The sequence below is a fragment of the Methanoregula formicica SMSP genome (genome assembly GCF_000327485.1).
Taxonomy (GTDB): domain Archaea; phylum Halobacteriota; class Methanomicrobia; order Methanomicrobiales; family Methanospirillaceae; genus Methanoregula; species Methanoregula formicica.
This window is the reverse complement of the sequence record NC_019943.1, coordinates 2,504,262-2,613,411: the sequence shown is the minus strand read 5'-3', so window position 1 is coordinate 2,613,411 and position 109,150 is coordinate 2,504,262. Positions and strand designations below refer to the sequence as shown.

The following is a 109,150-nucleotide window of genomic DNA, read 5'->3' as shown; positions in this document are numbered from 1 at the left end:
GGTTCCGGAAGCCCGGGTCGGTCAGGGCGCCGACGCTCATGATCACCATGTCTTTTCCGTGAGCCAGCACGTCCGGCGCATGCCGTTTGACCGCGCTGACTGACGCGGCTTCGACCACGATGTCAAAGCCAGCCTGGATAAAGGAATCGAATTCCCGGTACGCTGTTGCACCGGAAATTGCCTCGATCTCCCGGGCGCGATCGGGGACCTGGTCAAACACTGCCACGATCGTGAACCGGCCTGCATGGCGTGCAATGATATGCCCGATGTTGCCGCAGCCGAGCAGCCCGATCCGTAACATGGTAAACAGGTTACGGGTGCAATCGGTTAAGTGTTGTGTCCGGAAATATCATATGGCGAAACGATGGCACCTGGTGAACCACAATCCGGTGACTATGATAACCTTCCGCCCGGGCTCTGCAACCGGAGGGTCTGTATCGAAACCTACGGGTGCCGGTATAATTTCGGGGATACGGCCAAACTCACCGAGGTATTGAAACACCGGGGCTGCAGTATTGCCGATTCTGTGGATGATGCCGACGTTGTCATCGTCAATACCTGCACGGTGGTCGGGCCGACAGAGCGGCGGATGCTTCGCAGGCTCTCGGCGCTGCGGGACCGGGATCTCTTTGTTACAGGCTGCATGCCTCAGGTCCAGAAGGAGGCTATCCTCTCGGTCTGCGATCCCGGTTTCATTGCACCGGATGCAATACAGGAGTGGTACCGCCGGGTGGGCACGGTTGCCGCCGGCAGTGTGGGGATTGTGCAGCTTGCACAGGGGTGCAACGGCACCTGTACCTATTGTATCACTCGGCAGGCACGGGGCCCGCTCCGGAGTTTTCCCCTGCACGAGGTCCGCAGGCAGGTGGCAGCATATGCCGCGTGTGGTGCAGCAGAGATCCAACTGACGGCCCAGGATGTCAGTTCCTATGGAAAGGATATCGGCCTGTCCCTTGCCGGCCTGCTGAACGATATTGGCGATCCCCCGGGGAGCTACTGCATCCGTGTCGGGATGATGAATCCAGCAACGGTCATGGACGATCTCGATGCGATCATTGATGCCTTCTCCGCAGAAAGGATCTTTCGATTCCTCCACCTTCCGGTACAGTCCGGATCCGACACCATCCTGGAACGGATGGGCCGGCAGTATACGGTCCGGGACTTCTGCAGGATTATCGCCGCATTCAGGAAACGCTACCCGGAGATCACGGTGATGACCGACATGATCGCCGGGTTCCCCGGGGAAACGGAGGAGGACTTCTCCGCCTCGATCGACCTCATCCGCCGCCTCCGGCCAAACAAGGTGAACGTGACCCGGTACTCGAAACGGCCTTTCACGCCCCTCTCGCAGGAAAAGGACATCCTAGATTCCGTCAAAAAGAATCGCTCCCGCATCATGTTGTCCTGTTCCGAACAGGTCTATGCAGAGGTAAACCGGCCCTGGCTTGGGCGGGAGGTCCCGTTCATTGTCACGGAAACGATCCGGGAAGGTTCCGTCATGGCCCGTTCCCCGGCCTACCAGGGCATCGTCATCAATGAGGACCTGCCGGTGGGATATGAAGGGCATGCCGTGCTCAGGAAAGACCGGAAGTACTTTTTCATTGGTGAGCGGGTGACCTGACTGCACGTCCACACCGGAATGTGGCCTGCTCAGATCCGGTAATGATAGTAAAGAGCAGCGCAGCCGAGTGCAAGGCAACAGAGAAGTATCCCGTACAGCAGCGGGTTGCCTTCGATAGCAAACCCGGCACCACCGTCCTCTCCGTGTCCTGCATCCTCCCCATGCTCCTCAAAAGAAAGGCCGGCGGCCGAATGGAACCGTTCCTCGATACCCTGCGGCCCGGTTGCCTGGAATGCCAGGATCGCGGCTGCAAGGAGGATGGCTGCGATCAAGCAGAAGAGAATCAGCCCCCGCTTTTCCAGAAGCCCTGTCATCGTCCCTGCTCTCCCAGAAGGTCCGGCCGGACATTCCCGATATATCGCACAATGAGTCCCGAGATGAGCGCCTCGATCACGGCCACTCCCATGTTCACGGCGACAATGAGAGAGAGGCCGGCAAGGACCTGTCCCGATGACTGGGCTATCCCCTGGACCCCGGAGAGCAAAATGATCGCGATCATGATGAGGTTGCCGCAGAAGAGTCCGGCGAATGTGGCAATCGCTGCCCGGGAGAAGAGATCGGGAATGAACGTGCGGGATCCCCGGAAGACCGCCCATGCAATGAGAACCTCGGCAAGGTTCACGAGCACGTTTGCCCCTACAAGGCCCCATCCCCCGTGGCCGATGGCTGCCGAGAGGATATTAATGACCAGTATCACGAGGGAACCGAGCACCGGCCCGGCAAGGATGCCGACAAGGGGTGTCAGGTTCAGGTGGACTCCGCCAAAGAGCGGGATATTGACCTGGAAGAGCGCGAAGGCTGCTGCCGTCACAAACGCGGCAACGGTGATCCTGCCGGTATCCTTTCGCCCCTGAGACCGTAAGATCCAGAGTGCAATCCCGATGCATGCAAGGGCAAGGAGCCACCAGACAAGGACCCAGGTGAGCGGGAACGCCCCGTCTTCGAGATGGATGTGTGCCATGGTTTCTCACTCCTCCCCGGGTGAACGATGCTGTCTGATCAACCATTATTCCGGGAAACATAAAAACATGAGGAAATGTTTGGTAACACCCCAAACTTTCCGGGTCCTTACATTCCGGTTACCTGCCAGGACCTGTCCCGAGCAGCCGCACCAGTTCCACCCTTGTGACAGGCCGCTCGTCCCGTTTCCCTCCCTGTGACCTGCAGTACTCAAGCCATGTCTTGACCGTATCCGGCTGTTTCAGCCCCGCCTCATGGATCAGATCGGAGTCATAGAACACATCGCGCGGACTCCCCTCTGCAAAGACCGCCCCGTTTCTGACAAGGCAGATGCGGTCTGCGATCCGTGCCGCGAGTTCGAGGTCGTGAGTGGCGATCACGACACTGATGCCATACCGTGTTTTCAGCTCCACGATGAGACGTTCAATCCGGGCACTGTGGACGGGATCCAGATCGGAGGTCGGCTCGTCCATGGCAATAATCCGCGGCTTCATGGCAAGGATCCCGGCTATCGAGACAAGCCTCTTCTGCCCGCCGCTCAGGTAATTGGGCAGCTTACCCACAAGTTCTGCGGCACCGACTGCCTCAAGCGCTTCGAGCGCCGCCGTTCTCGCTTCTTCCGGTGCCATGCCCAGGTTCAGCGGACCGAACATGACATCGTCAAGGACCGTTGGTGCAAACAACTGGTCCTCGGAACGCTGGAAGATCACCCCCACCTCTTTCCAGAGGCCCTCGCGTTCCCCGCGGGTGACCGACCTGCCGTTAATCACGATATCGCCTTTTGTGGGAAGGAGCAGGCCGTTCAGGTGCTCGATGAGCGTGGATTTGCCCGAGCCGTTGGGGCCGCACAGGGCAACGATCTCGTCTTTTAAGACATGGAAACACATCTCATGGATCCCAACGCTCCCGTCAGGATACGTATGACTGGCGCAGTCAACGTGGATCAGTTCACGCGAGGGATCCTCATGCTCGCAGTGCAGGTGGTCGGGATCGTGGCGCATGATTGTCATGGTTCACCACCCTCCAGCCGCATGCGGGGAGATCCAGACGAGCAGGAATACTGCAGAACATCCTGCGCAGATCAGCGCATACCCGGCAATCCCCGGCCCGGGTATCTTCGTGTGGGCGGAAAATGACCCGTTATATCCCCGTGCCACCATTGCTTTCTCGACGCGTTCAGCACGCTCGAAGGAACGGATGAAGACAAGGCCGAAGATACCGGCAAAGAGGCGCCCCTGGACCCGGATGGATCGGATGAGTCCCCCACCCCGTGAGCGGACTGCCTTTAAGAGGGATGCGGCCATGGCAAGGGTCAGGAAGAGGAACCGGTAGGCAAGGAGGAAGACCTGGTCGAGCGGCGAAGGAAAGATGCGGGAAACCATGGCCGAGAAGTGGGCATACTTCGTGGTCATGAGGAAGAAGAGCGAAAACGTGACCGAGATGAGCGCCTTAACGAGCAGGGTAACGACAAGGATGATGCCCTGGTCGGTAAGCGTGAGAACAAACCCTCCGACAGGAATGGAGAAGAGCGGGACGCCGGGCTCTGTCCACGCCAGGATCCCCACAAGCGAGAGCACAAAGATCACGGGCATGGCGTACCAGGCAATGATCTTCCTCATGGGGAGTCCGGCAGCAATGCAGGATACGAAAATCACGGTGTACAGGGCGGAAAGGATAGGGAGGGTGCTCGTGATGGTGATTGTGAGGACGATCAGGATGAGCAGGATGAGCTTGGTCCAGGGACTTGCCCGGGAGAAGACCGAATCCTGCCGTTCGGCGCAGCTGGTGATGATGTCGAGGTCCGGGATGTGTTCTGCGATCATGGACGGGCTCACGAGCGCACGATCCGTTTCTTCCCGTGTTCATGCCGTGCATTCTCAGCCAAGCATCCATCATCATGGGTGATCTCCCCGCAGGCGCCCAGTTGCGGGTGGCCCATGGCCCGGCACATGGTGTCGATTGCGTTGCGGGAGATGAAACTCTCGAACCGGGAGACCTCCCGGCATGCATCCTCGCGGGAGAGCCCGTTCCTGACAAGGAGGAGGCTTAAGATCCGGTGACGCTTCACCAGGAATTGCGCGTACTGCTTCCCCTCATCGGTCAAGCTTACGCCATAGTAGGGGGTATGGTGCAGGTATCCAGTCTCTGCCAGATCCCCGATAATCTTGGTTATCGTGGAGGGATCAACGCCAAAGTGGGCGGCGATCTCCGTTGTCCGCGCACTGCCGCCCCGTTCTGAAAGGAAGCGGAGAAACCCGACCTTCCGTGGGGCCAGTTCGAGCCCTTCGACCGGTGTCATCTATCCTTGGTTATCGGTGATCGCGGATAAAGTTTGGGGGGATACCAAATATTTCATGTTGTCACCCTTTCACCGTTTCCTGCAGCATGTCCTTTGTCATGGGGATGACCGGGTACCGGAAAGGAGTCGTTTTATAGCTCGGGCATGAACACTTCTTATCTTTGATACAGACTGTTACACGGGGAGTTTTTGAGAATGGACGATGTCGAGAAGGGATTTGACGCCCTCATGCAGAAGATTGAGGCACTGCAGGAGAACGAGAAGGCACTGGCGGAAACGATACGGGAGAACGAGGCCCGGCTCTTACAAAATATGGCAACATCGGCAATCCCGGTGGTGAAGATCGTGGGCCTCAACATGCTCAAGAAGGGCAAGCAGGACACCAAGGGGGAGATCTACGACCCCCAGTACTATTCCCAGAAGATGATCATCCTCGGAAAGTCCGAACAGCCATCCGCGTTCCGCCCCGACAACCCCTCAATGCCCGTTGTCGACCAGTTCTGTGTCCTCTCAGAGGACGGGGATTTCTTCGAACTGATGTACAGTTTCGACGGGTTTTTGACCGACTCCTACCTCAATCCCGTCACAGCAAAGAGGGCGCTCGAGGTCTACGGCTATGACATCATGTTCATGCTGTACCGCGCAATGCATGACTATCTTAAGAATGAGGAGGCGCTCCTTGCCTCGCTGGAGATTGTCATCGGGTACGTGTTCGGCAAAAAACAGCAGGAATGATCCTGCGCCCCTTTTTTTTATTCTAATGAAAAAGACCATCAGGTCTCGTTGCTGTGAAGGTATTGTAAAATTAGCAAAAACAATGAAAATGCGATGGGCCCGATGAGATTCGAACTCATGACCTCCCGGTTATCAGCCGGGCGCACCACCTGGCTATGCTACGGGCCCGATAGTTGGTTGGATTTTACCCTAATTACTACTCCACCGGAGTTTTTATAGGTTGTGAATCCACAAGCGCAGGTAACGGATCCTGTCCGGGATCTTTAGATAGGGATATGTGTAAAAAGACCACGGTAATTATACGGAACTGGGATCATGGAACGGAAGTATCTCCTTGGGAATGAAGCAATAGCGCATGCCTGTCTCGAAGCGGGTGTGGACTTTGTCTGCGGCTACCCCGGTACGCCCTCGTCCGAAGTGATCGATACGCTGCGGGCACAGCCGGAACGGCCGTATTACCTTGAATGGTCGGTGAACGAGAAAGTGGCGCTGGAGAACGCGCTTGCCGCAGCTTGGTGCGGTGTCCGCGCAATCTGCACCATGAAGCATGTGGGGCTGAATGTTGCTGCCGATCCGCTGATGACGAGCGCTTATACTGGTGTGACCGGGGGCCTTGTCATCCTGAGCGCGGACGACCCGTTCGCCCACAGTTCCCAGAACGAGCAGGACACCCGGTGCTATGCGCACTTCGCGCGGGTGCCCTGCCTGGACCCGGCGAGCGTGCAGGAAGCGCACGACATGGTCTCTGAGGCATTCGCCCTTTCCGAGGAGTTTGGTATTCCGGTGATCTTCCGTCCCACGACCCGCATCTGCCACTCGAAGGGTGATGTGGGGCTCGGACCTGTGACAAAGAGCACACGGAAGGGCGAGTTCAAAAAAGACCCACGGCAATATGTCGTGATTCCGGCCCATACCCGCGTACTTCACAAGAAGCTCAACGAGAAGCAGCCCGCCATCCGGAAGCGGCTCGTGGACCTTGGCCTGAACCGGTACGAGATCCGCGGGAAGACTGCGGTCATCGCGAGTGGTATCGGGGCTACCTATGTGCAGGAACTCCTGCCGGAAGGGGTCTCTTTCATGAAGATCGGGGCATACCCGATTGATGAGGAATGGCTCGGTGACTTCGTCAGGAAACACGAAAGAGTCCTGGTTATCGAAGAACTTGCACCGGAAGTCGAGGAGACGGTACGGCAGGTGGCAGGCACGGTCCCGGTATTTGGCAAGAAGAACGGGTATGCACCCTACGAAGGAGAGTTATCGCCGCAGGCAGTTGCGGCCATCATGGAGAAGGCAGGCATCCTCAAAAAAAGCCCGCTTGCCGCGCCCGCGCCCGTCACGGACCTGCCGGTCCGCCCCCCGATCCTTTGTGCGGGCTGCCTCCACCGCGGGGCCTTCTATGCAATAAAGAAGGTCTTCCGCGACGCAGTTTACCCTAGCGACATCGGGTGCTATACCCTCGGCCTCCAGCTTGGGGCCGTGGACACGACCATCTGCATGGGCGCGTCAATAACGGTTGGCAGCGGGATCGCCCACTCCGGTGAGACTCATGATGTGGTCTGTACGATCGGGGACTCCACGTTCCTGCACACAGGGATCCAGGGCCTGATGAACGCCGTCTACAATGGCGCGAACATGACTGTCGTCATCCTCGACAATCGGATCACGGCCATGACCGGCCACCAGCCGAACCCGAACACCGGCCTGACGGCGTGCGGCGTGGAGACCCCGACAATCTCGCTCGATGCGGTCTGCCGGGCCTGCGGGGCGACCTTTGTCGAGACCGTTGACCCGTACGACGTCACCGGCATGGTGAATGTCCTCTCGGAGGCAAAGAAAAGGAAGGGCGTCAAAGTCATTATCGCCAAGCAGATGTGCGTCATCACTGCCCGCCGCATGGGCGTGAAGCGCGGGCGTTACGAGGTCGACACCGAAGCCTGCACCGGGTGCGGGACCTGTGTACGGTTCGGCTGCCCGGCGATAGAATTCGCCGATGAGAAAGCGCGGATCAATGATCTCTGCAGCGGCTGTGCGGTCTGCGCCCAGCTCTGTCCTGTCGGGGCGATTGGCAAGGAGAGAAAGAAATGACCGGCAGCTTCGACATCCTGATTGTCGGTATCGGCGGGCAGGGCACGATCCTTGCATCCAATATCCTTGGCGAGGCCTGCCTCATCGAGGGAAGGCACATCAAGGGTGCGGAGACCCACGGCATGGCCCAGCGCGGCGGTTCGGTTGAGAGCCATATTCGCATCGACGGGCTGTACGGCCCCCTCATTCCCCCGGGGCAGGCAGACCTCCTGATCTCGTTTGACCTCCTGGAGGCGCTGCGGTACTCCCATTACCTGAAAAAGGAGGGAACTGCGGTTGTGAGCAGGAACCTTGTCATACCGACGTCAGTCTATACCCAGAAACTCACTCCCCCGACCGAGGATGAGATTATCGCCGCACTCAAAAAACACGGCCTCTGCCTTATCGAGGCAGACCGCATCGCAACCGAGGCGGGGAGCCCGCTCTCCCAGAATGTCGTGATGCTGGGCGCGGCTTCCCGGTGGATCCCGCTGAAACCGGAGAACCTGCTCGAAGCAGTGAAGCGGCTGGTCCCGAAAAAGACGATCGAGATCAATGCAAAGGCCTTCCAGATGGGGCGGGACGCCGGCGGGAAGAGCTGAATGAAGAAGCCCGGCGCATTCCGGCCGGATACCCTGTACCAGGGCGACGCGCTCGAACTTCTCCCCCGCATCCCGGATGGCACGGTCGATCTGATCGTCACCGACCCCCCGTTTGCCATCGACTTCCGGGCGCAAAGGCTCAATTACAACCGGAAGGGATCCAATGTTCTCGAGGGATACCGCGAGGTGCCGGAAGAAGAGTACGGTGAGTTCACGCGCCAGTGGATCGCCGAAGCGGCCCGTGTTCTCTCTCCGGCCGGCAGCATGTACATCTTTTCCGGGTGGAACCGGCTCCGGGACATCCTCGAAGGGATCGATGAAGCGGGTCTTACTACCGTCAACCATCTCATCTGGAAGTACCAGTTCGGTGTCTTCACGAAGAAGAAATACGTGACCAGCCATTACCATATCCTGTTCGTGGCAAAGGACCCGAAGCAGTACACGTTCAACAAGATCGACCATTATCCTGAGGATGTCTGGGTGATCAACCGCGAGTACTGGAAGGGGAAGATGAAGACCCCGACCAAGCTTCCCCGGGAACTGGTACGGAAAATTCTGTTGTACTCCAGCAACCCCGGCGATCTGGTCCTTGACCCTTTTCTTGGTTCCGGCACCGTGGCGCTGGTGGCAAAAGAGGAAGGCCGGCATTTCCTTGGTTTTGAAATCGTGCCGGAATATTATCTCTTTGCCAAAAACTGTCTGGATGAGCAATAAATTTCCGGCAGGTTTATTGACGGGCCCCGGTACGGGAAAAATGCAGGAGGGGTACCCACCCCACCCTCAGTGGCAGGGATGAGTAGGGATCTTGTCCTTCAGGTTTGAAAATGGCGGGGAGGGGGGTGACTACCCCCCCGTTTGAACCATGGAAAATCACAAAAAAATGAAAGAAGCGCTGAGGGGGGGAATTGAACCCCCGAGGCACTTTCGCACCACAGGCTTTCCAGGCCTGCGCCCTACCGCTAGACTACCTCAGCAAAAAGTGTATCCTATTTGTTAGCCGGGGCTTTTTTTAATGGTATCTCTTCTTCCTGCCCCGGTCGTCCGGTCTCCGGGCGGGTCTTCCGAATGACTTCTTACCGGTAGGCTTCTCCGTTTTTCCTGCGGGACGCGGGGACTTCGGCTTTGCCGCTTTTTGTTTTGCCTTTTTCTCTGCCTTCGAGGGGTAGACCTTGTCAGATTTTTTCCAGCTGCGGGGATAGGTGCCCGGCTGCATGAAGACCGTGGTCGGCGCGATGACAAGCCCGGTATCGCCGGGCCTGAAAGAACCAGACGGGACAAGCGCTCTCCCGAGGCAGATGAACTCTTTCTTCCCCGAGAGCACGGCAACGGTCTGATCCTTGGCAAACTCCATGGTGCTGACCACGCCCACGCCGGCAAGCGAGGCGCCATGGCAGAGCGCGTCTATTGCCGCATCGCGGACAACCACGATTGGCAGCTCGGGGACGGCAGCGTCAACAGATACAATCATCTTCTCCAACGCGGATCGGTCTCCCTCCCGTGCCGCAACAGCTGCGTCCTGCACATCGTGCAGGGTATACATCGACGATTCTGAGAAAGTGCCCGAGCGGGTCCGGCGCAGCTCCACCATGTGGGCACCAACGCCCAGTACGAACCCCATGTGGTGACAGAGCGAGCGGATGTAGGTACCGGCATCGCAGTGCACCCGGAAGAGGACGAGCCGCCCGTCCACGTCGAGGATCTCCAGTTTGTGGACCTCGCGGATGCGGAGGTTCCGCTTCACAGCGCTCTTCCGGGGCGGTCGCTGGTAGAGACGGCCGGTGAACTCCTCTGCACGTTTATCGATTCGCTCCCGGTCCACATCCCCGTGCAACCGCATCAGGCAGATATATTCCTTGTCATGCTGGAGCAGGAGCGGGGCGAGTCGGGCAGCATTGCCGAGCATGATGAGCAGCACGCCGGAGACCTGCGGGTCGAGTGTACCGGAATGACCCACCTGGCACCCCAGCATCTTCCCCACCCATGCAGCGACTTCGTGACTTGAGGGGCCGCGGGGCTTGTCGATAACGATGATGCCGGCCCTGTTCCAGAGATGGACCGCCTCCGAGTCCTCCCGTGAGTGGGGGACATCCATATCAGGCACCTCCGTTCTTTTGCAGATACGCGTTCAACGCACTCAAGGAACCTTCGAGCGAACCGTCACCAATAACGGCTGGAACTGTCCCTCCGGCGTTCATGACCGCTGCCGTTATTTCCCCAATAGCCATGACGAGGAGCGTGTCCCGCGGTGTCCAGCGGGCTTTTGCATACGACATGGCGCTGGTAAAAAGGATGGCATCTGCATCATCGAGGGGGAGGTCCTCACCGGTCGGCTCAAGCCCGTAGCACCGGAACTCGCGGACGATCCCCCCTGCGTTTGTTATCGAGTCAAGGAGGTTCTGGTTCGGGACATCTGCCCGTGGGATACCAATCCTCTTCCTCCGGATCCAGTCGCCCAGGTACGGCACAAAGTCCCGGGAATAGAAACTGGTGAGCGTTTCGCATTCGATAGCGTAATCCCTGAGTTCTTTTGCTGTCTGGGGGCCGATGGCAATCACCCGTGCAGTGGTTGAGAGGCGGGGGGCGATGATCTTCGCCGGCAGGGCGCTCGTGAAGAAGATGCAGTCAAACTCACCGGCGGAGGCTGCATCAACGAAGGCGGCAATCTCCGTCTCGCGCAGTTCTGACCTGAGCGGGTGGACGCTGAAGCATTCGTGGCCGTAGGCACGGCAGCGGGAAGCGTCGCTCTTCTCTTTTCCTTTCAGGCGGGTGACTGCGATCTTCATGGCGGATTGCTTTGGTGTAGTATTCGCGGGGAGATGATGGTATGCATTTCGGTTAATTTTTATTCACAATATCGTATATATTAATGATGATTGAGATCCTGCTGGGTGTCCTTGCTGGAGTCATACTGGGGACCATCAGCGGGATCATTCCCGGTGTCCATGCAAATACCCTTGCGGGCGTCCTCGTCGGGCTCCAGGCCGTGTTCCTCGCCCTGCTTGGGCCCGTTGCCCTTGCATGTACGCTCTTTTCCGCGCTCATCACCCATACCTTTGTCGACGCAATTCCATCGACATTCCTTGGCATCCCGGATGCTGATACAGCGCTTGCCGTGCTCCCGGCGCACGCGCTCTGCCTTGAGGGCAATGGGGAGGAAGCGGTGCGGATTGCGGTACTCGGGAGTGCCTGTGCGATGGTCATTGCCGTGCCCCTGTCCCTTGTCTGCTTTCTTCTCCTTCCGGCACTTCAGCCCTGGTTCGACTGGTGGATCGGGATTTTGCTGATAGCCGCGGTCGGCTGGATGCTGGTGACAAACGATGCACCCCTGTGGGGGCTTGCGATCTTCCTTGTCTCGGGTATTCTTGGCATATTTGCCCTCCGGTACGCCTTCCTTGGCTGGCACACCCTTACCGGGAGCAATGCCATCCTGATGCCGCTCCTCTGTGGTCTGTTTGGCATCTCTGGTCTCCTGACAGCATCGCGGGGGACGATACCGGAACAACAGTTCCGGGGTATCCGGATACCTGACCGGATGGTGGCACGGTCATCCGTCCTCGGGACGGCAGCGGGAATCGCCGTTGGCTGGCTGCCGGGATTGTCAACCGCTTCTGCAAACGGCGTGCTTGCATCCGTTATCGGGTATGACAGGGACCGGAGAGCATACCTCCTTGCCACCAATGCAGCGAACACCGCAAACGCCTTTATTGGTCTTGCCGCCCTGTTTGCGCTTGAGCGGATGAGGAACGGCGTAATAGCAGCTCTTGCCGAACTGCCCCTGCCTTCCATGGGCGATCTGATGGTAGCGGGAGTTCTGGCAGCCTGTGCTGCGTACCTCATTACCGTATGGCTGTCCCGCTCTGCCCACAGGATTGGCAGGCTTGATAACCTGCTCCTCAACCATGTGGTGATCGCTTTCGTGGTTGGTCTGAGCATTCTCCTCACCGGCCCGTTCGGTCTTCTCGTGCTCATCCTCGCAACGGCAGTCGGGTTCGTGCCGCGTCTCATAAACCTACCGGCAGTTTATTGCATGGGTTCGATCATGATTCCGGTCATGTTGTGGTCGTTTGGGATTACGTGAGCCTGACCTTCTGTTCAGGTGCAGGAATTAACGATCTTTATTGCCACTCGCATCCTTATTGTCCGGTATGCAGTCCTACTGGTTTGGAGATGCAGGTGACGGCAGGTGCCAGGCAGCTGACGGCGATCCCTTGGCGCTGGCGCAGCGCCTTGATTCGCTCCAGACTAAGATGGACGGTTTTGTCCCACTTAAGTGGGAAGAAGCAATGGCCTGCGGCATCTGCACGGACCGGGCCGGATATATCTCCCTGCTCCGCGAGGTCTGTTTTATCCAATCAGAGCAGCGGATACGCGAGGAATATGCGGGAAAGGACACCGAACTCCTCCAGATGGTCCGAACGCTCGACGAGATGGACGAGGTGATCAACCTCCTCTCCGAGAGGGTGGCGGAATGGCATCAGGTCAGGCACCCGACGTTCTCCCGCAAATACCGGAGAACGCCGGTTCATATCCAGATCCGGCGCCTCTCCGAAAAAGGCCGGGGTGCTCTTGGAAAGGTTGCACTCCAGGTGGAACTGTTGTCGGCTGCACGAACGGATCTGGCGAAGGAGGTCTCGCTACGTGCTACCCGTGTGCTGCCCAACACCAGCTCTCTTATCGGAGGGCTCGTAGCAGCCCGGCTCATGGCGCATGCAGGGGGTCTTCTCCCGCTCAGCCGGTTGCCGGCCAGTGCTATCCAGGTGCTTGGGGCAAGGACGGCGCTCTTTTCCCACCTGAGGACGAAGTCCCCTCCGCCCAAGCACGGGATCATCTTCCAGCACCGCCGTGTGCACAATGCTCCCCGGAACCTGAGGGGGAAGGTTGCACGGGTGCTCGCCGGGAAGCTTGCGATAGCAGCCCGGCTCGACTATTATCGCGGCGTTGCTGTCCCTAAATTCCTTGACCGCGCCCAGGATCGGATCGACCGGCTGGGAGGAAAGGAATCATGATCCGGATTGGTGACGTACTGGTCTCCCGTGGCGAGGGGGGCGTGTACGGGGAACGGATGCTTGCCAGTGCCCGTGTCTGGGATCCCTTCCGAAGCAAGCTTGCAGCGCTCTATTATGCAGGCACCGGGATTGAACTGGCACCGGAGATGAAGGTGTTGTATCTTGGTGCGGCAAATGGTACAACGGTCTCCCATGTTGCCGATTACGTGGAGGTTGTGTACGCGGTTGAGTTTGCCCCTCGGCCGATGCAGGACCTGCTGGAAGTGGCACGGCGGCGTGACAACATTGTCCCTCTCATGGCCGATGCATCCCGCCCGGAACAATATGCACCCGTCATGGAGGCAGTCGACCTGCTCTACCAGGACGTTGCGCAGCCGGACCAGGCTGAAATTCTCATCAGGAACTGCGTATTCCTCAAGCCTGATGGGAAGGTGATACTGATGCTCAAGACACGAAGTGTGGATATCCGGAAGAGCCCCGATGAGGTATTCCGAGAAACGATTGAACGACTGGCGGCTTTCGGACTTGAGGTCATCGAGAGTACCTGGCTCTCCCCCTATCACAAAGATCATGCAGCTATCGTCTGCAAAAAGCATTCGAAAGGGGTCGCTTGAATCATGAACGGCATTCGTGTGCACTCAGTCGGGCCCCTCTCAATCCTCGCCCTGCTGCTGCTGATCGCACTTGTTATCCTGATTATCCCGCTCCTGTTCCTCGGGCTTGTCGGGGCAGCCTTCACCCGCCTTGGTTTCTCATGGATCGCGGCGCTTGCGGTTGTCCTCCTCATGCTTATGGGAAGTCTTGTGAACCTCCCCCTTTACCGGATCAAACGGGACATGGTCCGTGTCGATACCCTGGAAATGCCCTTGTTTGGAGCAGGAAATTCCTTTGCCCGCCAGCCGGTCTGGGAGACGGTGGTTTCGCTTAACTTGGGCGGCGCGGTGATCCCGCTTGCAGCATCGGCCTACCTCTTATACCGGGCATATGTTGTTGAAGGAAGTGGGATCCTTCAGCCAGTTGCAGCTGGCGTAATCATCGTTGCCATCGTTGCCTGGCTTGCAACGCGATATATTCCGGGCTACGGGCTCCGTGCCCCGCTCTTTATGCCCGGCCTTGTGGCAATCCTGTGCGGGCTTCTGCTCACAGGGGGAACAGGCCTTTTTGCCGCGGTGACGGCATTCGTGGCCGGGACTGCCGGGACGCTGCTTGGTGCAGGAATTGCCCAGTTGCCACGTATCCGGGATCAGGAAATACCGGAAGTTAACATCGGCGGGAGCGGGATGTTTGGTGCAATCTTCCTTGCCTGTATTCTTTCGGCGGTAATTGCCTGAAGGATCAACCGCATCAAACATGAAAATCGTACGAAAAGAAAATAGCCCGGAGCAGATTCGAACTGCTGTCAGAGGATCCAGAGTCCCCTATGATTGACCGCTACACTACCGGGCTGCTTGACCCATACTTTTTGCCGCTGTTGCCTAATTAAGGTGACGGACAGGCTGCCGGATCAGTGCCGCTCACACGCTCTTTGCCCGATCACAGCGCTGACAGGCCCGGCATACTTCCCCGATCGGCTGGATGAGTTTTCCTCTCCCGCAGAAGGGTTCGATGTCGTGCATGTCGCGGATGAAGTAGATGTGGGGGACAAGTGAGATGTGGGTATATGTCCCGCACGGCACACCCAGCTGGTCGGCAATGGACTTCTGGAGCTGGACGAGAGCGTACATGTTGGCGCCGGCGGCCGTGAGCATGTCATTGGACCGGAAGATCACCCGCATGTTGAGCTTACCGTTGCGGAGCACGCACTGGATGAGCTGGAGGCAGGGACAGTCATCGAGGCTTTCATCGATAACCGGGTTCCAGGTAATCGAGACTGCCCGCCGGGATACCGGTGATGACCGGAGTTTTTCGACTATGTAGGCGATCTGGTCGACATGAACCGCCTTCCCGTCAGTTGTCAGCCGTTCCCCCCAGTCGAAGAGCCTGCCGTGGTAGTCATATTCAAACGAAGCCTTCGATCCTTGGAGGAGATCCTTTGCGTACTGTTCGACAAACCTCTGCTGGAACCGGGAGTGCGGGCTCACCGTTGGCTCGGCAAGGGGAGTATCCACCTGCATGGCGATCTCTTCAAATTCGACCGTTGCCTCTTGGTCCTCGGTCTGGAGCACCCATCCCTTCTCCAGGATCATCTGGATGACCTGTTCGTGTGCCTTTCCTATGCTTGGTGCCCGGATCACTCGCATATCCAGTTGTTTGTCATAGCAGGTTGTATAACTGTTGAATGGTGATTTTGGATTATGGCAGGGTGGTGAAATTTGTTATATTTAGAATGTGCAAAAAATAGTCAGAATTGAGTTGTTGAAGTAATCTGACATATTCCTGAAATATGGTGGTAAAAAGGATGAGTGGATTATGGAACGTATTTGTTTTCTATACTGATTCATTAAGTATCCACGCCACTCCGCATTTTGAATGTCAAATATTGTACATTTCTGTAGACAATTGTATATACAATAATCAAATCAAGTGCGCGTGATATAGGGTATCAGTGAATTATCCATTCTGTCTGGGCCTCAACAAACAGCTGCCAAATGCCTGAAAAAAAACCGAAATTTGTGGCATAAACTAAAATTCAGTCATAAATTGGCAGCGGATTGACTGGTAAAAACAACCACAAAGGATATATTGGCACTTTTACAAATACTGTTTCATATTCCGTCTAAACGGAGTATGGGGCTCGCAGAATCGTTATTCGGCATTTGTCGAATGCGGTTCGCGGCTTGAAATGTATGATGTAAACTTTGGAGGAATTGAACACATGACTAAGCGATTAACTATTGCACTGGTTGCAGTAGCCCTGTTCGTTCTGCTCGCGGTAATGCCGGTTTCGGCAGCATGGCCGCTTGACAACAACACGGTAATCAACCGGACTGCAACTATCTTTATTGGTGAGCAGGGTCTCAACCTGACTCATGCACTGAATCAGGCACAGAGCTATGCTACTAGCTTCACGCCTGGAACCAATCCCGCAATGGATAATGTACCCCTCAACTACACCGTTGGCTGGTGGGCATCGGCAGCAACGATTACGTCAACTGCCCCGTCTGCAAAGGTTGATCTGGAGAACAGCTACAGGTCATTCACTGTTGACCAGCAGTCCTTCGTTGGATACACCGGCAACTGGTATCTCCTTGCTGCCGACAAGGCAACCCCGTTAACCGACGGCACAAACCCGATTGTTGTCTTCACCGTCGCGGACCCCCGGCTTGAAATTGCTGTCTGGGACTTCGTACAGGCAAGCGATGTGACCGGCAAGTCCGTTACGCAGGGTCAGAAGCTTGGTTTCTCAGTCAAGACCAATATGGTTTTCAACCCGGCTGACAACAAGCGTGGAAATGTCAGCAATGCTCTGACTGCCACCAATGAGTACAAAGACGGGTACATCACCATCAAGGTGAAGGACGAGTCCGGCGCTACTCTGACTGGACTGGCCAACAATGCAAGTCAAACCCTTGCGACGATCCCGCTTACCAAGCAGTTCATCAACAGCCAGCCTTGGTACTGGCCCTACAACAACGGTTCCACTTCGACTACCGCTCTGGACTATTGGAGGACCGATGCAACGGACTACAACAACCAGTACGCTTACCCGGTTGGCACCTACACTGTCTGGGCAGAGTCCACACTCAACAAGATGAAGGACAACTACAAGAACGCAGGCGCTGACTACACCGGCAAGACGGTATCCGCAACGGGAACCATCACCCTCGTCTCCGACACGGTCAAGATCGAGGCCAACAAGGACTCCGTTGTCCGCTCCAAGGCGTTCTCCGTCACTATCACCGGTAAGCCCAGTACAACCTACTACGTCTGGGTCAAGGACACCTCTGCCATGACCGGTGGCTACGATGACCAGCCCCCGATGATTGCAGCAAACCAGGAGAAGGTCTACTTCGACAGCTCAACTGTCCCGGCAATATTTACTGCATCAGGCAATGCATTCCACCCGATTGGTAACTACACCATGGAGAACGGTGGCAAGATCTGGTTGAATGTTGCGAATGATACTACTACCCAGTATTACAACAAGACCCACTATTACGCACTCATCAACACCTCAACCTCTGGTACGAGGACTGTAGAATTCCTCACCAACAACTGGACCAAGGCGCAGAAGTACACGATCCGTGTCGAGCAGAGGTTCTTAAACGGTCTGCCCCAGTCACTCTCCGATGGTGAACCGAATGGTGTCACAGCAGGTACTACCGTCAAGAGCGACGAAGTTGACATCAACGTCGAGAAGGGCGCAGTCACCATCGTAGCAGCGGGCGACCAGTCCTACTACCTTGGCGAAGAGATCAAGTTCTCCGGTACCAACACCGAGACTTACAAGACCTACCTGTTCATCATCGGTCCCAACCTCAAGCCTCAGGGTTCGCAGATTGCAGATCCTAACATGGACCCCAGGAACGCTGCAGTCCGTGATGGTGTTGCAGGCGACTTTAAGCAGGTCGATGTCAATGGTGACAACACCTGGTCATGGAAGTGGGGAACCGCCAATTATGCACTTGATGCAGGTACCTACACCATCTACGCAGTAAGCCAGCCCCGCAACAAGGACAGCAACAACCTTGCAAACGCAGCATACGGCACGGTTTCTATCATCATCAAGAAGCCGTTCGTCTCTGCAACAGCATCCCAGTCCACCGTTGCAAAGGGTGACAAGATCTTCATCACCGGTACCGCAGAAGGCGACCCGGGCACAGTCCAGATCTGGATTATGGGCAAGAACTATGCAGCTCTGAAGAGCTCATCAGTGAACTCCGACTCCTCGTTCAAGTACGAGATCAAGCAGGAGGACACCAAGGACCTTACCAGCGGCCAGTACTTCGTCGTCGTCCAGCACCCGATGCAGAACAAGGAATTCGATGTTACTCTCGACACTACCACGGGATACGTCTACAACCGGCTGCTCAACGCAGTTGGTGGTGGTGCAACGTCAGGGACGAACATCTTCAAGCTCCTCGGATCCAGCAGCCTGCAGGGCTCCGATGCAGCTGAAGCACTTGCAGAAGGCATCAACGACGCAAATGTCGACGATACCTACACCAAGCTCCAGTTCCTTGTCGAGGAACCCACCATCACCATCGACACGATTGGCGACAAGCACGTTGGCGACAAGTTCACCATCACTGCAAAGACCAACCTTGCCGTTGACGATGAAATCCTCGTCCAGGTCTACTCATCATCATTCAAGCCGACCATGAAGAGCCAGAGCGGCGAGTTCAGTGGCGCCTCGGGAACCGTCAAGGTTACCAAGGGCGACAGCGGCTACAACAAGATCTCGTTCGATGTTGACTCCTCAACATTCAAGCCGGACGAGTACATTGTAACCGAGGAAGCTGTCCTCCAGACCGCAACCGGCACGGCACTGTTCAACGTGCTCGAGACCACCGTCAAGACCGTGGCCCCGACCACTGCAGCAACCGCAGTCCAGACATCTGCCCAGACCGCAGTTCCGACCACTGTTGCAACTGCAGTCCCGACCACCGCCCCGACCAAGTCACCCGGCTTTGGTGCACTCGTTGCACTGATCGGCCTTGGCGCTGTTGCGTTCGTCGTTGTGCGCAGGCACTGAACTAACTTCTAAATTTTTCTTTTTTTCCGTCTGCCAGTTCAGGAAAGACAATTCATTTGAGTGAATGCTCTTTCACGCGATTTGGCTCCCTCTTCCTGCGATCCTTTGCACGGTGTGACATCTTTTTAAACCCCAAGGGGTCAACGTAGATCTGGCACTATCGTTCCCTTAGTTATTGTAAGAGCCCGAATTGGGAGGTGCGAGTAGCGTGAAACTGGTTGTAAAAAATATTGATATTGCAGCAAGAGGGGTGCTCCTGAACCGCTTGGATGCCCGGGGCATGGGTGTGATGAATGGCGACCGGGTTCAGGTCATCAACCCGAAGAACGGGCTGTCGGCAACAGCATTTGTCGAGATCACGTCAACAATCGCCCAGCAGGGGACCCTCGGGATCTACCGCATCACCAACGAGCGCCTCCAGATGGAGGATGGCGATGATATCGAGATCCGCGAAGCAGGCCGGCCTGAATCCCTCGACTATATCAAGAAGAAGATGGACGGGGGCAAACTCACCAAGGAAGAGACCCTGACAATCATCAAGGACGTTGTCCACGATGATATCTCTGCTGCGGAACTGACTGCTTACATTACGGCATCCTACATAAACCCGCTTGACATGGATGAGGTTGAGCATCTCACCCGTGCAATGGTGGAGACCGGCGAACAGATCAAGTTCGCCTCCCGACCCATTGTCGACAAGCACTCGATCGGAGGGGTACCCGGCAACAAAATAACCTTTCTTGTCGTCCCCATTATTACGGCAAGCGGCCTCAAGATCCCCAAGACGAGTTCGCGTGCTATCACCGGGGCCGGGGGTACGGCAGACCTCATGGAAGTGCTGGCGTTTGTTGAGTTTACCGCAGGCGAGGTCCAGCAGATGACCGACAAGGTAGGGGGGTGCATTGTCTGGGGCGGGGCAACGAACATCGCCCCGGCAGATGACCGGATCATCATCCAGGAATACCCGTTCAAGATCGATGCCCGGGGCCAGATGCTTGCGAGCGTGATGGCGAAAAAGTTTGCTGTCGGGGCGAACCTCGTCGTTATCGATATTCCTGTCGGCCAGAATACTAAGGTTGCAAACATGCAGGAAGGGCGCAAACTTGCCCGGGAATTCATCGAGCTCGGCGAACGGCTGGGAATGAAGGTGGAGTGTGCACTCACATATGGCGACACCCCTGTCGGACACAGTATCGGTCCGAAACTGGAGGTCATCGAAGCGCTGCGTGTCCTTGAGGGTTCGCAGGAACCCAACTCCTTTATCCAGAAAAGCATCTCCATTGCTGGGATTGCGCTGGAGATGGCCGGCAAGGCACCCAGGGGAGGGGGTATGGCCATGGCACAGGATCTTCTCTCAAGTGGTAAAGCGCTCGAGAAGATGAAACGGATCATCGAGATTCAGGGGGGCGATCCGAATGTCAAGTCATCGGATATCCTTCCCGGAGAACACCAGTTTGTTGTCAGGGCCCCGGCATCCGGGTACGTGATCGAGATGAACAACCGCTCGCTCATCACCCTTGCGCGGACTGCGGGGGCCCCGCAGGACCGGGGCGCGGGGATCCTCCTTCACGCAAAGAAAGGAAAGCTCGTGAAAGCAGGAGAGCCCCTCTTCACCCTGTATGCGGACCGGAACTGGAGGTTGCAGAAGGCAATCGAGGAAGGCCGACGCCTCATGCCGGTCCTTGTTGAAGGGATGCTGCTGGATCGTGTCCCGTCGTCATTTTCGGAGATATAGACCGATGTCCTGATATACGAGCAGGTCGCGATATTTATCATGTATCCTCGACCTCGTTTCCTTTTTGCCATCCTGCTTCTCCTGCTTCTCTGCAGTTCGGCACAGGCAACGACAAGCCTGCTGATCACGGTGCGGGATAGCATTGACAATGTCACTCTCTCGCATGCTACCGTGTATGTCAACAGTGCTAACTATGCACGGACAAACTCCCTTGGCCAGGCACTGCTCACCCATTCCGGATTAAACGATCAGGAGATCCGGGTTTCGATGAGCGGGTATAATGACTGGAGCCAGACGGTCAGTAAAAACACAACCGCACTGCTGGTGAACCTCAGCCGTAAGACGCTCACGTTCAAGAGCACCCTGTTCGATTCTGATACACTGAACCCTATCTCCGGCGCCCGGGTCAACCTTACTGCAGAGAATGTCACACAGACAAAACTGACTGATAGCAGCGGGACAGCAACCTTTGCCGTTACCGGCGCAACCATTTATTCAATAGATATCACGGCCCCCAACTACGAGTCACGGAGCGGGACGATTGTCATGGGAGCTGATGACCAAGAAGTGCAATACAAACTGCTTTCAGGGAACAGCTTCTCATTTGTCGTTACTGACAAGGATACCGGAAAAACTGTTCCCGCTGCCGAGGTGCGTCTCAATGCTGTGCTTGCGGGAAAAACCGATGAACGGGGTATCCTGATAACACCAATTACCCGGGGAAAAACGTATACCATTGAGATATCAAAAGACGGGTATAACTCCTACATGGAGTCCCGTGTCATCAGCGAGACTGATGCTATCTATTATGCCTCGATCTCAAAAACGCCCCTTGGTGCCTATATTTTTGTCACGGATGAGTCCAAAAAGCCCCTGGATGGAGCAGATGTCTACGTAGACGGGTCACTTGCGGGGACAACCAACGAATATGGGCGGATGAGTTCTTCGACTCTCGTGTCCGGTGATTATACTGTCGAGGTGCGGAAGACCGGCTATACGCCCCAGAGCCGTACTATAACGATTTCCAGCACAAGCAGGGACTACACCTTCACTCTCCCCCTGGCGAACGCTGCATTGACGGTCACTGTCCAGGATAATGACAACAAGGCGCTTCCGGGTGCATCGGTCCTGGTGGACGGAGCCAGTGTCGGTATGACGGATAACAACGGGCAGTTCGTTACCAGCATACCCTTCAATACAGACGTGAATATTTCCGTGACAAAGGAGGGATATGTCCCGCAATCCGTAAAGAAGCAGGTTATTTCTGGCAATGCTACTGCTGCCGTGACTGTTGTTGTGGGAAAGAGCATTGACTGGGGTCTTATCGGCATGATCGCACTGGGAGCACTTGCGATTCTTATCCTCTTTGTCATCATCAGGGCGCTGGGGAAGCGTTCAGGCAGACCGCATATCAGGCGCAGAGACGAAATATAGGCTCTCTTTTTTCCCTCACAAATTGTATTCAAAGTCCCGTGAATACGCTCCAGTGCATATTGTGCCGATGATCTCAGAATCCACACAAAAACAGGAACGGACCCAGCGGGAATCGAACCCGCGTCCTTGGGTTCGAAGCCCAAGAGGATATCCTCTACCCCATGGATCCTTCTCATCTTCTTTACATCAAAAGATATTAAGTATTTTCTGCCGATAAACTACTCCAATGATCCTCTCATCGTCCGAGATAGCCCGTCGCATGGAACAAACCCCTGCCGTCGGAAAACTCGTGATCAACCCCTATCTTTCGGAATGCCAGCAACCTGCATCGTACGATCTCCGTTCAGCCAGTGATATCACCCTTGAACGGGGGAAGTGTACGCTTGTTCCCACGCTTGAATGGGTTGAACTTCCCACCGATCTCGCCGGGACACTCATGTGCCGGTCCTCGTTTGGCCGGAAAGGGGTATTGCTCGGAGCCGGGTATGTTGATCCCGGATTCCGCGGGCACCTCACCCTGTGCCTGACAAACATGGGGGACGATCTTGTTGTACGAAAAAACGATCGAGTTGTCCAGCTGATTCTTCACGAGGTGAAGGGGAGCAGCAACGGGTATGCCGGCCGGTACCAGGACAGTGTCGGAGCAATCGGGGCGAGGTGACCATGATCCGGACCGAGAGAAAATATGTTGAGATCCTCCGTATCTTAAAGGAACACCGCGACCCGATGGGTGCAAAACGTCTTTCCGAGCTGATGTCGGAACGGGGTTTTGTCTTAAGCGACCGCGCTGTCCAGTATTACCTGAGTTATCTCGATGCAATGGGCTTTACGGAGAAGGTCGGGAACCAGGGAAGGATCTTAACCCCCCTCGGCCTGAAAGAAACGGACAACGCCCTTGTCGAGGACCGTATCGGATTTATTATCTCAAAGCTAGAACGCCTCGCCTACCGCAGTACGTTCGATCCGGCTGCCGGAACGGGCGATGTTGCGTATAATCTCTCTATGGTCCCCAATGAGCATGCAGAGAAGGTCACAACGGCATTCGATGAAGTCATCCGGGCGGGGTGCGGTTTCTTTAATTCCTACCGGATCATTGACCATGATCCGCGAATTCCCCACGGTTACACCGGGTTCATCACCATCTGCAGTATATCGATGGACGGCGTCTTTCAGCGCCAGGGAATACCGGTAAGGATGGCATATGGCGGAAGACTCGAAATTGAGAATGGATCACCCCGAGAGTTCAAGGATCTTATTGCCTACCGGGGAACTACGATTGATCCCCTTGAATTGTTTATTTCCGCTCACCTGACCTCCATATCCTCTTTTGCGCGATCGAAGAGCGGTATTACCCTTGCCAATGTACGCGAAATTCCCTGTGCTGCGCGATCCCGGGCCGAAGAGACGATTCGCCAGCTGAATTCCTGCGGTTTTGTCTTCCCGGTAACGATGGGGAACCATGTATTCAACCTGCCCCCGAATCCCTACAGGCTCTCGATCGTTGCATTCAGCGGGCTGAATTATATTGGGAATACGGTTGAGCACGGCATCCCGATAAAGACCGAGATCGGTGCCGGCAATATCCGGTTCTCTAAAATCCTTGAAAAGAATTGAATCAGATCCAAGAGATATCGTCAGGTTTTTTTCCTTTTTTTCCCTGTTGCCGTTCCGCCAGAGATTCGGCATCCTCCTCTTGTGGGACGGGCTTTTTCGGTTTCAGGCTCGTATGTATGAGCGAACCATCCCGTGCCTTTGGAACGGAGGTGTCGGTGACAATCTTCCCTTGGAAAACGGTGTCTTTTGCCCGGAATTCCTGCTCTTTCAGCATTACTGGTTCATCTTCTTCAAGGGAAACCTGCACGGATTCCAGCTGCTGGTTCAGCGGTCTCTCTTGTTCAGGAGGAGCAGGGATTACTTTCCGTGACATAGTCCTCTCGGGCAGTTCGTGGTTGTCTGGTGCACGAGTCCGTTTACGAATGATGACGGTCTTTTTGACACTGGCTTCGAGAATCCCTTCTCTTGGCGGGCGGGATACCGGCTCCCGGATTTCTGGCGGCGGGGCCTGGGTGACGACAACACGTTTTGTCCGGACCGCGGCTGATGGTTCCGTTGGAGATGGTACGGCACTGCTGCCTTTCTTCGCCGGTTTCCCTGAAAGTGCCATCATGCGCTGCCGCTGCAACTCTCGTTCAATCCGCTGGCGGGCATGTTCGTGGGATGGGAGAGCAGGAGCATCTTCCCTCGCTGGAACAGAATGATCAGGTATTCCGGCAAGGGATAATGGCTGTTGAGTAACGATTTTCCTCGGTGGGATCTCTGGTCCTGACTCAAAGGTCTTGTGTGGTGCTGTTGGCTTCCCCGGTTCCTGAACTGGTGCGGATCTGTCATGAGCTGCCCGGGGCTTTTCCAGAGGGATCTGCTGAAGTGTGGTGGGTCTTGGGGTTGTTGGCCGGACAGGTGGTGGTTCTCTTGGTTGCAGGATTTCTTTTACAGGAGATGCAGCCGTAGGCCTGGTGGGAGATTTCCTTTCGGGTGCAGGAGTTTGAACACGCTCCATCTGCGGACTATCTGGAACCCGCTGCATCTGTGTTGGGAGGACAATCATCTCATCCCGGAGTGATCCGGCATTTTCCTGGACTCGTGTTACTTCCTGCTGCCCATGTTCCGGCACCGCTCTTTGTGCCGGACCGGCCCTGATTTGTTCGCGGATTTCCCTGAGCTCGTTGATACGGGGAATATTCTCGAGGCCCGAGAGCATGACGATGATGGCAACGTTCTTTGTATTCATGACCGGGTAATCCCCGGAGCGTGTCTCGAGGCCGCGGATGCTCCGGTCAATCCATTTCCTCACCGTCATGAATCCCTGCATCGAGAGCTCGTGCGAGGGGCCGGCAATGAGGATGAGAGCCTTGTGAGCGCTGGTCATGTCACAGGGCGTTGATACCTCATGGTAGATTGCCTGTTTGGCCAGCTCGACAATCCGCGAGGCCCGTTTTTTCCCTTCTTCGTTGAACGGACCTGATGGCCTGAACTGAGAAAGGAATGCAAGGGGATTACTGGAGAGATGCTCCACGGCATATCCGATGGTGATGAATCCCCCGTCTTTCATGGTGTTGAGCACTTCCCCGGAATCCAGCACAACCTCCGCGAGATCGATGCCCCCGTCAGCCCTGAATTCTCCGGCTTTTAGGATGAGGCTGATACGGCGGACGATGGCTTCATTGAGGAGATGGTATGTCATCATCTCGGGGGAAAGTTCCGGCTCCGGCCTGCCGATCCCCAGCATCTGGGCAAGGCCTTTCTCCTTCTTTTTTTCGAGCCGTGCCTGTGCGAGGGGGCGCGTCTTTTTGTACCACGTCTCGTTGTCAAAGACGATCATCCCATCAAGAAGGGAAGAGAGGATATCGACGTCATCAGCGGCTTTCGCGGTTTTTTTCTCCCCCTCGGCAAGGCAGGGGAGGGTTACAAGACCGAAGATGGGTTCAATGATTGAGGAGCGGAGCCCGGCGATGACATGAGGGACGATATCCGTCATCTGCCCGCCCAGTCCGCAACAGATGAGAATCGCATCGTTCTCGCCGGTTTCGTAATTGTGGATCCGTGAGAGGATCTCGTCAATATCGATGGTGGCAGTCGCCCCTCCCTCAGCAGGGGCATTTGGATTCATGGGATCAAACGGGGGATAATACAGTTTCTGCGAATCAGGGAGTGCAAGGAGCTGTTGTAAGGATGCCTCGTCCACATCTGCAGCCAAGGCTTCGACACAGGCGACCCTGCTACTCTTCCGGTCAATGGCATACAGGCTGTCCACGATCCTGCATCCCGCTCCCCCAAGTCCCAGTGCCACTATTCGCATAGACTGATACCGCTCCCTCTTCTCATCCAATCCTTATGAGCAGACAAATTATCCTGCAGGGCCTCGATATTATGGAGAATACTTGATCCCGGGGAAATACGTCTTTGTTGCATATAAATTACGACAATGATTCTGGTTGGTTCTGTTATTAAAGATACATCACGCTGCAACGACAATCCGTGGGACTCAAAAAACCCCCCAAATGGCGCCTGATCCGGAATAGCCTGATGCGATCACACCCGTTTTACCGGATAAAGTGGGCAGATAACTGGAATAAACGCCAGATTGGGGTTTTTGCGGGCGGATAGCCGGTTCCTGTCAACGTAAAATCATAATTTATTTAAATGCGTGTACGGTAATACTCAAATGAGGTGAACATACCTTGACATATGGAATTGAATTCGTACCTGGTAATGTCAATGTAAAGCAAGTTGTTAACTTCTGTAAACTTGCTGAATCCAAAGACATTGATTTTGCATGGATCACCAACCACTACAACAACCGCCACTGCTACCCCACCCTTGCCGCCATCGCGCAGGCAACCACGACCCTGAAGATGGGCCCGGGTATCATGAACGCCTTTACCGACACCCCCGCGGCAATGGCATCCTTTGCCTGCACCCTCAACGAGATCTCCGACGGCCGTGCAGTCCTCGGTATCGGACCTGGTGACCTCTCCACCCTTCCGAAGCTTGCAATCAACCCCGAGAAGCCGGTCGGCCGCCTCGAGGAAGCAGTTGTCCAGATCCGCAAGCTTGTTGCCGGTGAACAGGTCAGCAAGTCCGGCATGAAGTTCTTTGACTACGACGGTGCAAAGCTGACTGGTGTCACGCTTCCCGGCAAGAAGGGAATCCCGGTCTACATCGGTGCACAGGGCCCCAAGGTCCTCGAGCTTGCCGGCAAGATCGGTGACGGTGCACTCATCAACGCATCCAACCCCAAGGACTTCCAGGTCGCAATCCCGATCATCAAGAAGGCATGCGACGCTGTTGGCAAGAAGAACTTCGATGTCGGCGCATACACCGCCATGTCCATCGACCAGAGCGAGAAGAAGGCACGCAATGCAGCAAAGATCGTTGCGGCATTCATTGCAGCAGGCTCCCCGCCCGAGCTCCTCACCCGCCACGGCCTCGACCTGAACAACGTTGCCAAGATCAAGGCAGCCCTTGCAAAGTTCGACTTCAAGAGCGTTGGGGAACTTGTCGGAGACAAAGAGATCGATGCCTTCACCATTGCAGGCACCCCTGAGATGGTCAAGCAGAAGTGCAATGACCTCACCAAGGCAGGCGTCACCCAGATCATCTTCGGTTCACCCCTCGGTCCCGACATGACCAACTCCATCCGCCTGCTCGGCAAGTACGTTGTATAAGGACAGAGCACAATATCTGCCCCCATATAACCGAAAGCGGCGATGGCGCCCTGGCAGAAAAACCCTTTTTCTTTTTTTTATGATTGTGTTTTTGGCAGATCCGCGTGCAAATGACTATGGTATACAGCTGGAAAGAGTAATATGAACGATATGTTTTCTGTCACGGGTGTGGAGACTCTGAACGGCGTTGTCCAGTTCCGGGAAGAGACATTTACCGGATTCAGGTGCAGAATCAGTCCGGATCGCTCCAAACGTCATGTCATCCATCCTGCAGTAATTCCCCAAGAGAGTGACGACTGCCCGTTTTGTCCTGAACGGATTTTTTCCGTCACGCCGTGTTTTCCCGACGGGAAACGGATTATTCATAACGAGAGTGTCACGTTTCCTAATATGTTTCCTTTTGGCCGGGGGCATAGTGTAACGGTAATCACAAAAGCACATCAGGTTGAAAAGTTCAGCAGACAGCAGATTGCCGATGCATTGTCAGGACAGATTGAAGCTTTGACAAAGTACGATGGTTATCCCAGTGTCAACATGAATTTCCTTCCATCCGCCGGTGCAAGCATGAATCATCCCCACATGCAGGGGCTCTGCGATGCCGGACCCTCACGTATTGTTGAGCGTTACCTGTATGCTGGCAAAAAATTCCATCAACTCACGGGGAAGGGTTACTGGGATGATGTGACAGGCGGTGATAAAGTGTCGGGGCGATATCTTTTCGGTGATGACATCGTCTGGTCTGCTCATGCTGTTCCCTGCGGGGAACGGGAAGTCCGGGGGATTCTTCCAATTGGCACTCTTGAAGAAACCCTCCCGTATATCGATACCCTGGCAGCCGGAATCATCGATGTGCTTGAATTCTACCGGAAGCTTGGGACAACTGCCTTTAATATGTCCATATTTTTCGACAAGGCCGGTTCGAAAAGCGGCTTCCACGCGTTCTGTTCGCTCATCTCCCGAATTAATCCCAACCCGTTATCGATGAGTGACTCTGCCTTTATGGAGCGGATGCACTTCGAGCCAGTGATCATGACTCTTCCGGAAGAGATGGGCAGACTTTACCGGAACCAAAAAAAGGAAAAGGATTAGTCGAATTTTGCAACAAGCTTGTTCTTCCTGACAAGCACGCCGTCCTTCTTGTGTGCCTGGCGGAGAACAGTGTCGCCTGCCTTCTCGATCTCGCGTGCCTCGTCACAGAGAGCGGCTGCGACCTTCATCATCTCGTGAGCGCTTGCAACGATCGGGATGTACTTCTCCCATTCCTTGGTCATGAAGCAGCCCTTGACGTTCTGGCCTGCAACTGCCATCGCGATCTCGTGGGCGGCGCGTGCCTTTGCGAGTGCATAGTTGTTGGTGAACTCGCCGTCGACTGCCTTATCAGTGGTCATGACGATCTTGGGGAGTACGAGCTCTGCACCCTTCTTGCCGGCCTTGACCTGGTCGATAACCTGATCGATTGCCACCTGGAGCTTGCGGAACGCACCGGTGCCTGCAAGAACCTTGACAAGGTTTCCGTTGAAGTCAGCCATCTCGATGGGGTCGAGGAATTCGCGGCGTGCACCGATCATGGAGTCTGCCTTCATAATGATGTAGCCGAACGAGCTCGTCTTGATGCCTTCCCATTCCTTCTTGGTCGTAACGTCGTCGGTGATGACGATGCACGGGATGCCGGACTTTGCCAGTTCCTCACGGGCACCGGTGGGGCCGGGGAGGACTCCGTTGGGGGAGACCACGATACAGAAATCGGGTTTCCATGCCTTCATGTTGGAGACAACGCGGTCGATATCCTCCGGCTGGAGTTTTGTTCCGCTGGTCGCCATGAATGTCTGCATATCCTCACGGTCTGCTCTCTCGTCAAGGAGGAGTTCTGCCATTACACCACTTGCAATGTTGCCGAGTTTTGCAACGCCTACTTTAACAACCATGTAATTTCACCTCGAAAATGTTATAACACGTTATTATGACAAGGGATTCTTATAAACATTTTGAAATGTCCTCTCTCGTCGGAAAATGGGCAATATGCGGATCAGGATTTCGCAACTTTTGCGTGCTGATAAAATATTACGCGAAATTTTCATAGGGCATGCTAAAAAATGATGCGCGGGAGGTATTCCTGATATCAGTGATGTTGCTTCCCTGGGAAGTTTTCAGGAGTGATATAAATTCCCCCATACATTGATCCAATTACCGACAGAGTGTCAGGTGGGTCTCCTCTGGAGAGCGTCGCCCACCCTGTCCTGAAGAACATGAAAGTTAACGAAAAGTGTTTAAGTCCGGGTTGTAAAGGTCTTACTATGAAGGACGGACTGCTTACTGAACGCCAGATGGAGGTACTCAGATACCGCAAGCAGGGGCTGACCCAGCAGCAGATCGCTGACATCATCTCAACTTCGAAGGCCAATGTCTGCACGATCGAGAAAAGTGCGATGGAGAATATCCGCCGCGCAAAGGAGACGCTTGAATTCCTCTACACCCTTGATGCTACGCATCTCTGTACCATCCCGTCCGGCACCGATCTTTTCAATGTCCCGTCAATCATTTTCGGGGAGGCCGAGAAGATCAATATCAAAGTAAAATACGATACCATCTCCCTGATCAACCGGCTGCGTGAATCGCGGGCACAGGCATGCAAGGCTCGGGTGGTCTGTGAAGATATCATCGTTTACATAACCGACCAGGGAGAGTTATATTTCGGGTAACAACACGTGACACGTTTGTCTTCGATTTTTCCCCTCTCCTGAAATGCTGGCATATATTTATATGCTATTTTCTACAATAATTATGGAAGCCGATATGAGGTTATCCTCTCCGGAACAGCACATGCCTCCGACGGAGGTATGCCCGAATCCGGGAACGGCGGGACCATACATCCGGACACTGGAGCGACGGTCCTGCCGTGGGAGAACCCCGATTGGTGGATCCCCGTATAACAACGGGGGTATCCCGAGAAGGAGTTGTGATTCGTCACAACAGGCTGACAGAGTGGGTCTGATCAGGCGCATGGGCGAACGTTCGTGCAACGAGCCCCTTCTTCGTGCGGACTAATGTCCGCGTGAAGATGCGCCATTGTCAGGATCTTCTTTCGCGAGACAGGAATACCGGTGCACACCGGTCCAGCGGTGGGAGTAATCTCATACGCACATCCCCGAAACGATGAACCAGTCTGCGGTCGGCAGTGTAATGTATCCCTACCGGATCCTCTGCACTGCCTGTCGCGACTGCCTTTCATCTCCGTCGCGTGTTGGCATCTGTAACCTGCAAAGGTTTCAGAAGAGTCTCGGATGAATCTCTCAAACGTGTCGCAATGAGAACAACCTACACGCAAAAGTCAGGATGGATTAATACATGCCAAAAATTAACAGACCACGCCGTGGCTCTCTTGCATTCAGCCCGAGAAAGCGCGCAAAGAGCCACATCCCGAAATACCAGTCGTGGCCCTCAGTCGAGGGAGCACCGATCCTCCAGGGATTTGCCGGATATAAAGTGGGTATGACGCACGTTGTCATGGTGGACGACCACAAGAGCAGCCCGACCGAGGGCAAGGAGATCATGGTTCCCGTCACAGTCATCGAAGTCCCCGCTATGAAAGTAGCAGCGATCCGCGCCTACAGCAAGGACACCTACGGCAAACACGCGTTCACCGAACTCTGGGCAGAACAGCTCGATGGCGTCCTTGGGCGCCGGATCAACCTGCCCAAGGAATACGACCGGGATGCAGCTGTAAAGAAATTCTCGGATGCCGTTGCCGCAGGTACGGTTGCCGAAATCTATGCACTTGCCTATACCCAGCCGGCATCAATGTCTGGTGTACCGAAGAAAGTCCCCGACCTCATGGAGATCAAGGTCGGCGGTGCAGACATCAAGAAGCTCTTCGAGTTTGCCCAGGGACTCCTCGGGAAGGAAGTCGGGTTAAGCAATGTCATCCAGACCGGTGCCTATGCAGACATTACGGCAATTACCACCGGTAAGGGTACCCAGGGCGCAGTCAAGCGCTGGGGTGTTGCACTACGCAAACGCAAGCACGCGGTCGGCGGTAAGAAGCGCCATGTCGGTACTCTTGGACCCTGGAACCCCCACCACATCCGCTGGGAAGTCCCGCAGATCGGTCAGCTGGGATACCAGCAGCGCACGGAGTTCAACAAGCGTATCCTCAAGGTCAGCGAGAATGCAAGCGAGATTACTCCCGCCGGTGGATTCCTCCACTACGGTGTGCTCAAGAACCCGTACGTGCTTGTCAAGGGATCCATCCCCGGCCCGGTCAAGCGGCTGATCCGTATCAGGCCCGCAATCCGCCAGGGTGAACATGTCGTCAGGATGCCGACAATCCAGTTCGTGAGCGTCCAGAGCAAGCAGGGATGATCAGAGATGAAAGCACAGGTTAAGTCAATTGATGGCGGTGTCGCAAAGGACATCGAACTCCCGGCAATCTTTTCCGAGGATTACCGCCCCGATCTGATCAAGAAAGCGGTCATGGCGCTCCAGAGCACCCGCAGGCAGCCCCACGGGACGTACCCGTATGCAGGCATCTGCTCGTCAGCAGTCGGCTGGGGTAGCGGTCGCGGCTCATCCCATGTTCCCCGTATCAGAAACGGGTCCCGCGCAGCAAAGGTCCCGCAGGCAAAAGGCGGGCGTGAAGCACACCCCCCGAAGGTTGAGAAGGTCTTAACGAAGGAGATCAACCAGAAGGAGAAACAGAAGGCATTCCGGTCAGCGGTTGCTGCAAGCATCAGCGCCGAGCTCCTCAAGAGCAGGGGACATGTCTTTGAAGGCGCAGTCCCGGTAGTTTTCGAGGACAAGTTCGAGACCCTTGCCCAGACCAAGGATGTCATCTCCGCGCTCACCGCAATCGGTGTCTACAATGACATTGAGCGGGCAAAGGACAGCAGGAAAGTCAAGGCAGGGAGAGGCAAGATGCGTGGCCGCCGGTTCAAGCAGAGGAAGAGCCTCCTGATTGTCACCGCAGACAAGCCACTCACGGCAGCACGGAACCTCTCCGGTGTTGATGTTGTGACCGTTGACCAGCTGAATGTCGAGCACCTCGCACCCGGCATGCAGGCAGGCCGCCTGACGGTCTGGACCGAGGCTGCACTGACACGCTTGGAGGGAAGGTAAATGACCCTCAAGTACCCGTTTGTCACGGAAAAGGCGATGGTCCTCCTCGAGAACCAGAGCAAGCTCCAGTTCCTTGTCACCCGCGAGGCGACCAAGGACGACGTCAAGCGCGAGATCGAGAAGTCCTTTGGCCAGAAGGTCAGGAGCGTTCGGACGCTCATGAACACCCACGGCCAGAAGAAGGCAATCGTGAGCTTTGAGAACGAGAAAGCCGCCGAGGAGATCCTCAGCCGGCTCGGTATAATGTAAGGTGGGAATCATGGGACATCGAATCACCACACAAGCCCGCGGAAGGGGAGGCCCGACATACCGTGCACCATCCCACCGTTACAAGGCTGAACTGAAGCACATTGGCGATGACACGCAGAAGATCACCGGCACAGTCATCGACATCGAGCACGATCCGGCACGGAACGCGCCGATCGCCCTCGTAAAGCTCGATGACGGAAAGAAGGTCTACATGCTCGTTACTGAAGGTCTCGGCCTTGGCGACGTTGTGACTTGGGCCGCAGCCGGCGAAATCCGGAACGGCAACACGTTCACGCTCGGGAACATCCCGACCGGTACCTACATCTGCAACATCGAGGCACGCCCGAACGATGGCGGCAAGTTCGTCCGTTCCACGGGTGTACAGGCCGTTGTTGTCGACAAGGCCGAAGACCGCGTCGGCATACGGATGCCCAGCGGCAAGACGAAGTGGTTCAATGCACGTTGCCGTGCAACCATCGGCATTGTAGCCGGTGGCGGCCGTGTCGAGAAGCCGTTCGTCAAGGCAGGGAATAAGTACCACAAGATGCACAACACCGCAGCCAACTGGCCACGCGTCCGTGGTGTCGCAATGAACGTCATCGACCACCCGTTCGGTGGCGGTGGACACCAGCACCCCGGCCGCCCGAAGACCATCGCTCGCGGTACATCCCCCGGAAGGACTGTCGGACACGTTGCAGCACGCAAGACAGGTAAGAGCAGGAAGTGATGGGTAAATGGCAGCACCAAAGAAGACTCAGAAAAGAATGCCAAGACGGCGTGAGGAGTTCACCTATCGCGGCTACAAGATCGACGAGCTCAAGGCGATGGGGATCTCTGAACTCCTCCCCCTGATGCCCGCCCGTCCGCGCCGCAAGATTACCCGCGGGTTCTCCCGCGGTGAAGAAACGCTCCTCGCGAAGATCCGCGATGGTGACGAGAAGATCCGGACACACCTCCGCGAAATGATCGTCATGCCCGAGATGATCGGGAAAACCATCGAGATCTACAATGGCAAGGAGTTTGTCAAGGTAGAGTTCCAGCCGGAGTCGGTTTTCCGCTACATCGGGGAATTCGCCCTGACGAGGAAGAGGGTTACTCACGGAAGCGCCGGTATCGGTGCAACCAGAGGCAGCAAGTATGTTCCGCTGAAGTGATGGTCATGGCACGCATTGATTATTCCAATAAAACCAAGGGCGACAATGTTGCGCGGGCCAAGGCCAATGAGCTGAACATGTCTCCCAAGCACTCGATCGAGATTGCCGGGTTCATCCGGAACAAGAAGGTCAACGACGCGATCGCGTACCTGAACGATGTTGTCAAACTGAAGAAGGCCGTGCCGTTCCGGTACTTCAACCGGAACGTTGCGCACAAGCGCGGTCTTCCCGGTAACTGGGATGCAGGACGCTACCCGGTCAAGGCATCGAAGGAATATATCCGGCTCCTTGAATCGGTCAAGAAGAATGCCGAATATATCGGTCTTGACGCAGAAAACCTCGAGATCATCCACGCATCCGCAAACCGCGGCCGTGCCCAGAAGGCATACTTCCCGCGGGCAATGGGCCGGGCAACCCCCAAGGTCCGCGAGTCCGTGAACATCGAGATCATCGTCCGCGAGGTGGCATAAATGGCAGTAGAGAGAAAGTTCATCGCCGAGGGTGTCAGGAAAGCCCGTGTCGAGAAGTACCTGTCCAAGGAACTGAAACGTGCCGGCTACGGCGGTATGGATATCGCCCGCACCCCCCTTGGGACGCAGGTAACAATCTTTGCCGAGAAGCCTGGTATCGTCATCGGTAAGGGCGGTAAGCTGGTCCACCAGCTCACCCAGGACCTTGCCCAGAACTACGGTGTCGAATCCCCGCAGATCGAGGTCCAGCAGGTCAACAATCCCAGCTTCAATGCCCAGATCATGGCGGAAAGGCTGGCCAATGCCCTCGAACGCGGCTGGTACTTCCGGAAGGCCGGAACCAGCATCCTGCGTCGGGTCATGGACTCTGGTGCACTCGGATGCGAAGTCGTCATTGCCGGCAAACTCACCGGTGCCCGTGCCCGTACCCAGAAGTTCACCGAAGGGTACATCAAGCACTGCGGTGAGCCGAGCAACACGATTGTCGAGAAAGGCTACGCAGTGGCAGTTAAGAAACTCGGTGTTATCGGCGTGCAGGTCAAGCTGGTCCCGGCAGGTGCAAAACTGCCCGACCACTTCTCTGTTGTCGAACAGGAGAAGAAGCGACCGGTGCAGAATGCCAGTGTGACTCCCGTCAGCGATACTGACGTGGAAGAGCCGGCACTTCCCGACGAGGAATTCGCGGAGGAACAGTAATGGCATTATTCAGGGCCAAGGACGTGAAGCAGTTCTCTGATGTGGAACTGCAGGAAAATATGGACAAGCTCCGGATGGATCTCGTCCAGCACTACGGCAAGGTCAGTGCCGGTGGTGCGACCGAGAACCCCGGTCACATCCGCGAACTCCGGCGCACCATTGCCCGCATGATGACCGAGCAGAACCGCAGGAGAACTGCATGATCACTCCCCAGAATGTCCTCCGTCATGAACTGATCGGGATGGACATTCTGGTATCAGGAGCTGCAAATCCAGACCAGAGAGGACTTTCCGGTCGCGTCATCGATGAGACAAGGAACCTGCTCGTGATCGAGACCCCAAATGGGGTCCGGCGCATACCCAAGATGCACAGCATCTTCCGGGTGCGCCTTCCCGGCAGGGAAACTGTTGAGATAGACGGGTCCGTGATGGTTCTGGCTCCTGAGAAGAGGATCAACCTGCACGAAAAGAAGAGGATACCATAATGGCACTTAACATTGGATTGGACGTCCAGGCACCAAAAGCGGAATGCAAGGACGTTAATTGTCCGTTTCACGGCACTTTACCGGTGCGCGGCCAGGTGATCACCGGTAAAGTCGTGAGCGACCGCATGATGGGGACGGTCGTAGTTGCACGGAACTACATGCACTACGTCCGCAAATACAAGCGGTATGAAAAGCGAAGCTCGAAGCTCCATGCCCACAACCCTGCCTGTATCGGGGCAAAGGTTGGGGACATGGTGAAGATTGCCGAATGCAGGCCGCTCTCGAAGAGCACGACATTCGTCGTTGTGGAGGTGCAGAAGCCATGAAGGCAAAGCAGTCCAAAACCCCGAGGTCGCTCGCGACCGGGACAAGGCTTGCCTGTGCCGACAATACCGGTGCAAGAACCGTCCAGATCATCTCGGTCTTCGGCTACCACGGGGTCAGGCGCCGCCAGCCCAAGCTGGGTCTTGGCGATCTCTGTACAGCCAGCGTCCAGAAAGGCACGCCCGACATGCGCCGGAAACTGGTGCGTGCGGTTGTCATCCGCGCAAAGAAGGAGATGCGCAGGCCCAGCGGCTTACGGGTTTCATTCGATGACAACGCAGTCGTAGTTGTTGATGAAAAGAACGAGCCGAAGGGGACCGAGATCAAGGGACCGGTAGCCCGCGAAGTTGCGGAGCGCTTCCCGAAGCTCGGCTCCATGGCAACAATCATTGTCTGAAGGTGTGCACGATGGCAAGAATTGCAAGCGAACAGCCAAGAAAACAGAGGAAGGCACGCTACACAGCACCCTCCCACGTGAGGACCAAGTTCCTCAATGCACCCCTTTCAGATGCACTGAAAGAGCAGTACAAGAAGAAGACGCTGCGCGTCATCAAGGGGGACACCGTCAAAGTGACCCGTGGTGACTTTGCGGGAAGCGAAGGCGTTGTTGACGGAGTGGACACGGCAAAATCAAAGATCATCGTCCACGGTGTTTCATCAACAAAGGCAGACGGGACCGAAGTCCCCCGGGCAATCGACCCCTCCAACGTCCAGCTGACCAAGCTCAAGCTTGATGACAAGCGCCGCGTTGCAAAACTCGGGGAGGCCTAAACCATGTCAGATCACCTGAAGCGACTCAACGCACCGGAATCCTGGCACATTGCCAAGAAGGCCAACAAGTTCATCACCAAGACCGCACCCGGTCCGCACAACGCGAACGCGATGCCAATTGCCGTCTGGCTCCGTGACCACATGAAGCTCGCACGGAACATGAAAGAGGTCAAGCAGATCCTCGGCCAGAAGGATGTCATTGTCAACGGGCGGCCCTGCCGCGACCCCAAGATGGGTATCGGTATCTTCGATATCATCGCACTGCCGAAGATCAACAAGTATTACCGTATCCTGCGCGACAGGGATGGCCGGCATGTCTCGGTCGAGATCGACGCAGAAGCAGCAAAGACCCGCCTGTGCAAGGTTAAAAACAAGACCACGATTGCCGGTGGCAAGGTCCAACTGAACCTCCGCGATGGTGCGAACATCCTTGCAGATAACACCTACAAGTCAGGGGATTCCGTTGTCGTCTCGCTTGAACCCGAAAACCGGTTCAAGATTGTCGACCACTTCCCCTTCGTTGTCGGTAACATGGCGATGATTATCGGGGGTAAGCACTCCGGAAATGTCGCACGGATTGTCGACATCGTCAAGATGCCCGGCTCTGTCCCGAACAAGATCATCCTCCAGGACGAGAAGACCGGAACAAAGTTCGACACAATTGCACCCTACATCTACATGGTGGGAAAACAGATGCCCGCGATAGCGAAATGGGGGCATGAAGAATGACCTCAATGCGCGATATCTACATCGACAAGGTCGTTGTCCACATGGGTGTCGGCGAGGCCGGCGATAAGCTCGTTAAAGCCGAGAACATCATGAAGGCAATCACGAAGCAGACCCCGATCCGGAGCATTGCCAAGAAAACCCAGCCGGCATTTTCCGTAAGGAAAGGCCAGCCTATCGGTTGCAAGGTCACCCTCCGTGGCCAGCCCGCCCGGGATTTTATCGCAACGGCACTCACCATTGTCCAGAAGACGATCTTTGAGAGCCAGTTCGACAAGAGCGGCAATTTCTCATTCGGTATCGAGGAGCACACGGACTTCCCCGGACAGTCCTACGATCCCCAGATCGGTATTTACGGCATGGATGTCAACGTCGTGCTCGAACGCAGAGGCATACGGATCACCCGCAGGCGGATGGAGCAGAAGAAACTCCCGGCAAAGCAGCGTGTCAGCAAGCAGGATGCGATCGCGTTCCTCAAGGAAAAATACCAGGCAGAGGTGCGCTAATGGCTGGAGAAAGGAAGAAAGTCTACGGTCGCGGTGCAAACGAGTGCAAGATGTGCGGCCGCAAGCAGGGACTGGTACGCAGGTACCACATCATGTTCTGCAGGCAGTGCTTCCGTGAGTGGGCCCAGAAGATGGGCTTCAAGAAGATGAGCTGAGGAGTTGAGCAGGAATGACACGACTTAACACAATTGCAGACGGCATGTGTGCCCTGAAGAATGCAGGTGACACCGGCAAGGCAGTCTGCATCATCGAACCCGCAAGCAAGCTCCTCGGCGCGATGCTCCGCATTATGCAGGACGCCGGGTATATCGGCGGCTTCGAGTTCGTCGAGGATGGCAGGGGCGGACAGCTCAAGGTCACCCTCAACGGCAGGATCAACCGCTGCGGTGCGATCACCCCGCGGTTCTCTGTCCAGCTGGACGAGATGGAATACTGGGAGAAGCAGTATCTCCCCGGCAAGAACTTCGGTCTCCTGATGCTCTCGACCTCCCGTGGCGTTATGTCCCACGAGCAGGCCAGGAAAGAGGGCATCGGTGGCGAACTGCTCGGGTATGTATACTAGAGGTGTGACGATGACAGCAGTACGTAAGGTAAAAATCCCCGGCGGCGTCAAGGCACAGCTCGAAGGTACCCGGCTTAAGGTCGAAGGTCCCAAGGGACAACTGGCCCGGAATGTCCGTTTCCCTCAGGTCACGGTAACCTGTGACGGAAAGGAAGTCACCATCTCCACGGAATCCAGGAGAAAAGAGATCACTTCGATGGTAGGCACCCTTGAGGCGCACACCAAGAACATGATCCACGGCGTCACTGAGGGTTTTGAGTACCGCATGAAAGTGGTCTACAGCCACTTCCCCATCCAGCTCAAGGTTCAGGGCAACAAGCTCGAGATCGCAAACTTCCTTGGTGAAAAGAAGGCACGGTATGCCCGCATCGAGACGGGTGTCACGGCAAAGGTTGCAAACGATGAGGTCGTCCTCACCGGTATCGATCGCGAACTGGTCGGCAACTCCGCAGCCAACATCGAGCATGCGACCCACATCCGCGACCGCGACCCGCGTGTGTTCCAGGATGGCATCTATATGGTCCAGAGGGGCTGAAGTCAATGGCAACAGAAGTGAAACGGTTAATCCGGGTACGCGTTGAGAAGGGTGCACGCTTCAAGCGCGACGGATACGGCAAGAAACGCCAGCTCTCCGATTCATGGAGAAAGCCCCGCGGCCAGCACAACAAGCAGAGGGAGCAGAAGAAGGCAAAGGGTGCCCTGCCCAAGCCGGGATTCGGGAGCCCTGTGGCCGTACGCGGCATGCACCCGAGCGGATTTTTTGAGGTGCTTGTCTCCTCGGTAAAGGAACTCGAGGGGCTCGACTCCAAGACCCAGGCGGTCAGGATCTCTGCAACCGTCGGCGACAAAAAACGCGTTGCCCTTCAGGAAGCAGCACTTGCTGCCGGCCTTAAGGTGCTCAACGCCCGCACGGTGAAGGCCAAGGCAAAGAAGGCACCGGCCAAGAAGGAAGAAGCCAAGGGCGAGGGCAAGCAGAAGAAAGAAGAGAAGAAGCCCGCAGCATCCAAGGCAAAGGCTCCTGCAAAGAAGGAAGTTAAGAAGGAGAAGCCGGCACCCAAGGCTGAAGAGAAGAAGGCACCGGCAAAGAAAGCAGCAGCAAAGCCCAAGGCAGAGGAGAAGGCAGCACCGGCAAAGAAGCCTGCTGCAAAGCCCAAGGCAGAAAAACCTGCCGGGGCAAAGCCCGAGAAGAAGGCACCTGCCAAGAAGCCTGCAAAGTCCGGGGTGAAGAAGAATGAGTGACGTTGCAAGCCAGAAACGCGTTGCAGCGGCGATCCTGAAGTGCGGTGTCAACCGCGTCTGGTTCGACCCGGCCCGCATCTCTGACATCGAGAACGCCATCTCGCGCGAGGACTTAAAGGGCCTCATCACCGAGGGTGTCATCAAGGCTCGCCAGAAGAAAGGCGTCAGCCGCGGCCGTGCACGCGCACGGATCGCCCAGCGGTCCTACGGCCACCGGAAAGGCGCAGGCAGGAGAAAGGGTGCAGCGGGAGCCCGCAATCCCAGCAAGACCGCATGGGTCCAGAAGATCCGCGCGATCAGGAAAGTGCTCGTTGAACTCCGCGCAGCCGGTACAATCGACCGGCACATGTACCGCATCCTTTACCGGAAAGCGGCTGGCGGACAGTTCAGGAGCGTTGCGCACATGAAGGCGCAGATGGAGATCCTCGCAGGGAGGATGAAGTAACATGGCAACAGGATCACGGTATTTTGTCCCCTTCCGGAGACGGCGGGAAGGCAAAACCGATTACTACCAGCGGACGCGGCTTGTCGTCGCAGACGTACCCCGGATGGTCGTCAGGAAGACAAACCGGCACATCATTGTGCAGCTTGTCACGGCTGAGATGGACGGCGACCGTACCCTCGTAGCTGCAAACTCGAAAGAACTCGAGCAATACGGATACAAGGGATCGACATCGAACACCCCCGCGGCATACCTCACGGGCATGCTCTTTGCCGTCAAGGCAAAGAAGGCCCAACAGGACAGCGCGATTCTCGACATCGGGCTCAACCGCGCAACTCCGGGTGCCCGCGTCTTTGCAGCCCTGAAGGGTGCTGTGGACGCCGGCCTCGATATCCCCTACGGCGAGGATATCCTCCCTTCGGAAGACCGCCTCAAGGGTGCGCACATCGCGGCATACAATAAGAATGCCGGTGACATTGTCAAGATCGTCGAGCAGGTGGCAGCAGCCATAAAGAAGGAGATGGCATAACATGGCATACGAACGAGAAGAATGGCAGCCGGTCACCGGTCTTGGCAAGCTCGTTGCCGCAGGTGAGATAAAAAGCATCGACCAGGTCCTTGAGAGCGGAAGGCCCATCAAGGAACCCCAGATCGTCGACTATTTCCTCCCTGATCTCGAGGACCAGGTCCTCGACATCTCCATGATGCAGCGTATGACCGACTCGGGCCGCCGTGTCCAGTTCCGCGCCGTTGTCATTGTCGGAAACCGCAACGGGTACATCGGCTTTGGCCAGGGCAAGGACGTCCAGGTCGGCGATGCCATCAAGAAGGCGATTGTCAAGGCAAAGATGAACCTTGTCAAGGTCCGCCGTGGCTGTGGCAGCTGGGAATGCGGCTGCAATGCAACCCATTCAATCCCAATGCAGGTCACCGGGGTTGCCGGCAGCGTCAAGGTCACCCTCAAGCCCGCACCACAGGGCATCGGGCTTGTCACCGGTGACATCAGCAAGAAGGTGCTCGAACTCGCCGGCATCAAGGATGCCTGGACCTTTGCACGCGGACAGACCCGCACAACCATCAACTTTGCAAAGGCCACCTTCAATGCACTCAGGGCCACCAATATGATCCGGACCGGGAGGGTAGAGTAAATGTACGCGGTCGTTCAGGTCCGCGGCGTGGTGAAGACCCGCCAGGATATCAAGAACACCTTGAAGATGCTCCGCCTGCACCACATCAACCACTGTGTCCTTATTCCGGATACCCCCGAGAATCTCGGCATGATCCGGAAAGTCAAGGACTACGTGGCCTTCGGCGAAGTGGATGCAACAACGGTCGAGACTCTCCTCCAGACCCGGGGCAGGGTCATCGGCGATGCACCGCTCACGGACGAGTACGTCAAGTCCAACTCGACCTATGGCGGCATTGCAGACTTCGCAAAGGCACTTGCCAGCGGTGAGACAAAGCTGCGCGACATGCCGGGCTTAAAGCCCGTGCTGCGCCTGCACCCTCCGCGCAAGGGATACAAGACCACCAAACGTACCTTCCCCCAGGGAGGAGCGCTTGGCTATTATGGGCAGGAGATCAATACTCTCCTCTATAAGATGAGGTGAAAAGGATGCCAACCAACAAGCGTTCAAAATTCCGCGGCTCGCGGACATGCGGTGGCGGCACTCACAAGAACCGGCGCGGCGCAGGAAACCGCGGAGGCCGGGGGCGTGCCGGCATCAACGCCCACCATTTTGTCAAGTGGTACAAGGAGATGGGAGGCCCGGTGTTTGGCAAGGACGGCTTCTGCAACCAGACTTCTGTTGACGTGACTACCATTGATGTCGGCGCGCTGGACCAGATCGTCCCCTCGCTCCTTGCGCAGGGAATCGCCAAAAAGGAAGGGGATGCGATCGTGATCAACACCGCTGATTTGGGGATTGAGAAAGTCCTTGGCAGTGGCAGGGTCACGCAGAAGATCAACGTCTCCGCAACGGCCTTCTCTGAAATTGCGAAAGCAAAGATTGAAAAGATGGGCGGGAAAGCCCAGGTTGTAGAATAACACAATAGTATTTTTTGGTGAAACCATGGGAGACCTGCTGGATCGAATGGAACCCCTGCTCGCTGCGATGCCCGCAGTCAAGAGCCCGGAGGGCCACGTCCATTTCAAAAACAAACTGATCTGGACTGTGGGAATCTTAGTCCTGTATTTTGTCCTCACGAACATCCCGGTCTTCGGACTGTCCCCGGACAGTGCGGACCTTCTCGCTGCCTACCGTGCACTCCTCGCCGGGGCAAGCGGTTCGATCGTCCACCTCGGTATCGGGCCGATCGTCACGGCATCCATCGTGCTCCAGCTCTTAAAAGGTGCAGATATCCTGCACATCGACACGAGCGATACGCGCGGACAGGTCATGTACATGGGTCTGCAGAAGATGCTCATCATGGTCATGATCGTCATCGAGGCCGCCCCGAATATCATCGGGGGGTTCATGCAGCCCGATGCGATCATCGCAAACCAGTTCTTCGGCGGCAACCTCTTTGCGGTATCCCTGCTCATCTTCCTCCAGATATGTATCGGCGGCGTCCTCATCTTCCTCATGGATGAAGTGGTGACCAAATGGGGTATCGGTTCCGGTGTTGGTCTCTTCATCATTGCCGGTATCTCCCAGGCGCTCGTCAATGGTTTCATCAGCTGGGCCAGCATCCAGGACCAGTACCCGGTCGGTTTCTTCCCCCGGCTTGTTGCCATCGGCCTTGATGGCGGGAATTACCTTGCCTATTTCGGCTCCGATATGCTCGCCTTCGTCACCACCATCGCTATCTTCCTTGTCATCGTGTACGTGGAATCCACCCGGATCGAGATCCCGCTGGCCCACGCACAGATCCGTGGAGCACGCGCACGGTTCCCGGTAAAACTCATCTATGCGAGCGTCCTGCCGATGATCCTCGTGATGGTGCTCCTTGCAAACATCCAGATGCTGGGCATGTTCCTCTCGAATGTGGGGATAACGACGCTCGGGACATTCAGCGGATCCACCCCGCAGGACGGTATCATGTACTTCCTTGCCCCGATCAACGGGCCGGCCGACTGGATGTGGTGGACAACGGATCTCGGCCACGCCCCATGGGAGGTGCTATTACGTCTTGGCATCAATATCACATTCATGGTGGTCGGAGGGGCAGTCTTCGCGCTCTTCTGGATCAAGACTGCCGGGCTTGACAGCAAAGATGTCGCCCGCCAGATCCAGATGTCCGGTATGTCCATCCCCGGCTACCGCCGGAACCCGCAGGTACTCGAGAAGTACCTTGACCGGTACATCCCCCGCGTGACGATCATTGGTGGCGTCTTCATCGGTTTGCTCAGTGTCGTGGCAAACCTCTTTGGTGTCATCGGTTCGGTCAGCGGGACTGGTCTGTTGCTTACGGTCAGTATCACCTACCGTCTCTATGAAGAGATAGCAAGCCAGCAGATCATGGAGATGTACCCGTTCATGCGGACATTCTTTGGAAAAGAGTGATTCAACAAGGAAAGGGACAAGGATGGAAGGAAAGAAGGTTATCATCACTGGTGTTCCCGGCGTCGGGAAGACCACGGTCGTCAACGAGGCACTAAAGAAACTCAAAAGTGAGGGCATCGAGTACCAGTCCCTCAACTTCGGCACCTTCATGTTCGAGGTTGCAAAGGCGGACAACATTGTCAAGGACCGGGACCAGATGCGCACGCTGGACCGCGCAGTCCAGAAGCGGCTCCAGCAGCGGGCCGGGCAAGCCATTGCCAAGATCACGGGCAATGTCCTGATCGACACCCACGCATCAGTCAAGACGCCCAAGGGCTACCTTGCCGGGCTTCCTGAATGGGTCCTGCGCGAGATCATGCCCGATATCATTGTGCTTGTTGAGACCGATGATGACCAGATCCTTATGCGGAGGCTCACCGATGAGACGCGGTCCCGGGACAAGGAAGGGTCGCGCTCGATTGCAGAGCACCAGCAGTTCAACCGGTCGATTGCGGCGGCATACGCAATGCTGACGGGTTGTACTATCAGGATCATCACCAATGCGGATTTCCTGCTCGAACGTTCGGCGGCAGATCTGGCAGACGTTCTCCGGTGAATCCATGAATTTCAAAAAGTTCTGGGACGAGTACAGCCTCTGGATCACCTTCGGCTTCATGTTCCTCATGATGTGGGCCTACACGGTCGAGTGGCTCCGTGTCGGGGTTGGCCAGGCTATTGATACCCTGTTTGCCCCGCTCCTCACCACGTTCGGTATACCGTTTTATGTCCTGATCATCATCCTGTCGGCACTCACCGGTCTCTACTCTTCGATTGTCCAGAAATACACGATCGATTACGAGAAGATGACCGAGTCGCAGGAACGGATGAAGGAGTTCCAGAAGGAGTACCGCGAGGCAACGCTCTCCCAGGACGAGAAGAAGATCAAGAAACTGGATGCCAAGAAGGACCGGATGATGAAGGATCAGCTCGAACTGTCCCAGCAGCAGTTCAAGCCGATGACCTACATCCTCGTCCTCTCGGTCCCCATCTTCTTCTGGCTGCTCTACCGGCTCGCCCAGACCACAGCGACCATCACGATGCCCTATTTTGGCACCGTAGACCTGAATGCAGCAATCATCTGGATCATCCCTGCCTGGATTTTCTGGTACATGATCTGCTCCATCACGCTCTCGCAGGTCATCAGGAAAGCCCTGAATATCGGGGGACTCTGATGCGGATCACCGTGAGCGGGTTGCCCGGGAGCGGGACAACCTCACTCTCACGGTACCTTGCACAGCGCCACGGGTTTACCATGATCTCGGCGGGAGAGGTCTTCCGCCAGCTGGCAAAAGAGCACAACATGGAGCTTGCCCGGTTCGGGGACCTTGCGAGGAAGGACCCGAGCTATGACAAGATGATCGACGCGCGCCAGAAAGAGATCGCCGAGGCAAGCGACAATATCGTTGTCGAGGGAAGGCTCTCGGGCTGGATGATCGATAATGCCGACCTGAAGATCTGGATCTATGCACCCATCGGGTGCCGGATCAAGCGCATCGTCTTCCGCGATCAGGTTGCCGATGAAGAGACGGCAAAGAGCCTCACGCTGGAGCGCGAGCAGTGTGAAGCGGACCGGTACCGCTCCTATTACAATATCGATATTAACGATCTTTCGATCTATCATATCATCCTCAATTCCGAGCACTGGGATGTTGACGGTCTTGGCGCCATCATCGACACTGCTATCGCCCGGCAGAATCCGGGCAAGTAATACAAGATAAACGATCTTTTCTGCAATCTGTGCACCCGCCTGCCGGACAGGTGTTTTTTTCATGTCTGCATTCTCCAGAGAGTTTTTCTTGAAAAAGCACGGTAACTATACACGAAAGAATGACTGTACAGCGTGACGGTATTGTTGTCCGTCTCGTGGAAACCTGGGACCCGGACGAGATTGTTCATCTCTACCAAGCCGGCGGGTGGTGGAAGGATGACTTCGATCCTGCAACCCTGCCGGAGCTTATAAAGAAGAGTTTTGCCTTTGCCGTTGCCATCGACCAGCAGACCGGGCGGGCTGTTGGCATGGGGCGGGTCATATCGGATGGGATCTCTGACGGGTATATCCAGGATCTCGTTGTCCTCCCGGCCTGCCGGAACAGGGGAATCGGAAAAGAGATCGTTGCAACTCTGGTGCGGAAGTGCACAGAATCCGGGATCAGCTGGATCGGGCTTGTCGCAGAACCGGATACCGAGATGTTTTACCGGCCGTTAGGGTTCCATCGCATGGAGGGGCATGTTCCCCTGCTGTGGCAAGGGGGTCACTGATGCTCAGGCAGGATGACTTCCGGCCGGTCACCCTTGCAGACCGGGCGTTCTTCGAGAAGCATTATACCGTCTACCCGCAGCGCCACTCGGACAACACGTTCACGAACATGGTCTGCTGGAACCATTTCGCGGGCTATACCTTTGCGTACGTGGAGAAAAACCTCATCCTTGCAAGCACCATCGGCAGCGTGACTCGGTTCCGCTCCCCCATCGGCCCCCGGAACCCGGCACTCCTGCGATCCCTGATCCGGCTCGCGTCCGATGTCAGCGACAATGAACCGATTGTTTTGATCGATCCCGACACCGCCGTATGGATGCGTGAGGTCTGCCCGGGAATCAACCTTGTGCCCGACCGCAACCATTTCGAGTACGTGTACCGGGCAGCCGACCTTGCCGAGCTGCCCGGGGGAAATTACCTCACCATCCGTCGCCAGCTCAATAAGTTCCGGAAGAATTGTGCCAGCACGGTTGAACCGATCTCGGAGAACAACTGTGACGATATAAAGCGGTTCCTGATCGAGTGGTGCGAATGGAAAGGCTGCGAGAGCGGGGACCCGGTCCTTGCAAACGAGAAAGAAGCCGTCTTTTTTGCAATCGACCACATGAAAGACCTCGCGCTCAGGGGACTTGCGATCCGTGTCTCATCGAAGATCGGGGCCATTTCCCTGTACGAACCCATGACGAGCGATACCGCTCTTGTGCATTTCGAGAAAGGGCTTCCCGATTGCGATGGCATCTACAAGGCAATCAACAGTGAAACCGCTGCACGTCTCGCGAAAAAATTTACCTATATCAACCGCGAGAGTGACCTTGGCGTGCCCGGCCTTCGCGAGGCAAAGCTGCGTTACCACCCGCACCACATGGTGGAAGTCTGTTCGATGAAACGCGACTCCTGACCGTCATCCGAAAAGAAGAATGAATTATATTCCTGCCAGTGTCAGGATGCCGGAGGTGATGAGGTTCACAGCGATTGCGGCAAGGAACATACCCAGTACTTTTCCCATGATGTCCGTGACAACCTCGCCAAGCACCCGCTGGATCAGTTCTGAATAATAGAGGATAATCCAGGTTGCAAGGAGCGCGAGCGTTATGGCGACAAAGGGGATGAGAAATCCGTAATCCTTCGAGAGGAGCATAACGGTTGTTATGGCTCCGGGCCCACACAGGAGGGGCGTCCCGATGACAACGCCTGCGGCACTTTTGGCATGTCCCTTGGAATGCCCCAGCTCGATGCCCAGGGCTTCCTGGATGCCGAGCAGGAAGAGGAGGATCCCTCCCGCGATCTGGAAGCTGGGGATACTGAGGCCGAGGATATCGAAGATGACCTGGTTGAAGACAAGGAAGAGGTACATCAGGCTGCCGGCAACCGCAACGGCGATGAATGCCTGCTTGTGGATCTCGGCCGGTGACTGCCCCCGTGTCATCGCCGCGAATATCGGTACCGAGAGGAGCGGATTTAAAATAATGAAGAGAGTCGCAAACGCGTAGAGGATGCCGGAGATATCGTCCATTGTGGCTCTTAGCTGAATAATACGCATTTCGTGCGGATAAACATGGATGGTCATCCTCGTCCACATGCCCGACGCTGGCGTGTTGCATCATCCATAATACATAATATCATAGCCTTCCATGTTCCAGTAAAGCGGCTCTGACTCCGGAAGACCGGCGGCAATGGCCGCACAGGTGAATGATTATGGCAAAGACCAGAAAGACTGGAATGAAAGGTGGTGTAAAGAAGGCCGCAAAGACCGTTGCAGCGAAAAGAAAAACCGCAGCCCGGGTGACAAAAAAACCTGTGGCCGCGAAAAAGACTCTGGTAAAGAAGACCACTGCCAAGACCGTCGCTGTGAAGAAGAAACCTGCCGAAAAACCGGGTAAGATGGTGGCGGCAAAGAAAACGCCCGTTGTGAAAAAATCCGCAAAAAAACCGGCAGCAAAGGGTATGACCCGGTACCGCTGCACGCTTTGCGGGTACATCTACTCACCGCTGATTGGAGAACCTCATAACGGCATTCCCCGGAATACACCGTTTGAAGACCTGCCGGACACGTATGTATGTCCAGTCTGCGGCCAGCAGGGAAAGGGAAAAATCGGGAAGTGGGGCTTTGAGGAATGGCGGCCCACGAGATACATCTGTTCCATGTGCAATTATGTCTATGACGAGAAGCGCGGAGAGCCGCACCGCGGGATAAAACCGGGGACAAAGTTCGAAGACCTGCCGGATGATTATGCTTGCCCGGTCTGTGCCCTCGACCCGAAGATCAGCGTCCAGTTTGGCAAGGTCCGAAAGAACGGCTTTGAAGCGCTGATGATCTGAACTCCCGAACCTTTTTTGTTGTCTGCCATCCGGTGTCTTCCTGTGATCCACTCCACCGGAAGAGTATCTTTCCAAAAAACGCACGAACTTATAATCTTAAACATCCATCCTTCATTGTAGAGACAACGACGGAACGTAAGGAGACGTCGGATGCAGACCATACAGGATCCCTCCATGTACCAGAAACGGCAGGCCCTGGCAGCCTTTCTCCATGTCGACCCGGAGGTTCTTCAGGAATCCAAAGGAAACCTCTACGGGTTCCGGGCGTTTTTCCACGGGAATGACGAGGCCTATCTTGTGCTCACTGATTCGGAAGCGACACGGGCTGCAGAGCATGCGGTATCGGAAAAACTCTGGCTGATCTGCCTTGAAACGCTCTTTGCCTATTTTGATATCGATGCCTACCCCTCGGATGTGCTGGGGAAGATGAAGACAAAGGAGATCCGCCGGGTCAACGAGGAGTTAAAAACCCTCATCTACAACACAACCGGCATGGATACCCTGCGACAGAAGATGCTATCCTACGGTAACAGGAAGAACCTTCTTGCCGATTACGACCAGGCCGAACATATCCAGGACGGCTACTTCATCTACCGGCTGTACTGATTCCCCGGCCCTCCTCTCGATCCTCTGGTGTCTGCACTTCCAGCACCGGCTCTGCCACCATTCCGCCAGGACAAATCTATAAACCTCTCCGCGGTTTACTTTGTTCTGTATGGCACCGATTACATCGTTTTCCCAAAACCCGGCCGCATGGGGCCGCCCCCTGCTCCTGCTCACGGTTCTCTGTGCCGTCTTTCTGATGCCCGTTGCGTCTGCGTACGGCTACAGCGAGGATTACGAGGGATATCTTGGTGAAACCATTGCACTGCACGGTGTTTCGTATAGCGGAGACACCATCTACCTGTTCATGACCGGTCCCGGTCTCCCGGCGAACGGAGCCCCCCTGACTGACCCGACCAAACGAGCCGACCAGGGATATAACACGATGGTTGGTCTTGCCAGCGATCAGACCTGGTCGTATAAATGGGACACGTCAAAACTCGAGCGCGAGATCGATCCCGGGACCTATCTTGTGTATGCGGTCAATGCACAGGCTGATGCCTCAAGTCTTGCAGGACACAGTTACCAGACGCTGAGCGTGTACCTCAAGGACGGCGCTCTCTCAAAAGACCGGGTCAGCACCGGAGCGAAGTATACACTCAACCTTCTGGATGATGATCCGACTGTTCTGACGACAGCAACCACCGTCCCGCCAACACCACCGGTAATAATAGCCCCTGAGACAACGGCTGTTACGACAAGCGTGCCACCTGCACCAGCTGCGACAAAGTCGTCCCTTGTCCCGCTCCTAGTGATCACAGCTATTGCAGCAGGGTGCCTGTATGCCCACTACCGGCAAAACCGGTAACTGCCTGAGTGGACTTGACCTTCACTACTAATTTCAAGGGATCATAACATCACGCACAAGCGGGAAGGAATGACCTGCAAGGTATTATTTACCCTCGTGTGAATGATACTATGAGCCATATGGACATACCGTCGGTTTTGGACAAGGCGCATCGTCAGATGAAAGTCGGGCGCTATGATGATGCGATCTCCCTGTATGATCAGGTCCTCGAGATCGACCAGAACAATACCACGGCCCTGGAGAACAAGGGCAGGATCTACTATGATCTCGGGCGGCACGAGGATGCAATTGCCTGTTATGACAAGGCAATCGTCATCAACCCCGGCCTGATCTCGGTCTGGTTCGAGAAAGGGTACACGCTCCGCAAGATACGCCGGTACGAAGAGTCCATCCAGTGCTTTGACCGGGCCCTTGCACTCGACCCCGGGTATACTTTTGCCATCGCCAATAAAGGATATTCTCTTAACGAGCTGGGAAGACACAAGGAAGCGATTACGTGTTTCGACGCCATTCTCGAGGAGAGCCCGAAAAATATCCGTGCCATGACCGGAAAGGGCATTGCCCTGCGGGAACTCGGGAAAAACGAGGAGGCCCTCGCATTTTTCGAGAAGGCGATCGGGCTCAACCCGATCAACTCCTTTGTCTGGTACAATAAGGCGATCGCCCTGCGTAACCTCGGGCGGCTGAAGGAAGCCGATGAGGCGATCCGGATTGTCAACCTCCCCCAGGGCCCGTGGAAGCGGTGAGACGGAAGGGCGAAAAGTAGTTCTCTTTTTTCAGGAGTTTTTTCAATATGTTGAAGCGCTGGCGAGGCCTCTCCACCACGAGGTCTGTGATATCTTGGAACTCGAAGAAATATCGTTGAGTAAGGTTCTTCGCAAGTCGAAGAACTGTTGCACAGTTCTTCTCCTGGTTCGGGTTCTTCAAACCCTCACCAATTCGAAGAAATTCTGATGAATTTCTTCTCTTCCTCGAGGTCTGCGACCTCTCGGAGAAAAAAAATTAAATGAGTTTAAAGATTGGGTGGCTTTCTGATTTGCACTCGATCCCGAGCTGGCGGGTTGCCTCAAGGACGGTGATGTCCGTGTAGGCCTGTGCCGTGATCATTGCTTCTACGTTCTCGATGGGTCCGTACATGATGAGGTCTGCACCGAGAGTGGAGGCAATCATGTTGCAGCCGATATCGGGTGCGGACCATGCAGCCTGCTTGATGCCCTCAATACCGCCAAGGTAGTGGTGGGACATCTGCTGGAGCAGGGTATCCTTGCCCTTGTATCCCTCTGCGAGCACGGAAGGTGTCTTTGAGGTTCCCTTCCAGCGCTTGAGCCAGGTCCAGGATACGGTCATGTTGTGGTATGCACCACCGGTCGGGTAACCGTGGATTGCCTTGCAGGCAAGGATCTCACGGTATGCGCCGCCACTTCCAAGGCCGAGCGGGGTTGCTGCAGTGTCAAGAATCGGGCGGGTGATACCGCAGTACTCTGCGATCTCGAGCATACCCTTGGTCTGACCTGCAACACCGCCCTCTACGAGCACCTTCTCTCTTCCTGCGACCGAGGGGTCAGCAGGGTTGAAGGCGAGGACGATTGCTGCGTCGACATCACTGTTCTTGAGTGCCTCGATGCTCTCCGGCAGGATTGAACCGTTGATCGAGTTGTAGATCGCACGCTTTGCGAGACCGACTTCGGTCACGTACTTGCATGCGTGGGCAAGTGCCGTGGGCACGGACGAGTCCATCAGGAACGCGGTCTTGTTGTCGATCGAGTCAAACCAGTTGAAGTAGCTCTCAAATGCCTCTCCATATTCCGCGATGATCTGGATGAAGTGCGGAATACCGGTTGCGTCAGAAAGAACCTGACAGCGGTTCCAGAGTGCTTCTGCCTTTGCCTTGTCGATAGTGCCTTTCTTGTCATCAAGTACGCATTCATGCTTGTTGTAGAAGATTGAGGCACCCAGTACGGTCGGGTACTCGCCGGGCTGTCCACCAATCTTGGTGCCGTTGAAGTCCCAGACACTCTGTTCTTTTTCAAATCTGAACATGTTCTATTACACCTCCATTATACCATTGCCATTAATTTCTGGAACAGGAACAACATCATGATAAATACCATAACGCCTGCCATCAGGCCGTATAGTATACCGATATCCCGTCCGATTTTTCGTCCAACGCGCTGTGCAACTTCCGCATCCACGAACTCGAGTTTCTTCTCGATCTTATCGAGCCTCTTCTCGATCTCGAGGAACTGGGGATTAGCACTTGCGGCGCCTGCTTCCTGCCCACCGGCAGCTTCCTTGACCTCGACGACCATGGGATCGGCGGCGAACGCACCCGGGTCTTTAGCCTTGAGTTCGTTGATCTTTGCCTTGACAGCGCCGACGTCTTCGGTTTCCATGATGTTGACGATCTCAACCTGTTCCTGGAACCGCTTGATGTGGGTGTCGTTGAGGTTCTCGATGAAGGGGATAGCGCCTTCAGCGCCGACGACGCGTCCGTCCTTGACGCCGTTCTTGTGGAGGGCGACGAGGGTCTGTGCGGAGAGGTGACCTTTCACTTCCGTACCGACGAGGAGGGCGAACCTGATGTTGGGGTTGGCGATAACGTTGGCGATGACTTTTTCGAGGCCGAGGTTTTCGGTCTTACAGGACCCGCAGAGTGCCGCTCCGGCATCGCAGATACCCTGTTCATCGAGGTGAGAACCCATGGTGATAACAGCAACGGAGCTGTTAGCGTCGCCTGAGTGGAAGTCACCCTTGATGAGCGGCCAGCCACTTGCTGGTGATTTCTTGTCAGCCATCTTCTTCACCCCATTAATAATACCGGCAGCACGATCAGGATCAGTGCCGTGAGCAGGCCTGCGACAAATCCGACTAAGCCGGATGCAGTGACTGCCGAGTCGATCTTGTTGGTCCTTGCCAGGATCTGCGACTTATAGCGGATGTTCTCCACCATGTTATCGATTGCGACCATCCTGACGGGTCCGGTTGATTTAGCTTCTTCTGCCATCTTGTTCACCCCAGCATAAGGAATCCGACCAGGGCAAACGAGACGATCAGACCGATCATCAAGCCTTCGATCTTACCTGCATAGACCCCGGCGGCAAACTTGTCCCGGTATCCGATATCTGTCACCATCTTCTCGATGACTTTCATGCGGGCCGTGATGAGTGCCATCTCACCGGAGAGCGGGCGGACTTCCCCGCCAGCTTCTTCGGCACCGCCTGCAGCTTCCTTGACCTCGACGACCATAGGATCGGCAGCGAACGCACCCGGGTCTTTAGCCTTGAGTTCGTTAATCTTAGCCTTGACAGCGCCGACGTCTTCGGTTTCCATGATGTTGACGATCTCAACCTGTTCCTGGAACCGCTTGATGTGGGTGTCGTTGAGGTTCTCGATGAAGGGGATAGCGCCTTCAGCGCCGACGACGCGTCCGTCCTTGACGCCGTTCTTGTGGAGGGCGACGAGGGTCTGTGCGGAGAGGTGACCTTTCACTTCCGTACCGACGAGGAGGGCGAACCTGATGTTGGGGTTGGCGATAACGTTGGCGATGACTTTTTCGAGGCCGAGGTTTTCGGTCTTACAGGACCCGCAGAGTGCCGCTCCGGCATCGCAGATACCCTGTTCATCGAGGTGAGAACCCATGGTGATAACAGCAACGGGGCTGTTAGCGTCGCCTGAGTGGAAGTCACCCTTGATGAGCGGCCAGCCACTTGCTGGTGATTTCTTGTCAGCCATGTTAGACCACCTTGATCATCTGGAATGCGATGATTCCGGCAATGAGTAATCCGACTGCAAGACCGTACCAGAACGAAGTGATTGTGCCACCGATTGCAAGGCCGCTCTCCCTGTTCGGGAATGAGGCCAGGAGGTTGCCTTCTCCTGAGAGCATGTTGACGAGATCGTCACTGGTTGCTTCAAGGACTGCGACCTTTTCAATGACCGGTGCGAGTGATTCTCCTGCAGAGGTTACAACACCGATTACGGGGTCGGCTACAAGGCCGAATTCCGGGAGTACAAGTACGTATCCCATGTCAGTGTCCCTCCACTTCAGGAATCGGTTTTGCATCGAGCCATGCTGCTGCATCGCGCTTCGAGAGCACCATGTATTCCTTGTAGGTGTATGCCCAGCCGATAATTGCAATGACGAGCGAGATGATTGCTGATCCCGTGCTGATTAAGGCAAAGGACATGACGGCTGCCACAATCATGGAGAGGAAACCGCACTCTGCAGTGAGCATGAGCATGCGGTCCTGCTGCCAGCCGGGGCCAAGGCACGCGTTGAACGGGTGCTGGATGGCGATTGCACCGAGCAGGAATGCGACTGCGATGAGACATCCTCCGATGAACGACTGCTGGTGTGTCATAAGTGACATACCAAGGACAGTAACATGTCCGGTGGTCAGGGCGTCAAAGGTGAACCTGCCGGTTATCAGTGCTGCAAAGCCCATGAGGGAGAGTGCACCGACAATCGCCATTTCCGTGAGCGACTGGACCATGGCCGGGATCTTCATGTTCAGGATGTTGTTCGAAACATACCCGAGGATGAACCCGATGACTGCTGCAAGGACTGCTGCAACGATCGGCGCCATGATGCCGAACTTGGTTGCAAGCAGCATAGCGATAACACCTGAGCCGAATGCGATCATACCTGCCGAGGGCACACCGGTACCGATACCGTAACTGCACAGTACCTTGATGGTGTGACTCCCCCAGATCAATGCCGCGATCACCGCAAAGCCGCCGAAGAATGAGAACATCTCGGTGGAGGTGAGCACATTGAGGTAGGTCAGGTAGAGACAGACGAGTGTGCTGACAATACCCGCAATCATAATCTTATTGTGCGGGATGCCACCTTCAATTACTTCAACTTTTACTGTCATCTTCAACACCTCAGAGTGCAACGATCAGGATCGCCACAAGGCCGCAGAGTGCTGATGCAACTGCGGATGCAACGACTGACCGGGGCCAGCGCTTGAACTTCGGGTCGTGGGGTCCTTCGATGGTTCCCGTGATGTTGTACGCGGTAAGCACTGCGTTCACGAGGAACATGCCCACGGCGAACATACCTGCTGCGGAAACGGCAATCGGGAGTACCTGTGCTGCGGTGATCTGCATGACACCGGGGAGCGCTGCCTTGTAGACTTCGAGAAGCTCAAGGTAGATGAGCGTACCGCCTGCACCTGCGAAGAGACCCCCGATGACACCGCCGACGAACGAGACGAACGGAAGGCCGTGTCCTTCGGTACCTTGGGACTTGTATTCTGCCTGGCTGTCACCGGTGATCGGGTCATTTGCGACCTTACCGGATGCTGCCGGGATACCCATGCCGAAGACATAGACAAAGTTCACCATCATACAGGTGATGGCCATCATCAGGCCGCCGCCAATACCGCCGGTGATGACGACAACGAGGGCGTCCTGCCCTGCTGCTGCTGCCCATGCACCGCCGAAGAGACCAGCGAGACCGCCACCGGCTGCAAGCATCGCGACACCGGTCGCAATACCGGGAGCCTGTCCCATTGCAGCGGGTGCACCGCCGACAGGAACGAAGTGGACACCGAAACCGATCATGACACCGCCGACAACGATAAGAAGCAGCGGCATGAGGCCGGTCGGGTAGATGTAATAGCAGATCCCCATGAGGATGAGGAACATCACAACGCCGACTGCCATTGCAGTCCCGTTGATTGCGCCGCCCGCTGCGGGCTTTGCTGCAACTGCGCTCATGAGGATGCCTCCTTTGCCTCGGTGTAGGGTCCGTAGGTCTTCCGTGCCCAGACCTCGATGTAGCGGTCTATGACCGTGAAGACGAGGATGATGAGGACACCGACAACGATTGCGCCCCACCCGGCTGCTACCTGCTCAAAGAGAATGGTACGCCAGAGTTCGAGGAAGACAATCAGGCCAAAGCAGATACCGGATGCCGAGCCACCGATCTTTGCGGTAAACCAGCCATTGTCGATTGAGTTTCTTTCGCCGGCTTCTGCATAGCGGACGATGTTACCGGACGCCGAGATCGGGACACCTGCACCGAACTTCTGGTTCTGGTACTGGCGTTCCTTACCGTAGTACGGGTTGCCCGTTGCAGATCCTGCTGCACCGAGTGCGATACCCCAGATGAGACCGAGCAGCGGCAGCGGGAACGGGTGTCCCAGTGCACCGTTGATCAGCTGGCAGATCGCCACGGTTGCGAAGATTGCAATAAAGGCATGTGCCATGGTAACCGTCGTCATGGACTTCAGGATGTCCACGTAGATCGGCTGCCCGAACTTGGACAGGCTCGCGGTCCTGCCAACGTAAGCGGTGGTTGCATAAACGCCCTGTACAAAGACTGCGAGTACAGAACCGAGAACGATAGCAAGAACCGCGTTAAACTGCATGGCCATGAATGCCCATGCGAGTCCGGCGCCAAGACAGCACCAGAGACCGTATGCCGGGGGTTCTCCTGCAACCGCCTTGTTGAAGATGCGGTGCAGGAAACCCATCTGCGGTGCGAGCTGAACCTGTGAGTTCGGGTCACCCTGGGACCCGATGTTGGATTCAGTATCTTCTGCAGCACCGGCTACAGTGGCAAGAGCTCCTGTCAATGCAGTAATTCCAATGCCAAATACAATATGTTCCATTTAGCCTCCTCCCTGCGTGCGAATGCACGAGAGTATTCAAAATGCAATGCCACGCACATCGAGTACATAGTAAATACTCTTTGTGGTCAGTCTAACGTTGGAAGGATCTTAATTAAAAGGTTTCGAATTTATTCCGCCGTAGAAGGATATATTAAGCCCGAATTAAAAATCGGACGGTTTTACGGAATTTTTAATCATAAAAATTTGTGTTAAGGAAAGTCTGCTTGTGTTCAAAGCAAGAGGGTTTGTGTTGACCGGGGAGAATCCGGCGAAGATTACCGATCGGTCAGGAAATGGCTGTCCGCCCCGCCAGGTGATTACCGGTGCGAGATCTCCCACAGGTACAGCGATGCCACGGATCCATAAGGGGAATACCGTTTCCGGTACCGTTCGAATGCTGCACGGTCGATGGTACTCTTTCCGTACAGGTGCATCATCCCCCTGCGTATCGCCAGGTCTCCCCAGCTCAGGACGTCCGGCCGTTCCATGGAGAAGATGAGGAGCATTTCGGCAGTCCAGACCCCTACGCCGTTCAGGGCCGAGAGGCGGGCAATAACATCGTCATCGGAAAGATCACGGAGCCCGGCAAGGTCGAGGCTGCCATTGGTCACGGCATCCCCGATTCCCTTGATGTAACCCGCTTTTCTCATTGACATGCCGCACTGTTGGATCTCCTCAGGAGTGGCACCGGCAATGGACGACGGGGTGATCGTTCCAAGTTTCTCCTCCATCCGGCGCCAGACAGTTTCAGCAGCCTTTGCCGAGATCTGCTGGCTTGCCACGCCTACGACAAGGGCCGTGAACAGGTCGGGTGTCACGTCCCGTTCAATCATCCCGATCTCATCGATGGCGGCTCCCAATTTCTTATCCCGCTTTTTCAGGTGGGCAATCTCGGTCCTGCCATATCGGAAGGTCTTCATGACAGCATCCTCTTCAAAAGAGCTGTGGAGCCGTGGCGGTTACTTCTCCACAATCGACCGCATCAGCGCCATCACGCCGGGTCGTTTTTTGTAAGCTGCCGGCATCCCAAAATTCATTCCCACAGGGGGTTCCGCATACATCTCCTCGTTCAGCCGGTCATTGAGCTCGTCGAAGATTCGCTTGTAGGCTGCGCAGTGCGGATCCACGCCCTCAAGCGATCCTCCCGATGGGGCGATGGCATTGTACGGGCACCCTCCCCGGCAGTACCGGATATGCGAACAGTCTTTGCAGGCGGAGTTCACATAGGCCGAAAACGCCGTCATTCGCTTCCCCGGTTCGGACTGCATCAGCTGCTCCATTGTCGGCCTGTCCCGGACATTGGCCATCACCCACTCCGACATGCCCACGAAGCGGTAGCAGGGGTAGATGCTCCCGTCCGGGCCAATGGCAAAAGTGCTGCCCATGCAGTCCACGTAGGTACAGACTGACCCCCGTCGGGTGAAGACGCAGCGGCAGAGGTCGTTGATATTCATCACCTCGACCTTCCCGAGGTTGTCGAGCGCCTTGTCGAGGAGGAAGACCAGCAGTTCGCCATACTCCTCCGGTTCCAGCGCCCATTCCTTCGGGTTCTCGGACCGGAGCGACGGCAGTGCCGGGTGGAGTTTTAAGACAAAGCCCCTCTCCTTGAAGAAAGTGAAGATCGCTTCTTTGTGCTTCACCGATTTGTTGGTGAACGTGCAGATGAACCGCACCTGGAGGCCGGCAGTCTTTGCGATCTCGTACCCCTTCATGCACTTCTGGTAATAGCCCTCGCCCCTCTGGGAATCCGTGATCTCCTCCGGGCCGTCGATGCTTGAGCCAAGAGGGACGTGGTATTCCGCGAGGACAGAGGCAATCTCCGGTGTCATCCGCCAGAGGTTGGTCTGCATGGCAAAATCGGGGGTAAGTTCGCTGAGTTCGCCGGCCAGCATCGGCAGCGCCTTGCGGTAAAACTCTGCCCCGGCAAGGAGCGGCTCCCCCCCGTGGAAGGTGAAGGTCACCCGGTCCTTCCGGAATCCCTTAAGCCATTCCACGATATCCCGGACCGTGTCAATGGTCATGACCGGTGATCCCTCCTCCGAGCTCCAGCAGTATTTGCACTTACCCGGGCAACCCAGCGTCGGGATGATCATGATGTGGAATGGATTCTTCATTATCCCAAACGTTCCCTCCGGCAGGGTAAAAGAGTTATTATCCCGTCTTACGCTTTTTTTTGAGGAATTAAAAAAATCCTTATCTTCTTACGGCATGATTGTTGATCTATGGCGACAAAAGAAGTGTTCCACGGCGTCCCGGGCATCCTGCGCCCGTTCAAGGAGTTTATTGAGTCAAAGGGCCTGAAAAAGGGCGACCAGATTGTCTACTATGGCGTTCCGGGCACCTGTACGCCCTTTATTGAGCTGCTCGGGTTTGCCCTCCGCTCGCTCGAACTGGAGCAGGTCTTTGTCCCGTATGTGGACGAGACGAAGGCGAAAAAGCTTGTCCATGTCGATAATGTCGGGATGCAGGCAAATGCAACGGCACCGGCCCTGAAGCCAAAAGCGCTTGTCATCATGGGCGGGCTTTCGATGCCCAATGTTCCGGTCAAGGCTGAGCAGGTGAAGGCTGTGATCGGGAAGCATGCCGGATCAGCGGTGATTGGTGTCTGTTTCATGCACATGTTTGAGAAAGCCGGCTGGCTCAATACCGTCTCGTTCGACTGTTTGATCGATGCGAATATCGACCCGGTTGAAGTGACAAAATAAGGTTCTTCCCCTCCTTTTTTCTCTCCACCATTGTACCTGCCGGCAGGGCCGTGAGGGGGGTCGGGCTGGGGTAATTCATCCTTTTTGTGATCGCGATTGTAAAAAAAATCCCGGTCGGTTCACTTTTTTTTCAGCTTATTGTATCGTTTACGTTCCCGGGAGAATCTCTTCAATCCTTCTGAAATTTTGTAAAAAGAGTTATTATTGACCCCTGACTGATGATCAGACCAGCCTGCCCGAGCCGGTGTTTCCCCAGGAATTTACTGCAAAAAAGATCGCCCCTGTTCCGCGAACGAAAATCCTGCCTCTGCCCAACCCCCCTTTTGCTAGTGGTAAAAAAGACCTTAATTTCCAGTGGAAATCTCTTCGGAAAACGCGGGGATTTTTGTCCATGGGAAGCCAAGGGGGGTCGGGCAGGGGATGAGTGTTTTTTGAAACCGGCCGGGAATTTTTTTTAGCGATCGGAATCGTGATCCAAAAAAAGCATGGGGGTTTCTTCTCATGCTTCTGGTCAAGGACCTGTTGATTGTGAAAATGAAATCAGGATATGGGGTTACGTTTGTAATCGCACCCGCAATCACGATATTAATTCGAAGAAACCTGCGGTTTCTTCTCGTCCTCCAGGTCTGATGAATCCGAAACCTTCCTTGGAAGGTTGAGGAAGAGAAGAGCCGCAGGCTCTTCGAACCTGTCGGAAAAAAAAGAAAAAATTGGGTAGGTGGGGATTCGTGCTTACTTCGCGGGGATGATGAGCGAGCGCTCGCCGGCAGGCATGAACTCGCGGATTGCACCCTTTGCGAACTCGCGGCGTACCTCGGAGAAGTCGAACTTGAGCGAGGGGTCGGAGAAGGTGATCTTCATCAGCGGGGACAGTGCCCAGGCATCGCCGCGGGCAATGTGTGCTGCACCGGCGATACCGGCGTATCCACCCTGGTGTCCGACGTTCATTGCGTAGTTCGGGTAGTTCGGTCCACGGAGCTCGCCGAGCAGACCCTCGTCGGGCCGGACGGACATTGAGTTTGCGGAACCGCACTGGTCCTGCAGGTCGTAGCCGAAGAAGCCGAGACGTGACCATGCTTCCTTGTGCATGAGCATGGACATGTACCAGCCGTTCAGACCAGCGTTGGAGTTTGCCGTGGCGAGTGCCGTTGAGACACCAGATGCTGCGGCGAGGACGGTTGCACGCTGGGAGCCGCCGAAGTGGGACTCGAGCGTGGTCGGGAACTCCTCGTACTGCTCCATACCGTAGAGGGTGACCTCGGAAGCGATGTCGTTGACAACGTCCTGGGTTGCCTTGACCTTGCCGAGAGCGCCGTGCTTCTTCTTGACGTAGTCGACACCGTAGCTGGTGAAGTCGTCAAGGATGTTGTCGGTGTATGCAGCGGTTGCATACTGAGTGAACCCGACACCGCCGGACATGTAGCTGCCGAGCCAGATCTGGTCGAAGAGCATGCAGCCACCAGCGACTACTTCGAGGGATGCCCTGACGGGGTCGTTGGGGTACTTGCGGTCGGACTGGATCATGTCGGCGAAGTGGCCGAACTTGATGCCACCGGGCTCGTTCGGGCCACGTGCACGGCGTGCGGGCAGGATGTCTGCCATCTGGATGACACCGGCGTGCTTTGCGGCGAATGCGAGATCAGCGACTGCTGCCTCACCAGCGCACATCTTATATGCGCCGATGAAGGACATACCGATCTGCATTGCAGACCACCGGGAGGTGGTTCCGCCGTCGCAGGTCCTGGAGACAATGGTCGGGATGTGGACAGCCTGCCACATGGACTTGCCGACAGCTGCCTTGAGCTGGGCTGCCTGCTTTGCCGGGAAGAGCTTGTCGACGTTTAAGACGAACTGGGGCTCGAGGTCATCTGCCATCTCGTCGTCACCGGTGAAGACCTTGACGTAACAGTCGTCCACGAGGGACGGGTGGGTCTCGACCATGTGTTCCTGGACAACGGCTGCACCGGGCATTGCGTGGTTCAGCACATGGAGGTACTCGTTGATTGTCTCAGGGGTGACTTCCTTGCCGAGACGCTTCTGTAAGGTGCCGTGGGCAAGGTCGAGGCCGACGATGATGGTCCTGCGGATGTCGTCCCACATCTGCTGCATGGCGGCGTTGTTGACGAAGTGGCAGTCATCACCCTCGACGAAGACGCCGGTGGAGCTGATCTCGTAGGTCATCAGCTGGCGCTGGCCGAGCGGGATACCTCCGCAGTGGCAGCGGGCCGGGTCGTACATGGAGATACCGCGGTCCATCTCGGCTGCCTTGCCGGCCTTGACGAACTCCATCTTGCGCGGGGACTGGGAAAGGCCTTCGCGCTTGAAGACGGTTGCCTGCGCCTGGGGGTCCTCTGCGAACTTCTCCTTCATTGCCTTCAGGAAGAGCTTCTGGGTCCTCTCGATCTTTGCTGCTTTTGCCATAATTATGCCTCCTTGGGCATGAAGCCGTACTTGACACGGAGCGTGTGGATACGCTGGATGTATTCAACATACTCGGGGTCGTCCCGGAAGCCAACGCCGGATACGGAGTGGAACATGGTGGTGTTTGCCTTGAGCCACTTGTTGTCCATTGCCTTGCCGATCTTGACTTCTGCGTCGAGCGGGACACCGACCTGGTCCTTGACATACTTGACAACACCGGACTTCTTGTCGATGACACAGCGCTGGAGCATGTCGAACATCATGCCGTTCTCGTCGAGACGGAGGGAGTGTCCGTGGACAGTGCAGCCACGGATGCCGGTGAGGTTTGCATCGAAGAGCTCAGTTCCGACGAGTTCCTTGGCGTACTTCTCAAGGTCTCTCTCACGGCACTCGACGATCTGACGGCCGGACAGGGTACCCGGGTCAATGCCGCGGAAGCGGTATGCCTCGAGGTAGCTCCTCTGGTAGGGCTGGCAGGGTGCGTTGTACATCGAGTCAGCGAACTGGATGTAGCGGACGCGGTCGCCGGCCTTTGCACCATCGGTGGGGGTCACGATCTTGCGGATCGGGCATGCGGGCTCCTGCTGCTCGGAGAGCGGCGGGTGGCAGCTCGGGTATGCAGAGCCGGGTGCACGGTGTCCCATGACGAGGACGAGGTCCTTGTCGGAGACATCACGAAGCTTAGCGAGCTTACGGCTGGGGTCCATCTGCTTGCGCCTGTTAGCGGCGGGTACAGACTGGCCGGGACCATACTGGGGTTTGTATGCCATTATTTTATCACTCCAATGGATCTTTCTTTTTCACGATTCTCATTACGGATGAAATGACTTCTGCCATCTTCTCGCGTGAGGGGGTCTGGCCGCGGGTCACGCCGCTCACGATAGACATCACCGTACCTTTCGTACGGATTTTGTCTTCGGGAGGCATCACGACCGTTGTCTTCACACCCACCTTTGCGAAATCCTCAAAATCAACAGGGCACTGGGAAACGACAATTGCCTTCACATCACAGGCCTGAAGAATATACCTGACCTTCTCGACGACATGGGAACGTACGTTCCCGTGGTGAAGGATGGCGACTTTGTGTTTCTCAATCTGTGCAATCTCTTTTTCGGTAACTCCCATCGCGGCACCAAGGACGCCACCTGCTAGTTTCGGTGCGTCCGCAGGTACGCCGCTTCCGGCGTTCAGCACCAGCGTACTGATGCTGTATTCAACGCCCTGCTGCCGAAGGCCCGAGGTGATATCGCAGACCGGCTTGGTCACGTGGCGGCGTCCGGGGGACATCCCGACCACGATGACGTCCGGGTACCGGCATTCGGAGATGGTGCCCCGCTGGGCAAGCCCTCCTCCTTTACCCATGCCCATCGCCTCGCGGCAGTCAACAACCTGGGTTACTCGTCCGATTGGCATCTTATTTGGTTCCCTGAATGATTACGGGTCTGGACTTGCTGTTTGGATCAGCAAGGCCGAGAATTTCCTTGTCCGCATCCGGACCGTACTTGCAATAATCCACAAGCGACGGCTCGGTCTTCATGAACCTGCCCTCCTTCATATGGAAGGAAAAATCCTTGAAAACCGGTTCGATTGCGGCCTTCAGCGCAGGGATGATATCCCGGTTCTCGAGCTCGAGCAGGACCGTGCCTACATGAACCTGCAGTTCCATCTCCTGGTCGCCGACACGGATGGTCTTCCGCATGGGATGGGGATTTGCGATGCCCTTTGAAGGCCCGTAGGGAACTGTTGCCGGAAGGCGGGGTCCGTTCAGGACCATACGCCGCACTCCGGGAACTGAAATGATCTGGTTCAGCAGGCGTTCGGTGGTCTCGGGGTTCATGAACCGCTCGGAGTCAATCCTGCACTGGGGGAACGTGGCTTCCGTCATTTGTATCGAATGGGGTTATACACCCTTTGCAACTGCCTGCATCGGCTTCTTGAACGCGTCAATCTGGCCGAAGGTGTCTTGGTAGACCTTGGATGTGGCCTCTGGGCCGAACATCTGGGTGCCTGCATCCAGTGCGCATGCGGCTGCAATACAGGGCATACCGACACCGGCTGCGTGGCGGGTCACGACGTGGTTACCGTTGAAGGTACCGGGGCCGCCGCCACCGTAGATCGAGTGGCTGAAGAACGAGAATCCGACTGCGACACCCATGGTGCGGCCGAAGTCAGCGCCGGGGAGGCCGGTCTCGTGCTCGAGCAGGTCGTTGAAGTAGAGCAGGGTTGCGGAAACTGCCTGGGCGAACCGTCCGGCACCGCAGTTGACCATGGTTGCTGCAAGGGTGCCTGCGGATGCGTAGGCGTTCCAGAGCATGGGGTCCTTGGTCTCGTAGAAGATGTAGCCGCTCTTGCCCTTCTTGCCTGCCTTGATGACTTTGTCCTCAATGGCACGCTCGACAAGGCTCTGGACGACAGTACCGATGGTACCGGTCTTGCCGTTCTTCTTGACGAGGTCGTAGACGATGTTGTTTGCGTTCAGTCCCTGGTATCCGTAGAGCAGGAGCTGGGCACGCTCGAACGGGCCGATTGCGGCGCCCATCTCGAATTCGCCGGCGTGTTCAAAGGTTGACATGAGGGCTGCTGCCTGCATCGCGTTCCGGTGGGTCATCATGACCGCGTGGTTTGCAGGGATGTTGCGCAGTGCATAGCCGAGGCCTTCGTTGTTCTGCGGGATGGACATGATGGTGACGACATTGCCGCCGTCCATGCTCATGGTCTGCGGGTAGGTTCCCCAGACTGCACCCTTGACGTACGCGCCGTCGAACATGCCTACCTTGTACTGCTCGATCAGTGCATAGGTGGTGGCTGCTGCAACGGCAGTTGATGCACAGTCATAGGTTGCTGCTGCCCTGATACGGGCAGTCGGGATCTCGACAAGGATCATCTTGCCGCCGCCAACCTTGGTGATCTTGGTGTCGTCACCGGCTTCGACCTGGACATACTCCTTGATCTTGGCTGCGAGTGCATCGCAGTCCTTGACACAGCTGCAGCTCATGCTGCGGCCGAGGATCTGGTTGGACTTGCCGCCAAACTTACCGGTCTTGAGTGCTTCCTCGATACCGGCGAAGTTGACTGCAACAGTCCTCTTCGTAAGGTCGATGATGCCAGCCGTGCCCTTGTTGACCAGCGGGCTGATCTTGTCGATAGTGACGTTGCTCTTTAAGAGTTTACCCTCATCGTCGTAGAGGTCGATTGTGTCTTTGTATTTTGCCATTTGAATTCCTCCAAATTTCATTTAACCGCGATACAATACTGTCGCTGAACGAGAGCGTGTCCTCTGCAGGAACACGAGTCATGAATGAAAGTCGCTATTGCACGTCCCCTTAAGATGGGACAACCAATAATTCCCAACTTCGCCATATAAGTATTCCTATTTTATCCCGGAAAATAATTTTATATCATTGGGCGAATGAAAATAAAAACATGAGCAATGTTCAAATACTACATATTTAAGTGGTTTCATTTTTTTACACAGTATTAACAAAATCAGAATTGGTACAACTGATTGTTATGATATATATAAGAATTTCCGATTATGGTATGCGCTCTGTATAAAAAATGTGCTTTTGGGGCAGTCATCATCCTTCATGGCTCTCACCCCGAAAGCTGGATTTGCAGTGCTTTCTTGTGCGATTTTGAGCTGGAATGCGGAAAAAAGGGAGATTCCGTCGTCCCGGTTTTACCGTTACTTGATCTCCATCTCTTTCCGGATCTCGGTGATGGGGCTGGGACCAAGCTCGTTGATGGTCTTGACCACATCAGTGATCACAGCGCCCCACTTCGCGCCTTCGGATGCCGAGACAAAGGTCATGCGGAAGCGGCGGTCGTCAAGGCCGATGCTCTTCATCAGGCGCTTGACCATGAACATCCTCTTGGCTGCCTTGTAGTTGCCTTCAAGGTAGTGGCAGTCACCGAAGTGGCATCCCGATACAAGGACACCATCAGCGCCGTCAGCGAAGGCCTTCAGCACGAAGAGTGCATCGATACGGCCTGTGCACATAACACGGACGATCCGGACGTCGGGCGGGTATTGGATACGGCCACCGCCGGCAAGGTCGGCACCGGCATAGGAACACCAGTTGCAGACGATACCCTGGATCTTAGGCTGCCAGATGCCGGGGCCACGCTTGGGGATGGGGAAGTTTCCGGGTGCAGACATTTACTGCTCACCTCCGAGCAGGAAGGCATCGATCTGTGCCACGATCTGGGGTGTCGCGAAGTGGTTCATCCAGATTGCACCACCGGGGCAGAAGCCACCGCAGGTACCGCAACCCTTGCACTTGGCCTCGGTGACCTGCATGACGGTCCGGCCGTTCTTCTCAACAAGCGAGAGCGCGGAGTACGGGCAGAGGTTGACACACATGCCGCAGCCTGCGCACTTGTCTTCAATGCACATGGCGAAGTACGGTTCGAGTTCGACCGCTCCCATGTGGATCGGGATGGATGCAGCGGATGCCGCACCTTCTGCGGATGCTACCGTGTCCGGAATATCCTTCGGGCCCTGGCAGACACCGGCAAGGAAGACACCGGCTGTTGTGGTACCGCACGGGTTCAGCTTCGGGTGGGCTTCGAGGAGCCAGCCGTCCATGGAGCAGGAGACACCGAAGAGCTTCCGGGTCCGGTTGGTATCTTCCTTAGGCTGGATTGCTGCTGCGAGCACGACCATATCGACTTCCATGTCAATCGGGCGGTCGAGGAGCGTGTCGTCAGTCATGACATGGAGGTTCTTGGTCTTGGGGTCCTCGATGATGTTTGCCACACGGCCGCGGATGAACTTGGCACCCTCGTCCTGGATACGGTAGTAGAACTCCTCGTACATCTTGCCGAAGGAACGGATATCCATGTAGAAGAGGTACGGGATGCACCCAGGGATCTTCTCGATGATCTGGTGGGCATGTTTCAGCGAATACATGCAGCAGAACCGGCTGCAGTAGGGCTTGCCGGTACCGGTGTTGTCACGTGACCCTGCACAAAGCACAAAGGCGACCCGCTTCGGGGTCTCGCCATCGCTTGGGCGGACCAGGTGGCCACCGGTCGGACCGGATGCACAGATAAGACGCTCGAATTCGAGGCTCGTGATGACGTTCTCGTACCGCTTGTATCCCCACTCCTCTTTCCTCTCGATGGGGAAGATATCGTAACCGGTAGCGAGAATGACCGTACCGACCTTGACCTTGATGAACTCGTCTTTCATCTCGAGGTCGATTGCACGCTTCTCGGGACCGCAGGCGGTCACACAGAGCCCGCACTTGACACAGGAGTTGAAGTCGATGGTGTAGATGAGGGGAACGACCTGCGGGTGGTTGATGTAGATCGCCTTTCTCGGCTTCATCCCGACTTCGAAGTCGTTCGGCTTGACGACCGGGCAGACGTTCTCACAGTCACCGCAGCCATTGCAGCCTCCACCGGAAATACCCTTGGCTTCGGCTTCCTTGGGGGTCATGACACCGCGGGCCTTCTTCCGGATGGTGACATCGAAGTTACCGATGTACCCTTCGACTTCGTGGACCTCGGACCAGGTCATGAGATCGATGTTCTCGGCCCTGCCGACATCCACCATCTTCGGTGTAAGGATACACTGCGAACAGTCGAGGGTCGGGAAGGTCTTGTCGAGCTGGGACATGCGTCCGCCGATGCTCATGTCGGATTCAATAAGGTAGGTCTTGATGCCTGCTGCATTGAGATCAAGGGCTGCCTGCATACCGGCAACACCGGCGCCGACGACCATGGCGGCCTTCTCAACGGGCACGGACTTCGGGTGAAGGTCCTGGAGGAGTGCGGCCTTTGCCACGGCGATCTTGATGGCATCGATTGCCTTGTCCGTGGAGCCCTCGCGGTCGTGCATGTGCACCCACGAGTTCTGGTCGCGGATGTTTGCCATCTCGAACCGGAAGGGATTTAATCCTGCGTCCTTGGTTGCTGTACGGAAGGTCGGCTCGTGGAGACGCGGTGTGCATGCTGCAACAACAACAGCGGTCAGCTTGTGTTCCTTGACAGCCTTGTTGATAACGGTCTGCCCGGGCATCGAGCACATGTACTTGTAGTTGTCTACATAGGCCACGTGGGGGATCTTCTTTGAGGCTTCCTCAACGGCGGGGATATCCATCGAACCGGCGATGTTGGTACCGCAGTGACAGATGAACACACCGACGCGTGCATCCCCCGGGTTCATCGTGGGCATGACTGTTGCGGCCTGTGTCGGGGCATCTGCCGGAGCTGCCTTGGGCTTTGCGGCGGGTGTTGCCGCCTTCTTGACTTCCTGTTTCACGGGAGCTACCTTCTTTGAGTCCTCTTTCTTGGACGGGGCTTTCTTGGTGGTTGCTTTCTTTTCTGCCATTGTTACCACCTCACAGCACCTTCTGCAGGAACGGTTCGCAGCTGATACCATGGAGGTCCAGCCCGAGTTCCTGCGGGCTCATTCCCTGTGCGAGACCGAGGAGTTCAGCGAAGTGGAGCACCGGCAGGTTGTAGGTGACCCCGAACTTCTCCTGGATCTCGATCTGGCCGCGGTCAAACTGGAGCTGACAGAACGGGCAGATGTCGGTGAGTGCATCCGCTTTCGCCTCTTTGAGGTTGATCAGCTTTTCGTTGGTGATGTCCAGCGCGTGGACAATGTCGTACCCGCGGACACCGCCACCGGCACCGCAGCACTGCATCTTGTTGCGGTACTCGACCGGGGTTGCACCGGTTGCGGCAACGAGCTCTTCCATCCAGGTGGGGCACTCGGTGTTGAGCATGACTTCCTTCTCGAACTCGCGGTCCTTGTGGGGCTTCACCAGGTGGCAGCCGTAGTGGACGGCAACGCGGGCGCCGGTCAGGGGGTTTGTCACGCTGTCGCGGACCTTGTCAACGCCAATGAACTTGTCATTATAGAGGAGCTCGGCGGTATGGTAGACATTGATAGTACCCTTGTACTCCATGTCAACTTCCTTGAGCACTTCATTGACATCGTCGCGGAGGTCCTTGTTGTGCTTGAGCTTGTGGTTGACCTCCCAGATCGACTTATAACAGCCGTTGCAGACAAGGGCGATATCCATCTTCATCTGCTCGGCGAGCACGAGGTTGCGGGCTGCCATTGCATAGAAGACCTTGAGGTCGATCGAGCCGAATGCACCGGGGGCCGGGCAGCAGCTTGCACCCTTTAAGGGGACGAGCTCCACGCCGAGTTTCTTCATCGCCTTGATCGAGGCGGATTCGACACCGGGATACCGGTTCGGGGCAATGCATCCGAGATAGAATGCGAACTTGTGGTTTGCGCCTGCTTCAGACATGGCTTAGCCCTCCCTTTCCTTGACGATCCGGTCTGCATTGGCCTTGAGTTTGTAGTGATCGAGAATCTTCCGGATGCCGGGCATGTATTCAGGATACATGTGGGTGGTCGGCGGGTCGCGGGTCAGTCCGAGCTTCTCGCGGGCTGCACGGTTGACGTCATTGTTGGGCACACCGTGGCCTGATGAATAGATCGCCTGCACGGTCTTTAAGAAGTTGACCGGGACGATATCCCTCTTGAAAGCGAGGTTCCGCATGGCCATGATGACATCGGTCGGGATGATGTCACGCGGGCAGCGGTCCGAGCAGCTGTAGCAGGTCGTGCACAGCCAGAGATCGGGGTCGGTGAGCGCTTCGTTCTCGAGCCCGAGCACTGCCCTGCGCATGAAGTGACGGATACGGTAGGAGCTGCGGGGTGCTGACGGGCAGGAGCCGGTGCAGGTACCGCACTGGTAGCACATGTGGGCGATCGTGCGTGAGATCGACTTTACATTCTTTAAGAATTCTGGATTCGAGTCCTCACGGACATATCTCTGGTCGCGGAGTTTCTTCTCCAGCGCTTCGGGGTAACCTTTTGTTCGTGCCATGATGCTCACGCCTTCCCCATAATTTTGAGGTTAACCTGTCCGGTGACTTCCTCTTTCACCTTCGAGCTCCTCGTGGTGCAGAGTTTAGCCTTGATCTTCTTGAACAGGTCGGTTTCCGTGCCCTTCATACGGACGCCCGTCCTCTTCAGGACGATGATGTCCTCACCGGGGCATGCATTGACGCAGGCACCGCACAGGATGCAGAAGTCCTTGTTAACGGCGATCTTTTCCTCGATGCCGTCATGCTTCAGCTCGGCTGCGGGCTTCGGGGTCGGCAGGTAGATCGCATTTGCCGGGCAGATCTCCGCACAGGTCGAACAGCCGCCGGGGCATTTCTCTGCGTGGAACTCGATGTCGCCTTCGAAGATCTTCTCGACGGTGATTGCCTCGGTCGGGCAGTTTACCGCACACCATCTGCAGGTGCAGCAGTTGTCCTGGATAATGTCGACCTTTCCATCGATCTTGTCGGAGATGATCTCGCGCTCGACCGTGATGCATTCCTCGGGGCAGACTTCAACGCACACCTTGCAGGCATCGCACTTGGTCTCGTCCCAGATCACGTCACCTTCCACCTTGCCGGATTCGGCGGTGAATTCCTTGTGCTTCACAACGATTGCCGGGCACAGGGCGCCGCAGAGGCCGCAGAGCGAACACTTCTCCTTGTCAACGGTGAAGGTCGTCTTCTTCTTCATTGCGGAAGCCTTGGGCTTTGCACCGGCAACGGGGCCCTTGTAGGTCCCTTCGTAGGCGGGGACGTTCCGGTCGATTGCATCCCGCGGGCATACCTCCTCGCAGGTGGTGCACTTGACACACTTTTCGTCGTTGATCTCCGCCTTCATGTCGTACTGCGGGAATCCTTCCTTCTCGATGATCGGAAGTCTCTCCTTTCCATCCACCTTCAGTGTCAATGCATTGAACGGGCACATGATGACGCAGACACCACAGTAGGAACACTTGGTCTCGTCAACATCGATCGGGGCAGCGTAGTTGATAGCACCACGCCTCGACGCACCGACAAGCCCGAGGACGATAGCCTCCTCGGGACAGGCGTCGACACAGATACCGCAGCCCGTGCAGGTCTCAGCATTGAGAATAAGGTTGTTGGTGTTCTGAAGGAGCCTCTGCTCCATCACAACGTTTACCCCATCCTTCTTTTTCGAAAACTTGGGAAACAATGCCATGTATTCACCCTCACGCTGTTTCTTATTGCACACCTGCCTCGGGTATTCCATACCCGGGGCCTGCAATTCTGATAACACCGTATGGGCACGCCCGGACGCAGACGCCGGATCCGGCGTGTGAGCTTCCCTCTGAAATCAGGAAAAACGGAAACCCGTTCCCGACCCGGCAGACATCATCCGTTGGCACAGAATCCGCTGCACGAAGCTCACCTGCGAAACCAGGACAAGCAACCACACAATTTTTACAGCTAGTACATTCGTTTTTTGTTATGTGCACTGCAAATGCCATTTTTGATCTTCACGCACCAGCTATAGATCGATTCTAAAAATCGACTAACAAAAAGTGGTAGAAGATGATAGATAAATGTTCTGAAATTTATTGGCGATGTACCCCCGTTTTATAGACGATCGTATTATTTTAGTTTAAATACCCGGTTCGCATGTTAATAGGAAAAAAGCCATAGTTAATGAATTTTGATGTACCTCTTGGGATTATCTCTTGTTATTTTGCTGCGCTTTCATTTATCCTGTCCTGCCCGGAAATGTAATTAGAAACTTTATTCAGTGACCATCATGGTACCTTTGTGGTACCAGAGGTTATCTCATGGAAATCAACGGCGTTACTATTGACAATACCTATGCAGAGGCATTCCCGACCTGGGTCTGCCGGGTCATCATCACTGCAGTGAACAAGGAATGGGCAAAGAAGGCAGCAACCGAGGCTACCGGGTTTGCCACATCCGCGATCGGCTGCCCGTGCGAGGCAGGTATCGAGTGTGAGCTGGACGGTTCACAGACCCCCGACGGACGCCCCGGCGTGGCAATCCTGATCTGTGCCAGCAAGAAGAAACTCAAAGAACAGGTCGTAGAGCGCCTTGCGGAGTGCGTCCTGACGGCACCCACGACTGCTGTCTTTAACGGCATCACCAATGCCGAAGAGAAGATCCCGGTCAAACTCCACTTCTTTGGCGATGGCCACGAGTACCAGAAGGAAGTCGGCGGCAGGAAGTGCTGGGTTATCCCGATCATGGAAGGCGAATATGTCGGTGAGGAAGAGTTCGGCATCGTCAAGGGCGTTGCCGGCGGGAACTTCTTTGTCATGGGCGAGAACCAGATGGCAGCCCTCATGGGTGCCCAGGCAGCAGTCGAGGCAATCGACGGTGTTGCCGGGACCATTACGAGCTTCCCCGGCGGTGTCGTTGCGAGCGGCTCCAAGGTCGGCAGCCTGAAGTACAAGTTCATGCCCGCATCCACGAACGAGAAGTACTGCCCGACCCTCCGCGAGAAGGTCGCAGACTCCAAGATCCCGGCCGGTGTAAAGGCCGTGTACGAGATCGTCATTGACGGTGTTGACGAGAAGTCGGTTGCAGCAGCAATGGCAGCCGGTATCAAGGCGGCAGTAACTGTGCCGGGTGTCAAATTCATCTCGGCCGGTAACTTTGGCGGCACGCTCGGACCCTTCAAGATCGAGCTTCACAAAGTCCTCTGATTTCATTCCTTTTTTTCAGTTCTGTTAAAATTACCATTCCTGCTGTGTGAATGCCGCTCTACTAAGATAGTGCAGACTCACAGCTCCTGTTCTGTATGTTAATACACTTTCTGTGTGAGATATTGCACGGGAAAGATCGATCTGTATAAATAGAGTTATTGCCGATTATTTTGTTAACGAAATTTTCGGCGATAACATGGTCACCCTTATTCCCAACGAAGTTACGAAGCGGTTCGGACCGCTCTTCTCGCAAAAATTCCTGGTTATGGTCGATGAGCAGAGCGGCAGGGCCGAGATCCTTGAGCAGTGCCGGGCACGAGGCCCCATTGAATGGGATGCCATGAACCGGAAGAGAGCGGGCGGTGCTGTTGAAGGATGTTCTGTTGAGGGGACCAGCATGGTGATCTCGGCAAAACTGGGCAGGCACCCGGTGAATTTTGGTGCTGCGGCCGGGGAGATTGGCGGGCAGGCTCTCGAAGCAGTCGAAGTATCGGGTGACGAGGTAATCACTTCATGGGCCGGCATTGCCGGTGCCGGTGTCGGTGTTGCTGCGTGCCTCCCCCAGGCACCCGGAGTTATCCGGGCCGAATACCCAAGCGAGGAGGACCTGAAAATTGGCGGGGCACGCACCAACCGCGTCAGGATTGTATCCCCCATGTATGAGAAGATCTGTATCGGGATCGATGATACCGATACTAAAACGGAAGGTGCAACCTGGGTGATGGCGCTGAAATGCGCCGGTGCATGCACGATCCCCGGGGTCGAATTTTTGAACATGCGTCTCATCCAGCTCAACCCGGCGGTTCCCACCAAGACCACGAATTGCGTTGGTTCAGCGCTGAACTTCGCCGTCAGGCCGGACAAGGTGCAGGCACTCCTCGATTTTGTCAGGGCATACGTGGAGCAGAATACGTTCTCGAAGGATACCGGGATAGCGTACCACCGGGGGATCGGTTTCTCCCGTGACTCTCCGGCATTTGCTGAGGTGAAGCAGGAGATCATGACGGTAGATCGGGCAGAAGAAGCGGCACGGGAGATGGGCATTACATTCATCGATACCAATGGCCGGAAAGGCAGGATCGGTGCACTGGGTGCGGTGCTCTGGGGCAACCGAGGTATCGAGGCAGCGGGACTCTATGGCGAACATCTCTGATCCCTACGTCATCCACTATCCGCGGATCGTTGCGGTGGCCGATGCCACCGGGGCTGCAGTTGAACTCATCGAGTTTTTTGACTGTATTGGCGGTGCAATGTGGTCGAAGCTCCATTACGCACAGAGCCCGCTCGTGCGGGATGTCCGGTGCGTGGGATCCACGATGCGATACCTCCTGAAGACCGGAACCGTTGACCTTGCGCTGGAGGGATCGCGGTTCCCGGCAGGAATCTCTTCCTGCAGGATCGAAGGAGACGAGATCGCCATCACCTATATCGGAATGGGCGGCGGGGGAGTCGGTGCTGCGGCATGCCGCTCCGATGCAGCCGGCGTCCTCCGGAGCCGGAGCGATCCAGCCGGCGGGGGGAAGATCGCCGGGGCAACGGTATGGCTCCCGAGGATGCAGCGGGTATTGATTGGTGTCGATGACACGGACACTCCTGAAGAAGGCGCAACGTGGACCCTTGTCCACAATATTGCCCGTGCTGTTGAGGATGACCGGTCGATCTACCTGTCACATACCATCGTCCAGCTTTACCCGGTACCGTACCGGACCAAGAACTGCGTAGGGCTGGTCGCTGAGTTCGCGACAAGTGATCCCGAAGGGCTGACGGGCCGTTTCCGGCAGCTGCTGGAACAATACACCTTGTCGAAGAAAACCGGCATGGCCGTATATTCCGGTTTCGCACCCTCGGAAGAACTGATGGCATACGGGCGCCGTGTCAAACGGGGAGAGATTGATGCAGGTGAGCTGGACACTCTCGGGGACCCGGATCTGAATATTCTCATGAAGGGCAGAGGAATTGTCGGTGCGGTGGCAGCCATCCCCTTTTTCACACGGTACGATGAGGCGCTGGAACTATGCAGTGGAAAGACCTGAAAGCACAGCTGCTTGAAACCGGAGCTGTACATCTGACCGGTGAACCGGCAGAACGGTTTGTTGCGCGCTCCGCAGCAGGTCCCGGGGCCGGTGGCAGTGGTGCAGTATTTTTTGCCATGGGCAGTCACCGGGTGAAACTCGCCCTGGACCCGGCAAGTCCCGTGGAGGTTGTTCACCGGGGCAATGGTGCAGCTGACCTCTACCTTGATGGAAATCTTATCAGCGGCAGGCTCCTAGAGCCGGGTTTCCACTGCCCTGACCAGGCGTTCATCACGGTCACGGGCAGCTGTATCTTCCGGTGCCGGTACTGCAATGTGCCGAATACCCATGGGAAAAGAAAGAGTATCGACGAGATCATGGCGATGGTGGAATCCGTGCGGCATCGTATCCATGCGATCTCGATCACGAGCGGGGTGCTGGAGAGTATTGAAGAGGAGGAAGCATATGTGCTGGAAGTGGTCAGGCGTCTTGCCTGCTTTCGCCTTCCGATCGGCGTCTCCATTTACCCGACAGAGAAGACTCCCGATCGGCTCCATGAGATCGGCGTTGCCGAAGTGAAATTCAACCTCGAAGCGGCGACGCCGGAACTGTTTTTAAAGATGTGTCCCGGTCTGGATTACAGCCGGATCTGGCAGGTTCTCGACCGTTCGGTAGAACTCTTCGGGAAGAATCGTGTCTTTTCGAATGTCATCATAGGCCTTGGCGAGACGGATGCTGAACTGGTGGCCTGTATCTGGAGGCTTACAAGCCATGGCGTGATTCCGGTCTTCCGCCCGCTCAACCCGGTTGCTGAGCTTTCCGATGTGCCCCGTCCGTCTGCCGGTCGGCTGAAGAAAATCTTCGCAGTTCACGGGCAGGCTCTTGAAGCGGCAGGACTTGATGCCCGTCTGGCGGAGACGATGTGTACGAACTGTGCCGGATGCGACCTTGTTCCTGGGAGGGATGGATGAAAGGCATTGATGTCATAGCAGAGGCATTGCTGGCATGTACAGACCGGCAGTATACCGTGCCGGGCTTTCCGGTAACGGATCTTGGCGCACGCGTGAACGCGGAGATGGTGATCAACGAGAAGACCGCCCTGGAATATGCTCTCGGCGATTCGCTCGAAGGGCGGAGAGCCGCAGTCATCATCAAGAATGTTGGTGTGAATGCCTGTGCAGATCCCCTCCTGCAGGCAACAGCACAGGGCCTGATCGGCGGCGTGGTGCTGGTTGCAGGCGACGATCCGGATGCCGAGGGATCGCAGACCTCGCAGGACTCCCGGTATTACGGCGAACTTGCGGAGCTGCCGGTCATCGAACCCGGTACTGACAGCTGCTACGCAGGCGTAGTATCTGCCCTGGAAGCCTCGGAACAGTTCTCACGGGTTGCGATGCTCCGCCTTACCCCGTCCCTGCTGGATTCGGAGGCAGAGCATGTCCCCGTTAAGCCAAAGGTTGGGAAAGGCAGGCTCTCGGAACGGAGCTGGACAATGAACGGCCGGGTTACCGCAGCCGAGGAGATCTACCGCACCATGTTTGCGTGGTCTTCCACCTCGTCCCTGAACCAGTGGAACGGGGAGCCGGCGGGTGCCGGCCCGTGTCCCGGGAAGACCCGGATTGTCACCGTGAATCCCCCTCCGGAGCAGGTGGCGGGGATCCAGGACATACGGGAGCGTGGAAGGACGTTCATCCGCGACCATCGCGGGATCCTTCCCCCGGTGCCGCAGGACCGGCCACAGTCCTGGGAAGACCGGGGCTTCTATCGTACGTTTTGCAGGAATTGTCCGTTCCTTCCGATGATGGATATTCTGAAAGAGCGGAGGATGGCGCTGATCTGCGATGCCGGGTGTTCGGTACTCGGGATGACCCCGCCCTACGAACTGGGGGCAGCCAGTTATGGCATGGGTTCCAGTATCGCTGTTGCGGCGCGGAGCACGAAAATCGCCCTGATCGGGGACTATGCCCTGCTGCATTCCGGCCTGAATGCGCTCATCGACGTTTACGAGAAAGGTCTCCCGATGCTCTGTATCGTGATGAACAACACCTGCACCGCAATGACCGGTAAGCAGCCGTCATACGATCCGCTCCCGTACCTGCGATGGGCGGACCCGGTCGCCTGCCGGGCTGATGATGTACCGGCACTTGAACGCGAGCTCGTGGTTACGGACAGGCCGCGGACGCTCGTCGTGAACGGGACTTGTCCGGAAGGGAGCAGCCATGAAACCATTGAATATTGAGATCTGTGATGTGACCCTAAGGGACGGCGAACAGACGCCGGGAGTTTCGTTCTCCTGCAAGGAGAAAGTCGAAATTGCCACCCTGCTGGACGAGATCGGTATCGAGATGATCGAGGCCGGTTTTCCGGCAGTATCGGAAAACGAGAAACATTGCGTGAAGACGATTGCGAATCTCGGGCTTGACGCCCGGATCAGCGGCTTCTGCCGGGCGAAAAAACCCGATATTCAGGACGCGATTGACTGCGGTGTTGACATGGTGAGCATTTTCATCCCGACGTCCGAGCTTCACGTCCGGCTCAAGTTCAAAAAACCCCGCGAGCAGGTACTGGAAGAATCCCTGGAGATGATCGACTATGCCCGTGACCATGGCACGCAGGTGCGGTTTGCCGCAGAAGACGCATCCCGCACAGATATCCCGTTCTTAAAAAAGGTCTACCAGCGGGCAGCAGAACGCGGGGCAGTCCTCCTCAGCTATGCCGATACGGTGGGTTGTCTCATCCCTTCCGAGATGCACGCGGTGATGGCAGAACTCGTCTCATCAGTCGATCGCCCGTTCTGCGCCCACTGCCACAACGACATGGGCTGTGCCGTGGCAAACACGCTTACCGCAGCGGAAGCCGGCGCGTTCCAGCTTCATACCACGGTGAATGGGATCGGTGAGCGGGCAGGAAATACATCGCTTGAGGAACTCCTCATTATCCTGTGGACAAAGAAGGGCATTGACCGGTACGATCTCTCGAAACTGACGGAACTGTCGCATCTGGTCGAGAAATATTCCGGTATTTTCCTGCCCCGGAACAAACCCGTTACCGGGGAGCTGGCATTCTCCCACGAGAGCGGCATTCACATCGCGGCCATTCTCGATGATCCGTCTGCCTATGAATACTTCTCTCCTGACCTCGTGGGGGGAACACGCCACTTCATCCTCGGGAAGCACACCGGGAAGAAGGCCCTTGAGCACGTTGTCGCATCCCTTGGCTGCGAACTTACCGAAAAGCAGATCTGCGCCGTCCTCGACCTGGTCAAGGACCACTCCGAACAGAAATGCAACATCACCCCGGAAGTATTACGAAAACTGATAAGGAAAGTGAAGGAGTCCCCTGCATGATCACGTTATCTGAACGTATCCTGAATGCCCCGGCCGGAGAATATGTCGACCGGAAGGTAAACCGTGCATTTGCCTGTGACGGTACGGGCATGCTTGCCCTGGAAGCATGGAAGAACATGGGTGCACGACATCTTGCCGACGATACCGAGTTCTCCATCTTCTTCGATCATATCGCCCCTGCCAACAATTCCACTGCCGCCACCCTCCAGCACGAGCTCCGTGAATTCGCAAAAAGTTCGTTCATGAACTTCTCTGAAGTCGGCGGGGGCATCTGCCACCAGCTGATGGGCGAGGGAAATGTCCTGCCCGGCGAGATCGTTATCGGCGCCGACTCACATAGCGTCACGCTCGGCGCCTTTGGAGCATTTGCGACTGGTGTCGGGGCAACGGACATGGCGGCGATCTGGCTGACGGGTGAGACCTGGCTCCGCGTTCCGGAAACAATTGGCATCCGGCTCGAAGGGCGGTTTGCCGGGGCTGCGGAGGCAAAGGATCTCGCCCTTGCCTACGTGGGCGAGCTCGGGACTGACGGGGCAACTTACCAGGCACTGGAGTTCATCGGAGATGCGGTCAAAGATCTGTCCATTGACGAGCGCATGGTGCTCTCCAACCTGTCCATTGAAGCAGGTGCTAAAGCCGGGTTGTTTTATGCCGACGATGTAACCGCGCGCTATCTCAGGGAACGGGGGCATACCGTGAAGCCACAGATCCCCGAATCCTGTACCTATACCCGGGAGCAGGAATTCGACCTCTCTGACATTATTCCCCTTGTTGCGGTCCCGCACCGCGTCGACACGGTGAAACCGGTTGACGAACTTGCCGGGCTTCCCCTTGACCAGGTATTCATCGGTACGTGCACCAACGGGAGGTACTCCGACCTGGCACGGCTTGCCCGTATCGTGAAAGGGAAGAAAGTGGCGGTCCGGACGATTGTCGTCCCCGCATCGGCCTCTGTTCTCCTCCAGGCAACAAGGACCGGTGTCCTTGCCGACATTGTCGAAGCGGGATGCACGGTCGGTACCCCCGGTTGCGGCCCCTGCCTTGGCGCCCACATGGGCGTTCTCGGGGAGGAGGAGGTCTGTCTATCCACGGCAAACCGCAACTTCAAGAACCGCATGGGTGTCGGGGGAGAGATCTATCTCTCATCGGTTGCCACGGCGGCTGCCAGTGCACTGGCAGGAGAGATCACTGCCCCGGAGGTTGCCTGATGAAAGCAGAGGGGCGTGCTGTCTGCCTGCCTGCCGACATCGATACCGATGTGGTGATCGCCGGGAGATATTTGCGGACCAAGGACAAAAGCATCTGGGCATCCCATGTCTTCGAGGACCTTGACCCCTCTCTCGCGCACCGGCTCAAGGGAGCTGTTATCGTTGCCGGGAAGAATTTCGGGTGCGGGTCGTCAAGGGAACAGGCCGCAATCGCGATCCGGGAGGTCGGGGCGGTCGCGGTGATTGCGCCCTCGTTTGCCCGGATTTTCTTCCGGAATGCCATCAATGTCGGCCTCCCGCTTATCGAAGCCGACATACCCTGCGATGATGGCAACATGATAAAATTCAACCTCGCGCAAGGCATTGTAGAAGTTTCGGGAAAGCGGTATAGCGTAAAAACCCTATCGCCCAGGATGCAGGAGATCCTGGTGGCCGGTGGTCTCGTGGAGTACTGGAGAAAACGACAATGATCTTTCCGGAGCACTGCAAGTACGTGGGACACGCATCGGCAAAACCCTGTGGCGACCGGGTCTATTTCCTGAGCCGGTATCTTCTTCATGAGACCGCGAATGGTACCGAAGTGCTTGAGGTCACTCCGGATCCGCAAGGAAAAGGGATGATGCGGGAAATTGTCGCGACCCGGGTACTGGCAACCGCAGATCAGGTTTATCGTTTTCCGGACCGGGTGCAGTTGCACGACAGGACAAGCCTCATCCGGTTGGCGCTCGATTCCGGCTACCGGTGCACGGTCTTTACCGGTGTGGATGAACATACGACCTTTGTGCTCGATCCCGATCTCTCGGGGCTGCTGGAAATCCATGTCTATGATATCAGTCCCCCCCGGCCGAATCTGTCGATGTGCCTGAGAGAACTGGAAGCAACGGGTCTGTTTGGTGACCTCTCGGTCCGGTTTTGTCATCACGTACGGGACATCCGTGAGATCGGTGCGGAGGTCTATCCCTGCCGTGCAGCCGGGTTCGATCGAACTCTCGATGAAGATCCCGTATCTGGGGGAGAGCATATTGCCGGATGCCAGACAGGATTGCAGCTATGCTCGGAATGCTATGGAAAAACCATCACTCTGGAAAATATCTGCCCACTAAGCCAGGTGCAGGAAGAACCATTCATTGCACGGTGCTGCCGGGCAGAACGTGAGGGGCCCGACACCTGGAACGGGAAATCCGGGTATGTCGTCCACTGGGGTGCAAACCCTGCAACCGTTGCCAGGGCGGTTAATAATCTGGTTACGGAATGGAAGGGGAAATGACAAAGATCGCCGTTGTTGAAGGGGATGGGATCGGGCACGAGGTCATCCCGGTCGCCCGCAAAATTCTCGAAACCCTGCATCCCGAGTTTGAGTACTTTCCTGTCGAAGTGGGGTACGGGAAATGGGAGCAGACCGGTTGTCCCTGCGCCGACCAGCAGATAACCGAACTCAAAACTGCAGATGCGGTCCTGTTCGGGGCAGTGACCACACCCCCCATGAAAGACTACCAGAGTGTTGTCCTGCGGATCAGGAAGGCACTCGATCTGTACGCGAACCTGCGCCCGGTGAGAGGCGATGGGTTTGATATCATGATTGTCCGGGAAAATACCGAAGGCCTCTACTCCGGGATCGAAGAGTTCTCCCCCGACCGTGCAACAACGCTCCGGGTCGTGACCCGGGCTGGCAGCGAGCGGATTGTACGGTCAGCAATCCGGCTCGTTCACCAGCGAAAGGGGCACCTGACAATCGGCCACAAGGCAAACGTCCTCAAGTCAGACGTCCTCTTCCGCGATATCTGCAACAGCGAAGCGCAAAAAGCCGGTATTGAATGTAATGACCGGTTCATCGATGCCCTTGCGCTTGACCTCCTCCAGCACCCGGCTGCCTATGACGTGGTCGTGACAACCAATATCTTTGGTGATATCCTCTCGGATGTTGCCTCGTTTCTTGTCGGGGGTCTTGGGCTCGCACCGAGTGCGAATATCGGTGATCGCTATGCCCTCTTTGAACCCGTTCACGGGAGTGCACCGGATATTGCAGGAAAGAACATCGCGAACCCGATTGCTGCGATAAGAAGTGCCGCAATGCTCCTTGAATACCTGGGTGACTCAAGCGGGGCTGCCCGCATAGAGAGCTCGATTAACCGGGCACTCGATCAGGAGGGGATACGCACCCGAGACCTCGGTGGTTCTGCCGGCACGCGGGAGTTTGGGGATGCCGTCATCCGCGAGATCTGCGGTGAATAACCGGTATACCGGTGTTTCTTTGGTCCGCGCTGTTCCGGGGGAATCCGTAAGCTATTCAAACCCGCCGGTGAGACTATTCTGATCAGGAGTTGCAGGGTATTATGGCTGATATGGTTGCGCTGGTCTTCTCTATTCCTGTCCTTATTCTGGTCGCACGGGTTGTCGAAGCGGCGCTCGAGACCCTGCGCACCATCTATGTCAGCAAAGGTCATGCAAACCTTTCTGCCTGTGTCGGTATCGTCAAGACCGGGATCTGGCTGATCTCCACCGGCCTTGTCATAACCAACCTGAACGACTACTGGAACCTCTTTGCGTATCTTGCCGGGTATGGCATTGGCACGCTCCTTGGTATGCAGATCGAGAACATGATCTCGATTGGCCATGTCATCGTCCGGCTCATAACCCCGGGAGATCCCCAGCCGGTTATCGCCAACCTTGCTACCCTCGGGTACGGGATGACCCGGATCGAGGGGCAGGGCAGTTTTTCAACGGTCACCATTATCTTCATGATCGTCCCGAGGACTGAACTGGGGAGGCTGCTGAGCGTTATCTCAAAAGAGTATCCCGATATCCTCTATACCATTGAAGATGTCCGGACCATCAAGGATGGCGCACGGATCTTCTACAAAGATCCCCGGCGCAGGATCCTTGGATTTTTCGGGCTCTGAAACCGACAGTGGGAATCCGCAATGCCGCTATTCATACCTCTATTATCCGGTTGCCCCATGACTTCAGCAGGAGTTATGGATAGCTTATGCATTCTCCTGTGGAAAAAGAGGGTACGATACCAATCTTCAATGTCTGGACCAGTGTTGTCGAATACCTCCCCCCGGTGATCAGGTCTGATGATGAGTGGAGGAAGCTCCTCTCTCCTGAACAGTTCGAAGTGGTGAGAAAGAAAGGGACCGAATATGCGTTCACCGGAAAATACCATGCCTGTAAAGAACCGGGGATCTATGCCTGTGCCTGTTGCGGGACCGATCTGTTTGATGCGAAAGTGAAATTCGATTCCGGTACCGGCTGGCCGAGCTTTTTCTCTCCTGTATCGGAACTGAATGTACAAACCCGCCCGGACCTGTCAGGAGGCATGGCCCGGATCGAAGTCCTCTGTGCCCGGTGTCATGCTCATCTCGGACATGTATTCGATGATGGGCGGGCCCCCACCGGAAAACGCTACTGCATGAACTCGGCTGCGCTGATCCTGAAGAAACTGTAAAAAAAGGCAGAGGGCTGGATCTCAGTCGTCTTCCCGCCGTTTCCAGACGTGGACAACCCAGAGCAGGGAGACGAGCGTTGCGATTACCGTTGTTGCGACCAGCATGGGAATATACCACCACTGGGCAGCCATGGTCCCCTCCATAACCCCGCTGCCGGCTATAGTTGCGATGGTATTCGGGACCAGAGCTGCTGTGCCGAGGACCGTCAGGTATGCAGTTACGAGAGCAAAGCGGTTGTTCATGGTCTGGAGCTGGTTGTTGTAGATGCTCTGCATCACTTCAAGCCCGGAGGAGAGCACGTTGGACATCTGTTCGGAGAGTTCGATATGACGGTCGATATTATCCGAGAGGATTCCTATCCTCCCCAGGAGTTTCTCATCGTTCGTTATGAGATCGGCATCACCGTACCGCAGCGAATCAACCACGTCCTTTGTCGCCCAGAGGACGTTTAAGTAATCGATGAGGACGTGTTTCATCCGGTAAATGTCATGGGCAACTTTCTTCTTGGCAACCTTCTCTTCAATCAGGGACTTGCTGATAGCATCCCCGTGCATCTCGATCTCGCGTAAATACTCGAAGTTGCGGTCATTGTTCTCATCAATGATCCGTTCGAGCGTGAGAGTGATCTTGTCCGGGGTGTTCTCAGCAGCCACCCGCTTGAAGAATTGTTGGGCATAACGCGAGAACCGCAACAGCCGGTTGATCTGGTCGGAGTGGACAGTGAGGACGAGGTTGTCACGGATCAGGACAAACAACGGGTGGATGGTCATCTTCTCGCCCTTGACCGTGACCGATGGCAGCATGATGCCCAACTCCGTATCGTAATCCTCGTACGCAGAATAGAACCCGTGGGTCAGTTTGGGGACCGGGACTTTCGTGAAGCCGGCCAGCTGGGCCAGCTTCTCGATCTCCTTGTCCTCGTCATGGATGCTGCAGTCGATCCATGCGATGCTTGCGTCCCTCACTGCAGAAAAGTATTCTTCGACTTTCAGGTCTACCAGTCTCTCAATCCTGCCTTCTGGGTGAAGAAGGATACAGAAGCTTAACGGAACCGTGACGGAGCTTGACGTTGTCTGCTGGCTGTCATGCATCTTCATGGTAGCACCGTTTCATCCTTTTGCCCGGATTGATCCGGGAGATCTATTGGGTAATTGAAACTGGATACGTAAATAGGTAGTTCTCTGGCACTTTTCCCACGGTTTTTTATAAGATTCACTCAAAGCAGTCTGTAATAAAGGGAGCCTGATATGAACAACGTGTCCCTGGGAGTAATTTCCCTGATTTTTCTTGCAGGCATATGCATTATCCCTGCCATGGCCGATACAGCATCCGAAGAAGGCGGTCAGGGATGGTATGTCATTCACTGCAATGTTGAGTGGGCCAAGGTCTATCTCGATGACAAATATGTCGGTGAGACTGCCCTGGGGGCCCTGACGGTGCAGGTGCCTGCAGGCTCGAGTTACAAGACAATCCGCGTCCAGAAGAACGGGTATGCAACGTTCACCGATTCTCTCGTGAAATCGCCGTTGCAGGATGAGATTGTGCACGTGTACACAGCCATCAGCCCGCTCCCGGAAACAACCGAGAGCTCCGTTGGAGGAGATATGGGCTGGTATGTGGTTCACTGTAATATCGAGGGTGCGACCGTCTTTTTTGACGGATTGAACAAGGGGGAGATTACGCGGGGTGTTGTCTATGTTCCGGTATATAGTACCGGGACGCCGTACTTGGAATACACCGTCAAGAAAGACGGCTATATCACCTATACCGGATCGGTCCCCACCATTCCCGGGAAAGGCGAGACCTATGACCTCTACGCCACGCTCAACCCGACCACAACCCCGTCCCCCGGTGCGACAATTGGCGGGGATATCGGGTACTACAAGGTGAATTGTAATGTCAATGGTGCTATGGTGCTGTTCGATACGGAAGAGAAAGGGAAGATTGAACAGGGCAACCTCCTTGTGCAGGTCTATGTTACCGGTACGCCGTATAAAACGTTCACCGTCAGCAAGAGCGGATATGTTCCCTACACGGGGACAATCGAACGGTATCCCGTGAAAGGTGAGACCGTCAACCTGTATGCAACGCTGGCAACCGACCTTTCGGCACCGTCATCATTCGAAACAACGTCGGTCGAAAAGTCATCTCTTCTCGTCTGGGCCACCACGATTGCGCTGATCATTGCCGCGATTGCGGTGTCACGGGCCCAAAAATAACGTTTTTGATCATTCCAGTGTTCGACGGTACGTTGCAATCCCGAGGATAAACATCGCGCCGGAGAACAGCAATAGTGCGATGAGGTCGATACCGATCACGTCAATCCCCTGTCCCCTGAGTATGATCCCCCTGAGTGCGTCAACGCCATAATATTCAGGATTGATCACGGTTACCCATCGCAGCCAGTCCGGCATACCGATGACCGGGTAGAAGGCACCTGAGGTCATGAACAGGATCAGGTTGAGGAATGCGACGACGGAGGCATATTCCTGCTGTGCGGAGAACCGCGAGGCAAACGAGACCACAAGACTGGTAACCCCGATGCAGGCAATAAGGATGACCAGCATTGCCAGAAGGAACTGCCCGATGCTGTGGATCACGATTCCCGTGATGAGGATATCGATGAAGAAGATGGCAAAACCGGCGATGAATGCCCGGATGGTCCCGCTGGAAATGATGCCTGCTATGATGCTCGTCCGCTGGACCGGTGTGACCAGGTACCCCTCGTGGATACCTGCTTCGCGGTCACGGATCAACGCAATCCCTCCTCCGAACATGGTTGACGTGAAGATAGCCATCATGATGACCCCCACACCAAAAAACTGGATATACCTGATATCCCCGTAAATTTTGTTGACCATGACCGGATTGTCTGCATGGAGTCTTGCGAGGACTTTCATGACTGCGGACTCGACAAGCGCGGGGGTGACGGAGTCCGAACTGTCCACGTACAGGCGGACAGCATGGTCATTGGAGATGTCGGAAGGGACGACGACGACTGCGGACACCCTCCCTTTTGTGAGATCCTCTTTTGCGGCAATCTCGTCATTGTAACTACGGACATCGATAAGTTTCGGGTCGTCTTTCTGGGTAATATGGTTGAGCTCGTAGCTCATGTCCGTAAACAGGGTTGTCGGGGTGTAGGGCGGGCCTTCCTGGACAACTGCCACGGGGATGTGGCTGATGGTCCCCCCCATTGCGTTGCCAAAGATCACCAGGTACATGATCGGCATCATGAGGGTCATGATGACGACAAAGGGATTGCTTAAGAATTTCTTGAAATCCCTGTTGAAGATGGCGATTGCCCCGCGGATCATGGGAACCTCCTCCCGCCTTTTACGCCCCCGGCATCCCCGCTGTCGGCACTCAGGGCACTCCCGGTGAGATAGATGAAGATATCCTCAAGGGAGGGCGAATGGATTGAGATCGAGTTCATCGGGAGGGAATACTGTTCAAAAAGGGTAACAAGCGCGGGAAGGACCCTGCTCCCCTCCTTCGCAGAGAGGATAAGGACGCTGTTGTTGATCTCTGCGGCACTGACCAGCGGATTGGCCCGGATCAACGGCAGGATCCGGTCATCCGTTGCATCGAGCCCGATTGTGATGAGATCCCCTTCGGGGACCATCTTTTTTAAGTTCTCCAGGGTGTCGAGAGCAATCAGGCGCCCCCTGTCGATGAAGGCGATCCGGTTGCAGAGTTTCTCTGCCTCTTCCATATAGTGAGTGGTGAGGATGATGGTGGTCTCTTCCCGGTTTAATTCTTCAATCTGCTGCCAGACTTCACGGCGGGCTTCCGGGTCGAGACCGATGGTGGGTTCGTCAAGGAAGAGGATGAGCGGCCGGTGGATAAATGCCCTGACAATCTCAAGTTTCCTGCGCATCCCTCCTGAGAACGTGCCCGCCCTCATGTATGCCCGGTCGGAAAGATTGGTCATTTCGAGAAGTTCCCAGATCCGTTTGTCGAGAATGTCCTCGGGGACATCGACAAGTTTCCCGTAAAAATCGAGATTGTCGTATGCGGTCAGTTCCATGTCGAGCGTGCTGTTCTGGGGGCATACGCCGATGATGCTGCGGACTTTTTCCGGCTGCTTTGTGATATCGTACTGATCGAGAACCGCAGTCCCGGAGGTGGGTGCAAGAAGCGTGGTCAGGATCCGGATCAGGGTGCTCTTTCCGGCACCATTCGGGCCGAGGAGACCGAAGATCTCCCCGCGTGCAACGGAGAAGGAGACATCATCCACGGCTGTGACGGACTTGTGTTTGTTCACAAAGACCTTCACAAGGTGGTCGATGCGGATCACTTCGTGTCCGGAATCATGGGATGTCATTCCGCTGCTCCCGAAAAATGATCCTGCCCTGGCATATCAATCCATCCGCGCGATGATCTTCCGTATCGTGGAAAGCGAGGAAGAGAGGTCATCGAGGTCCTGGGGTCCAAGGGTGTCGAGAAGTTCCCGGATGGTGTCCCGGTGGTGCGATGCAGCCTGTTTGAGGTGTCGTGCACCTTTCCGGGTGATCGAGATGTTGACGATCCGGCGATCTTCCGGGTCGCGAAGGCGCTCAACATACCCCATTTGGATCAGCTGGTCCACAAGCACGGTCATATACGGTTTCGAGATGAAGAGCTGCTTTCCCAGTTCTGACATGGATAGGGATTTTTTCTCCCGCAAAAGGACCCCCAGCGTCCGGTATTGCGCGATCTGCATGCCGCTGACTCCCTGCTGCGGCCTGAATATTTTCTTGTGGTAGAATGGCAGGAGTGCGATGAGATCGTCGGATATCTTCTCCCTGACTCGCTCGTCCATGAAGCGGGTATAGGCAGTACGGGATTAATAGTTTTACTATTGAACTGTTTTATTATTGAACAAAATCCAGGCATTCTCACCGAAATCGGCAAGAGTGTTCCAGCAGTAAACGGCAGCTGCACGGAGGTCTGGTGGCTGTCGCAAGCCTTTATCATCTTCATGGTTGTTCATTATTGCAGATACGAAAACATCCCATTCAGGAGAGAGACCTATGATAGCGCTCCGGTTTTACCGGATTTATGATATTGGAAGGGAGATCGATCTCGACTGGCTCGAGAAGGCCCTTGCCCAGAATTATTTTACCGCACGGACGAGTTTTGTCCGGGTCAAGCCCAAGTCCATCATGATCGAGGATCCCCCGCTCATGATCCAGATGCACCCGATACGGGTGGAGCGGGACGGCAGGCCGTTTGAGTTTTCTGTCCTCGCCCGCGTATACGATATCGGGGCCATCAGTTTCTGTTTTATCTACGAGACCCCGGATGCAGATATCAGCAGGCTGGAAGAGATTGCCTTCCTGTTTGCCGGCCAGGAAGGGCTCTCGGAATTTTACGTCCAGTACCTCAAGACGCTTGGCGAGATCATCCGCCCACATATCAGGAATTTTGCCATTGACCCGGACTTTTACGAGGATTATTCCGTGTACGTCACGGACAAGAGGGACGATTCCATCGATCCGGTCGCCCTTCTTCTTGGCGAAAAGACTAATATCGCCCCGCAGATGCGCGAAGAGATCATCAAGAACTCCCTCAGTTACACAACCGATGATCTCGCAATCCTCTCCTGGGATTCAGCCCTGCTCTGCAACCCGGAAAACCCGACGGACCTCATCGATCTCATCGAGTTTGCAAACGTGCAGGTGCTGGAACTCCGGTACTATGACCGTGAACTGGCCCGAGAGATGGAGAAGATGTATGACGACATCGAGCATGCGGACCAGATGTCACCGTTCTTCCGGAGCCGGCAGTACCATGCGATTATGGCAAAACTGATGGAGACATCAGCCGAGATCTCGGAGATCATCGAGAAGGTCGACAACCTGATCAAGGTGACCGAGGACGTGTATTATGCCCGGGTTTATGCAACGGCGCTCAAGGTCCTCCGGAGCGGCCAGTGGAGCGAGAGTGTCAGCAGGAAGATGAGGGTGATCAAGGAAAACTACTCAATGCTCTCGGACGAGGTGCGGATCCAGCATTCCAACTCCCTGGAATGGATCATCATCATCCTGATTGCCCTTGAATTCGGCCTCGCGATCTGGCAGGCCCTGCTGATGGTGCGCTAGTTTTGCGGGGGCACCCATCCTGCCATTCGAGTGTTTCCAGTGCGGGGAATGTTGCAGTTATCTTGGCGATGTCCATACCATCAGGGAGGAGTACGGGGATTACAAGTTCCTCGTCCACAACAACTATACCGGGGAAAATACACCGGTCACGATAGACCCCGACAAACACGATCTATTCGATGACAAAAGTATCTTTGAAAAACTCCCGCATACCTGCCCGTTTTTCCGTCACCAGCCCGGGACAGAGAAGGCCTGGTGCACGGTGCACCTGACACGCCCCGAGATCTGCCGGGACTACGGGTGCTGGCGGCTCCTGATCCTCGACCACCGGGGGAACAGGGTCGGCCGTATCCAGAATGCCCGGACCCTCATCTCCGATAATACCAGTCTTGTGAATCTCTGGGAGAGTTGTGTCGAGGAGCACCGGGAGCCGGATGACAAGAAATGGGAGGATGCGATGATGCGGATCCTCAGGAATGCCGGGTACTCGGTCCGAAGATAGGACATTTTACTTTCTCCCCGCGCACTAACCCCTTAAATGCCTCCGGTCCTTCTGTAATTATCCTATGATCGGGAAAGGTGCCTACCTCCGCCAACTGACGGCATCGACCATGCCGATGAGATCGGTTGCCATGGGAAAGGAGATCGAAGGCAGTACCCCACCGTCTGTTTTTATCGGGAGCTGGAACTACCCGGATGTCTTTGCGGGCCCCATGGTCGTCCCTGAGCATGGCGACACCATGGTCATGGACATGCCCGAAGCATGGATACCGGGAAACCATACGCAGGAAGAGATCATCGGGTACCGCATGAACCTCATACGGGGGAAACAGCAGGTGCCTGCAGCGGACCTCAACAACCGGTTCATCGGTACACTCCAGGAGATCTCGCTTTCCGCAGCATCGCTTGAGAGCGAGGTTGCCTTTACGGCCACGCCACAGGGGCAGTCATTTTCTGAAGAACACACACCCTTTGGACCAAGCGCAGGAATTGAGCGGTTCGATGTCGAGCCCGGGCGGTGGAACCCAAAGCTGGAACGTACGTTCTATGATATGGACCTCCGGGCGGCGGATGCCGTGGTTGACCTGCACAAAAACGGGGTACCGTTCTCCCGTATCCAGAAAGCATTCTCTGTCGGGACAATGGGTCAGGGGAGGGCACGGCACCTTGTTCCTACGAGGTGGTCCATCACGGCCTGCGATACCATCATCGGCGACCGGCTCCTGTCGGATGTGAAAAGAAATGCCGTGATCGACACTTGGAGGGTGCACGAGTTTTCGAGCCTGAACAACCATTACGCCGTGATCCTGATGCCGACAGCATGGCAGTACGAATGGTCGGAGGCATTCCTCCAGGTTCTGGGAAATGAGGAACTGGTCTTTTCCGACCACGAGGGCACCAGGAAAAAGACAACCTACTCCCCTCTTGGGGGGTGCTATTACTCCTGCAAGATGGCGGTGCTCGAAGCACTTGCCCGCGAAGGAAAGCAGGCAGGAGCGATCATTTTACGTGAGGCAAGGAAGGGGTATGTCCCGATGGGAGTCTTCAATGTCCGGGAAAATGTCCGGAGCGCGATGCAGCAGACCCCCACCGAGTTTGAAGGGATTCGACCGGCACTCCGGTACCTGACGGATAAATTCATGCTGCCGGTGACCCGGTTCATCGAGGAAGGGCCGCTCTTGCAATCGGTGATCCGCGAGAGGCAGTGCCGGCTTGGGGATTTCCTCTCCGTCGGCGGGTGAGGGGGCTGTATGGTGCTCGTATCGCCCTTCCGGGAAACCGGCCACAGGTTCATTGAGGCTACACCCGGTGCAGCAGGAATTTCTGCTCCCTCCGGCGGCCTGATCATTTTCCATCTCGATATGGACAGTTTTTACGCATCCGTTGAGGAACGGAAACGACCGGAACTGGTGGGAAAACCTGTTGTCATCGGGGCGGATCCCAAACAGGGAAAAGGACGCGGGGTTGTCTCGACCTGTTCGTACGAAGCGCGGAAGTACGGCATCCGTTCTGCCATGCCGATATCCCGGGCGTACGTCCTCTGCCCCCATGCCGTCTTCCTTCCCCCGGATTTTCCCGCATATGTCCAGGCATCGGCTGCCGTGATGGCGATCCTCCGGTCATATGGCTTCCGGATGGAACAGGTGAGCATCGATGAAGCGTTCCTCAATGTCAGCTCCCTGGGGGACTTTGGTACAGCACAAGCCTTTGCAGAGGAAGTCCGGGCGTGTATCCACAAACGCCTGGGCCTCTCGTGCTCTATCGGTATTGCCCCTTCGCGGATCATTGCCAAGATCGCCTCGGATTTCCGGAAACCTGGCGGACTCACCATTGTAACGCCACCAACAGCCCGGGACTTTCTTTCCCCGCTTCCCGTACGGAGAATCCCGGGAGTGGGAAAGAAAGCCGAGGGAATGCTCTTCGAGATGGGAATCCGGACGATCGGCGACCTTGCACAGCAGGATGTCCAGGTCCTGATCGGCAGGTTCGGGCGAAGTGCGATCTTTCTCCACCAGCTTGCCTGCGGGATCGACAGCAGCGGAGTACCGGAAGGATCGGGTGAGACCAAATCAATCTCACGGGAGACAACCTTCGAAATCGATACGGACGACAGGGAGCATCTTCTCTCCGTAATTGATGAACTTATCCGGTGTGTCGGGGCAAGCCTTGCTGCTGAGGGGCTCCGCTTCCGGACGCTTACGCTGAAAATCCGGTATTCCGGGTTCATCACACGGAGCAGGGGACGAAGTTTCTCCCATGGTACGGATAACCCTGCAGCAATGAAGTCCCTTGCTCATTCTCTCTTCTGCGAGGAATATCGTGGTGGGAAGGTCCGGCTTATAGGTATCCGGCTCTCATCATTTGAAAAGCGGGATGCATCCCAGGCTACGTTACCTCTCGGACCCTGACGGGGAGACAGGTACGGCCGCGTTCCTGAACGCCCGTTCAACATCCTCCGGCTCGACCGTGAATGCATCGATTCCCTGTACCAGTGCCCGAACGTCCGGGCAGGGAAGATCCACCCGGCAGCCTGCCGATACCAGGATCTCTTCTGCAAGACGGTACGCAGTCCTCCTGTTCCCCTCGCGGAAGGCAGGGTACGCGCACAGGGACCAGAATGCAAGGGCAGCCCGGGAGAACGGGTCATCGGTCATTGTCACCCGAAAGACCAGCTGGAGAAGGTTTCCCTCCGAGATGATCCGGAGATCTGCCTGTTCGTCATGGGATAGTACCTTTTTCTGGAGAGCAATGATGTATTCGAGCGACAGATCCTGCATTTTAGCACCTCCCCTTTCAGCCTGTACGGATACGCAGCGGCAGCTCATGAAACCGCTGTTGGTAACGTAACGATCGGATATCCCTGACTATGGTTTGGAGAAAATCTGGGGACTCTCCCTGGTCAGAGATCTCATCTCACCCCCCTGCTACTAATGGAGGGGTAGGTAGGGATCCTTTATTGCACTGGCAGCAAGGGTTATTCAGCTGAACTCACTGGCGGAGCACTGTATGTTAGCCAGGCCGGGACACAAAAAAAGGGAAGGGTAGCTACCCCTCTCATGCCATGGGGGGTGGGAGGGGAGTCCCTGGCGCCACATCCGGTCCAACAGGTCAGGGAGGTAGGTACCCCCTGAGTTGATGAACGTGCGCCTGGTTTTCCAACATGGGGATCTTGTCTGCCTGTGGTGCCTGACAACACAAATCCAAATGTTCATATCGGCACGGGCATGACGCTTACCATCCCTGAGGCGATCCCCTGTGACGTACATGGACCTTGCTATCTTCGATCAGATGACGGATGCGGAAAAACACCAGTACCTGGAATTCCTCCTCTGGCACTATCGTGTCGTGGATGCATTTTGGTTCATCAACATCGCAGATACGTACGGTCAGGGTATTGCCGAGCAGCTCAATGAACAGGTCTGGGGAAGGGTGGCCGGTATGGCGGCAAAAGATATCGTCCGCCGCTTTACCATCACCGAAAAGGGGCTTTCCGGCTTTGTCAGGGCACTCCGGCATTTCCCGTGGGCAATGATCGTCGGGTATGAAATCGAGGAGAAAAAGGATGAGGTATTCATCTCGGTCCCGTCGTGCCCGACTCAGGAAGCCCGGCTCCGAAGGGGGCAGGGCGAGTATGTCTGCCGGGAGATGCACCGGGCGGAGTTCACCAGTTTTGCCCGGGAGATCGATCCCGCGATCCGGGTTGAGTGCCTCTTCGCGCCCCCCGACCCGCATCCTCCGGACATCTTCTGCAAATGGCGGTTCACCCTTGACAACGGTCACGGGAGCTGATCGCGATCGATCTCCTCTCGGTTCTGGCAGGTGTTTACCTCTGCCTGAACCTGATCGCGGCACTGGCCTTTGCACGCGACAAATCCCGGGCAAAACGGAACACGTGGCGGACGAGCGAGAACCTCCTTCTGGTACTGGCGTTCCTCGGGCCGTTCGGCGCGTTTCTCTCAATGCAGCTATTCCACCACAAGACCCGGAAACTCAGGTTCCTCCTTGTCCCCGTCTTTCTGATCCTCCATGGGGCTGTCATCCTGTACCTCCTCCTGATCCTACGGCTTTAATACCGGGATTTTCCATACTCTCTTGAATGCGGACCAACAGGCACCAGTACTTCCTCGACCTTGCAACCCGGTGCGCCCACCAGGGCACCTGCTTACGACGCAACTTCGGGGCCATCATCGTTGATGAGTACAATACGATAGTCTCAACGGGATATACCGGGGCACCCCGGAAGCAGATGGACTGCACGGAGCTGAACCGCTGCTGGAGAAAGGAGCACAATATCCCGTCGGGCTCGAACTACGAGCGCTGCCGGAGCGTCCATGCTGAAATGAACGCGCTCCTCCAGGCAGGCAAGCATGCCCGCGGCTGCACGCTCTACCTTTCGGGGTTCGATGTCGAGACAGACGAGACAACCCAGATCTGGCCCTGTTTCCTCTGCTCGAAGATGATCGTCAACAGCGGGATCACGAACGTGATCATGCGGACCGGCCCAGATACGTTCAAGGAGATGGATCCGATGGTCCTGTACCAGATGCGGAGCCGCGAGTCGCTCGGCGACGATAATAAGTAACTTTTTTTGAATTCTTCCGGCCTGTCAGGTGTGTCCCCTGCGGATCTCGTTGTAGAGCGAGACCAGGGAAAGGCTGATCAGGTTCATCGTGGTTGCACCATACCAGAGCCAGGACTCTGCAGGAGTGAGCGTTGCGATCCACCCGGTCCAGAGCATGGCGCAGATGATCGCGAATGTCAGCAGGGTATCGAACGCGAGGAAGACAAGCGGCATCCGGAAGATCCTTCCGACTTGCGCGATGGTGCAGAACTCGAATGGTGCAGTGCTGTTGAGCAGGTCGAACAGGGAGCGCCCCGTGTTCATCAGGAGATCTGCAAAAGCCCAGACCGTTACCGCGAGTGCCAGCAATGCAAGGATGCCTCCGCCCGGCGAGAGGTGACGCAGGGCGCTTATCCCAAAAAGGATCTTGAAGATGCAGAACGGGATGCCGATGGTCAGGCTTAAAAAGAATGGTCGGATAAAGAACCGCTGGATGGCATCCATTTCCGGGCAGTCAGTACCGTTTGTTGCACAGGAATTGTCAGTCATGTTCGGGCCAGCAGGGACTTTCTCTTTTTAGGGGGGCATCTTTTGGGTCAGGGGCGCGGGCGGATAGCCAGTGCCACGAGACAAGCACTCGCGGCAGCGGCAAGTACAATGCCCGGCATCGCGAGAGGTGATTTTTTTATCGGCTGGGGGGTGGCGGGGATTTCAGGGGATGTTTCTGCCGGGACAGTATCCGTTGTGACCGGGAGGAGGGTTGTGGGGACCGGTGTAGTTACCGGAGTATAGGTTACGGTATTTTCGGGGATTGCCACCGTTGCCGTCGGTGTATTGATCATCGGGCGGGTAGTCCGGCTGTACACGGTCTGCTCGATCCGGAAATTTTCGTTCTCGGGAGCACTAGGGTTTTCCACCTTCACTGAATACGAGCGGAGTCCTGTATAAACCGAAGTCCGGAATTCGACAATTATCAGCCCTCGTTCATCCGTTGTGGCCTGTGCGTAATAGTTCGTGTTCGACATGACTGACGATGACGGTGCGACATCATCACGAATCGTCTCTCCGCCTCCGTTGTTGTACTGGTACGATCCAATGGTGTACGGGCCGCCGTCGGGGTCTTTTACAATGCCTGCAGTATCTGAGATAATTGGCGGCTGGTCATAGTGTTCCCCGGTCATGGTCGAGGTACCGGTGAGCCAGATGTAATACGCCGTATTCGGGTGGCCGGTGATGGTAATGGAAAACCTGCTCCCCCGCGTGAGCGAATCGCTTATGGACTGTTCTGATGATTGTATGGCCGATACCGGTACTGCGATGACGATACTACCGGCAAGAAGGAGCATGGCAATCATCAGAGTTGTATCGAGCTTGTGTCTCCCGTACATAGAAACCTCAGACAGGCTGCTGTTCACTCTAGCAATGCTTTTTTTTGGTGTTATTAAAAGGATACGGAATTCACCTCTCTTCCCTGCATGATGCTGGAGGATGGCAGGTGGCGGGCATTATGGGGCTAAAACCTATATTGTGCAAGACCTATCTCCTGTTTGTGGTAATGGATGAGCGGAGCGGTTGAGTTCAGGGTAGTGAAGATCCACAAGCCCGAAGATGTGAACATGGTCCTCGGGCAGTCTCACTTTATCAAGACCGTTGAAGACATCAGCGAAGCGGTTGTCGAGGGAGTCCCGGGGGCACGGTTTGGTCTGGCTTTTTGCGAAGCATCCGGCGATTGCCTCATTCGTCTTGATGGTAATGATACAGATCTGGTCGCCCTTGCACGGGACAATGCCTGGGTCATCGGGGCAGGCCACACCTTCATTCTCTTTCTTCGGGACTGCTACCCCATCAATGTCCTCAACGCGATCAAACAGGTCCCGGAAGTCTGCACTATCTTCTGTGCAACGGCGAATGCAGCGGAAGTGATTGTTGCAGAATCCGCACAGGGAAGGGGGATCATGGGCGTAATCGACGGAGAAAAACCCCGGGGAGTTGAGGATTCTGCCGGTGTGACCGGAAGAAAGGAGTTTCTTCGGAAGCTGGGCTATAAACGGGGCTAGTATTTCAGAATGATGATCCGCCCAGCACAGGGTAATCCTTATTATCCGTTTTTGGGCGCCATACAAATCGGAGCGAAAATAGGTGGAAAAAAAACGGGCCTATAGCCCAGTTTTGTGAAAACGGATTTTTCCTTGTGGCTCTCCAGCTAATCCGGCTGTTTGATCATCCTTTTATACCCCTTTCCTTCCACTGGAGAACCTGCGTTATTCGTGCCAATCATGAAAATGCCGCTTCTCCTGCGGTATTTATAAATCACCATCGCGCGCATAAAAAGCCCATTCCTACATACGAAATAAAGGTCATTTCCATTCAAAAACGGGTCATCATCCAGCCAGTGAATGGAACAGGATGCCCTGATGAAAACCTTAACACCCTTACAGCAGGATACTTTGAAACGTGAAGCGGCACTACCCCTTCCTGATCTCCATTCCTCATGGGGGCACCAGGGTTCCCCCTGAACTGGACGGCCGGTTGCAGCTGGGCAGGAAGGACATCCAATATTACAGTGATCCGGATACCCGGAAATTGTTCGGGTTCGGTGACAGGGTTGCAGCCCGCATCGAGGCGGAGATCTCCCGCATGGTCATTGACCTGAACAGGCCCCCCCTACCCCTGCCGCCCCGTGACCCGGATGGCATCATCAAGATACGCACTGTTGATGGCAGGCTGGTCTACCGCGAAGGAATGGTGCCTGATCTGCCCCTGATTCACAAGCTCCTCATGGCATGGTATTTCCCCTATCACCAGAAGATTGACGAACTCATCGATGGTTGCGATGTCGCGATAGCCTTCGACTGCCACTCAATGCTCCCGTGGGGGTCGGGAGAACAGAAGGATGCCGGAAAAAAACGCCCACTCATCTGCCTTGGCAACAACGGTGACCGTATGGGGAGGGCAGGGAAGAACGGCATCACCACCTGCTCTCACCGATGGATCCGGGAGCTGGCCGGGGAGTTCCGTAAGGAATTTTGCCTGGGGCAGGAAGTGGCAATCAATAACCCGTTCTCAGGAGGGTTCATTTCCAATGCCCATTACTGGAGAAAAGGCATTCCCTGGATCCAGATCGAGATAAACCGTGCCCTTTATGATCCGGGCCCGCGCAAGGGTTCTGAACAAAGCCCTGCCCGCTACAGCGTCCAGGAACTACGTGACAAACTATGGCGCGTGCTGACGCAGTTCTGGGATCACGTGGACAACAAGCCTTGAGCGGTTTTCCCGTTACCTGGAGGTTTCCTCCCTGCGGATCGTATGTTCTTCCAGTCCGCCATCGCAGAATACCATGATGCGGACAGGATACCCGCGGGAGAAAGCACGCATCCGGTCATCATACACTTTCTGCACGTGCTTCAGGTGGTTTTGAGTAAAATATTCCTTCATGTATTCGAGGAACGCGATCTCCTGGGCAAGGAAGGCGTCCTCGTACTCCTTTGTCTCCCGTGCGATCGCCATTGCCTCGTCTTCTGAAATCTCTGCATCATACTCCCCGTGCTGTTCCAGACCAGAGATCTGTCTCCAGTCAACAGTTCCCCAGGCATCCGGTTCGCGGTGGAGCATGTACGGGTAGATTCGACAGATGGAGAAACGGTTGTCATAGATCCTACACCGGCCGTTCTCCAAAAACCAGCAGGATCCTGCGTCATCCCCCTTTGCACGGAGGGCGTACCCGGACACATAAAACGTTCCGTTCTGGTCGCAGAACTCAGGGTCCGGTGCAGGTTCGAGGGCATCCGGATCAATCTTTTTTACTGCGGCAACATCCCTGTCGAGCAGGAAGACGTGACCGTTGAAGGCACGGGTACAGCATCTGGCGCAACAGGTACAGTGGAATTTGATCTCACGGATGATTCCGGCCAATTGCTCGTGCGGGTACTCAAAGAGGCTGTTTCTTTCCTGGACAAGTGCAGTAATGCGCAAGGGTATGGGGACAAGGGAAACGGTAATCACCTCCCGACAGTATGCCAAAGAATCTGTCAGGGCACTATATGCGTTTTTTTATGAGATCACGGGTTTGGTGGCATCGTTTCTCGGGGCTCACGGCAGGATCCGGACATCATAGTGTTGTTTTTCCAACGACCTGAACGGCGAAGGCAGGGACGCAATCTCGCGGGAACAGCGCTCTTTGATCGCATCAGGTGATGGCAGGGGCCGGACAATCGTGCCATCGGTGAGAACCGGTTCGAGAAGTCCCGGTACCAGGTCTTTTCCAGTCCGGACCACCTCGTCATATGCGAGGATTCCTTCACGGTAATGCCGCACGATCTGCCGCCGGTACGGGAACGTGGTCTTGCCCGGGCTGGTCTTGAACCGCGGTGTCCCCTCGTATTCCACCAGCTTGTACACCATGTCGAGAAACGGTGCATCGGACGATGTGATAAAATGGGTGCCAACGCCAAATGAATCGATCGGGATATTGCTTGAGAGCCAGCGGTCTATGGAATACTCATCGACATTGCTGCTCACGAAGATTCGGATTCCGGCAAGGTCGGCAGCGTCAAGCCGCTCCCGCACATCCCGTGCAAGCATCCCGATATCCCCACTGTCAAGCCGTACACCGGGCACCGGCACCCCCTCCCATGCCAGCCGGATGATGGTGTCCGTACAGGCAAGGGTATCGTAGGTGTCGATAAGACAGATGGCACGGTCTGGAAATGATGACTGGTATGCCCTGAATGCAGCATCCTCGCTGTCGAAGAGCATGACATAGGAGTGCGCCATCGTGCCGACAACGGGAATGCCGTACCGCTTCCCTGCTTCGAGGTTTGATGTTCCGTCAAATCCGGCAATCCAGGCTGCCCGCGCTGCGGCGATGCCTGCTTCTGTGGTGTGCGATCGCCGGAACCCGAAGTCAACGATGCTCTTTCCCCTGCCGACAGCGCTAATCCGTGCCGCTTTCGAAGCAACAAGGGTCTCGAAATGGATGCAGTTGAGGGCAAGCGTTTCGAGGACCTGGGCTTCGGGGAGGGGGCCTTCGATCTGGAGAATGGGCTCGTTTGCAAAGAGAACCGTTCCTTCAGGGACTGCACAGATCGTTCCGCTGAACCGGAACTGTTCCAGCCACGTGAGGAAATCCCTGCTGAAGATCCCCAGGGTCCCAAGATATGCAATATCGTCTGCAGTGAACCGGAACTGCTCCAGCTTCGTAATCAGGGTCTCGAGTCCAGCCGCGACAAGAAAATTCCTTTCGGGAGGAAGGGACCGTGTAAACAGGGAGAAGACCGCCGTACCGGTCTTCCCGTGCTCCCGGTAACTCTGGGCCATGGTGAGTTCATACAGGTCGGTAAGGAGCGCTGTTCCCATGGTTTTCCCCATTTTCCGTATCGCCTGGCTGTGGATTTTTCACAACCGGCAGGTGTGTACCTGATCTGTTCATTTGCAGAGATGAAAAATGCATCACCCCGTCAGGACAGATGGTTCATAACAGATCCTGCAAGCCCTGCACATGGATACAAGCACTTAATAGTGTGCGCAGGCATCACCTTGTAAAGAAAGGTGCAGGTCATGGAAGCGATCATAAAAATACTGAGTTGCCTGATTGGATTGTTCATCTTTGTGAACGGCGCCTGGATCACCATGACCCCCCCGTTCGGAGACGAACCCCAGGGGTATGCTATCATGGCAGTCGGTATTTTCATCCCCCTGATCATGCTCTATGTCGGGCATCTCACCGAGGGATTCTCGTCACGGTAATTTTAAAAAAAAGTTAATTGAATGACCTGAACGGGACGTACGCATCGTAGATCTTCACTGAATCGCCGTTCGGGGTGATGACCCAGACTTCTGCCCGGTCATTGTTGCTGGTGGTCCCCTTGAGGGTGACCGATGACCCCACGTGGAGCGGCTGGATCATACGGGCGGTCTCGACTCCGCCATCCGATCTCGTGACCTTGACGTCAATCGCCGGAATGACATTCATCCCCTTCCCGCCACGGAGCGTTGCTGTGATCTGCGGGTTGATGGCCTCGCCATTGCTGCCTACTTGGATTTCCATGCTCCAGATCTCCGGCAGGGTCTGGGTCGGGCCGGGGGTTATGGATTCCGGAGTTGTCGGTACAGCCGTTGGTTCCTCAGTTGCCGCTGCCGTGGTCTCAACAACAGTCGGGGCGGGTGTTGTGGCAGGAGCTGCCGGCTGGGTGCAGCCGGCCACGAGAGCGAGTACAAGGCAGGCTCCCAGGATAAAAGCGCTTACAACAATCTTGTTCATACCGACAGTTTGCCCTTGAGGATACATTAGGTTTGTGCCGCTGGCCGGATGATCGCAACAGTTGTTTCCGTGATGAGCCGTGATTATTACGGATTGCACCTGACATGGCAGGCTTCACAATTCTTATAAAAAAGAGCTCTGTTGGGCTCTATAGAAATCCTTCTTACAACCCACTCAGTGGAACAACGAGTGTGACCCCCTTACTCTTCGAAGAACCCTGTCGTGTTCTTCTGCAACCTCCCTTCAGTCGGTCCCCAGAGGGGGAGTCCGAATGGTCCAACGGGACCACGAGGACGGAGAAGATGCTGTGCATCTTCTCGTCTCGCAGTTTGGGACTGCGAAGACAGCCCAAGGGGGCAAGCCCCCTTGACCCCCCGTTTTTAATTTTTTCTGAGGCTCGCATACGGCCAAGCTTCCCGGTCCGAACGGTCGTCAGACTGTGAGGATGAGAAAAATCCGAAGGATTCTTCGCGGGGTGAGGGGCGTCAGACCCCGAGCGCCCGTGGCGCCATCCCTATCTAACACAAACCCACACAGGTTTTCGATAGAGCCACAAAAAATGAGCGGGAGAACAGAAGAAACGGTCAGGCCCGCGTCCCTGAAGCGGGCTCTATTCCGGTTGGCTGGTTCCGGATCGTCCGCTCTTTCATGATAGTATAGACTTCGTTTGCATGCTCTTTTGGGATCTCAACAAAGGAGTAATTATCCAGGATCCGTATTGCGCCGATGGCTTTTCCGGGAATTCCTGTCTCGCCGGCGATTGCGCCGACGATGTCCTTGGGTGCAACCTTGTGCTGTCTCCCGACAGCAAGAAAGAACCGGACCATGCCGGGCTCTGCACCGGTATCCCCAAAGTCCACTGCCTCCGGCGTCGTCCCTGCGGCTGCCCCTGAACCGGGGTCCATCTGTATCTTTAAGAGTGCTGCTGCAATGTCGATGGTCGAGAGGTCGCCCTCAGCCTCTGCCTCGATAATACGGACAAACGGCTCAAGACCCCCCGCCTCGATGGTCTCACGCACCCGGGAGATCATCTGCCGGGTGCGGGTCTGGGCAACATCGCTCTGGGTCGGGACCGGCATCCGTGGGATCTGGATCTTTGCATAGTGCATGATCTCGCGGAGCTTGGTGAAGTCCTTTGGCGTGACGAAAGATATCGCGCGTCCGCTCCGTCCGGCCCGTCCGGTCCTCCCGATGCGGTGGACGTAATACTCCACGTCCTGCGGGATGTCGTAGTTGATCACCATGTCCACGTCGTCGACATCGATCCCCCGTGCCGCGACATCGGTGGCGATCAGGATATCGATGATCCCCTTGCGGAAGCCTCCCATGACCCGGTCGCGCTGGGACTGCTTCATGTCGCCGTGGAGTTCGTCAGCCCGGTAACCACGTGCCCTTACTTTCGTTGAGAGTTCCTCAGCACGACGCTTGGTATTGCAGAAGATGATGGCAAGGTTGGGATCGGCAAGATCGATAAGGCGGCAGAGCACGTCGAGTTTCTCCCGCTCGCGCACCTCGATATAGGACTGCTCGATCTGCGGGACCGTGAGTTCCGCGTATTCTACCCTGACAAATTCGGGCTTGTTCTGGAATTGCCGGGATATTTCGAGGATCGGTTTTGGCATTGTTGCCGAAAAGAGGAGGGTCTGGCGTTTCTGCGGGACTTTTCGTAAGATCAGCTCGATATCGTCGCGGAATCCCATATCGAGCATCTGGTCAGCCTCATCGAGCACAACTGTCTCGACATCTTCGAGCCGGAGCGTACGGCGGTCGAGATGGTCCATGACACGGCCGGGTGTCCCGATGACAATGTGTACGCCTGCCTGGAGCGCGCGGAGCTGGCGTTCTATTGGCTGCCCGCCGTAAACCGGCAGAACGGAGATCCGGGGCATGTGCGCAAGGAGGTTTGAGAACTCCTCGGCTATCTGGATGGCAAGTTCTCGAGTGGGGCAGAGAACGATGGCCTGTACGCTCCTCCGCGAGGGATCGATACGGCCGATGATGGGGATACCGAAGGCAGCGGTCTTGCCGGTACCGGTCTGGGCCTGTGCCGTTACGTCACGGCCGGCCTGGATTAAGGGGATTGCGAGGGCCTGGATGGGCGAAGGCTCTTCAAAACCCATGTCTTCTATTGCTTTCCCGAGCTCCTTTCCGAGGTGGAGGTCGGAAAACTGTATTCTCTGTAGCATATCGCACCACCATTTGGCGTGAGGGGTCTTAAGATGGCGCACTGAGCGGTGTGGCGGTGCGAATTCTTATATGAGCGCATGGCGGGATACTAACAAGGGAATCACGATGAAGGTTGTTGCATTTAATGGCAGTGCGAGGAAGGACGGGAACACCGCGATCCTTGTCACTACGCTGCTAAAGGAATTGAAAAAGGAGAAGATTGAGACAGAACTCATCCAGCTTGCCGGAAAGAAGATCCGTGGCTGCACGGCGTGCGGGAAATGCTTTGTCAACCGAGATGGGAAGTGCGTTATCGGCAACGATATCGTGAACGAGTGCATTGAAAAGATGCTGGACGCAGACGGGATCATCCTTGCCTCCCCTACGTATTTTGCAGATGTCTCTACAGAGATGAAAGCCCTGATTGACCGGGCCGGTTTCGTGGCAAAAGCCAACGACGACATGTTCCGGCGCAAGGTGGGGGCTGCGGTTGTTGCCGTACGCCGCGGTGGGGCGATCCACGCATTCGATACCATGAACCACTTCTTCTTCATCAGCCAGATGGTCGTGCCCGGTTCCAGTTACTGGAATGTCGGCATCGGCCTGGACCCCGGAGACGTAAAGGGCGACGAAGAGGGGCTTCTTACGATGGAGACGCTCGGTGCCAACATGGCATGGGTATTGAAGAAACTGAACAAGTAAATCTGATTCCTGAAGGGAAACACCCCTCATCTTTTCCTCCCTGCCCCCTTCATTTATTCTGGTTATGACAGGGATTCCTTTTTGACAGCCTGGCCGAATGGGGGGTGAGTCCCTGTGCAGAAAAAAAGAAACCGCTGCGGTGTTCCGTATCTCCCCGTGCAGGGCAGGCAGGAATATACGTTTACCTAAGACCGTCGCGGGAATGAGTCCGCCACATCATATGTCCACGGTCATATCATCGCGCGCCACGATCAGCCCTGGCCACATCCCTTCGAACTGTGCGGCGAGAGCCTCGCGCTCTGTAACGGTCCTGTACACCTCGGCCCCGAAGTGCATCAGGACCAGTCTCTTTGCGCCGGCCTCTTTTGCTATCGCGATGGCATTTTCTGGGTTCAGGTGCGGCCAGTCGGGGCTCGTCTCCCCGGGTTTCAGGCCGCATTCGGTAATCAGCAGGTCTGCATTGCGGGCGAGTGTCACGGCATTGTCGCAGACACCGGTATCTGTGCAGTACGCGATCACCCTGCCATCCAGTTCCACACGGTACCCGAAACAGGGAGCCGGGTGGACGAGCGGCAGGCAGGTGACGGTGAACGGGACATGGTGTGTTCCCGGGCTGAGTTCGTGCACCTCGTTTTTAAAGGGGAGAATGGAGAACGGTACGGTATAGGGCTCATTAACAAATGTCTCCAGCTGCTCCCGTGTTCCCTGCTGCGTGAAAACCGTCAGCCCTTTCCTGAACCTGAACTTGCAGAGGGTGTGCAGGCCGGCGATATGGTCGATATGCATGTGGCTCAGGAACAAAAATGCCGGCCTGTCCTGGGGGATGTACCGGTCGGCTTTCGCAATCCCGTTTCCGGCATCGAAGAGGATATCATAGTTTTCCGACCGGAGGAGGACCGAGACGGTATTTCCGGCAGGGGTGTCGAACCAGCCGTTGGTCCCAAGGAAGGTCACCTTCATAGTAAATGATTGGAGTTCTGGCAAAAAGAGAGCTTCCTTCCTGCAGTCTTTTTATCCTTCAACGGCAACTCTCGTTATAGGTTCTTGCATAAGGGGCCTTGTGGGAGCAAAACCATGAAAGCACTCTACCTGATAGTCCCTGTCCTTCTCCTCTGTTTCTGCATCCTGCCCGCTGCGGCAGTCATCCAGGAAGTCACGGTGAAGGGCATGGTATCGTCCATCAATAAAGAAGATAAGACGATCACGATCGAGAACCCGGAACAGTATGGCTGTTCGTATCCTGCGGGCGGTGACCCGGTCTGCTCGTTTACTCTCATGAACACCTCGTTCCTGACCGGTTCTGTCCCGGTGGACAGTGCCCTGACGGTCTTCAATGTGGGCGACACGGTTGTCGCAACAAGCCTTGGTGGGGCCGGAGGGAACTGGATAACCATTGCCAAACTGTACAATGGACTCCCTACCGGGGAATACGTGATCGATATTGTCGGGGACCCGGGATCTGTTCCAACGCCGCTTGCCGGTGACTATTCCCTTGACCTGTCAACGGCCCCGGATTGTACAACCTGTTACGGGACCACCTGCAAGGCTGTGACATCTTCGGTGAATATCCTCTCCAGAGGAACCCGGGTCCTGGAGAAAACACTCGGCCCGCGCCAGGTTACCCTCTACAATGGGAGGAACGATGGCTCCAGCGTGGAAGTCACGTTTGTCAAGGGGGAGGCATCATCTGCAACCTGCGTGGGAGGATCACCCCTGATGACCGGCCCGCAGCCGGTCTCGGTCTATATCGTGAAAGTGGTCCCCCCGATCGGCTTTACCGAGCAGTTCAAGGTCACCCCCACACCTGTCCCCACCACGGAACCGACCACCGTCCCGCCCACAAAATCCGGCGGCCTGCCCGTTGCAGTCATCGTGGCAGCGGGCATTGGTGTGGCACTTCTCGCGATTTTCAGGAGATAATTCTTTTTTCCCTATATCCCCGATCACAATCCCCAAATAGCCCCGCGCCAAAAGAACCGGATCAGATGATCCGGGAGTGTTGTAAATGGTGAAAATCGGGGTTCATGTCTCGATTGCCGGTTCTCTGGACCTTGCGGTAGATCGTGCAAAAGATGCCGGCTGCGATGTATTCCAGATGTTCTCGCGGAATCCCCGTGGATGGGGATACCAGCCCGTTGACCCCTCCGTTGCAGAGGCATTTCTGTCGAAGATTAAGACAACCGGTCTCCTGCCGGTCGACCACATGCCCTACCTCCCCAATCTTGCTTCCCCAAAACCGGAAATTTACGAGAAATCTGTTGCAACGCTCACGGCAGAACTTGAACGGTGTGAAATACTGGGAATCCCGTATCTTGTCACACACCTCGGCCACCATCTCGGTGAAGGTATGGCCGGGGGGAGATCGCGCGTAATCCAGGCAATCAACACGGCGCTCGCGAATGCAGGGGGTTCCACGATGCTCCTCCTCGAGAATACCGCTGGGGAGAAGAACAGTGTCGGCAGCAGCTTTGAGCACATCCGCGGGATCCTTGACGGGGTAGAGGGAAAGGAGCGTGTCGGCATCTGTTTTGACACCTGCCATGCCTTTGCCGCGGGCTATGAACTCCGCACGGAGGAGGGTATTACTGAGACTCTCGGCCAGCTTGACGAGGCTGTTGGCCTTGACAACCTGAGGCTTATTCATCTCAATGATACGAAAGGTGATCGGGGAAGCGGCCTCGACCGGCATGAGCATATCGGCCTCGGATTCATCGGTGAGGAAGGCTTCCGCCAGATTCTCCACAATCGGGTCTTCTCCCGTCTTCCGCTGGTCTGCGAGACACCCGTTGATGAGAGGCGGGACGACCGGGGCAATATCGGGAAGGTGCGGGAACTGGCCCGGTAATCCCCCATATCTTTTTTCCTGTGCAGGTTCCATGCACACCATAGCATGGTGCGTAATACTTGTCCAAACTGTGGGGCTGTCATGTCCGACCGTTCGCAGAAATTCTGCACGCAGTGCGGGACGAGATTACCCGATCTCCCCCCGGCTCTCCTGACCGGCAGGTTGGCAGCGACAGGGGCTGCTGCAGCTGCTGTAATTATTGTGATCATTGTTGCGGGGGCTCTCTCGTCTCCTCTGCTGCGGGAAATGGCGGGGAATGCTGCGGGAAAGCCTTCTGGTCCCGTGATGCCCGTGTCTGCGACCGCAGGCATTACTCCCCTGCCCCCGGAACCATTACCCATAACAACAGCGGTTTCATCCACCGCAACGCCCCTCTCAACGACTGTACCTGTAACCGCATCCCCCGTGACAACCCAAACAACAAGGATACCTGCCACCACCCCGAAGACAACGCAGACCACGGCCACAACCGTGCCAACAGCAACCCCTACACCGGCATTTACGGCTCAGATCACCCTTGCGGTTACCTGGATCCCCTCGCAGCCATCCCCCGATACGTACACCAGTAAAACAGAGGGTGCGCCCTTCATCGATCCTTCTTCGCTTGAAGCACGGATCCATGACCTGATTAATAACGAGCGGCGGCAGAACGGGCTTTCCACCCTGTCCTATGATTCATTCCTCGCAAGCATCGCCCGCGGGCACAGTTACGACATGACGCTCCGAAACTTCTTTGAGCATACGAACCCGGATGGATTGGATGCCCGTGCGCGGGGGGAGTGGGCCGGGTATCCGTGCGTCCGCGATTACGAAACGTATTATACTGAAGGAATTTCCGAGAATATCGCGATGGTCTACCGGTATGATACCTACAAGGACCTTATCGCGCCCAACGGGACCGTCATGCAGACAGAATATCAATGGAGCACTGAGGAATTTATCGCAAATAAAGTAGTAAACGGGTGGATGAACAGCGAGGGGCACCGGAATAATATTCTTGATTACCACTTCCAGCAGGAGGGGATCGGAGTTGCATTCGCCTCTGATAATGCAATCTATGTAACGGAGAATTTCTGTTGAGTTTTTAGCGACTGCTTCCCGTTATGACCTGGGAATTGACCGGTGTTTGACCCGATATTATCGGGATTTCAGTGTCCGGTGCTCACAGACGCCTGTCTCCTGCTGATAATAGTCTGCGGAATATTCCCGTTGCTCAACTACTCCTAAGGCAGTCTCAAGATCCCGGGTCAGTGCGAGACAGCCGGTGCCCTGTACTCCCTTCACGTTTATCTGGACTCTTCCTTCCTTGTCGATATTGATTTCCATTTCCTGTAGTTCCATACCTTTCCTCCCGTTATGTTAACCGGTACACCGGTGCATCTCTTCTGATAATCGCCCCGGTAATGAGATCGCGAGCCGTGAGGCAGAGTTGTCTCTCACGGTCGATGGTGAATGTCAGTTCGAACCGGGGCTCCCCTTTTACGCCAGGCGGATCGGCGGCCAGCACTGTCGGTATTGTGCCGTTCACGAGTCTTGGCCTGCTCCCCTCGTCCGCATCTTTTTCAGGCGCGGCAACCCGGACGCCCCCGGAGGGATCCTGGACCAGTTCGAGTGCCAGCCCTGTCCCGGGCCCGTTGCTGCCAATTTCGAACAGGGAGAGACCGAGTCGGGCCTGCCCGTCATATGCGGCACTGATGGTGATCCGGGCGACCTGCCCGGCACTGGGAAATCGTGCGCCACTGTGGACGAGGAAACGGTACCGATGTTCCCGCGCGGCCGGGTCCCAGTACCGGAGCGCGTAGTTGTTCCTTATGTGATCTGAAGAAGCGCTACGGGAACGGAACAGGCACGCACCCCTCACAATGGCATCGAGCGGGTGATCTGAGAGAACGGGAACTCCAAAAAAACGCTCCCGGGCAAGTGCCTGTACCGCGGGGAGAAGTGATCCACGGCCGGTCATCAGGACCGCTGCCGGTGCACTATCAGCGTATCCCCGTGCCAGTGCCTCCCCGCGTGCGCACCGGATTACATCGTCAAGGATCGCGGGCAGTCCATGATCGGCAAACACCCGGATAATGTCGTCTGCCGTTATCCTTACAGTGATTGGCCTTCCGGAGACCGGATCCGGAAATCCCGCAACAGCCTCATCGCCACGGGCAAGGTGCTGCACGACCCCCGGAACGCATGCACGTGCTGCATCGATCAGGCTTTGTCCCCGTCTTCCATGATACGCCAGATGGCTTTTCTCCACGATCTCCTGTGCAATCCAGGTATCCAGAATGACAGAACCGGTGTCTGTCCGGGCTGACCCGATCACTTCCATGTCTGCGCTGTCTAAAGACCCGTTGTTCCTGGCAATACGGAGGCTGAGTGCCGTCTCGTCACAGGAAAAGAGGAGAAACGACTGCCCCGTCTCAACTGCCAGACCGTAACCGGCCGCTGCTGCTGAACATTCTGCGATGGTGTGGCAGGCAGTCATGCCTGCAGTGCGGGCGATCTTCGAAAGCCAGTCCCTGTACCATGGTGGTGCATCTTCCGGAACGGAAAAAACAACGGAACGGATGTTCTGGTGCCCGGTCACGGTCTTCACCAGGATTGCACCGAGAAGGTCACACGCAGCATCGCGGAACGTTACCCGTTTTTCATCCCCCGCCGCGATCAGTGCCCCGCTCTCTTCGAGCAGGTAGCTGCGGATCCACCGGGCCGTTGCCGGGTGATCAGAATTTCCCCCCCGCACAACCTCATTCCCGATATCATGGTAGTTCGCGTCACGATACCGTACAAGGGACGGAACCCGGTGTATCGGTACGGATCCTCCCGGGTCCGGTAGTTCCTCCGACCAGCCGGGGAATGCATGGGTAAAAAAACCGCTCCCGTCCTGTGGCATACTCCCGCAGACGATGGCACCGTCCCCGAAATCCACGCCAAGGGAGAGAGCAGGTTCCTGTGCGTTCATGTACCGACCCTCACTGCCTCACCCGACAATCTGGATATCCAGTGCGCCGGCATCCAGGAAGACCGGGCAGAGTTCGATCTCGTCCTGGAACCGGAGGGAAAGGAGCCGGTACAGAAAGCGCCACTGGGTTGCCATTGCCTCAGTGCCTCCGGCATGTTCCCGTGCGAGCTCCAGATCGGCAAACGTTGCAAAGGATAAGGGCTGGATGAACGGGACCCTGAAGGTGCAGACTCTCCCATCCTCGCCGCTGGTCACAACACTGTCCTTTTCCGCGATACTGATAATCCCGGTCACTGCCCCGGCATGAGCGGGGAGCGTCCGGATCAGGCCGCGGTCATGCAGGGAATAGAACGCCAGTGTCCCATCTGCGTACCCGACAGCAAGGGAAAGGCCGTTGCTGGCAAACGAGAGTACCGTGGGGATTCCCGGGACCTGATGGATGTCATATGCGCGTGCCCCGTCCGGCAGGTGATACAGCCGTATCACGGGATCTGCCCCGGCCGCCGCGAGAAGCGTGCCTTCCGGGGAGATGGCACAGCAGGACACTTCCTTTCCCGCATCGCGGAGAACAAGCGGTTCTTTGGTATCGCAACTCTGCCAGATACGGACGGTTGTATCATTGCTGCCGGTCACGAACAGCTCACCCGACGGGCTCACGGCACAACAGGTGACCGTGCTGGTATGGCCTTTGCATACCTCTTTTGCCGTCCCAGACGGGACGTCCCAGAACCGGACCCGTCCGTCCCATCCACCGGTAATGAGTGTTTTCTCATCTGGCAGGAACGCAAGGCACCGCACGCTGGTCTTCAGCCCGCTGCAGGAAGAAAGGAGGCCTCCGGTTCTGATATCCCAGAACCGGAGGCCGGGCTCTTTTCCGGCACACGCAAGGACTGCGCCATCCGGACTTGCTGCGATCGTACGTAATGACGGGGTATAGAGATCGATACACCTCCCAGCCGTGTCGGAACCTGGGGAGAACAACCTGACGGTACCATCCGCTGTTCCGGCGAGGATACCGGTTTCCCTCCCCGCGAAGGCAAGGGACGTGACGGCCCCGGCAGAGCGCCGGAGTGTGCGCAGGAGCTCCCCATCCGGGACAGATCTCAAAGCAACTGTCCCGTCCCAACCTGCAAGGGCGAGGAGTCTTCCCTCCGGAGACAGGGAGCAGGCACTCACCGGGCGGCGGTACGCACGGATCTCCCT

At 56.0% G+C, this 109,150-nt stretch carries 127 protein-coding genes and 4 tRNA genes (2 of these 131 only partly in view); 78 read left to right on the top strand and 53 right to left on the bottom strand.

The window, feature by feature from the left end; genetic code table 11:
* On the bottom strand, positions 1 to 301 hold the start of the coding sequence (nadX, locus tag METFOR_RS13110) for an aspartate dehydrogenase (RefSeq protein ID WP_015286637.1). 458 nt of this gene lie to the left of the window's left edge; the window shows 301 of its 759 coding nt (coding positions 1-301); its start codon is at positions 299 to 301; its stop codon lies off the left edge, out of view.
* Positions 302 to 364: 63 nt separating this feature from the next.
* On the opposite strand from nadX, the gene METFOR_RS13105 reads away from it, so the two are divergent.
* The gene (locus METFOR_RS13105) at positions 365 to 1,621 is read left to right on the top strand and encodes a tRNA (N(6)-L-threonylcarbamoyladenosine(37)-C(2))-methylthiotransferase (protein ID WP_015286636.1); all 1,257 of its coding nucleotides are present in this window, start codon (positions 365 to 367) and stop codon (positions 1,619 to 1,621) included.
* A gap of 29 nt (positions 1,622 to 1,650) precedes the next feature.
* On the opposite strand, the gene METFOR_RS13100 is transcribed toward METFOR_RS13105, so the two are convergent.
* The 5 genes from METFOR_RS13100 to METFOR_RS13080 all read right to left on the bottom strand — a co-directional run bounded on the left by METFOR_RS13100 (position 1,651) and on the right by METFOR_RS13080 (position 4,880).
* On the bottom strand, positions 1,651 to 1,935 hold the full coding sequence (locus tag METFOR_RS13100) for a hypothetical protein (protein ID WP_015286635.1): 285 nt from the start codon (positions 1,933 to 1,935) through the stop codon (positions 1,651 to 1,653).
* The gene (locus METFOR_RS13095; RefSeq protein ID WP_015286634.1) at positions 1,932 to 2,582 is read right to left on the bottom strand and encodes an energy-coupling factor ABC transporter permease; all 651 of its coding nucleotides are present in this window, start codon (positions 2,580 to 2,582) and stop codon (positions 1,932 to 1,934) included. Before METFOR_RS13095 ends, METFOR_RS13100 begins: the two co-directional genes overlap by 4 nt.
* A 118-nt stretch (positions 2,583 to 2,700) precedes the next feature.
* A complete protein-coding gene (locus METFOR_RS13090) occupies positions 2,701 to 3,591 on the bottom strand; it encodes an energy-coupling factor ABC transporter ATP-binding protein (protein WP_015286633.1) in 891 nt (296 codons plus the stop codon).
* Between the two features lie 3 nt (positions 3,592 to 3,594).
* Entirely contained in the window at positions 3,595 to 4,404 is an 810-nt protein-coding gene (locus METFOR_RS13085; protein WP_015286632.1) for an energy-coupling factor transporter transmembrane component T family protein, read from the bottom strand.
* Between the two features lie 8 nt (positions 4,405 to 4,412).
* The gene (locus tag METFOR_RS13080; RefSeq protein WP_015286631.1) at positions 4,413 to 4,880 is read right to left on the bottom strand and encodes a metal-dependent transcriptional regulator; all 468 of its coding nucleotides are present in this window, start codon (positions 4,878 to 4,880) and stop codon (positions 4,413 to 4,415) included.
* 195 nt (positions 4,881 to 5,075) lie between these two features.
* Here METFOR_RS13080 and METFOR_RS13075 point away from each other — a divergent pair, with 195 nt between their 5' ends.
* Positions 5,076 to 5,615 carry a hypothetical protein gene (locus tag METFOR_RS13075; protein WP_015286630.1) on the top strand — a complete coding sequence of 180 codons (540 nt, stop codon included), beginning with the start codon at positions 5,076 to 5,078 and terminating at the stop codon, positions 5,613 to 5,615.
* Positions 5,616 to 5,709: 94 nt separating this feature from the next.
* Here METFOR_RS13075 and METFOR_RS13070 read toward each other — a convergent pair.
* Positions 5,710 to 5,783 (bottom strand) — tRNA-Ile (locus tag METFOR_RS13070).
* Positions 5,784 to 5,930: 147 nt separating this feature from the next.
* Between METFOR_RS13070 and iorA the strand changes: the two genes are divergently transcribed.
* From iorA to METFOR_RS13055, 3 genes are read left to right on the top strand one after another with little or no spacing between them, the layout of a single operon-like run.
* The gene (gene iorA / locus METFOR_RS13065; RefSeq protein ID WP_015286629.1) at positions 5,931 to 7,700 is read left to right on the top strand and encodes an indolepyruvate ferredoxin oxidoreductase subunit alpha; all 1,770 of its coding nucleotides are present in this window, start codon (positions 5,931 to 5,933) and stop codon (positions 7,698 to 7,700) included.
* Positions 7,697 to 8,281 (top strand): indolepyruvate oxidoreductase subunit beta, encoded by a 585-nt coding sequence (locus tag METFOR_RS13060; RefSeq protein ID WP_015286628.1) that lies wholly within the window; start codon positions 7,697 to 7,699, stop codon positions 8,279 to 8,281. The genes iorA and METFOR_RS13060 overlap by 4 nt, the downstream gene beginning before the upstream one ends.
* Positions 8,282 to 8,995 (top strand): DNA-methyltransferase, encoded by a 714-nt coding sequence (locus METFOR_RS13055; protein WP_015286627.1) that lies wholly within the window; start codon positions 8,282 to 8,284, stop codon positions 8,993 to 8,995. It begins immediately after the preceding gene.
* 176 nt (positions 8,996 to 9,171) lie between these two features.
* Here the strand turns inward: METFOR_RS13055 and METFOR_RS13050 are convergent.
* The 3 genes from METFOR_RS13050 to METFOR_RS13040 form a co-directional block, all read right to left on the bottom strand.
* Positions 9,172 to 9,255: transfer RNA gene (locus tag METFOR_RS13050), tRNA-Ser, on the bottom strand.
* A 35-nt stretch (positions 9,256 to 9,290) separates the two neighbouring features.
* Positions 9,291 to 10,373 carry an RNA-guided pseudouridylation complex pseudouridine synthase subunit Cbf5 gene (locus tag METFOR_RS13045; protein WP_015286626.1) on the bottom strand — a complete coding sequence of 361 codons (1,083 nt, stop codon included), beginning with the start codon at positions 10,371 to 10,373 and terminating at the stop codon, positions 9,291 to 9,293.
* A gap of 1 nt (position 10,374) precedes the next feature.
* The gene (locus METFOR_RS13040; RefSeq protein WP_015286625.1) at positions 10,375 to 11,064 is read right to left on the bottom strand and encodes a uroporphyrinogen-III synthase; all 690 of its coding nucleotides are present in this window, start codon (positions 11,062 to 11,064) and stop codon (positions 10,375 to 10,377) included.
* Between the two features lie 83 nt (positions 11,065 to 11,147).
* Here METFOR_RS13040 and METFOR_RS13035 point away from each other — a divergent pair, with 83 nt between their 5' ends.
* The 4 genes from METFOR_RS13035 to METFOR_RS13020 all read left to right on the top strand — a co-directional run bounded on the left by METFOR_RS13035 (position 11,148) and on the right by METFOR_RS13020 (position 14,618).
* Positions 11,148 to 12,359, top strand: a complete 1,212-nt coding sequence (locus tag METFOR_RS13035; RefSeq protein ID WP_015286624.1) for a tripartite tricarboxylate transporter permease — start codon at positions 11,148 to 11,150, stop codon at positions 12,357 to 12,359.
* A gap of 67 nt (positions 12,360 to 12,426) precedes the next feature.
* Complete coding sequence (locus METFOR_RS13030) at positions 12,427 to 13,287, top strand: NOP5/NOP56 family protein (RefSeq protein WP_015286623.1); 861 nt, start codon at positions 12,427 to 12,429, stop codon at positions 13,285 to 13,287.
* Positions 13,284 to 13,901 (top strand): fibrillarin-like rRNA/tRNA 2'-O-methyltransferase, encoded by a 618-nt coding sequence (locus tag METFOR_RS13025; protein WP_015286622.1) that lies wholly within the window; start codon positions 13,284 to 13,286, stop codon positions 13,899 to 13,901. The genes METFOR_RS13030 and METFOR_RS13025 overlap by 4 nt, the downstream gene beginning before the upstream one ends.
* A 3-nt stretch (positions 13,902 to 13,904) precedes the next feature.
* Positions 13,905 to 14,618 carry a DUF1614 domain-containing protein gene (locus METFOR_RS13020; protein WP_015286621.1) on the top strand — a complete coding sequence of 238 codons (714 nt, stop codon included), beginning with the start codon at positions 13,905 to 13,907 and terminating at the stop codon, positions 14,616 to 14,618.
* A gap of 42 nt (positions 14,619 to 14,660) precedes the next feature.
* On the opposite strand, the gene METFOR_RS13015 is transcribed toward METFOR_RS13020, so the two are convergent.
* Positions 14,661 to 14,733 (bottom strand) — tRNA-Gln (locus METFOR_RS13015).
* Positions 14,734 to 14,801: 68 nt separating this feature from the next.
* Positions 14,802 to 15,527 carry a thymidylate synthase gene (locus tag METFOR_RS13010; protein WP_015286620.1) on the bottom strand — a complete coding sequence of 242 codons (726 nt, stop codon included), beginning with the start codon at positions 15,525 to 15,527 and terminating at the stop codon, positions 14,802 to 14,804.
* A gap of 575 nt (positions 15,528 to 16,102) precedes the next feature.
* Between METFOR_RS13010 and METFOR_RS13005 the strand changes: the two genes are divergently transcribed.
* The 3 genes from METFOR_RS13005 to METFOR_RS12995 all read left to right on the top strand — a co-directional run bounded on the left by METFOR_RS13005 (position 16,103) and on the right by METFOR_RS12995 (position 22,091).
* Positions 16,103 to 18,922 carry an MEMAR_RS02690 family S-layer glycoprotein gene (locus tag METFOR_RS13005; RefSeq protein WP_015286619.1) on the top strand — a complete coding sequence of 940 codons (2,820 nt, stop codon included), beginning with the start codon at positions 16,103 to 16,105 and terminating at the stop codon, positions 18,920 to 18,922.
* A 208-nt stretch (positions 18,923 to 19,130) separates the two neighbouring features.
* Positions 19,131 to 20,657: an AMP phosphorylase gene (locus tag METFOR_RS13000; RefSeq protein ID WP_015286618.1), complete on the top strand. Its 1,527-nt coding sequence runs from the start codon at positions 19,131 to 19,133 to the stop codon at positions 20,655 to 20,657.
* 39 nt (positions 20,658 to 20,696) lie between these two features.
* The gene (locus tag METFOR_RS12995; RefSeq protein WP_015286617.1) at positions 20,697 to 22,091 is read left to right on the top strand and encodes a carboxypeptidase regulatory-like domain-containing protein; all 1,395 of its coding nucleotides are present in this window, start codon (positions 20,697 to 20,699) and stop codon (positions 22,089 to 22,091) included.
* Positions 22,092 to 22,188: 97 nt separating this feature from the next.
* Here METFOR_RS12995 and METFOR_RS12990 read toward each other — a convergent pair.
* Positions 22,189 to 22,260: transfer RNA gene (locus METFOR_RS12990), tRNA-Arg, on the bottom strand.
* Between the two features lie 57 nt (positions 22,261 to 22,317).
* Between METFOR_RS12990 and METFOR_RS12985 the strand changes: the two genes are divergently transcribed.
* Entirely contained in the window at positions 22,318 to 22,752 is a 435-nt protein-coding gene (locus tag METFOR_RS12985; RefSeq protein WP_015286616.1) for a dCTP deaminase, read from the top strand.
* Between the two features lie 2 nt (positions 22,753 to 22,754).
* Positions 22,755 to 23,705: a DUF128 domain-containing protein gene (locus tag METFOR_RS12980; protein WP_015286615.1), complete on the top strand. Its 951-nt coding sequence runs from the start codon at positions 22,755 to 22,757 to the stop codon at positions 23,703 to 23,705.
* Between the two features lies 1 nt (position 23,706).
* Here METFOR_RS12980 and METFOR_RS14720 read toward each other — a convergent pair whose 3' ends face one another.
* Positions 23,707 to 25,947: a tubulin/FtsZ family protein gene (locus tag METFOR_RS14720; RefSeq protein ID WP_015286614.1), complete on the bottom strand. Its 2,241-nt coding sequence runs from the start codon at positions 25,945 to 25,947 to the stop codon at positions 23,707 to 23,709.
* 382 nt (positions 25,948 to 26,329) lie between these two features.
* Here METFOR_RS14720 and METFOR_RS12970 point away from each other — a divergent pair, with 382 nt between their 5' ends.
* Both METFOR_RS12970 and METFOR_RS16005 read left to right on the top strand, forming a co-directional pair.
* Entirely contained in the window at positions 26,330 to 27,316 is a 987-nt protein-coding gene (locus tag METFOR_RS12970) for a 5,10-methylenetetrahydromethanopterin reductase (protein WP_015286613.1), read from the top strand.
* A gap of 564 nt (positions 27,317 to 27,880) precedes the next feature.
* Positions 27,881 to 28,405 carry a hypothetical protein gene (locus METFOR_RS16005; protein ID WP_233504410.1) on the top strand — a complete coding sequence of 175 codons (525 nt, stop codon included), beginning with the start codon at positions 27,881 to 27,883 and terminating at the stop codon, positions 28,403 to 28,405.
* Here METFOR_RS16005 and METFOR_RS12960 read toward each other — a convergent pair.
* Positions 28,402 to 29,241 (bottom strand): F420-dependent methylenetetrahydromethanopterin dehydrogenase, encoded by an 840-nt coding sequence (locus METFOR_RS12960; protein WP_015286611.1) that lies wholly within the window; start codon positions 29,239 to 29,241, stop codon positions 28,402 to 28,404. The two genes, METFOR_RS16005 and METFOR_RS12960, sit on opposite strands and share 4 nt — an antisense overlap.
* Before the next feature lie 369 nt (positions 29,242 to 29,610).
* On the opposite strand from METFOR_RS12960, the gene METFOR_RS12955 reads away from it, so the two are divergent.
* From METFOR_RS12955 to METFOR_RS12810, 30 genes are all read left to right on the top strand, one after another.
* Positions 29,611 to 30,015 carry a Tfx family DNA-binding protein gene (locus tag METFOR_RS12955; protein WP_015286610.1) on the top strand — a complete coding sequence of 135 codons (405 nt, stop codon included), beginning with the start codon at positions 29,611 to 29,613 and terminating at the stop codon, positions 30,013 to 30,015.
* A 646-nt stretch (positions 30,016 to 30,661) separates the two neighbouring features.
* Complete coding sequence (locus tag METFOR_RS12950) at positions 30,662 to 31,675, top strand: 50S ribosomal protein L3 (protein WP_015286609.1); 1,014 nt, start codon at positions 30,662 to 30,664, stop codon at positions 31,673 to 31,675.
* Positions 31,676 to 31,681: 6 nt separating this feature from the next.
* Complete coding sequence (gene rpl4p / locus METFOR_RS12945; RefSeq protein WP_015286608.1) at positions 31,682 to 32,428, top strand: 50S ribosomal protein L4; 747 nt, start codon at positions 31,682 to 31,684, stop codon at positions 32,426 to 32,428.
* Complete coding sequence (locus METFOR_RS12940; RefSeq protein WP_015286607.1) at positions 32,429 to 32,677, top strand: 50S ribosomal protein L23; 249 nt, start codon at positions 32,429 to 32,431, stop codon at positions 32,675 to 32,677.
* A gap of 10 nt (positions 32,678 to 32,687) precedes the next feature.
* On the top strand, positions 32,688 to 33,404 hold the full coding sequence (locus METFOR_RS12935; RefSeq protein ID WP_015286606.1) for a 50S ribosomal protein L2: 717 nt from the start codon (positions 32,688 to 32,690) through the stop codon (positions 33,402 to 33,404).
* Positions 33,405 to 33,411: 7 nt separating this feature from the next.
* The gene (locus METFOR_RS12930; RefSeq protein WP_015286605.1) at positions 33,412 to 33,831 is read left to right on the top strand and encodes a 30S ribosomal protein S19; all 420 of its coding nucleotides are present in this window, start codon (positions 33,412 to 33,414) and stop codon (positions 33,829 to 33,831) included.
* Positions 33,832 to 33,836: 5 nt separating this feature from the next.
* Entirely contained in the window at positions 33,837 to 34,301 is a 465-nt protein-coding gene (locus METFOR_RS12925) for a 50S ribosomal protein L22 (RefSeq protein ID WP_048111413.1), read from the top strand.
* Positions 34,302 to 34,997 (top strand): 30S ribosomal protein S3, encoded by a 696-nt coding sequence (locus METFOR_RS12920; protein ID WP_015286603.1) that lies wholly within the window; start codon positions 34,302 to 34,304, stop codon positions 34,995 to 34,997.
* Positions 34,997 to 35,200 (top strand): 50S ribosomal protein L29, encoded by a 204-nt coding sequence (rpmC, locus tag METFOR_RS12915; protein WP_015286602.1) that lies wholly within the window; start codon positions 34,997 to 34,999, stop codon positions 35,198 to 35,200. Before METFOR_RS12920 ends, rpmC begins: the two co-directional genes overlap by 1 nt.
* A complete protein-coding gene (locus METFOR_RS12910; RefSeq protein ID WP_015286601.1) occupies positions 35,197 to 35,481 on the top strand; it encodes a ribonuclease P protein component 1 in 285 nt (94 codons plus the stop codon). The genes rpmC and METFOR_RS12910 overlap by 4 nt, the downstream gene beginning before the upstream one ends.
* A complete protein-coding gene (locus METFOR_RS12905) occupies positions 35,481 to 35,807 on the top strand; it encodes a 30S ribosomal protein S17 (RefSeq protein ID WP_015286600.1) in 327 nt (108 codons plus the stop codon). Before METFOR_RS12910 ends, METFOR_RS12905 begins: the two co-directional genes overlap by 1 nt.
* Positions 35,804 to 36,202: a 50S ribosomal protein L14 gene (locus METFOR_RS12900; protein WP_015286599.1), complete on the top strand. Its 399-nt coding sequence runs from the start codon at positions 35,804 to 35,806 to the stop codon at positions 36,200 to 36,202. The genes METFOR_RS12905 and METFOR_RS12900 overlap by 4 nt, the downstream gene beginning before the upstream one ends.
* A gap of 11 nt (positions 36,203 to 36,213) precedes the next feature.
* Complete coding sequence (gene rplX / locus METFOR_RS12895; RefSeq protein ID WP_015286598.1) at positions 36,214 to 36,576, top strand: 50S ribosomal protein L24; 363 nt, start codon at positions 36,214 to 36,216, stop codon at positions 36,574 to 36,576.
* Positions 36,577 to 36,579: 3 nt separating this feature from the next.
* The gene (locus METFOR_RS12890) at positions 36,580 to 37,305 is read left to right on the top strand and encodes a 30S ribosomal protein S4e (RefSeq protein WP_015286597.1); all 726 of its coding nucleotides are present in this window, start codon (positions 36,580 to 36,582) and stop codon (positions 37,303 to 37,305) included.
* The gene (locus METFOR_RS12885; RefSeq protein ID WP_015286596.1) at positions 37,302 to 37,808 is read left to right on the top strand and encodes a 50S ribosomal protein L5; all 507 of its coding nucleotides are present in this window, start codon (positions 37,302 to 37,304) and stop codon (positions 37,806 to 37,808) included. Before METFOR_RS12890 ends, METFOR_RS12885 begins: the two co-directional genes overlap by 4 nt.
* A complete protein-coding gene (locus METFOR_RS12880; RefSeq protein WP_015286595.1) occupies positions 37,808 to 37,963 on the top strand; it encodes a 30S ribosomal protein S14 in 156 nt (51 codons plus the stop codon). Before METFOR_RS12885 ends, METFOR_RS12880 begins: the two co-directional genes overlap by 1 nt.
* 14 nt (positions 37,964 to 37,977) lie before the next feature.
* The gene (locus METFOR_RS12875; RefSeq protein WP_015286594.1) at positions 37,978 to 38,370 is read left to right on the top strand and encodes a 30S ribosomal protein S8; all 393 of its coding nucleotides are present in this window, start codon (positions 37,978 to 37,980) and stop codon (positions 38,368 to 38,370) included.
* 10 nt (positions 38,371 to 38,380) lie between these two features.
* A complete protein-coding gene (locus METFOR_RS12870; protein ID WP_015286593.1) occupies positions 38,381 to 38,905 on the top strand; it encodes a 50S ribosomal protein L6 in 525 nt (174 codons plus the stop codon).
* A 5-nt stretch (positions 38,906 to 38,910) separates the two neighbouring features.
* Positions 38,911 to 39,609: a 50S ribosomal protein L32e gene (locus METFOR_RS12865; RefSeq protein ID WP_015286592.1), complete on the top strand. Its 699-nt coding sequence runs from the start codon at positions 38,911 to 38,913 to the stop codon at positions 39,607 to 39,609.
* On the top strand, positions 39,602 to 40,054 hold the full coding sequence (locus METFOR_RS12860) for a 50S ribosomal protein L19e (RefSeq protein WP_015286591.1): 453 nt from the start codon (positions 39,602 to 39,604) through the stop codon (positions 40,052 to 40,054). The genes METFOR_RS12865 and METFOR_RS12860 overlap by 8 nt, the downstream gene beginning before the upstream one ends.
* A 1-nt stretch (position 40,055) precedes the next feature.
* Entirely contained in the window at positions 40,056 to 40,580 is a 525-nt protein-coding gene (locus tag METFOR_RS12855) for a 50S ribosomal protein L18 (protein WP_015286590.1), read from the top strand.
* Between the two features lies 1 nt (position 40,581).
* Positions 40,582 to 41,199 carry a 30S ribosomal protein S5 gene (locus METFOR_RS12850; RefSeq protein ID WP_015286589.1) on the top strand — a complete coding sequence of 206 codons (618 nt, stop codon included), beginning with the start codon at positions 40,582 to 40,584 and terminating at the stop codon, positions 41,197 to 41,199.
* A complete protein-coding gene (locus METFOR_RS12845) occupies positions 41,200 to 41,661 on the top strand; it encodes a 50S ribosomal protein L30 (RefSeq protein ID WP_015286588.1) in 462 nt (153 codons plus the stop codon). It begins immediately after the preceding gene.
* Positions 41,662 to 41,666: 5 nt separating this feature from the next.
* Positions 41,667 to 42,098 carry a large ribosomal subunit protein uL15 gene (locus tag METFOR_RS12840; RefSeq protein ID WP_015286587.1) on the top strand — a complete coding sequence of 144 codons (432 nt, stop codon included), beginning with the start codon at positions 41,667 to 41,669 and terminating at the stop codon, positions 42,096 to 42,098.
* Between the two features lie 25 nt (positions 42,099 to 42,123).
* The gene (gene secY, locus METFOR_RS12835) at positions 42,124 to 43,557 is read left to right on the top strand and encodes a preprotein translocase subunit SecY (RefSeq protein WP_015286586.1); all 1,434 of its coding nucleotides are present in this window, start codon (positions 42,124 to 42,126) and stop codon (positions 43,555 to 43,557) included.
* A 22-nt stretch (positions 43,558 to 43,579) separates the two neighbouring features.
* Complete coding sequence (locus METFOR_RS12830; protein WP_015286585.1) at positions 43,580 to 44,152, top strand: adenylate kinase; 573 nt, start codon at positions 43,580 to 43,582, stop codon at positions 44,150 to 44,152.
* A gap of 4 nt (positions 44,153 to 44,156) precedes the next feature.
* Positions 44,157 to 44,768, top strand: a complete 612-nt coding sequence (locus METFOR_RS12825) for a DUF106 domain-containing protein (protein WP_048110996.1) — start codon at positions 44,157 to 44,159, stop codon at positions 44,766 to 44,768.
* Entirely contained in the window at positions 44,768 to 45,304 is a 537-nt protein-coding gene (cmk, locus tag METFOR_RS12820) for a (d)CMP kinase (protein WP_015286583.1), read from the top strand. The genes METFOR_RS12825 and cmk overlap by 1 nt, the downstream gene beginning before the upstream one ends.
* Before the next feature lie 119 nt (positions 45,305 to 45,423).
* Positions 45,424 to 45,855 (top strand): GNAT family N-acetyltransferase, encoded by a 432-nt coding sequence (locus METFOR_RS12815; protein WP_015286582.1) that lies wholly within the window; start codon positions 45,424 to 45,426, stop codon positions 45,853 to 45,855.
* The gene (locus tag METFOR_RS12810) at positions 45,855 to 46,751 is read left to right on the top strand and encodes a DUF2156 domain-containing protein (RefSeq protein WP_015286581.1); all 897 of its coding nucleotides are present in this window, start codon (positions 45,855 to 45,857) and stop codon (positions 46,749 to 46,751) included. The genes METFOR_RS12815 and METFOR_RS12810 overlap by 1 nt, the downstream gene beginning before the upstream one ends.
* A 24-nt stretch (positions 46,752 to 46,775) precedes the next feature.
* On the opposite strand, the gene METFOR_RS12805 is transcribed toward METFOR_RS12810, so the two are convergent.
* Positions 46,776 to 47,366: a MarC family protein gene (locus METFOR_RS12805; RefSeq protein WP_015286580.1), complete on the bottom strand. Its 591-nt coding sequence runs from the start codon at positions 47,364 to 47,366 to the stop codon at positions 46,776 to 46,778.
* Between the two features lie 182 nt (positions 47,367 to 47,548).
* Here METFOR_RS12805 and METFOR_RS16160 point away from each other — a divergent pair, with 182 nt between their 5' ends.
* The 4 genes from METFOR_RS16160 (at position 47,549) to METFOR_RS12785 (ending at position 50,329) form a co-directional block, all read left to right on the top strand.
* The gene (locus METFOR_RS16160; protein WP_015286579.1) at positions 47,549 to 48,172 is read left to right on the top strand and encodes a rubredoxin; all 624 of its coding nucleotides are present in this window, start codon (positions 47,549 to 47,551) and stop codon (positions 48,170 to 48,172) included.
* 150 nt (positions 48,173 to 48,322) lie between these two features.
* On the top strand, positions 48,323 to 48,778 hold the full coding sequence (locus METFOR_RS12795; protein ID WP_015286578.1) for a hypothetical protein: 456 nt from the start codon (positions 48,323 to 48,325) through the stop codon (positions 48,776 to 48,778).
* Positions 48,779 to 48,887: 109 nt separating this feature from the next.
* A complete protein-coding gene (locus METFOR_RS14715) occupies positions 48,888 to 49,583 on the top strand; it encodes a hypothetical protein (RefSeq protein WP_015286577.1) in 696 nt (231 codons plus the stop codon).
* Positions 49,584 to 49,702: 119 nt separating this feature from the next.
* The gene (locus METFOR_RS12785; protein ID WP_148277692.1) at positions 49,703 to 50,329 is read left to right on the top strand and encodes a tetratricopeptide repeat protein; all 627 of its coding nucleotides are present in this window, start codon (positions 49,703 to 49,705) and stop codon (positions 50,327 to 50,329) included.
* Here the strand turns inward: METFOR_RS12785 and METFOR_RS15675 are convergent.
* The 11 genes from METFOR_RS15675 to METFOR_RS12735 all read right to left on the bottom strand — a co-directional run bounded on the left by METFOR_RS15675 (position 50,298) and on the right by METFOR_RS12735 (position 58,317).
* On the bottom strand, positions 50,298 to 50,510 hold the full coding sequence (locus METFOR_RS15675; protein ID WP_158491389.1) for a hypothetical protein: 213 nt from the start codon (positions 50,508 to 50,510) through the stop codon (positions 50,298 to 50,300). The genes METFOR_RS12785 and METFOR_RS15675 overlap by 32 nt on opposite strands.
* Positions 50,511 to 50,585: 75 nt before the next feature.
* Positions 50,586 to 51,623: a tetrahydromethanopterin S-methyltransferase subunit H gene (gene mtrH / locus METFOR_RS12780; protein ID WP_015286575.1), complete on the bottom strand. Its 1,038-nt coding sequence runs from the start codon at positions 51,621 to 51,623 to the stop codon at positions 50,586 to 50,588.
* A gap of 17 nt (positions 51,624 to 51,640) precedes the next feature.
* Positions 51,641 to 52,378, bottom strand: a complete 738-nt coding sequence (mtrA, locus tag METFOR_RS12775) for a tetrahydromethanopterin S-methyltransferase subunit A (protein ID WP_015286574.1) — start codon at positions 52,376 to 52,378, stop codon at positions 51,641 to 51,643.
* A gap of 5 nt (positions 52,379 to 52,383) precedes the next feature.
* Entirely contained in the window at positions 52,384 to 52,587 is a 204-nt protein-coding gene (locus tag METFOR_RS12770; RefSeq protein WP_015286573.1) for a tetrahydromethanopterin S-methyltransferase subunit F, read from the bottom strand.
* A gap of 5 nt (positions 52,588 to 52,592) precedes the next feature.
* Complete coding sequence (gene mtrA, locus METFOR_RS12765; protein WP_015286572.1) at positions 52,593 to 53,315, bottom strand: tetrahydromethanopterin S-methyltransferase subunit A; 723 nt, start codon at positions 53,313 to 53,315, stop codon at positions 52,593 to 52,595.
* Between the two features lies 1 nt (position 53,316).
* Positions 53,317 to 53,610: a tetrahydromethanopterin S-methyltransferase subunit MtrB gene (mtrB, locus tag METFOR_RS12760; protein WP_015286571.1), complete on the bottom strand. Its 294-nt coding sequence runs from the start codon at positions 53,608 to 53,610 to the stop codon at positions 53,317 to 53,319.
* Position 53,611: 1 nt separating this feature from the next.
* Complete coding sequence (gene mtrC, locus METFOR_RS12755; RefSeq protein WP_015286570.1) at positions 53,612 to 54,460, bottom strand: tetrahydromethanopterin S-methyltransferase subunit MtrC; 849 nt, start codon at positions 54,458 to 54,460, stop codon at positions 53,612 to 53,614.
* Positions 54,461 to 54,470: 10 nt separating this feature from the next.
* Positions 54,471 to 55,307, bottom strand: coding sequence for a tetrahydromethanopterin S-methyltransferase subunit D (mtrD, locus tag METFOR_RS12750; RefSeq protein WP_015286569.1), 837 nt, complete (start codon positions 55,305 to 55,307; stop codon positions 54,471 to 54,473).
* Entirely contained in the window at positions 55,304 to 56,203 is a 900-nt protein-coding gene (gene mtrE / locus METFOR_RS12745) for a tetrahydromethanopterin S-methyltransferase subunit E (RefSeq protein WP_015286568.1), read from the bottom strand. Before mtrE ends, mtrD begins: the two co-directional genes overlap by 4 nt.
* 317 nt (positions 56,204 to 56,520) lie before the next feature.
* Positions 56,521 to 57,123 carry a DNA-3-methyladenine glycosylase family protein gene (locus METFOR_RS12740; protein WP_015286567.1) on the bottom strand — a complete coding sequence of 201 codons (603 nt, stop codon included), beginning with the start codon at positions 57,121 to 57,123 and terminating at the stop codon, positions 56,521 to 56,523.
* Positions 57,124 to 57,162: 39 nt separating this feature from the next.
* On the bottom strand, positions 57,163 to 58,317 hold the full coding sequence (locus METFOR_RS12735) for a TIGR04083 family peptide-modifying radical SAM enzyme (protein WP_015286566.1): 1,155 nt from the start codon (positions 58,315 to 58,317) through the stop codon (positions 57,163 to 57,165).
* A 108-nt stretch (positions 58,318 to 58,425) separates the two neighbouring features.
* On the opposite strand from METFOR_RS12735, the gene METFOR_RS12730 reads away from it, so the two are divergent.
* Positions 58,426 to 58,908, top strand: a complete 483-nt coding sequence (locus METFOR_RS12730) for a DUF2124 domain-containing protein (RefSeq protein WP_015286565.1) — start codon at positions 58,426 to 58,428, stop codon at positions 58,906 to 58,908.
* Between the two features lie 732 nt (positions 58,909 to 59,640).
* Here the strand turns inward: METFOR_RS12730 and mcrA are convergent.
* The 11 genes from mcrA to METFOR_RS16155 all read right to left on the bottom strand — a co-directional run bounded on the left by mcrA (position 59,641) and on the right by METFOR_RS16155 (position 70,655).
* Positions 59,641 to 61,329, bottom strand: coding sequence for a coenzyme-B sulfoethylthiotransferase subunit alpha (mcrA, locus tag METFOR_RS12725; protein WP_015286563.1), 1,689 nt, complete (start codon positions 61,327 to 61,329; stop codon positions 59,641 to 59,643).
* A 2-nt stretch (positions 61,330 to 61,331) separates the two neighbouring features.
* Positions 61,332 to 62,099 (bottom strand): coenzyme-B sulfoethylthiotransferase subunit gamma, encoded by a 768-nt coding sequence (gene mcrG, locus METFOR_RS12720; RefSeq protein ID WP_015286562.1) that lies wholly within the window; start codon positions 62,097 to 62,099, stop codon positions 61,332 to 61,334.
* Between the two features lie 7 nt (positions 62,100 to 62,106).
* Positions 62,107 to 62,742, bottom strand: a complete 636-nt coding sequence (gene mcrC / locus METFOR_RS12715) for a methyl-coenzyme M reductase I operon protein C (protein ID WP_015286561.1) — start codon at positions 62,740 to 62,742, stop codon at positions 62,107 to 62,109.
* A 1-nt stretch (position 62,743) separates the two neighbouring features.
* The gene (gene mcrD, locus METFOR_RS12710; protein WP_015286560.1) at positions 62,744 to 63,214 is read right to left on the bottom strand and encodes a methyl-coenzyme M reductase operon protein D; all 471 of its coding nucleotides are present in this window, start codon (positions 63,212 to 63,214) and stop codon (positions 62,744 to 62,746) included.
* A 15-nt stretch (positions 63,215 to 63,229) separates the two neighbouring features.
* A complete protein-coding gene (mcrB, locus tag METFOR_RS12705; RefSeq protein WP_015286559.1) occupies positions 63,230 to 64,543 on the bottom strand; it encodes a coenzyme-B sulfoethylthiotransferase subunit beta in 1,314 nt (437 codons plus the stop codon).
* A 471-nt stretch (positions 64,544 to 65,014) separates the two neighbouring features.
* Complete coding sequence (locus METFOR_RS12700; protein ID WP_015286558.1) at positions 65,015 to 65,488, bottom strand: hydrogenase iron-sulfur subunit; 474 nt, start codon at positions 65,486 to 65,488, stop codon at positions 65,015 to 65,017.
* Positions 65,489 to 67,666 (bottom strand): CoB--CoM heterodisulfide reductase iron-sulfur subunit A family protein, encoded by a 2,178-nt coding sequence (locus METFOR_RS12695; RefSeq protein ID WP_015286557.1) that lies wholly within the window; start codon positions 67,664 to 67,666, stop codon positions 65,489 to 65,491. It abuts the gene before it with no gap.
* Between the two features lie 10 nt (positions 67,667 to 67,676).
* Complete coding sequence (gene hdrB, locus METFOR_RS12690; protein ID WP_015286556.1) at positions 67,677 to 68,600, bottom strand: CoB--CoM heterodisulfide reductase subunit B; 924 nt, start codon at positions 68,598 to 68,600, stop codon at positions 67,677 to 67,679.
* A gap of 3 nt (positions 68,601 to 68,603) precedes the next feature.
* Positions 68,604 to 69,185: a CoB--CoM heterodisulfide reductase subunit C gene (hdrC, locus tag METFOR_RS12685; RefSeq protein WP_015286555.1), complete on the bottom strand. Its 582-nt coding sequence runs from the start codon at positions 69,183 to 69,185 to the stop codon at positions 68,604 to 68,606.
* 5 nt (positions 69,186 to 69,190) lie between these two features.
* Entirely contained in the window at positions 69,191 to 70,366 is a 1,176-nt protein-coding gene (locus METFOR_RS12680; RefSeq protein ID WP_048111408.1) for a 4Fe-4S binding protein, read from the bottom strand.
* 22 nt (positions 70,367 to 70,388) lie between these two features.
* Positions 70,389 to 70,655 carry a hypothetical protein gene (locus tag METFOR_RS16155; RefSeq protein ID WP_015286553.1) on the bottom strand — a complete coding sequence of 89 codons (267 nt, stop codon included), beginning with the start codon at positions 70,653 to 70,655 and terminating at the stop codon, positions 70,389 to 70,391.
* Between the two features lie 315 nt (positions 70,656 to 70,970).
* On the opposite strand from METFOR_RS16155, the gene fhcD reads away from it, so the two are divergent.
* From fhcD to msrB, 12 genes are all read left to right on the top strand, one after another.
* Entirely contained in the window at positions 70,971 to 71,855 is an 885-nt protein-coding gene (gene fhcD, locus METFOR_RS12675) for a formylmethanofuran--tetrahydromethanopterin N-formyltransferase (protein WP_015286552.1), read from the top strand.
* A 196-nt stretch (positions 71,856 to 72,051) separates the two neighbouring features.
* A complete protein-coding gene (locus METFOR_RS12670) occupies positions 72,052 to 73,008 on the top strand; it encodes a DUF1743 domain-containing protein (protein ID WP_015286551.1) in 957 nt (318 codons plus the stop codon).
* A complete protein-coding gene (gene mmp11 / locus METFOR_RS12665; RefSeq protein WP_015286550.1) occupies positions 72,992 to 73,888 on the top strand; it encodes a methanogenesis marker protein 11 in 897 nt (298 codons plus the stop codon). Before METFOR_RS12670 ends, mmp11 begins: the two co-directional genes overlap by 17 nt.
* Positions 73,870 to 74,838: a radical SAM protein gene (locus tag METFOR_RS12660; protein WP_015286549.1), complete on the top strand. Its 969-nt coding sequence runs from the start codon at positions 73,870 to 73,872 to the stop codon at positions 74,836 to 74,838. Before mmp11 ends, METFOR_RS12660 begins: the two co-directional genes overlap by 19 nt.
* Positions 74,835 to 76,106, top strand: coding sequence for a thiamine pyrophosphate-dependent enzyme (locus METFOR_RS12655; RefSeq protein WP_015286548.1), 1,272 nt, complete (start codon positions 74,835 to 74,837; stop codon positions 76,104 to 76,106). The genes METFOR_RS12660 and METFOR_RS12655 overlap by 4 nt, the downstream gene beginning before the upstream one ends.
* Complete coding sequence (locus tag METFOR_RS12650; RefSeq protein WP_015286547.1) at positions 76,087 to 77,214, top strand: homocitrate synthase family protein; 1,128 nt, start codon at positions 76,087 to 76,089, stop codon at positions 77,212 to 77,214. Before METFOR_RS12655 ends, METFOR_RS12650 begins: the two co-directional genes overlap by 20 nt.
* Positions 77,211 to 78,422 carry an aconitase/3-isopropylmalate dehydratase large subunit family protein gene (locus METFOR_RS12645; protein WP_015286546.1) on the top strand — a complete coding sequence of 404 codons (1,212 nt, stop codon included), beginning with the start codon at positions 77,211 to 77,213 and terminating at the stop codon, positions 78,420 to 78,422. Before METFOR_RS12650 ends, METFOR_RS12645 begins: the two co-directional genes overlap by 4 nt.
* Positions 78,422 to 78,892 carry a LeuD/DmdB family oxidoreductase small subunit gene (locus tag METFOR_RS12640; RefSeq protein WP_015286545.1) on the top strand — a complete coding sequence of 157 codons (471 nt, stop codon included), beginning with the start codon at positions 78,422 to 78,424 and terminating at the stop codon, positions 78,890 to 78,892. Before METFOR_RS12645 ends, METFOR_RS12640 begins: the two co-directional genes overlap by 1 nt.
* Positions 78,889 to 79,689 (top strand): DUF7714 family protein, encoded by an 801-nt coding sequence (locus METFOR_RS12635; RefSeq protein ID WP_015286544.1) that lies wholly within the window; start codon positions 78,889 to 78,891, stop codon positions 79,687 to 79,689. Before METFOR_RS12640 ends, METFOR_RS12635 begins: the two co-directional genes overlap by 4 nt.
* Positions 79,686 to 80,654 carry an isocitrate/isopropylmalate dehydrogenase family protein gene (locus METFOR_RS12630; protein ID WP_015286543.1) on the top strand — a complete coding sequence of 323 codons (969 nt, stop codon included), beginning with the start codon at positions 79,686 to 79,688 and terminating at the stop codon, positions 80,652 to 80,654. Before METFOR_RS12635 ends, METFOR_RS12630 begins: the two co-directional genes overlap by 4 nt.
* A gap of 101 nt (positions 80,655 to 80,755) precedes the next feature.
* On the top strand, positions 80,756 to 81,322 hold the full coding sequence (locus METFOR_RS12625) for a DUF2179 domain-containing protein (RefSeq protein WP_015286542.1): 567 nt from the start codon (positions 80,756 to 80,758) through the stop codon (positions 81,320 to 81,322).
* Positions 81,323 to 81,408: 86 nt separating this feature from the next.
* On the top strand, positions 81,409 to 81,870 hold the full coding sequence (gene msrB, locus METFOR_RS12620; protein ID WP_015286541.1) for a peptide-methionine (R)-S-oxide reductase MsrB: 462 nt from the start codon (positions 81,409 to 81,411) through the stop codon (positions 81,868 to 81,870).
* Positions 81,871 to 81,891: 21 nt separating this feature from the next.
* Here msrB and METFOR_RS12615 read toward each other — a convergent pair whose 3' ends face one another.
* Positions 81,892 to 82,968: a CorA family divalent cation transporter gene (locus METFOR_RS12615; RefSeq protein WP_015286540.1), complete on the bottom strand. Its 1,077-nt coding sequence runs from the start codon at positions 82,966 to 82,968 to the stop codon at positions 81,892 to 81,894.
* A gap of 216 nt (positions 82,969 to 83,184) precedes the next feature.
* Here METFOR_RS12615 and METFOR_RS12610 point away from each other — a divergent pair, with 216 nt between their 5' ends.
* A complete protein-coding gene (locus METFOR_RS12610) occupies positions 83,185 to 84,090 on the top strand; it encodes a PEGA domain-containing protein (RefSeq protein ID WP_158491388.1) in 906 nt (301 codons plus the stop codon).
* Positions 84,091 to 84,099: 9 nt separating this feature from the next.
* Here METFOR_RS12610 and METFOR_RS12605 read toward each other — a convergent pair whose 3' ends face one another.
* The 3 genes from METFOR_RS12605 to METFOR_RS14710 are packed head-to-tail and all read right to left on the bottom strand — an operon-like array spanning position 84,100 to position 86,675.
* Positions 84,100 to 85,188 (bottom strand): ABC transporter permease, encoded by a 1,089-nt coding sequence (locus tag METFOR_RS12605; RefSeq protein WP_015286538.1) that lies wholly within the window; start codon positions 85,186 to 85,188, stop codon positions 84,100 to 84,102.
* A complete protein-coding gene (locus METFOR_RS12600) occupies positions 85,185 to 86,198 on the bottom strand; it encodes an ABC transporter ATP-binding protein (protein ID WP_015286537.1) in 1,014 nt (337 codons plus the stop codon). The genes METFOR_RS12605 and METFOR_RS12600 overlap by 4 nt, the downstream gene beginning before the upstream one ends.
* Positions 86,199 to 86,234: 36 nt before the next feature.
* Positions 86,235 to 86,675, bottom strand: a complete 441-nt coding sequence (locus tag METFOR_RS14710; RefSeq protein WP_015286536.1) for a MarR family winged helix-turn-helix transcriptional regulator — start codon at positions 86,673 to 86,675, stop codon at positions 86,235 to 86,237.
* A gap of 211 nt (positions 86,676 to 86,886) precedes the next feature.
* Here METFOR_RS14710 and METFOR_RS12590 point away from each other — a divergent pair, with 211 nt between their 5' ends.
* From METFOR_RS12590 to dinB, 4 genes are all read left to right on the top strand, one after another.
* The gene (locus METFOR_RS12590; protein WP_015286535.1) at positions 86,887 to 87,957 is read left to right on the top strand and encodes a hypothetical protein; all 1,071 of its coding nucleotides are present in this window, start codon (positions 86,887 to 86,889) and stop codon (positions 87,955 to 87,957) included.
* 16 nt (positions 87,958 to 87,973) lie between these two features.
* Entirely contained in the window at positions 87,974 to 88,459 is a 486-nt protein-coding gene (locus METFOR_RS16095; protein ID WP_324602938.1) for a YkgJ family cysteine cluster protein, read from the top strand.
* 64 nt (positions 88,460 to 88,523) lie between these two features.
* The gene (locus METFOR_RS12580) at positions 88,524 to 89,699 is read left to right on the top strand and encodes an Nre family DNA repair protein (protein WP_015286533.1); all 1,176 of its coding nucleotides are present in this window, start codon (positions 88,524 to 88,526) and stop codon (positions 89,697 to 89,699) included.
* Positions 89,700 to 89,708: 9 nt separating this feature from the next.
* Entirely contained in the window at positions 89,709 to 90,866 is a 1,158-nt protein-coding gene (gene dinB / locus METFOR_RS12575; protein WP_015286532.1) for a DNA polymerase IV, read from the top strand.
* Here the strand turns inward: dinB and METFOR_RS12570 are convergent.
* Positions 90,849 to 91,235: a hypothetical protein gene (locus METFOR_RS12570; RefSeq protein WP_015286531.1), complete on the bottom strand. Its 387-nt coding sequence runs from the start codon at positions 91,233 to 91,235 to the stop codon at positions 90,849 to 90,851. The two genes, dinB and METFOR_RS12570, sit on opposite strands and share 18 nt — an antisense overlap.
* A gap of 487 nt (positions 91,236 to 91,722) precedes the next feature.
* Here METFOR_RS12570 and METFOR_RS12565 point away from each other — a divergent pair, with 487 nt between their 5' ends.
* From METFOR_RS12565 to METFOR_RS12555, 3 genes are read left to right on the top strand one after another with little or no spacing between them, the layout of a single operon-like run.
* On the top strand, positions 91,723 to 92,247 hold the full coding sequence (locus METFOR_RS12565) for a DUF6125 family protein (RefSeq protein ID WP_015286530.1): 525 nt from the start codon (positions 91,723 to 91,725) through the stop codon (positions 92,245 to 92,247).
* Complete coding sequence (locus METFOR_RS12560) at positions 92,244 to 92,528, top strand: DUF1294 domain-containing protein (RefSeq protein ID WP_148277691.1); 285 nt, start codon at positions 92,244 to 92,246, stop codon at positions 92,526 to 92,528. The genes METFOR_RS12565 and METFOR_RS12560 overlap by 4 nt, the downstream gene beginning before the upstream one ends.
* Positions 92,529 to 92,554: 26 nt before the next feature.
* Positions 92,555 to 93,040, top strand: coding sequence for a deoxycytidylate deaminase (locus tag METFOR_RS12555; RefSeq protein WP_015286528.1), 486 nt, complete (start codon positions 92,555 to 92,557; stop codon positions 93,038 to 93,040).
* Between the two features lie 24 nt (positions 93,041 to 93,064).
* Here METFOR_RS12555 and METFOR_RS12550 read toward each other — a convergent pair whose 3' ends face one another.
* Together METFOR_RS12550 and METFOR_RS12545 are read right to left on the bottom strand one after the other, a co-directional pair.
* Positions 93,065 to 93,568: a hypothetical protein gene (locus METFOR_RS12550; protein WP_015286527.1), complete on the bottom strand. Its 504-nt coding sequence runs from the start codon at positions 93,566 to 93,568 to the stop codon at positions 93,065 to 93,067.
* 47 nt (positions 93,569 to 93,615) lie between these two features.
* Positions 93,616 to 94,407, bottom strand: a complete 792-nt coding sequence (locus tag METFOR_RS12545) for a hypothetical protein (protein WP_148277690.1) — start codon at positions 94,405 to 94,407, stop codon at positions 93,616 to 93,618.
* Positions 94,408 to 94,578: 171 nt separating this feature from the next.
* Here METFOR_RS12545 and METFOR_RS12540 point away from each other — a divergent pair, with 171 nt between their 5' ends.
* Positions 94,579 to 95,076: an adenosine-specific kinase gene (locus METFOR_RS12540; RefSeq protein WP_015286526.1), complete on the top strand. Its 498-nt coding sequence runs from the start codon at positions 94,579 to 94,581 to the stop codon at positions 95,074 to 95,076.
* Positions 95,077 to 95,473: 397 nt separating this feature from the next.
* The gene (locus tag METFOR_RS12535; protein ID WP_015286524.1) at positions 95,474 to 96,283 is read left to right on the top strand and encodes an N-formylglutamate amidohydrolase; all 810 of its coding nucleotides are present in this window, start codon (positions 95,474 to 95,476) and stop codon (positions 96,281 to 96,283) included.
* A 12-nt stretch (positions 96,284 to 96,295) separates the two neighbouring features.
* On the opposite strand, the gene METFOR_RS12530 is transcribed toward METFOR_RS12535, so the two are convergent.
* Together METFOR_RS12530 and METFOR_RS12525 are read right to left on the bottom strand one after the other, a co-directional pair.
* Entirely contained in the window at positions 96,296 to 97,021 is a 726-nt protein-coding gene (locus METFOR_RS12530; protein WP_015286523.1) for a YkgJ family cysteine cluster protein, read from the bottom strand.
* A gap of 87 nt (positions 97,022 to 97,108) precedes the next feature.
* Positions 97,109 to 98,374: a nicotinate phosphoribosyltransferase gene (locus METFOR_RS12525; protein WP_015286522.1), complete on the bottom strand. Its 1,266-nt coding sequence runs from the start codon at positions 98,372 to 98,374 to the stop codon at positions 97,109 to 97,111.
* A gap of 201 nt (positions 98,375 to 98,575) precedes the next feature.
* On the opposite strand from METFOR_RS12525, the gene METFOR_RS12520 reads away from it, so the two are divergent.
* Positions 98,576 to 98,764 (top strand): hypothetical protein, encoded by a 189-nt coding sequence (locus METFOR_RS12520; RefSeq protein ID WP_015286521.1) that lies wholly within the window; start codon positions 98,576 to 98,578, stop codon positions 98,762 to 98,764.
* A 13-nt stretch (positions 98,765 to 98,777) separates the two neighbouring features.
* Here the strand turns inward: METFOR_RS12520 and METFOR_RS12515 are convergent, their stop codons facing one another.
* Positions 98,778 to 99,278 carry a hypothetical protein gene (locus METFOR_RS12515; protein WP_015286520.1) on the bottom strand — a complete coding sequence of 167 codons (501 nt, stop codon included), beginning with the start codon at positions 99,276 to 99,278 and terminating at the stop codon, positions 98,778 to 98,780.
* Positions 99,279 to 99,862: 584 nt separating this feature from the next.
* Entirely contained in the window at positions 99,863 to 101,464 is a 1,602-nt protein-coding gene (locus tag METFOR_RS12510) for a DEAD/DEAH box helicase (protein ID WP_015286519.1), read from the bottom strand.
* 70 nt (positions 101,465 to 101,534) lie between these two features.
* Here METFOR_RS12510 and METFOR_RS12505 point away from each other — a divergent pair, with 70 nt between their 5' ends.
* On the top strand, positions 101,535 to 102,146 hold the full coding sequence (locus tag METFOR_RS12505; protein WP_015286518.1) for a flavodoxin family protein: 612 nt from the start codon (positions 101,535 to 101,537) through the stop codon (positions 102,144 to 102,146).
* A 216-nt stretch (positions 102,147 to 102,362) separates the two neighbouring features.
* Here the strand turns inward: METFOR_RS12505 and METFOR_RS12500 are convergent, their stop codons facing one another.
* On the bottom strand, positions 102,363 to 103,106 hold the full coding sequence (locus tag METFOR_RS12500; RefSeq protein ID WP_015286517.1) for an MBL fold metallo-hydrolase: 744 nt from the start codon (positions 103,104 to 103,106) through the stop codon (positions 102,363 to 102,365).
* 114 nt (positions 103,107 to 103,220) lie between these two features.
* On the opposite strand from METFOR_RS12500, the gene METFOR_RS12495 reads away from it, so the two are divergent.
* The 3 genes from METFOR_RS12495 to METFOR_RS14705 all read left to right on the top strand — a co-directional run bounded on the left by METFOR_RS12495 (position 103,221) and on the right by METFOR_RS14705 (position 106,071).
* Positions 103,221 to 104,066, top strand: a complete 846-nt coding sequence (locus METFOR_RS12495; RefSeq protein WP_015286516.1) for a hypothetical protein — start codon at positions 103,221 to 103,223, stop codon at positions 104,064 to 104,066.
* An 85-nt stretch (positions 104,067 to 104,151) separates the two neighbouring features.
* Positions 104,152 to 104,991, top strand: coding sequence for a deoxyribonuclease IV (locus METFOR_RS12490; protein ID WP_015286515.1), 840 nt, complete (start codon positions 104,152 to 104,154; stop codon positions 104,989 to 104,991).
* 45 nt (positions 104,992 to 105,036) lie between these two features.
* Positions 105,037 to 106,071 (top strand): CAP domain-containing protein, encoded by a 1,035-nt coding sequence (locus tag METFOR_RS14705; RefSeq protein ID WP_083883443.1) that lies wholly within the window; start codon positions 105,037 to 105,039, stop codon positions 106,069 to 106,071.
* A 57-nt stretch (positions 106,072 to 106,128) separates the two neighbouring features.
* Here the strand turns inward: METFOR_RS14705 and METFOR_RS12480 are convergent, their stop codons facing one another.
* The 3 genes in view from METFOR_RS12480 to METFOR_RS12470 are tightly spaced (at most 18 nt apart) and all read right to left on the bottom strand, a layout consistent with a single transcriptional unit that may run on beyond the window.
* Positions 106,129 to 106,332 (bottom strand): DUF2997 domain-containing protein, encoded by a 204-nt coding sequence (locus METFOR_RS12480; RefSeq protein WP_015286513.1) that lies wholly within the window; start codon positions 106,330 to 106,332, stop codon positions 106,129 to 106,131.
* A gap of 13 nt (positions 106,333 to 106,345) precedes the next feature.
* On the bottom strand, positions 106,346 to 107,947 hold the full coding sequence (locus tag METFOR_RS12475; RefSeq protein ID WP_015286512.1) for an Hsp70 family protein: 1,602 nt from the start codon (positions 107,945 to 107,947) through the stop codon (positions 106,346 to 106,348).
* Between the two features lie 18 nt (positions 107,948 to 107,965).
* A protein-coding gene (locus tag METFOR_RS12470) for an outer membrane protein assembly factor BamB family protein (protein WP_015286511.1) crosses the window boundary here: on the bottom strand, positions 107,966 to 109,150 show its final stretch. Its footprint extends 1,611 nt past the window's final position; only the last 1,185 of its 2,796 coding nucleotides appear in the window; its start codon lies beyond the right edge, outside the window — the gene reads right to left on this strand; its stop codon occupies positions 107,966 to 107,968.

Coding starts and splice junctions, on each gene's coding strand:
- rplX (WP_015286598.1), top strand. CDS start 36,214: ATGGCAAGAATTGCAAGCGAACAGCCAAGAAAACAGAGGAAGGCACGC.
- mcrC (WP_015286561.1), bottom strand. CDS start 62,742: ATGCCAATCGGACGAGTAACCCAGGTTGTTGACTGCCGCGAGGCGATG.
- METFOR_RS12670 (WP_015286551.1), top strand. CDS start 72,052: ATGGTCACCCTTATTCCCAACGAAGTTACGAAGCGGTTCGGACCGCTC.
- METFOR_RS12510 (WP_015286519.1), bottom strand. CDS start 101,464: ATGCTACAGAGAATACAGTTTTCCGACCTCCACCTCGGAAAGGAGCTC.
- METFOR_RS12475 (WP_015286512.1), bottom strand. CDS start 107,947: ATGAACGCACAGGAACCTGCTCTCTCCCTTGGCGTGGATTTCGGGGAC.
- mcrG (WP_015286562.1), bottom strand. CDS start 62,099: ATGGCATACAAACCCCAGTATGGTCCCGGCCAGTCTGTACCCGCCGCT.
- METFOR_RS12615 (WP_015286540.1), bottom strand. CDS start 82,968: ATGAAGATGCATGACAGCCAGCAGACAACGTCAAGCTCCGTCACGGTT.
- METFOR_RS12660 (WP_015286549.1), top strand. CDS start 73,870: ATGCAGTGGAAAGACCTGAAAGCACAGCTGCTTGAAACCGGAGCTGTA.
- METFOR_RS12905 (WP_015286600.1), top strand. CDS start 35,481: ATGGCACTTAACATTGGATTGGACGTCCAGGCACCAAAAGCGGAATGC.
- METFOR_RS12680 (WP_048111408.1), bottom strand. CDS start 70,366: ATGGCATTGTTTCCCAAGTTTTCGAAAAAGAAGGATGGGGTAAACGTT.
- METFOR_RS13095 (WP_015286634.1), bottom strand. CDS start 2,582: ATGGCACACATCCATCTCGAAGACGGGGCGTTCCCGCTCACCTGGGTC.
- mtrD (WP_015286569.1), bottom strand. CDS start 55,307: ATGAGCGCAGTTGCAGCAAAGCCCGCAGCGGGCGGCGCAATCAACGGG.
- mtrA (WP_015286572.1), bottom strand. CDS start 53,315: ATGGCTGACAAGAAATCACCAGCAAGTGGCTGGCCGCTCATCAAGGGT.
- METFOR_RS13005 (WP_015286619.1), top strand. CDS start 16,103: ATGACTAAGCGATTAACTATTGCACTGGTTGCAGTAGCCCTGTTCGTT.
- mcrB (WP_015286559.1), bottom strand. CDS start 64,543: ATGGCAAAATACAAAGACACAATCGACCTCTACGACGATGAGGGTAAA.
- METFOR_RS12815 (WP_015286582.1), top strand. CDS start 45,424: ATGACTGTACAGCGTGACGGTATTGTTGTCCGTCTCGTGGAAACCTGG.
- METFOR_RS12630 (WP_015286543.1), top strand. CDS start 79,686: ATGACAAAGATCGCCGTTGTTGAAGGGGATGGGATCGGGCACGAGGTC.
- mtrC (WP_015286570.1), bottom strand. CDS start 54,460: ATGACAGTAAAAGTTGAAGTAATTGAAGGTGGCATCCCGCACAATAAG.
- iorA (WP_015286629.1), top strand. CDS start 5,931: ATGGAACGGAAGTATCTCCTTGGGAATGAAGCAATAGCGCATGCCTGT.
- METFOR_RS12600 (WP_015286537.1), bottom strand. CDS start 86,198: ATGACATCCCATGATTCCGGACACGAAGTGATCCGCATCGACCACCTT.
- METFOR_RS12940 (WP_015286607.1), top strand. CDS start 32,429: ATGACCCTCAAGTACCCGTTTGTCACGGAAAAGGCGATGGTCCTCCTC.
- METFOR_RS13020 (WP_015286621.1), top strand. CDS start 13,905: ATGAACGGCATTCGTGTGCACTCAGTCGGGCCCCTCTCAATCCTCGCC.
- METFOR_RS12840 (WP_015286587.1), top strand. CDS start 41,667: ATGCCAACCAACAAGCGTTCAAAATTCCGCGGCTCGCGGACATGCGGT.
- METFOR_RS16005 (WP_233504410.1), top strand. CDS start 27,881: ATGAATCATCCCCACATGCAGGGGCTCTGCGATGCCGGACCCTCACGT.
- METFOR_RS12605 (WP_015286538.1), bottom strand. CDS start 85,188: ATGATCCGCGGGGCAATCGCCATCTTCAACAGGGATTTCAAGAAATTC.
- METFOR_RS13060 (WP_015286628.1), top strand. CDS start 7,697: ATGACCGGCAGCTTCGACATCCTGATTGTCGGTATCGGCGGGCAGGGC.
- METFOR_RS12890 (WP_015286597.1), top strand. CDS start 36,580: ATGTCAGATCACCTGAAGCGACTCAACGCACCGGAATCCTGGCACATT.
- mtrB (WP_015286571.1), bottom strand. CDS start 53,610: ATGGGATACGTACTTGTACTCCCGGAATTCGGCCTTGTAGCCGACCCC.
- METFOR_RS12930 (WP_015286605.1), top strand. CDS start 33,412: ATGGCAGCACCAAAGAAGACTCAGAAAAGAATGCCAAGACGGCGTGAG.
- METFOR_RS13085 (WP_015286632.1), bottom strand. CDS start 4,404: ATGATCGCAGAACACATCCCGGACCTCGACATCATCACCAGCTGCGCC.
- METFOR_RS12955 (WP_015286610.1), top strand. CDS start 29,611: ATGAAGGACGGACTGCTTACTGAACGCCAGATGGAGGTACTCAGATAC.
- METFOR_RS12870 (WP_015286593.1), top strand. CDS start 38,381: ATGACAGCAGTACGTAAGGTAAAAATCCCCGGCGGCGTCAAGGCACAG.
- METFOR_RS12500 (WP_015286517.1), bottom strand. CDS start 103,106: ATGAAGGTGACCTTCCTTGGGACCAACGGCTGGTTCGACACCCCTGCC.
- METFOR_RS12740 (WP_015286567.1), bottom strand. CDS start 57,123: ATGAAGACCTTCCGATATGGCAGGACCGAGATTGCCCACCTGAAAAAG.
- rpl4p (WP_015286608.1), top strand. CDS start 31,682: ATGAAAGCACAGGTTAAGTCAATTGATGGCGGTGTCGCAAAGGACATC.
- cmk (WP_015286583.1), top strand. CDS start 44,768: ATGCGGATCACCGTGAGCGGGTTGCCCGGGAGCGGGACAACCTCACTC.
- mtrA (WP_015286574.1), bottom strand. CDS start 52,378: ATGGCTGACAAGAAATCACCAGCAAGTGGCTGGCCGCTCATCAAGGGT.
- METFOR_RS12645 (WP_015286546.1), top strand. CDS start 77,211: ATGATCACGTTATCTGAACGTATCCTGAATGCCCCGGCCGGAGAATAT.
- METFOR_RS13080 (WP_015286631.1), bottom strand. CDS start 4,880: ATGACACCGGTCGAAGGGCTCGAACTGGCCCCACGGAAGGTCGGGTTT.
- METFOR_RS12550 (WP_015286527.1), bottom strand. CDS start 93,568: ATGACTGACAATTCCTGTGCAACAAACGGTACTGACTGCCCGGAAATG.
- METFOR_RS16155 (WP_015286553.1), bottom strand. CDS start 70,655: ATGGCATTTGCAGTGCACATAACAAAAAACGAATGTACTAGCTGTAAA.
- mtrE (WP_015286568.1), bottom strand. CDS start 56,203: ATGGAACATATTGTATTTGGCATTGGAATTACTGCATTGACAGGAGCT.
- METFOR_RS12505 (WP_015286518.1), top strand. CDS start 101,535: ATGAGCGCATGGCGGGATACTAACAAGGGAATCACGATGAAGGTTGTT.
- hdrB (WP_015286556.1), bottom strand. CDS start 68,600: ATGTCTGAAGCAGGCGCAAACCACAAGTTCGCATTCTATCTCGGATGC.
- METFOR_RS12730 (WP_015286565.1), top strand. CDS start 58,426: ATGGCGACAAAAGAAGTGTTCCACGGCGTCCCGGGCATCCTGCGCCCG.
- METFOR_RS12865 (WP_015286592.1), top strand. CDS start 38,911: ATGGCAACAGAAGTGAAACGGTTAATCCGGGTACGCGTTGAGAAGGGT.
- rpmC (WP_015286602.1), top strand. CDS start 34,997: ATGGCATTATTCAGGGCCAAGGACGTGAAGCAGTTCTCTGATGTGGAA.
- METFOR_RS12850 (WP_015286589.1), top strand. CDS start 40,582: ATGGCATACGAACGAGAAGAATGGCAGCCGGTCACCGGTCTTGGCAAG.
- METFOR_RS12480 (WP_015286513.1), bottom strand. CDS start 106,332: ATGGAACTACAGGAAATGGAAATCAATATCGACAAGGAAGGAAGAGTC.
- METFOR_RS13030 (WP_015286623.1), top strand. CDS start 12,427: ATGCAGTCCTACTGGTTTGGAGATGCAGGTGACGGCAGGTGCCAGGCA.
- METFOR_RS12935 (WP_015286606.1), top strand. CDS start 32,688: ATGGGACATCGAATCACCACACAAGCCCGCGGAAGGGGAGGCCCGACA.
- METFOR_RS12875 (WP_015286594.1), top strand. CDS start 37,978: ATGACACGACTTAACACAATTGCAGACGGCATGTGTGCCCTGAAGAAT.
- METFOR_RS12640 (WP_015286545.1), top strand. CDS start 78,422: ATGAAAGCAGAGGGGCGTGCTGTCTGCCTGCCTGCCGACATCGATACC.
- METFOR_RS12555 (WP_015286528.1), top strand. CDS start 92,555: ATGCGGACCAACAGGCACCAGTACTTCCTCGACCTTGCAACCCGGTGC.
- METFOR_RS12515 (WP_015286520.1), bottom strand. CDS start 99,278: ATGAACAAGATTGTTGTAAGCGCTTTTATCCTGGGAGCCTGCCTTGTA.
- mmp11 (WP_015286550.1), top strand. CDS start 72,992: ATGGCGAACATCTCTGATCCCTACGTCATCCACTATCCGCGGATCGTT.
- METFOR_RS12885 (WP_015286596.1), top strand. CDS start 37,302: ATGACCTCAATGCGCGATATCTACATCGACAAGGTCGTTGTCCACATG.
- METFOR_RS14715 (WP_015286577.1), top strand. CDS start 48,888: ATGGCACCGATTACATCGTTTTCCCAAAACCCGGCCGCATGGGGCCGC.
- METFOR_RS13055 (WP_015286627.1), top strand. CDS start 8,282: ATGAAGAAGCCCGGCGCATTCCGGCCGGATACCCTGTACCAGGGCGAC.
- METFOR_RS12490 (WP_015286515.1), top strand. CDS start 104,152: ATGGTGAAAATCGGGGTTCATGTCTCGATTGCCGGTTCTCTGGACCTT.
- METFOR_RS12700 (WP_015286558.1), bottom strand. CDS start 65,488: ATGTCTGCACCCGGAAACTTCCCCATCCCCAAGCGTGGCCCCGGCATC.
- METFOR_RS12580 (WP_015286533.1), top strand. CDS start 88,524: ATGATCGGGAAAGGTGCCTACCTCCGCCAACTGACGGCATCGACCATG.
- mcrA (WP_015286563.1), bottom strand. CDS start 61,329: ATGGCAAAAGCAGCAAAGATCGAGAGGACCCAGAAGCTCTTCCTGAAG.
- METFOR_RS12860 (WP_015286591.1), top strand. CDS start 39,602: ATGAGTGACGTTGCAAGCCAGAAACGCGTTGCAGCGGCGATCCTGAAG.
- METFOR_RS12995 (WP_015286617.1), top strand. CDS start 20,697: ATGTATCCTCGACCTCGTTTCCTTTTTGCCATCCTGCTTCTCCTGCTT.
- METFOR_RS13025 (WP_015286622.1), top strand. CDS start 13,284: ATGATCCGGATTGGTGACGTACTGGTCTCCCGTGGCGAGGGGGGCGTG.
- METFOR_RS12805 (WP_015286580.1), bottom strand. CDS start 47,366: ATGGACGATATCTCCGGCATCCTCTACGCGTTTGCGACTCTCTTCATT.
- METFOR_RS12655 (WP_015286548.1), top strand. CDS start 74,835: ATGAAAGGCATTGATGTCATAGCAGAGGCATTGCTGGCATGTACAGAC.
- METFOR_RS12520 (WP_015286521.1), top strand. CDS start 98,576: ATGGAAGCGATCATAAAAATACTGAGTTGCCTGATTGGATTGTTCATC.
- dinB (WP_015286532.1), top strand. CDS start 89,709: ATGGTGCTCGTATCGCCCTTCCGGGAAACCGGCCACAGGTTCATTGAG.
- METFOR_RS12830 (WP_015286585.1), top strand. CDS start 43,580: ATGGAAGGAAAGAAGGTTATCATCACTGGTGTTCCCGGCGTCGGGAAG.
- METFOR_RS16160 (WP_015286579.1), top strand. CDS start 47,549: ATGGCAAAGACCAGAAAGACTGGAATGAAAGGTGGTGTAAAGAAGGCC.
- secY (WP_015286586.1), top strand. CDS start 42,124: ATGGGAGACCTGCTGGATCGAATGGAACCCCTGCTCGCTGCGATGCCC.
- METFOR_RS12855 (WP_015286590.1), top strand. CDS start 40,056: ATGGCAACAGGATCACGGTATTTTGTCCCCTTCCGGAGACGGCGGGAA.
- METFOR_RS14720 (WP_015286614.1), bottom strand. CDS start 25,947: ATGCGAATAGTGGCACTGGGACTTGGGGGAGCGGGATGCAGGATCGTG.
- METFOR_RS12650 (WP_015286547.1), top strand. CDS start 76,087: ATGAAACCATTGAATATTGAGATCTGTGATGTGACCCTAAGGGACGGC.
- METFOR_RS12545 (WP_148277690.1), bottom strand. CDS start 94,407: ATGTACGGGAGACACAAGCTCGATACAACTCTGATGATTGCCATGCTC.
- METFOR_RS13075 (WP_015286630.1), top strand. CDS start 5,076: ATGGACGATGTCGAGAAGGGATTTGACGCCCTCATGCAGAAGATTGAG.
- METFOR_RS13100 (WP_015286635.1), bottom strand. CDS start 1,935: ATGACAGGGCTTCTGGAAAAGCGGGGGCTGATTCTCTTCTGCTTGATC.
- METFOR_RS12925 (WP_048111413.1), top strand. CDS start 33,837: ATGGCACGCATTGATTATTCCAATAAAACCAAGGGCGACAATGTTGCG.
- METFOR_RS13040 (WP_015286625.1), bottom strand. CDS start 11,064: ATGAAGATCGCAGTCACCCGCCTGAAAGGAAAAGAGAAGAGCGACGCT.
- mtrH (WP_015286575.1), bottom strand. CDS start 51,623: ATGTTCAGATTTGAAAAAGAACAGAGTGTCTGGGACTTCAACGGCACC.
- METFOR_RS12590 (WP_015286535.1), top strand. CDS start 86,887: ATGATAGCGCTCCGGTTTTACCGGATTTATGATATTGGAAGGGAGATC.
- METFOR_RS13090 (WP_015286633.1), bottom strand. CDS start 3,591: ATGACAATCATGCGCCACGATCCCGACCACCTGCACTGCGAGCATGAG.
- METFOR_RS12985 (WP_015286616.1), top strand. CDS start 22,318: ATGATCCTCTCATCGTCCGAGATAGCCCGTCGCATGGAACAAACCCCT.
- hdrC (WP_015286555.1), bottom strand. CDS start 69,185: ATGGCACGAACAAAAGGTTACCCCGAAGCGCTGGAGAAGAAACTCCGC.
- mcrD (WP_015286560.1), bottom strand. CDS start 63,214: ATGACGGAAGCCACGTTCCCCCAGTGCAGGATTGACTCCGAGCGGTTC.
- METFOR_RS12610 (WP_158491388.1), top strand. CDS start 83,185: ATGGCCGATACAGCATCCGAAGAAGGCGGTCAGGGATGGTATGTCATT.
- METFOR_RS12540 (WP_015286526.1), top strand. CDS start 94,579: ATGAGCGGAGCGGTTGAGTTCAGGGTAGTGAAGATCCACAAGCCCGAA.
- METFOR_RS12810 (WP_015286581.1), top strand. CDS start 45,855: ATGCTCAGGCAGGATGACTTCCGGCCGGTCACCCTTGCAGACCGGGCG.
- METFOR_RS12570 (WP_015286531.1), bottom strand. CDS start 91,235: ATGCAGGATCTGTCGCTCGAATACATCATTGCTCTCCAGAAAAAGGTA.
- METFOR_RS12950 (WP_015286609.1), top strand. CDS start 30,662: ATGCCAAAAATTAACAGACCACGCCGTGGCTCTCTTGCATTCAGCCCG.
- METFOR_RS12920 (WP_015286603.1), top strand. CDS start 34,302: ATGGCAGTAGAGAGAAAGTTCATCGCCGAGGGTGTCAGGAAAGCCCGT.
- METFOR_RS12525 (WP_015286522.1), bottom strand. CDS start 98,374: ATGGGAACAGCGCTCCTTACCGACCTGTATGAACTCACCATGGCCCAG.
- METFOR_RS12695 (WP_015286557.1), bottom strand. CDS start 67,666: ATGGCAGAAAAGAAAGCAACCACCAAGAAAGCCCCGTCCAAGAAAGAG.
- METFOR_RS12900 (WP_015286599.1), top strand. CDS start 35,804: ATGAAGGCAAAGCAGTCCAAAACCCCGAGGTCGCTCGCGACCGGGACA.
- METFOR_RS13045 (WP_015286626.1), bottom strand. CDS start 10,373: ATGGATGTCCCCCACTCACGGGAGGACTCGGAGGCGGTCCATCTCTGG.
- METFOR_RS12880 (WP_015286595.1), top strand. CDS start 37,808: ATGGCTGGAGAAAGGAAGAAAGTCTACGGTCGCGGTGCAAACGAGTGC.
- METFOR_RS12845 (WP_015286588.1), top strand. CDS start 41,200: ATGTACGCGGTCGTTCAGGTCCGCGGCGTGGTGAAGACCCGCCAGGAT.
- METFOR_RS12910 (WP_015286601.1), top strand. CDS start 35,197: ATGATCACTCCCCAGAATGTCCTCCGTCATGAACTGATCGGGATGGAC.
- METFOR_RS12635 (WP_015286544.1), top strand. CDS start 78,889: ATGATCTTTCCGGAGCACTGCAAGTACGTGGGACACGCATCGGCAAAA.
- METFOR_RS12495 (WP_015286516.1), top strand. CDS start 103,221: ATGAAAGCACTCTACCTGATAGTCCCTGTCCTTCTCCTCTGTTTCTGC.
- METFOR_RS14705 (WP_083883443.1), top strand. CDS start 105,037: ATGGTGCGTAATACTTGTCCAAACTGTGGGGCTGTCATGTCCGACCGT.
- msrB (WP_015286541.1), top strand. CDS start 81,409: ATGCATTCTCCTGTGGAAAAAGAGGGTACGATACCAATCTTCAATGTC.
- METFOR_RS12735 (WP_015286566.1), bottom strand. CDS start 58,317: ATGAAGAATCCATTCCACATCATGATCATCCCGACGCTGGGTTGCCCG.
- METFOR_RS13105 (WP_015286636.1), top strand. CDS start 365: ATGGCACCTGGTGAACCACAATCCGGTGACTATGATAACCTTCCGCCC.
- METFOR_RS12825 (WP_048110996.1), top strand. CDS start 44,157: ATGAATTTCAAAAAGTTCTGGGACGAGTACAGCCTCTGGATCACCTTC.
- METFOR_RS12980 (WP_015286615.1), top strand. CDS start 22,755: ATGATCCGGACCGAGAGAAAATATGTTGAGATCCTCCGTATCTTAAAG.
- METFOR_RS14710 (WP_015286536.1), bottom strand. CDS start 86,675: ATGGACGAGCGAGTCAGGGAGAAGATATCCGACGATCTCATCGCACTC.
- fhcD (WP_015286552.1), top strand. CDS start 70,971: ATGGAAATCAACGGCGTTACTATTGACAATACCTATGCAGAGGCATTC.
- METFOR_RS12770 (WP_015286573.1), bottom strand. CDS start 52,587: ATGGCAGAAGAAGCTAAATCAACCGGACCCGTCAGGATGGTCGCAATC.
- METFOR_RS12625 (WP_015286542.1), top strand. CDS start 80,756: ATGGCTGATATGGTTGCGCTGGTCTTCTCTATTCCTGTCCTTATTCTG.
- METFOR_RS13010 (WP_015286620.1), bottom strand. CDS start 15,527: ATGCGAGTGATCCGGGCACCAAGCATAGGAAAGGCACACGAACAGGTC.
- METFOR_RS12785 (WP_148277692.1), top strand. CDS start 49,703: ATGGACATACCGTCGGTTTTGGACAAGGCGCATCGTCAGATGAAAGTC.
- METFOR_RS12565 (WP_015286530.1), top strand. CDS start 91,723: ATGGACCTTGCTATCTTCGATCAGATGACGGATGCGGAAAAACACCAG.
- METFOR_RS12960 (WP_015286611.1), bottom strand. CDS start 29,241: ATGGTTGTTAAAGTAGGCGTTGCAAAACTCGGCAACATTGCAAGTGGT.
- METFOR_RS12795 (WP_015286578.1), top strand. CDS start 48,323: ATGCAGACCATACAGGATCCCTCCATGTACCAGAAACGGCAGGCCCTG.
- METFOR_RS13035 (WP_015286624.1), top strand. CDS start 11,148: ATGATGATTGAGATCCTGCTGGGTGTCCTTGCTGGAGTCATACTGGGG.